The 91,648-nt window shown below is 68.8% G+C and carries 44 protein-coding genes; 15 read left to right on the plus strand and 29 right to left on the minus strand.

Annotated elements, in window-relative coordinates; genetic code table 11:
* Together ACN469_RS06915 and ACN469_RS06920 are read left to right on the plus strand one after the other, a co-directional pair.
* The coding region (locus ACN469_RS06915; protein ID WP_498765365.1) for a TIGR02266 family protein at window positions 1-2,249 on the plus strand (2,249 nt) is incomplete at its 5' end.
* 152 nt (window positions 2,250-2,401) lie between these two features.
* The gene (locus ACN469_RS06920) at window positions 2,402-45,505 is read left to right on the plus strand and encodes a non-ribosomal peptide synthase/polyketide synthase (protein WP_498765367.1); all 43,104 of its coding nucleotides are present in this window, start codon (window positions 2,402-2,404) and stop codon (window positions 45,503-45,505) included.
* 75 nt (window positions 45,506-45,580) lie between these two features.
* Here the strand turns inward: ACN469_RS06920 and ACN469_RS06925 are convergent, their stop codons facing one another.
* The 8 genes from ACN469_RS06925 to ACN469_RS06960 form a co-directional block, all read right to left on the minus strand.
* Entirely contained in the window at window positions 45,581-46,021 is a 441-nt protein-coding gene (locus ACN469_RS06925) for a hypothetical protein (RefSeq protein WP_498765369.1), read from the minus strand.
* Between the two features lie 73 nt (window positions 46,022-46,094).
* Complete coding sequence (locus ACN469_RS06930) at window positions 46,095-46,847, minus strand: DUF5953 family protein (protein ID WP_498765371.1); 753 nt, start codon at window positions 46,845-46,847, stop codon at window positions 46,095-46,097.
* 1 nt (window position 46,848) lies between these two features.
* Window positions 46,849-47,775 (minus strand): DUF6310 domain-containing protein, encoded by a 927-nt coding sequence (locus tag ACN469_RS06935; RefSeq protein WP_498765373.1) that lies wholly within the window; start codon window positions 47,773-47,775, stop codon window positions 46,849-46,851.
* A gap of 160 nt (window positions 47,776-47,935) precedes the next feature.
* A complete protein-coding gene (locus ACN469_RS06940) occupies window positions 47,936-48,691 on the minus strand; it encodes a DUF5953 family protein (protein WP_498765375.1) in 756 nt (251 codons plus the stop codon).
* Window positions 48,688-49,281 carry a DUF6310 domain-containing protein gene (locus ACN469_RS06945; protein ID WP_498765377.1) on the minus strand — a complete coding sequence of 198 codons (594 nt, stop codon included), beginning with the start codon at window positions 49,279-49,281 and terminating at the stop codon, window positions 48,688-48,690. Before ACN469_RS06945 ends, ACN469_RS06940 begins: the two co-directional genes overlap by 4 nt.
* Window positions 49,282-49,323: 42 nt before the next feature.
* Window positions 49,324-50,122 (minus strand): IS5 family transposase gene (locus tag ACN469_RS06950; RefSeq protein ID WP_498765451.1). Its coding sequence is split into 2 segments (ribosomal slippage): window positions 49,324-49,797 and window positions 49,799-50,122, totalling 798 coding nucleotides; the frame shifts between segments, so codons are not numbered across the junction.
* Between the two features lie 98 nt (window positions 50,123-50,220).
* Complete coding sequence (locus ACN469_RS06955; RefSeq protein WP_498765379.1) at window positions 50,221-50,976, minus strand: DUF5953 family protein; 756 nt, start codon at window positions 50,974-50,976, stop codon at window positions 50,221-50,223.
* The gene (locus ACN469_RS06960; RefSeq protein WP_498765381.1) at window positions 50,973-51,896 is read right to left on the minus strand and encodes a DUF6310 domain-containing protein; all 924 of its coding nucleotides are present in this window, start codon (window positions 51,894-51,896) and stop codon (window positions 50,973-50,975) included. The genes ACN469_RS06955 and ACN469_RS06960 overlap by 4 nt, the downstream gene beginning before the upstream one ends.
* Window positions 51,897-52,173: 277 nt before the next feature.
* Between ACN469_RS06960 and ACN469_RS06965 the strand changes: the two genes are divergently transcribed.
* Entirely contained in the window at window positions 52,174-53,700 is a 1,527-nt protein-coding gene (locus tag ACN469_RS06965; protein WP_498765383.1) for a hypothetical protein, read from the plus strand.
* Between the two features lie 124 nt (window positions 53,701-53,824).
* Here ACN469_RS06965 and ACN469_RS06970 read toward each other — a convergent pair whose 3' ends face one another.
* The 4 genes from ACN469_RS06970 to ACN469_RS06985 form a co-directional block, all read right to left on the minus strand.
* On the minus strand, window positions 53,825-55,363 hold the full coding sequence (locus ACN469_RS06970) for an FG-GAP-like repeat-containing protein (RefSeq protein ID WP_498765385.1): 1,539 nt from the start codon (window positions 55,361-55,363) through the stop codon (window positions 53,825-53,827).
* A 218-nt stretch (window positions 55,364-55,581) separates the two neighbouring features.
* On the minus strand, window positions 55,582-56,928 hold the full coding sequence (locus ACN469_RS06975) for a PQQ-dependent sugar dehydrogenase (protein WP_498765387.1): 1,347 nt from the start codon (window positions 56,926-56,928) through the stop codon (window positions 55,582-55,584).
* 154 nt (window positions 56,929-57,082) lie between these two features.
* Window positions 57,083-59,692: an MXAN_6230/SCO0854 family RING domain-containing protein gene (locus ACN469_RS06980; protein ID WP_498765389.1), complete on the minus strand. Its 2,610-nt coding sequence runs from the start codon at window positions 59,690-59,692 to the stop codon at window positions 57,083-57,085.
* A gap of 140 nt (window positions 59,693-59,832) precedes the next feature.
* Window positions 59,833-61,158 (minus strand): thioredoxin family protein, encoded by a 1,326-nt coding sequence (locus ACN469_RS06985; protein ID WP_498765391.1) that lies wholly within the window; start codon window positions 61,156-61,158, stop codon window positions 59,833-59,835.
* A gap of 77 nt (window positions 61,159-61,235) precedes the next feature.
* Here ACN469_RS06985 and ACN469_RS06990 point away from each other — a divergent pair, with 77 nt between their 5' ends.
* The 7 genes from ACN469_RS06990 (at window position 61,236) to ACN469_RS07020 (ending at window position 67,294) form a co-directional block, all read left to right on the plus strand.
* A complete protein-coding gene (locus ACN469_RS06990) occupies window positions 61,236-61,706 on the plus strand; it encodes a DUF4150 domain-containing protein (protein WP_498765393.1) in 471 nt (156 codons plus the stop codon).
* A 50-nt stretch (window positions 61,707-61,756) separates the two neighbouring features.
* The gene (locus ACN469_RS06995) at window positions 61,757-62,785 is read left to right on the plus strand and encodes an AHH domain-containing protein (protein WP_498765395.1); all 1,029 of its coding nucleotides are present in this window, start codon (window positions 61,757-61,759) and stop codon (window positions 62,783-62,785) included.
* Window positions 62,786-62,817: 32 nt separating this feature from the next.
* Window positions 62,818-63,414, plus strand: a complete 597-nt coding sequence (locus ACN469_RS07000) for an imm11 family protein (RefSeq protein WP_498765397.1) — start codon at window positions 62,818-62,820, stop codon at window positions 63,412-63,414.
* 5 nt (window positions 63,415-63,419) lie between these two features.
* Window positions 63,420-64,196 carry a hypothetical protein gene (locus tag ACN469_RS07005; protein WP_498765399.1) on the plus strand — a complete coding sequence of 259 codons (777 nt, stop codon included), beginning with the start codon at window positions 63,420-63,422 and terminating at the stop codon, window positions 64,194-64,196.
* A gap of 43 nt (window positions 64,197-64,239) precedes the next feature.
* Window positions 64,240-65,331: a hypothetical protein gene (locus ACN469_RS07010; RefSeq protein WP_498765401.1), complete on the plus strand. Its 1,092-nt coding sequence runs from the start codon at window positions 64,240-64,242 to the stop codon at window positions 65,329-65,331.
* Between the two features lie 112 nt (window positions 65,332-65,443).
* Window positions 65,444-65,962: a DUF6484 domain-containing protein gene (locus tag ACN469_RS07015; RefSeq protein WP_498765403.1), complete on the plus strand. Its 519-nt coding sequence runs from the start codon at window positions 65,444-65,446 to the stop codon at window positions 65,960-65,962.
* Window positions 65,963-65,968: 6 nt separating this feature from the next.
* Window positions 65,969-67,294: a TIGR02270 family protein gene (locus ACN469_RS07020; protein ID WP_498765405.1), complete on the plus strand. Its 1,326-nt coding sequence runs from the start codon at window positions 65,969-65,971 to the stop codon at window positions 67,292-67,294.
* Window positions 67,295-67,571: 277 nt separating this feature from the next.
* Here ACN469_RS07020 and ACN469_RS07025 read toward each other — a convergent pair whose 3' ends face one another.
* The 13 genes from ACN469_RS07025 to ACN469_RS07085 form a co-directional block, all read right to left on the minus strand.
* Window positions 67,572-67,694, minus strand: a complete 123-nt coding sequence (locus ACN469_RS07025; protein ID WP_498765407.1) for a hypothetical protein — start codon at window positions 67,692-67,694, stop codon at window positions 67,572-67,574.
* 53 nt (window positions 67,695-67,747) lie between these two features.
* A complete protein-coding gene (locus ACN469_RS07030; RefSeq protein WP_498765409.1) occupies window positions 67,748-68,506 on the minus strand; it encodes a DUF5953 family protein in 759 nt (252 codons plus the stop codon).
* Window positions 68,503-69,141 carry a DUF6310 domain-containing protein gene (locus tag ACN469_RS07035; protein ID WP_498765411.1) on the minus strand — a complete coding sequence of 213 codons (639 nt, stop codon included), beginning with the start codon at window positions 69,139-69,141 and terminating at the stop codon, window positions 68,503-68,505. Before ACN469_RS07035 ends, ACN469_RS07030 begins: the two co-directional genes overlap by 4 nt.
* A 529-nt stretch (window positions 69,142-69,670) precedes the next feature.
* Complete coding sequence (locus tag ACN469_RS07040; RefSeq protein WP_498765413.1) at window positions 69,671-71,542, minus strand: hypothetical protein; 1,872 nt, start codon at window positions 71,540-71,542, stop codon at window positions 69,671-69,673.
* Window positions 71,539-72,051, minus strand: coding sequence for an ABC-three component system middle component 2 (locus ACN469_RS07045; RefSeq protein ID WP_498765415.1), 513 nt, complete (start codon window positions 72,049-72,051; stop codon window positions 71,539-71,541). The genes ACN469_RS07040 and ACN469_RS07045 overlap by 4 nt, the downstream gene beginning before the upstream one ends.
* Window positions 72,039-73,043 (minus strand): ABC-three component system protein, encoded by a 1,005-nt coding sequence (locus ACN469_RS07050; protein WP_498765417.1) that lies wholly within the window; start codon window positions 73,041-73,043, stop codon window positions 72,039-72,041. The genes ACN469_RS07045 and ACN469_RS07050 overlap by 13 nt, the downstream gene beginning before the upstream one ends.
* Window positions 73,044-73,526: 483 nt before the next feature.
* Window positions 73,527-74,915, minus strand: a complete 1,389-nt coding sequence (locus ACN469_RS07055; protein ID WP_498765419.1) for an MATE family efflux transporter — start codon at window positions 74,913-74,915, stop codon at window positions 73,527-73,529.
* A 154-nt stretch (window positions 74,916-75,069) separates the two neighbouring features.
* A complete protein-coding gene (locus tag ACN469_RS07060) occupies window positions 75,070-75,891 on the minus strand; it encodes a DedA family protein (protein WP_498765421.1) in 822 nt (273 codons plus the stop codon).
* A 16-nt stretch (window positions 75,892-75,907) separates the two neighbouring features.
* A complete protein-coding gene (locus ACN469_RS07065; protein ID WP_498765423.1) occupies window positions 75,908-76,927 on the minus strand; it encodes a hypothetical protein in 1,020 nt (339 codons plus the stop codon).
* Between the two features lie 27 nt (window positions 76,928-76,954).
* Entirely contained in the window at window positions 76,955-77,425 is a 471-nt protein-coding gene (locus tag ACN469_RS07070; protein ID WP_498765425.1) for a cyclic nucleotide-binding domain-containing protein, read from the minus strand.
* 37 nt (window positions 77,426-77,462) lie between these two features.
* Window positions 77,463-77,978 carry a gamma carbonic anhydrase family protein gene (locus ACN469_RS07075; RefSeq protein ID WP_498765427.1) on the minus strand — a complete coding sequence of 172 codons (516 nt, stop codon included), beginning with the start codon at window positions 77,976-77,978 and terminating at the stop codon, window positions 77,463-77,465.
* 28 nt (window positions 77,979-78,006) lie between these two features.
* On the minus strand, window positions 78,007-79,395 hold the full coding sequence (miaB, locus tag ACN469_RS07080) for a tRNA (N6-isopentenyl adenosine(37)-C2)-methylthiotransferase MiaB (protein ID WP_498765429.1): 1,389 nt from the start codon (window positions 79,393-79,395) through the stop codon (window positions 78,007-78,009).
* Between the two features lie 73 nt (window positions 79,396-79,468).
* Entirely contained in the window at window positions 79,469-79,987 is a 519-nt protein-coding gene (locus tag ACN469_RS07085) for a hypothetical protein (protein WP_498765431.1), read from the minus strand.
* Window positions 79,988-80,114: 127 nt separating this feature from the next.
* On the opposite strand from ACN469_RS07085, the gene ACN469_RS07090 reads away from it, so the two are divergent.
* Window positions 80,115-83,234, plus strand: a complete 3,120-nt coding sequence (locus ACN469_RS07090; RefSeq protein WP_498765433.1) for an HYR domain-containing protein — start codon at window positions 80,115-80,117, stop codon at window positions 83,232-83,234.
* Window positions 83,235-83,568: 334 nt separating this feature from the next.
* Window positions 83,569-84,549: a helix-turn-helix transcriptional regulator gene (locus ACN469_RS07095; protein WP_498765435.1), complete on the plus strand. Its 981-nt coding sequence runs from the start codon at window positions 83,569-83,571 to the stop codon at window positions 84,547-84,549.
* 116 nt (window positions 84,550-84,665) lie between these two features.
* On the opposite strand, the gene ACN469_RS07100 is transcribed toward ACN469_RS07095, so the two are convergent.
* Together ACN469_RS07100 and ACN469_RS07105 are read right to left on the minus strand one after the other, a co-directional pair.
* Window positions 84,666-85,376: an iron-containing redox enzyme family protein gene (locus tag ACN469_RS07100; protein ID WP_498765437.1), complete on the minus strand. Its 711-nt coding sequence runs from the start codon at window positions 85,374-85,376 to the stop codon at window positions 84,666-84,668.
* A 79-nt stretch (window positions 85,377-85,455) separates the two neighbouring features.
* On the minus strand, window positions 85,456-86,268 hold the full coding sequence (locus ACN469_RS07105; RefSeq protein WP_498765439.1) for a GNAT family N-acetyltransferase: 813 nt from the start codon (window positions 86,266-86,268) through the stop codon (window positions 85,456-85,458).
* A gap of 213 nt (window positions 86,269-86,481) precedes the next feature.
* Here ACN469_RS07105 and ACN469_RS07110 point away from each other — a divergent pair, with 213 nt between their 5' ends.
* Entirely contained in the window at window positions 86,482-87,126 is a 645-nt protein-coding gene (locus tag ACN469_RS07110; protein ID WP_498765441.1) for a glutathione S-transferase family protein, read from the plus strand.
* Between the two features lie 141 nt (window positions 87,127-87,267).
* The gene (locus ACN469_RS07115; protein ID WP_498765443.1) at window positions 87,268-87,561 is read left to right on the plus strand and encodes a hypothetical protein; all 294 of its coding nucleotides are present in this window, start codon (window positions 87,268-87,270) and stop codon (window positions 87,559-87,561) included.
* A 370-nt stretch (window positions 87,562-87,931) separates the two neighbouring features.
* Here the strand turns inward: ACN469_RS07115 and ACN469_RS07120 are convergent, their stop codons facing one another.
* Both ACN469_RS07120 and ACN469_RS07125 read right to left on the minus strand, forming a co-directional pair.
* Entirely contained in the window at window positions 87,932-88,237 is a 306-nt protein-coding gene (locus ACN469_RS07120) for a hypothetical protein (protein ID WP_498765445.1), read from the minus strand.
* Window positions 88,238-88,523: 286 nt separating this feature from the next.
* Window positions 88,524-90,713, minus strand: a complete 2,190-nt coding sequence (locus ACN469_RS07125) for an RCC1 domain-containing protein (protein WP_498765447.1) — start codon at window positions 90,711-90,713, stop codon at window positions 88,524-88,526.
* Between the two features lie 560 nt (window positions 90,714-91,273).
* On the opposite strand from ACN469_RS07125, the gene ACN469_RS07130 reads away from it, so the two are divergent.
* Window positions 91,274-91,648, plus strand: a 375-nt coding sequence (locus tag ACN469_RS07130) for an RCC1 domain-containing protein (RefSeq protein WP_498765449.1), incomplete at its 3' end; no start/stop codon positions are given.

The following is a 91,648-nucleotide window of genomic DNA, read 5'->3' on the forward strand; positions in this document are numbered from 1 at the left end:
CGCCGGAGGAGTTCCTGGCGAAGTATGGCGGCAATGTCACCCGAGGTGGCATCTACCTGCGCGCGCGCGCGGTGAAGCCACCAGGGACAGCTGTCACGCTGGACCTTCGGCTGGCGAGCGGCGAGCGCCTCATCCACGCGCAGGCCGTGGTCCACTTCGTCACCGGCCAGGGAGGCCAGGGCGTGGTGGGCATGGGCCTGCGCTTCCTGGGGTTGGACCCACAGACGCGCCGCTTCCTGGACCTGGCGGTCGCCGCCCTGCCCCACGCCCAGTCGGACGTGCCCCCGGTCCCCACCGGCGTGGGCCCTCCGGACTACACCGTCCCACCTCCGCCACAGGCGGCGAACCCCCAGGTGGTCGCCGCCCAGGCCGCGCCGCCTCCCGAGGGGGCCGCCCCGGTGCCCGCGACGATGATGTCGGACGCGGCGCTGGACTTGAACACGGGGGAGCCCAAGCGCGCCGGCGTGGTGATTGGCATCGACCTGGGCACGACGAACTCGTGCGCGGCGTACGTGCGCAACGGCAAGCCCGGGGTGCTCACCAGCCGCGAGGGCCACAACACGGTGCCCTCCATCATCGCCGTCAACACGCGCGGCAAGCTGGTGGTGGGCCACCCGGCCAAGGGGCAGATGCTCACCAACCCCCGCAACACGGTGTACGGCGCCAAGCGCCTGGTGGGGCGCGCGTACGACTCGCCCATCGTCGCGTCCATCAAGGACAAGTTCCACTACGAGATCACCGGCGGGGAGAACGGCGAAGCGGGCGTGAAGCTGTCGGACCGCGTCTACACGCTCCAGCAGATCTCCGCGCTCATCCTGCGCGAGGTGCGGGAGGTCGCCCAGAACCAGCTGGGCCAGCCGGTGTCGCGCGCCGTCGTCACCGTCCCCGCGTACTACAACGACAACCAGCGCCACGCGGTGCGCGAGGCCGGCAAGCTCGCGGGGCTCTACGTCGAGCGCATCCTCAACGAGCCCACCGCCGCGGCGCTCGCGTACGGCTACGGCCGCAAGCTCAACCAGCGCGTGCTCGTCTATGACTTGGGCGGCGGCACCTTCGACGCGTCGGTGCTGGAGCTGTCCGACAACGTCTACGAGGTCATCTCCACCGGCGGCGACACGTTCCTGGGTGGCATCGACTTCGACAACGCCATCGTCGCGTACCTGCTGGAGGAGTTTCAGAAGAAGGCGGGCCGGGCCTTCCAGGGCGACCGGGTGGCCATGCAGCGCATCAACGACGCGGCGGAGCGCGCGAAGTGCGCGCTGTCGGAGCGCTCGGAGATGCGGGTGCACGTGGCCTTCGTCACGATGATCGAGGACAAGCCGTACGACCTCGACGTCACGCTGACGCGGCAGAAGCTCGTCGAGCTGACCGAAGCGCTCGTGGACCGCACCGTCCAGGTCTGCGAGGAGGTCCTCAAGGCGAAGAACCTGGGCCCCAAGGACATCGACGAGGTCATCCTCGTCGGAGGCCAGAGCCGCTTCCCGCTGGTGCACGAGAAGATCACCCGCTTCTTCGGCAAGCCGCCCAGCAAGGGCGTCCACCCGGACGAAGCGGTGGCGCTGGGCGCGGCGCTGCTGGCGCACAGCCTGGGACAGCTCGAGGGCGTGGTGCTCATCGACGTGCTGCCCATGGCCATTGGCGTGGGCCTGCCGGGTGGCCGCTTCAAGCCCGTGCTGGAGCGCAACACCTCGCTGCCCTCCACCAAGAGCTACACGCTCTCCACGCACCGTGATGGTCAGACGGAGCTGGAGCTGACCGTGTTCCAGGGTGACTCCGACAAGGCGTCCGACAACGAGTACCTGGGCACGCTGAAGCTCGCGGGCCTGCCCAAGCTCCCGCGTGGCGCGGTGCAGGTGTCGGTGACGTTCGAGGTGAACAACGAGTCACTGCTGAAGGTCACCGCGCGCGAGGCCTCCACCGCACGCGAAGTGACGAGCACCTTCTCCACGCGCGACACGCCGGACGCCGTGAAGGCGAAGCTGGCGCAGCTCGACACGGAAGGCACGGCGGCCACCGCGCAGGCCGCGACGCCCACGCCGACGCGCACCACGAGCACGACGGGAGCAACCACCGCGAGTCCGGCGCCAATGAGGGCAACTGCGGGAGCTGCGACCACCTCGGCCCCGAGAGTGGTTCCACCCAAGGTCACAGCCGCGCCGCAATCCAACGTTCACGCGGTATCACCCGCGGTGAGCATGAAGCCGCGAGGCTTCGTGCGGTGGCTCAAGGGCTTGTTCGGTCGCGCCTGAGTCTCGGTTTCTCGCTGAGAGTGGATCAGCTCTCCTTCCACTTTCCCGCTGGGAATGAAGATGCATGTGGGTAGTCGTTGAGGCCCGCGCTTGTCGGCCTCGCCTGTTATTAAGCCGCCGGCCGCAACCTGCCCGACGAGCACCACACCCCCATGCATGCTCCTTTTCGAATCCTCAATGACGCTCTCCGTGTGCGCGCAGTCGGAGAGTCGTCGCGGCATCCGCTCTACACCTTCCTCGGTGAGTCCGACGGCGACGAAGCCGCGTTGAGCGCCGTGGAGTTGGAGCGGCAGGCACGGCGCATCGCCGCCGCGCTGCAAGCGCGTGGTGCCGTGGGGCAGCGGGTGCTGTTGCTCTATCCGCCCGGGCTCGACTACCTCGCGGGTTTCTTTGGCTGTCTGTACGCGGGCGCGGTGGCGGTGCCGGCGTATCCACCGGACCCGACGCGGCTGGAGCGCACCCTCCCCCGCCTGCGCGCCATCATCCAGGACGCGGAGGCCACGGTGGTGCTCACCACGTCGGGCATCCTGGGACTGGCGGACTTCGTCTTCGAGCAGGCCCCGGACTTCCGCGCGCTCCAGTGGTTGTCCACCGATGACCTGCCCGTGGGCGGCGAGGATGCGTGGCGCGAGCCCGACCTGGGGCCCGACACGCTGGCGTTCCTCCAGTACACGTCGGGCTCCACGGGGACGCCCAAGGGCGTGATGCTGTCCCACGCCAACCTGCTGCACAACCTGGGGCTCATCTCTGGAGCGTTCCAGGTGCGCCGCGACAGCGTGGGCATCATCTGGCTGCCGCCGTACCACGACATGGGGTTGATTGGCGGCATCCTCCAGCCGTTGTTCGGCGGCTTCACCGTCACGTTGATGTCGCCGATGTCCTTCCTCCAGCGGCCCATGCGCTGGTTGGAGGCCGTGTCCCGCTTCCGGGGCACCGTCAGCGGAGGCCCGAACTTCGCCTTCGAGCTGTGCGCGCGTCGCGCCACGCACGAGGACGTGAAGGCCCTCGACTTGAGCTCGTGGGAGGTGGCCTTCTGTGGCGCGGAGCCCATCCGCGCCGCCACGTTGGACCGCTTCGCGGAGGTGTTCGCTCCCGCGGGCTTCCGACGTGAGGCGTTCTATCCCTGCTATGGGCTCGCGGAAGGCACCCTCATCGTCACCGGTGAGGAGCAGGGCCGTGTGCCGCGCGTGCACCTGCTCGACGAGGCCGCGCTGTCCCAGGGCAAGGCCGTGCGAGTGGCCCCCGAGACGTCTGGTGCCCGCGCGCATGTGAGCAGCGGCGCGACGCTGGCCGAACAGCGACTGCTCATCGTCGACCCCGAGACAAAGGTGCCGCGCGCGCCGGGTCAGGTGGGGGAGATCTGGGTGTCCGGTGGGAGCGTGGCACAGGGGTACTGGCGCAAGCCGGAGCAGTCGCAGGAGACCTTCCAGGCCCGTCCCGTGGGCGCCGAGGAGGGACCGGCCTATCTGCGCACCGGTGATTTGGGGCTGCTGCTCGACGAGGGGCAGCTCATCGTCACCGGGCGTCGCAAAGACCTCATCATCCTGCGCGGTCGCAACCTGTACCCGCAGGACGTGGAGGCCGTGGTGGAGCGCGCGCACCGGCGCGTGCGGCCCGGTGGCGTGGCTGCCTTCGGAGTCGAGACGCCGGACGGTGAGTCGCTCGCGGTGGTCGCGGAGGTGGCGCGAGAGCTGGCCGAGTCGGGCGATACCGAGGCCCTGACCGCCGTGGCGGACGCGCTGCGACAGGCCATTGCCCGTGAGCTGGAGGTCCAGCCCAGGACGGTGGCGCTGCTTCCGCCCGGCTCCATTCCGAAGACGTCGAGCGGGAAGATTCAGCGCTTCGCCTGCCGCGCGGGGCTCGCCTCGGGTGAGCTGACCGTGCTGTGGCGCTCGGACCTCAACACCGTGGCCTCGGCGAGCGTCGGCGTGGCCGCTTCCGCTGGGTCCACGGACGTCGGCACGGCCGCACCGGCTGTCGCGCTGGAGCCGTCCGTGAAGACTTCGGGCCCGTCCACCGAGGAGCTGGAGCGCGCGCTTCGCGAGGAGCTCGCCGCGGTGCTCGGTGCCGCCGCGGGCACCGTGGAAGTGGATGCACCGTTGACGCGCCTGGGCCTGGACTCACTGGGCGCGGCGGACCTTCAGGTGCGCATCGAGAAGCGACTGGGGGCTCGAGTCTCCGCCGCCACGCTGCTCCAGGACGTCAGCCTCCAGGGACTCATCGCCGAGCTGTCGAAGGGCTCCCAGGGTGCGCTCGCCCCAAGCTCCGGACCCGTGGCCCGTGGAAGCACGAACACGGGGCCAGTGCCGGCCTCGTTCGCGCAGCAGCGGCTCTGGTTCATCCAGCAGCTCGAACCGGCCTCCACCGCCTACCACATCCCCCTCGCCTTCACGTTGCGCGGCCCCTTGGACACGGGCGCGCTGGAGGGCGCGATCAACGAGCTGGTCCGACGTCATGACGTCCTGAGGACCACGCTCACGTCCAAGGATGGCGAGCTGCTCCAGCACGTGCATGCGCCGACCGCCGTGGCCATCGAGCGCGTGATCACCGACGCGGATGACCTCGTGGACCACGCCATTGTCCTGGATGCGGTGGCCGTGCGTGACGGCCGGCGGCCCATGGACCCGGCGACGGGTCCGCTCCTTCGCTTCAGCCTCGTGTGCTTCGCGGCCGAGGACCATGCCCTCGTCGTCTCCGTGCACCACCTGGTCGCCGACGGATGGACGGTGGGCTTGATGGCGCGTGAGCTGGCGACCCTCTACGGGGCGTTCAGCGCGGGACGGCCCTCGCCGCTGCCCGAGCCGACCCTCCAGTACGGCGACTTCTCCGCGTGGCAGCGCGAGCACCTCACGCCCCAGGCCCTCCGCAAGGAGCTGACGTGGTGGAAGCAGACGCTCGCGGAGGCCCCTTCGCTGCTCGCGCTCCCCACGGACAGGCCTCGGCCACAGCGGCTCTCGTTCCACGGTGCGCGCCGCTCGCGCCTCTTGCCCGCGGCGCTGATGACGAAGCTCCATGCACTGGGGCGACGTGAAGGCGTCACGCCGTTCATGAGCGTGGTCGCCGCGCTGTCCACCGTCCTTCATCGCTGGAGCGGACAGGCCGACTTCGTGCTCGGCTCCGCCGTCTCCGGACGTGAGGTCCCTGGCATTCGCGGACTGCTGGGCGACTGCACCAACTTCATCCCGCTGCGCGTGCGGCTCCCGGCCGAGGCCACCGTGACGGGGCTGCTCGCCGCGGTGAAGCAGAGCACGCTCGGCGCGATGGCCCACGGACATTGCCCGTTCGACCATGTGCTCGCGGCCGTGCAGCCGGGCTCGCAGCGGCGCGAGCTGTACAACGTCGCCTTCGTCCTGGACGACTACGACATCCCGCGCGACCTGGCCGTGGGCAACGGCCTGACGCTGGGCGTATCCCTGCTGGACAACCGCACCACCGAGCTGGACCTGACGTTCGAGGCGGCACACGGACCCGAGGGCCTGCTGATCGGCTGCAAGTACGCGGCGGACCTCTTCGACGAGGAGACCATCGACCGACTGCTGGGCCACCTGGAGGTGGTCGTGGGCGGCATGGTGGAAGCCCCTGGCCAGCGCATCGCCGAGCTGCCGTTGATGACGGAGGCCGAACGTCAGCACGTGCTGCACGCGTGGAACCCGCGCGTCGACGCACCGAGCGACGGCACGCTGGTGGAGCGCTTCGAGGCGCAGGTGGACCGCACGCCGGACGCCATCGCCGTCACCTTCGAATCCAATCACCTGACGTACCGAGACCTGGATGCGCGCGCCAACGGACTGGCGCAGGTGCTGCTGCGCCATGGCGTGGGGCCCGACGTCCTCGTCGGCGTGTGCCTGGAGCGCGGCCTGGACCTGGTGGTGGCCCTGCTCGGCATCCTCAAGGCGGGCGGCGCCTACCTGCCGTTGGACCCGTCGTACCCCAAGGAGAACCTCGCGTTCATGCTGGAGGACGCGCAGGCCCCTGTCCTCATCACGCAGACCTCGCTGGAGGACCGCGTGCCGGCGCCCGGCGCCGCCGTGGTGCGCCTGGACGCCGAGCCGTCCGTCTCCGCCCCCGCGCCTCGCCCGCCGCGCTGCAATGCCCCGAGCGACCTCGCCTACGTCATCTACACCTCAGGCTCCACGGGGCGTCCCAAGGGCGTGATGGTGCGGCACGACAACGTCGTGCGCCTCTTCACCGCGACGGACGCGTGGTTCCACTTCGGCCCCGAGGACGTGTGGACGCTGTTCCACTCGTACGCGTTCGACTTCTCCGTCTGGGAACTCTGGGGCGCGCTGCTGTACGGCGGCCGGCTGGTGGTGGTGCCGTACTGGGTGAGCCGCTCACCCGAGGCCTTCCATCGACTGCTCGTGGACGAGCGCGTCACCGTCCTCAACCAGACGCCCACCGCGTTCCGCCAGCTCATCCACGCCGAGCAGCAGGCCGCCGCACTCGGTCCTCTCCCCACGCTGTCCCTGCGCTACGTCGTCTTCGGCGGTGAAGCGCTGGACCTGGCCGCGCTGCGCCCCTGGTTCGAGCGGCATGGCGATGAGCGTCCGACGCTCGTCAACATGTACGGAATCACCGAGACGACGGTCCACGTCACCTACCGTCCCGTGAGGATGGACGACGTGGAGCGCCCGTGGTCCAGCGTGATTGGCGCGCCGATTCCGGACCTTCAAATCTACCTGTTGGACGCGCTCGGCCAGCCCGTGCCCGTGGGTGTCCCCGGAGAAATCCACGTCGGTGGCGCGGGTGTGGCCCGTGGCTACCTGCGACGCCCCGAGCTGACCTCCGCGCGCTTCGTGGAAGACCGCTTCGGCCCGGTGCGGGGACGCAGGCTGTACCGCGCGGGGGACCTGGCACGGCGCCTGGCCTCCGGAGATCTGGAGTACCTGGGCCGCATCGACAACCAGGTGAAGATTCGAGGCTTCCGCATCGAGCTGGGGGAGATCGAGTCGTCGCTGAGCACGCATCCCTCGGTGCGCGAAGCCGTGGTGATGGCCCGCGAGGACTCACCTGGGGACAAGCGCCTGGCGGCGTACGTCGTCCTCGGGGACCTGGATACGTCGGGCACCGTGGAGCAGACGGCGCAGTGGAAGGCCGTCTACGACGAGACGTACGCCCAGGGTGAGCGCAGCGAGGACCCCACCTTCGACATCTCCGGCTGGAACGACAGCTACACCGGAGGGCCGCTCCCCGCGACGCAGATGCGCGAGTGGGTGGACACCACGGTGCGGCAGATTCTGGCCCTGCGTCCTCGCCGGGTGCTGGAGCTGGGCTGCGGCACGGGCCTGCTGCTGTACCGGCTGGCGCCTCGGTGCGAGGCCTACTGGGGCGTCGACTTCGCCCGGCCCGCGTTGGACCGCATCGAGCGGCAGAAGGAGCGCCTGGGCGAGTCCCTCCGCTCCGTCTCGCTGCTGCACCGGAGCGTGGATGACCTGTCGGGAATCGAGCCAGGCTCGTTCGACACCGTCATCCTGAACTCCGTCATCCAGTACTTCCCGAGCGGCGACTACCTCCTCCAGGTGCTGCGCGGAGCGGTGGCGGTGCTGAAGCCCGGGGGCCGCATCTTCCTGGGCGACGTGCGCAACCTGGAGTTGCTGGAGTCCTTCCGCGCCTCGGTGCGACTGCACCGCGCGCCGCCGAACCTGCCGACGTCACAGCTCCAGTACCGCGTGCAGCGCGACGTGCTGGCCGAGGAGGAACTGGTCCTCTCGCCCACGTTCTTCACCTCGCTGCCCGCACGAGTGCCGGGCGTCTCCCGGGTGGAGGTGCTGCCCAAGCACGGGCGCTACGACAACGAGCTGAGCCGCTTCCGCTACGAGGTCATCGTCCACGTGGGCGAGGCCACCGCGGCTTCGCGCCCCGAGTGGGTGGACGGTGGCGCCCTGTCGCTGGAGACGCTGCGCCAGAAGCTCGAAGCCCAGCCCACGCTGCTGGCCGTGCGGGGCCTGCCCAACGCCCGCGTGCTGGATGACACCCGACTGGTCGCCCTGCTGTCCGGCTCCGGTCGGCCTCCGAATGTCGGGGCGCTGCGCGAGGTGCTCCGCGACTGGCCCGGCTCGCGAGGCGTGGAGCCGGAGGATCTCTACGCCCTGGGCGGAGTGCTGGGCTACGACGTGAGGGTGAGCTGGGCCGGCGCGCATGCGGACGGCTCCCTGGACGTCGTCTTCACTCGAGCCGGTGAGGCTGTGCGGCTCGACCTCACGCCGGAGCCGTCCGGCGAGCTGGTCCCTGTTTCGAGGCTCGCGAACGACCCGCTGCGCGGAGCCCGAAGCGCTCGCGAGGTGGCTCGCATCCGTCAGTCCCTCACGGAGCGCTTGCCGCCGCACATGGTGCCGTCGGCCTTCGTCGTGTTGCCGTCGCTGCCGCTGACCCCCAGCGGCAAGGTGAACCGTGGCGCGCTGCCCGCTCCCGAGGCGGACCGCTCCGTCATCGAAGACGAGTACCTGGCGCCGCGAAACCCCACCGAGGAGGCCATCGCCCGCATCTTCTCCGAGGTGCTGGGCCACTCCCGCGTGGGTGCACGGGATGACTTCTTCGCGCTGGGTGGACACTCGCTGCTGGCCACGCAGGTGGTGACGCGGCTGCGCGCGCAGCTCGGCGTCTCGCTGTCCCTTCGCGCCCTGTTCGAGGCGCCCACCGTCGAGCGGCTCTCCGAGCGCATCGCACCACTTCAGGGCGCGACGTCGGTCGAGGCTGTTCCCCTGGAGCGATTGACCCGCTCCGGAACGGTGGACGCGCTCGCCGTGTCCTTCGCGCAGCAGCGCCTCTGGTTCCTGGAGCAACTCCAGCCCGGACAGGCCGCGTACAACATCCCCGTGGCCCTGCGGCTGACGGGACGACTCGACGTCGAGTCCCTGCGTCGGACCTTCGCGGAGGTCGTCCGTCGGCACGAGCCCCTGCGGACGACGTTCGCCTCGCGCGATGGCCAGCCCGTGCAGCTCGTCCACCCGGCGCCCGAGTCATGGACCCTGGCGGTCGAGGACCTGAGCACTTTGGACGCTTCAACACGCGAGGACGCCGTGAAGCGCCGCGTCTCCGAGGAGGCGCACCACGCGTTCGACCTGGAGCACGGCCCCCTGCTGCGCACGGCGCTGCTCCGACTGGGCGCCGAGGAGCACCTGCTCCTCTTGTGCATGCACCACATCGTCTCGGACGGTTGGTCCATGGGCGTGCTCGTGCGCGAGGTCGCGGTGCTCTACGCGGCCCTCTCCTCGAATCGTCCGGCCACCCTGCCCGCGCTCCCGGTCCAGTACGCGGACTACGCGGCATGGCAGCGGCGACTGATTGAGAACGCGGCCGAGAGCACCCAGCTCGAAGCATGGCGCGCGCACGTCCAGGGGACTCCTGTCCTGGAGCTGCCGACGGACTTCTCGCGCCCCGCCGTGCGCACCTCGCGCGGTGCGACCGAGTTCTTCACCGTGCCGGCTGACCTGGTCTCCAAGTTGGAGAAGCTGGGACAGGCCGAGGGCGCCACGCTCTTCATGGTGCTGCTGGCGGGCTGGCAGACGCTGCTGGCGCGGTACTCCGGCCAGACGGACTTCTGCGTGGGCACCCCCGTGGCCCATCGCACGCGGCCGGAGCTGGAGGGGCTGATCGGCTTCTTCGTCAACACGCTCGCGCTGCGTGCACGGCTCGATGGCGACCCGAGCTTCGTGGAGTTGTTGAGCCGGGTTCGGGAAGAGTCCCTCGCGGCCTTCGCGCATCAGGACGTGCCTTTCGATCGGCTCGTCGAGGCCCTGGGCGGCGAGCGCGACCTGTCACGCACGCCGGTGTTCCAGTCGGTGTTCGTGCTCCAGAACGCTCCGCTGCAGCCCCCGTCGCTGCCGGGCCTGAGCGTGGACCTCCTGCCGACGGCGACGGACACCTCCAAGTTCGACGTCACCGTCTCGCTGATGGAGCGCGCGGGCGCCCTCGCGGGTCAGCTCGAATACAGCCTGGACCTCTTCACGCCGGACACGGCGCGGCGACTCGTCGACCACTTCCAGCGCCTGCTGCGTGGCGTGGTGGAGGACGCTCGACGCCGACTCTCCGCGCTGCCGCTGATGTCCGAGGCCGAGCGACACCAACTGCTCGTCGCCTGGAATGACACCCGCGCCGAGTACCCGTCGGAGACGACGCTCCACGAGCGCATCTCCGCGAACGCGCGGGCCACTCCGGACGCGGTGGCCGTGGTGCACCAGGGGCAGGTGCTCAGCTACGCGGAGCTGGAGGCTCGCTCCAACCAGCTTGCTCGCCATCTCCTGGCCCAAGGCCTGGGGACGGAGCCTCGCGTGGGCCTGTGCCTGCCGCGAAGCACGGAGCTCGTGGTCGCGATGCTCGGTGTCGTGAAGGCCGGTGGCTGCTACGTGCCGCTGGACCCGGCGTGGCCCGAGCAACGACTCGCCTTCGTCATCGCTGACGCTGGCCTCTCCACCGTGCTCACGCTGGAGTCCCTCGCCTCGGTGCTCCCGTCCGGTGTGCCTTCGCGCGTGTGCTTGGACTCCGAATGGGCGCTGATCTCCCGCCAGTCGTCGGACGCGGTGGCGCTCCCGACGAACTCGGACCAGCTCGCCTACGTCACGTACACCTCCGGCTCGACGGGCATGCCCAAGGGCGTGGCCATTTCCCACCGGGCCGTGCTGCGTCTGGCGTCGGGCCTGAGTCTCGCCACGGGGCCCGAGGACGTCGTCCTCCAGATTTGTGCGCCCACGTTCGATCCCCATGCGCTGGAGGTCTGGACCACGCTGCTGGCTGGCGCACGGCTCGTCGTGTACCCGGCTCACACGCCCGAGGTGGCGGAGCTCGCACAGCTCCTCGTCGAGCAGCGGGTGACCGCCGCCGTGCTGGCCACGGCGTTGTTCGACGTCGTGCAGCAACAGCAGCCGGAGGCCCTGGCCCAGATGCCTCGGCTGGTCGTCGGCGGTGATGTGCTGCCGGTGCCCAGGGCACGGGAGCGACTGGCCCTGGGCCGCTCGCTCATCAACGCCTATGGCCCCACGGAAGTCTCCGTCGCCACCACGCAACATGCCCTGAATCCAGGGGACACGCTGGGCGACTCCATCTCCATCGGCCGCCCCCTGGCCAATACCCAGGTCTACGTCGTGGACCCGAGCTTGCGGCCCGCGCCCGTGGGTGTCCCGGGTGAGCTGCTCATCGGCGGCGCGGGACTCGCGCGGGGATATCAGGGCCAGCCCGCGCTCACCGCCGAGCGCTTCGTCCCGAACCCCTTCGCCGCCACGCCCGGCGAGCGGCTGTACCGCTCCGGTGACCGCGTGCGCTGGCGTCAGGACGGCACGCTCGAGTTCCTGGGGCGCATCGACTTCCAGGTGAAGGTGCGGGGCTTCCGCATCGAGCTGGGTGAGGTGGAGTCCGCGCTGCGTGCGCACTCCGACGTCGCCGAGGCCATCGCGCTGGTCCGCGAGGACGTGCCCGGTGACAAGCGACTGGTGGCCTACGTCTCGCCGGCCACCGTGGACACGGGCTCGCTGCGCGCCCACCTGCGCCAGCGCCTCCCCGAGTACATGGTGCCGAGCGCCTTCGTCGCGCTGGAGTCCTTGCCCCAGACGTCCCACGGCAAGGTGGACCGCAAGGCCCTGCCGACTCCGGACTTCGCCTCGGGAGCCTCGGGCTTCGAGGCGCCCGGGACGGAGCTGGAGCGTCAGCTCGCGGACGTGTTCCGCGAAGTCCTGCGCGTGGAGCGCGTGGGACGGCACGACGACTTCTTCCTGATGGGAGGGCACTCGCTGCTGGCCACGCAGGTGGTGACGCGACTGCGCGCCAGGCTGGGTGGCACGCTGTCCCTGCGCGCTTTCTTCGAGGCGCCCACCGTGGCCCGGCTCGCGGAGCGGCTCGAAGCCGCCCTGGCCGAATCCGCCGCCGAGCTGCCGCCGCTGGTCGCCCTGCCCCGTGTCGCCGAGGGAATGGAGCTGTCCTTCGCGCAACAGCGCCTGTGGTTCCTGGACCAGCTCCAGCCGGGCCTCGTCGCGTTCAACATGCCCGCCGCGCTCCGGCTGCGTGGGTCGCTCCAGGTGGACATGCTGCGCCGTGCCTTCGGGGAGGTCGCCCGTCGTCACGAGACGCTGCGCACCACCTTCTCGTCCCGCGAGGGACAGCCCGTGCAGCACATCCATCCGGCGCCCGAAGCGTGGGCCCTGGAGGTCGAGGACCTGAGCGCGCTGGAGCCCTCCGCGCGTGAGACCACCGCCGCGCGTCGAATCAGCGAAGAGGCGCACCGTCCCTTCGATCTGGAACACGGCCCGTTGCTGCGCACCGCGCTGCTGAAGCTCGGGGAGCAGGAGCACATCCTCCTCTTGTGCATGCACCACATCATCGCGGACGGCTGGTCCGTGGACGTGCTGGTGCGCGAGGTCGCCGAGGTCCACACCGCGCTCCTGGAGAACAGGAGCCCGGCGCTTCTGGAGCTGCCGGTGCAGTACGCAGACTACGCGGCGTGGCAGCGGCGCGTGCTGGAGGACGGCACGGTGAGCGCGCAGGTCGATTGGTGGCGCGCGCGACTCCAGGAGGCTCCGGTGCTGGAGCTTCCCACGGACCATGCACGCCCCGCGTCCCGGAGCTTCCGGGGCGCCATGCACTCCTTCACCCTGCCCGCGGAGCTGGTGTCGGGCTTGGAGGTCCTGGGCCGCGAGCAGAGCGCCACGCTCTTCATGGTGCTGATGACCGGCTGGCAGGCGTTGCTGGCGCGGTACTCCGGACAGCGGGACTTCACCACCGGAACCACGGTGGGACACCGCGAGCAGCCCGAGCTGGAGGGGTTGATCGGCTTCTTCGTCAACACCGTGCCGCTGCGCTTCCAGTGGAACGACGAGGACCCCACTGTCGCCACCATGGTGCAGCGGGTGAAGGAGGTCGCCCTGGCGGCCTTCTCGCATCAGGACGCGCCGTTCGACCGCGTGGTGGAGGCCCTCGGCGGCGAGCGGGACATGTCGCGCACGCCGCTGTTCCAGACCCTCTTCGTGCTCCAGAACACGCCGATGCGGGCCCCGTCCCTCTCGGGCATGCAGGTGGACCTGCTGCCGTGCACCACGGACACCGCGCGCTACGACCTCACGCTCTCGCTCATGGAGCGGGAGGGCGCGCTGGAGGGACAGCTCGAATACAGCACCGACCTCTTCACCGAAGCGACGATTCGCCGGATGGCGGAGCACCTGCGCGTGGTGCTCGACGCGGTGGCGCGAGGGAGCCGGGAGCAGCGCCTCAGCCAGTTGCCCCTGATGACCGAGGCCGAGCGTCAGCAGCTCCTCCACGTGTGGAACGACACACGGGTGGACCTGCCCGCCGTGGCGACGATTCCAGCGCTGTTCGCCGCGCAGGTCGCTCGCACTCCGTCGGCCGTGGCCGTGGAGCATGAGGGGCGGACGCTCACGTACACGCAGCTCGACGAGCGCTCCAACCAGCTCGCGCACCACCTGCGTACCCTGGGCCTGGGCGCGGAGTCGCGCGTGGGCGTGTGCCTCCATCGAGGCATGGAGATGGTGGTGGGGGTGCTCGGCATCCTCAAGGCCGGCGGCTGCTACGTGCCGTTGGACCCGTCGTACCCGGCGCACCGGCTCGCGTTCCTGTTCGAGGACTCGGGCGTGGCGGCGGTGCTCACGCAGGAGTCGCTGGAGGACGAGCTGCCCGCGGGCACCCAGCCCCTCGTGTGCCTGGACTCCGAATGGAGCGTCATCGCGCGGCAGCCCACGCACGCGGTGAGCGCGGACATCGGACCGGACCACCTCGCCTACGTCACGTACACCTCCGGCTCCACGGGAACGCCGAAGGGCGTGGCCATTCCTCATCGGGGCGTGGTGCGCCTGCTGACCGGCGCGCGCTTCGTCGACCTGGGCCCCAAGGAAGTGGTGCTCCAGCTCGCGCCGCTGGCGTTTGACGCGTCCACGCTGGAGCTGTGGGGCGCCCTGCTTCACGGCGGACGGCTGGTCATCTACTCGCAGGCGACGCCGGACCTGAAGGAGCTGGGTCAGGCGCTAATCCAGCACGAGGTGTCCCTCCTCTGGTTGACGGCCGCGCTGTTCGACCAGATGCAGCAGCACCAGCCGGAGGCCCTGGCCCGGGTGCCGCAGCTCCTCGCGGGAGGCGATGTGCTCCCCGCGCCCCGAGTGCGCGAGCGACTGGCCAGCGGACGCGGCATGGTGAACGGCTACGGCCCCACCGAGGGGACCACCTTCACCGCGTGCCACCGGCTGTCACCGGGTGACGAGGTGGGGGCGTCCGTCCCCATCGGTCGACCCATCGGCAACACCCAGGTCTTCGTCCTCGACGCGGCCCTGCAGCCCGTTCCCGTGGGCGTCCCGGGTGAGCTGTTCATCGGCGGCGATGGTCTGGCCCGAGGCTATCTGGGGCAGCCCGCGCTCACGGCCGAGCGCTTCGTTCCCCACCCCTTCGCCGCCACGCCAGGCGCGCGGCTGTACCGCTCCGGAGACCGGGTGCGCTGGGCCGAGGACGGCACCCTCCGCTTCCTGGGCCGCACCGACTTCCAGGTGAAGGTGCGTGGGTTCCGCATCGAGCTGGGCGAGGTCGAAGCCTCGCTGCGTGCCCATCCAGGAGTGCTCGAAGCCACCGCGGTGGTGCGTGAGGACTCGCCGGGAGACAAGCGACTGGTGGCGTACGTGGTGCCCGCGACGCTGGAGAGCAGCGCCCTGCGTGAGCACCTGCGTCGGCAGTTGCCGGAGTACATGGTGCCGACCGCGTTCGTCGCGCTCGACGCCCTGCCTCTTTCTCCGAACGGCAAGGTGGACCGCAAGGCCCTTCCGGCACCGGAAGTGTCCTCGGCGTCGCAGGTCTCCGAGGACGCCCTCCCCCTCCTCCAGCAGCAGCTCGCGGCCCTGTTCCGCGAGGTGCTGAAGGTGGACCGGGTGGGACCAGATGATGACTTCTTCGAGCTGGGAGGCCACTCGCTGCTGGCCACACAGCTCGTGACGCGAGTGCGTGCGCGGCTGGACGTGGACCTGCCTCTGCGCGTGCTGTTCGAGGCCCCTACGCTGGCGGGACTCGCGCAGCGCATCGAAGCCCTCATGATGCACGCCTCGCGCACGTCGATGCCGCCGCTGCTGACGGTGGCCCGCGACGAGGCGATGCCCCTGTCCTTCGCCCAGCAGCGCATGTGGCTGCTGGATCAGCTCCAGCCGGGACAGGCCGTCTACAACGTGCCCGTGGCGCTGAAGCTGTCGGGCGCGCTCGACGTGGACGTGTTGAGGGAGACCTTCGCCGCGCTGGTCCTCCGGCACGAAGTGCTCCGCACCACCTTCGCCGCCCGCGAGGGACTGCCGTTCCAGCGCATCCAGCCCGCGCCGACGCGCTGGTCCCTGCCCGTGGAGGACCTGAGCGCGCTGGAGCCCACCCGGCGCGAGGCCACGCTGCGTGCACGGATGGTCGAGGAGGCGCACCACCGCTTCGACCTCCAGCACGGCCCGCTGCTGCGCACGGTGCTCGTGCGTACCGAGCCCACCGAGCACGTCCTGTTGCTGTGCATGCACCACATCGTCTCGGACGGCTGGTCCATGGGCGTGCTGGTGCGTGAGGTGGCCGCGCTCTACGAGGCCATCGCAGAGGGCCGTGAGCCCACCCTTCCCGAGCTGCCCGTGCAGTACGCCGACTTCGCGGCATGGCAGCGGCAATGGGTGAAGTCCGAGGGCATCCAGGGCCAGCTCGAAGCCCTGCGTGCTCGCTTCGTCGGGGCCCCCGCGCTGGAGCTCCCAGCGGACACCGTGCGGCCCGCGACGCGGACGATTCGGGGCGGCAGTCACTTCTTCACGCTGCCGCCGGAACTGGTGGCGGAGCTGGAGAAGCTGGCACGCGCCGAGGGGGCCACGCTGTTCATGGTCCTGCTCGCCGCGTTCGAGGTGTTGCTGGCGCGCTACTCCGGGCAGCAGGACTTCTGCATCGGAAGCCCCGTGGCCCAGCGCACCCGGTCCGAGCTGGAGCCGCTCATCGGCTTCTTCGTCAACACGTTGGTGCTGCGCGCCCGCGTCGATGGCAACCCGACCTTCACCGAGCTGGTGGCGCGAGTCCGTGAGGAGTCGCTGGCCGCCTACGTCCACCAGGACGTGCCGTTCGACCAGCTCGTGGAGTCGCTCGGTGGTGAGCGTGAGGGCCGCAGGTCCCCGCTCATCCAGGTCATGTTCGCGTTGCAGAACGCGCCCATGCAGCCCCCCGCGCTGCCCGGCGTCCGAGTGGACGTCCTGAAGACCACGACGGACACCGCGCGGCTCGACCTCACGATGTCCCTGATGGAGCAGCAGGACGGCGGACTCGACGGTGCACTGGAGTTCAGCCTCGACCTGTTCTCCCCTGCTTCCGCCGAGCGACTGGGCCGACACTTCCGCGTCCTGTTGGAGACCGTGGCTCGTGATGCCGGCCGGCCCATTGGACAGCTTCCGTTGATGGGCGAGGAGGAACGACGCCAGGTGCTGGTGGAGTTCCAGGGCCGCACCGAGACCTACCCGCGCGACGTGTCCCTGCACTCGCTCATCGAGGCCCAGGTCCTTCGTACTCCTGGCGCCGAGGCCGTCCGCTTCGAGGACTCCGCTCTCTCGTTCGCCCAGCTCGACGCTCGCGCCAACCAGCTCGCGTGGCACCTGCGCTCTCTCGGTGCTCGACCCGGCGTCCTCGTCGGTGTCTGCCTGGAGCGCTCGCTCGACCTCGTCGTCGCGCTGCTCGCCGTCCTCAAGTCTGGCGCCGCCTACGTCCCCCTGGACCCGGCCTACCCCCGTGAGCGCCTCGCCGGAATGTTGGAGGACGCAGATGCTCCCGTCCTCGTCACCCACGAGCACCTCAAGACCGTCCTCCCGCCCCACGCCTCTCGCGTGCTGTGCCTGGACTCCGACTCGGCCGCCGTCTCACGTCAGCCCACGACGACTCCCGCGCCCCTGGCCGGCGCCGATTCGCTCGCCTACGTCATCTTCACCTCGGGCTCCACCGGCCGCCCCAAGGGCGCGATGAATGCCCACTCCGGCATCGTCAATCGCCTCCTGTGGATGCAGCAGCAGTACGCCCTCACGGCCTCCGACACCGTCCTTCAGAAGACGCCCTTCTCCTTCGACGTCTCCGTCTGGGAGTTCTTCTGGCCCCTCATGACGGGGGCACGGCTCGTCCTCGCCAAGCCCGGTGGACACCAGGACCCCGCCTACCTCGTCCGCCTCATCTCCGAGCAGCGCGTCTCCACGCTCCACTTCGTCCCCTCCATGCTCCGCGCCTTCCTGGAGGAGCCGGGCATTGAGAAGCTCTCCGGACTGCGTCGCGTCGTGTGCAGTGGTGAGGCCCTCACCGCGGACCTCGTGGCTCGCGCTCACTCGCGCCTGCCTGCCTCCGCCGAGGTCCACAACCTCTACGGCCCCACCGAGGCCGCAGTCGACGTCTCCTTCTTCCACTGCGCTCGCGGCGCCTCCCGGCCTTCCATCCCCATCGGCAGGCCCGTCGCCAACACCCGCCTCTACGTCCTCGACTCCCAGGGCCAGCCCGCTCCCCTCGGCGTCCCGGGTGAGCTCTTCATCGGCGGCGTCCAGGTCGGCCTCGGCTACTGGCGAAAGCCCCAACTCACCGCCGAGCGCTTCATCCCCGATGCGTTCTCCGACGCTCCCGAGGCGCGCCTCTACCGCACCGGTGACGTCGCTCGTTGGCTGCCAGACGGCACGCTGGAGTACCTCGGCCGCTCCGACTTCCAGGTGAAGCTGCGCGGCTTCCGCATCGAGCTCGGCGACATCGAAGCCGCCCTCCTCGCCCATCCCTCTGTCCGCGACGCCGTCGTCCTCGTCCGTGAAGACTCTCCCGGCGATCAGCGTCTCGTCGCCTACGTGGTCCAGGAGTCCTCGTCGTCCGACACCAGCGGGCTGAAGGACCACGTCGCGGCTCGACTGCCCACCTTCATGGTGCCCTCGGCCTTCGTGGCCCTCCCGGCCTTCCCGCTGTCCCCGAGCGGGAAGCTGGACCGGAAGGCACTGCCGGCCCCGGTGACACCGACGACTCCGGGAGGCGCCACCGTGCCCACCGCACCTGAACGACTCACGCCCTTCCAGCAGCGCGTCGCCGCCGCCTTCCGCGAGCTGCTGCGTGTCGAGCACGTGGGCCTGCATGACGACTTCTTCGCGCTCGGCGGACACTCGCTGCTGGCGACCCAGCTCGTCTCTCGCATCCGCACGACCTTCGGCGTCGAGCTTCCCGTGCACGCCCTGTTCGACGCCCCCACCGTGGCCCGCGTCACGGAGCTGGTCGAAGAGGGAATGCTGTTCCGGTCGACACCGTCCCAGGTGCCGCCGCTGCGTCCCATTCCCCGCGATGGGGAGCTGCCGCTGTCCTTCGCGCAGCAGCGACTGTGGCTGTTGGACCAGGTCCAACCGGGAGGCACCCAGTACAACGTGTCAGGCGCTGTCCGGCTGGAAGGCGCGCTGAACCCCGAGGCGCTGCGACAGGCCCTGGACCTCCTCGTCTCCCGTCACGAGCCTCTGCGCGCGACCTTCGCCTTGAAGGAGGGTCAGCCCACCCAGACCTTCCACCCGCACAAGCCATGGAGCCTTCCGCTCGTCGACCTCACCGACGTCGCGCCATCGGAGCGTGAGGCAGCCGCCCGCAAGTACGCCGCTGAAGAGGCCAGCAAGCCCTTCAACCTGAGCACGGGGCCGCTCCTGAACACCGTGCTGCTGAAGCTCGACACCGAGCTTCATGTGTTGGTGCTCGTCATGCACCACATCATCTCGGACGGCTGGTCCCTGGCGGTGATGGTGCGCGAGGTGGCCGTGGCCTACGAGGCCTTCTCCACCCAGAAGGCCCCCGCGCTGTCTCCGCTGCCGGTGCAGTACGTCGACTTCGCGGCTTGGCAGCGCCAGTGGCTCCAGGGAGAAACGCTCGCCAAGGAGGTCTCCTGGTGGAAGCAGCGCCTCGAAGGCGCGCCTCACGTCCTGGACCTGCCCACCGACCGACCGCGCCCCGCGCAGCGCACGCCGCAAGGTGCCTCGCACATCATCCAACTTCCGCGTGAGCTGGTGAACCGCGTCGTCGCGCTCGGACGGCAGGCCGGGGCCACGCCCTTCATGACCTTGCTGGCCGCGTGGCAGACGCTGCTCTCGCGCTACAGCCGGCAGGAGGACCTGCTCGTCGGCTCCCCCATCGCGGGACGCCGCCACGGCGAGCTGGAGGGCCTCGTCGGCTTCTTCGTCAACACGCTGGTGCTCCGCGCGCGGGTGCGTCCGGAGGACTCGTTCCGCGCGTTGCTCGCCCAGGTGCGGGAGACGACCCTCGCGGCCTACGAGCACCAGGACCTCCCCTTCGAGCGTCTGGTCGAAGAGCTGCAACCTCAGCGAGACCTCGGACGCAGTCCGCTCGTGCAGGTCGTCTTCGCGCTCCAGAACACGCCCACTCCGGCGATGAGCGTGCCGGGCCTGACGCTGCGTCAGCTCGACGTGGACAACAACACCGCGCGCTTCGACCTGGGCCTCGTCCTCGTGGAGGATGCGGACGGGCTGCGCGGCGTCATCGAGTACAGCACGGAGCTGTTCAACGCCCCCACGGTGGCTCGCCTCGCGGGCCACCTGCGCAACCTGCTCGAGGCCGTGGTGGCGGCTCCGGACCGCGCGCTCTGGACCCTGGACCTGCTCTCCACGGAGGAACGCCGCCAGCTCGCCGTCGAGTGGAATGACACCGTGCGGCCCTACCCGGCGGAGGCCACCTTCGTCGACGGGTTCTCGCGACAGGCGAGCCTGCGACCAGAGTCCATCGCCCTGGAGTCCGGCGACCAGAAGCTGACGTACGCGGAGCTGGAGGCGCGGGCCAACCGCCTCGCGCACCTGCTGCGCTCTCGCGGTGTGGGCCCCGATGTCCTCGTGGCCGTGTGCCTGGAGCGCGGCTTCGACGTGGTCGTCACCATCCTCGCCGTCATGAAGGCCGGCGGCGCCTACGTGCCGCTCGACGCCGCGTACCCGGCCCAGCGTCTGGCCTTCATGGTCGAGGACGCTCGACCGATGCTGCTGGTCTCCTCGCGCGCGCTGGGCCAGCGGCTCTCGCTCCCCGACACGGGCATGGAGAGCCTGTTCCTGGAGGAGCTGAAGCTGGACTCGTGGCCAACCACGCCCCCCAGCTCCGGGGCCGGTCCACGCAACCTCGCGTATGTCATCTTCACGTCGGGCAGCACGGGGCGGCCCAAGGGCGTGGCCATCGAGAACCGGGGCCTGCTGCGCCTGTGCCACTCGGAGCGGTATGCGCGGTACGGGGCCCGTGAGACCAGCATCCTGCTGGCGCCCATCTCGTTCGACGGCTCGGTGCTGGAGCTGTGCCCGTCGCTGCTGCACGGCGGCCGAGTGGTCATCTACCCGGCCAACGCCGTCCCCAGCGACCTGGACACGCTGGGCTCGGTCATGGAGCGGCATGGTGTCTCGTTCACGCACCTGCCATCGGGACTCTTCGCGCAGCTCGTGGAGCACCGTCCCGACATCCTCGCGCGCCTGAAGGAGATTCACGTCGGCGGTGAGGTCCTCTCCGCGCCCCACGCGCATCGCGCGCTGTCGTCGGTGCGCGGGTCGCTGACCAATGCCTACGGACCCACCGAGGTCTCGGTCATCGCCACGACCTACTCCATCCAGGGGTCCATGCCCGGTGGCGTCTCGTTCCCGATTGGAACGCCCATCGACAACACGCAGGCGTATGTCCTGGATGCCCGGCAGCAGCTGGTGCCCGTGGGCGTCCCGGGCGAGCTGTACCTCGGTGGCCTTGGCGTGGCGCGCGGCTACGTGTCGCGTCCGGACCTCACCGCCGAGCGCTTCGTCCCGAACCCCTACGGCAACCTTCCGGGTGAGCGGCTCTACCGCACGGGCGACGTCGTCCGTTGGCGGAGCGAAGGGGTGCTGGAGTTCATCGGTCGCACGGACCATCAGGTGAAGATCCGCGGCTTCCGTATCGAGCTGTCCGAAGTGGAAGCCGCGCTGGCCGCGCAGCCCGCGGTGCACGAGGTCGTCGCCGTCGTCCGCGAGGACGTCCCTGGTGACAGGCGACTGGTGGCCTACGTCTCCGTGCGAGAGGGCCAGGCGTTGGACACGGCCGATCTGCGCGCGGGGCTGCGTCAGCGGCTCCCCGAGTACATGGTGCCCTCGGTCATCGTCACGCTGCCCACCTTGCCGCTCAACTCCACGGGCAAGGTGGACCGCAAGGCCCTGCCGAAGCCGGACGCCGCCTCCACGGGACGACAGGGTCGCTTCGTCGAGCCCGCCAATCCGCTGGAGCAGCGCATCTCCGCCATCTGGGCGAAGGAGCTGGGCACTGAGCGCGTCGGCGTGCATGACCACCTCTTCGAGGAGCTGGGTGGCACGTCCCTCTCCGTCGTGCGCATCGCCGCGCGACTGCGAGAAGAGCTGGGCCAGCCGCTGCCCGTGGTGTGGCTGTTCGAGCACCCCACCGTGCAGGGCCTCGCACGCATGCTGGAGAAACAGGGCGAGGAGGCCACGGCCCCGGCGGCACCGCGAGCCGAGCCCGAGCCCCAGCGTCCCGTGTCCAGGCCCTCCACCTCCGGGGCCATCGCCATCATCGGCATGGCGGGCCGCTTCCCCGGCGCGAAGTCCGTGGACGAGTTCTGGCGCAACCTGCGCGGAGGCGTGGAGTCCATCTCCTGGTTCAAGCCCGAGGAGCTGGAGCGCATGCCCGGTCTCCCCGAGGGCATCGAACTGAACCAGCACCCGGCGTTCGTTCCGGCGGGTGGCGTGCTCGAAGGCGCGGACCGCTTCGACCATGCGTTCTTCGACATGTCCCTGCGCGAGGCGCAGTGGCTGGACCCGCAGCAGCGCCTGTTCCTCCAGTCGGCGTGGACAGCGCTGGAAGACGCGGGCATCGACCCCGATCGCTTCCCCGGGGCCATCTCCCTGTACGCGGGGGCCATCGACTCCGGCTACACGGAGGCGGTGCGCGCCACGGTGCCGCTGGATGGCGCCGCGCTCTTCGAACTCTACGGCACGGCCACCCACGAGAGCCTCGCGACGAAGACGTCCTTCAAGCTGGGCCTCACCGGTGAGAGCGTCCTCATCCACACCGCGTGCTCCACCGGATTGGTGGCCGTCCACCTGGCCTGCCAGAACCTGCTCGCCGGCATGTCCGACGTGGCCATGGCCGGGGCGACTCGTCTGTCCGTGCCGCAGCGCACGGGCTACGTGTACCAGGAGGGAATGATTCTCTCGCCGGACGGGCACTGCCGCTCGTTCGACGCGGCGGCGCAGGGCACCGTCTCCGGCAACGGCGTGGCCTGCGTCGTCCTCAAGCGCCTGGAGGATGCGCAGCGGGATGGCGATGCCATCCACGCGGTGATTCGCGCGACGGCGACCAACAACGACGGGCGCGACAAGTCGGGCTTCACCGCGCCCAGTGTGCAGGGACAGTCCGCGGTCATCCGTCAGGCGCTCGCGCGCTCCGGCGTGCCGGCCTCGGACATCGGCTACGTGGAAGCGCACGGCACGGCGACTCCGCTGGGCGACCCGATTGAAGTGACGGCGCTCCAGCGCGCCTACGGCCTGGGGCCCGAGCACCGGGGAACCATCGCCCTGGCTTCGCTCAAGTCGAACGTCGGCCACCTGGATACCGTCGCGGGCCTCGCGGGCCTCATCAAGGTCGCGCTGTCGCTGCGGCACGGAGAGATTCCTCCGAGCCTGCACTTCGAGCGCCCCAATCCGCAGATTGATTTCGACGCCACGCCTTTCTTCGTCAACACCACCCTTCGGCCGTGGCCGAGGAGCGAGACCCTGCGGCGCGCCGCGGTCAGCTCCTTCGGTATTGGCGGCACCAACGCCCACGCCGTGCTCGAGGAGTCCACGATGTCTCCGAGCGGCAGCAGCTCCCGCACGCATCACCTGTTCGTCTTGTCCGCGCGCACGCCCGAGGCGCTGGACGCCGCCTCCAAGCAGCTCGCCTCCCACGCGGAGACCCATGCCGAGGCCCTGCCCGTGGCGGATGCGGCCTTCACGCTCGCGGTGGGCCGCAAGGTCTTCGAGCACCGCCGCGTGGTGGTGGCTCGCGACGCGGCCGAGCTGACAAAACAGCTCCTCAAGCCCTTCACGCCGACGAAGGTGAAGGACTCGGAGGCCGCGCGGCGGCGCCGCATCGCGTTCATCTTCCCGGGTCAGGGGAGCCAGCAACCAGGCATGGGACGGGAGCTGCTCGACACCGAGCCCACGTTCCGCGCGCATGTCGAGGCGTGCCTGGAGCTGCTGACGCCGACGCTGCGCGCTCAGGTCCGCACGTTGCTGACCTCCGCTCCCGGTCAGGAGGCGGAGCACGCGGTGCTGCTCGCGGACACTCGCGTCGCGTTGCCGGCGCTGTTCACCGTCGAGTGCTCGCTCGCGCGGATGTGGATGGACTGGGGCATCAAGCCTCACGCCGTCCTGGGGCACAGCTTCGGCGAGTACGCCGCGGCCTGCGTCTCCGGCGTGCTGTCGCTGGAAGATGGGTTGAAGCTGGCCGTGGCCCGAGGCGAGCTGATGCACCGGATGCCTCCGGGCGCGATGCTCGCGGTGGCGTTGCCCGAGTCGCAGGTGCAGCCGCTGCTGACTGGCCGGCTGTCCCTGGCCGCGGTCAACGCGGTGGACCGCTGCGTCGTCGCGGGCCCCGTGGCGGAGGTGGAGCAGCTCCAGGAGACGCTGAAGCGCAGGGACGTCGGTGTGGTGCGGATGCCCGCGCCCCATGCGTTCCACTCGGCGGACGTGGAGCCGCTGATGCCCGAGATGTCGCGGGTGGTGGCCTCGCTGCGCCGGTCCGAGCCGACGGTGCGCTACGCCTCCAGCGTGACGGGGACGTGGGCACGGCCGGGAACGCTGGCCGCGCCCCAGTACTGGGCCGACCAGATGCGCCAGCCCGTGCTGTTCGCCGACGCGGTGGGCGCGTTGCTCGAAGAGGGTTGCAGCGTGTTGCTGGAGGTGGGGCCGGGTCAGGACCTGACGCCGCTGGTGCGCGCGTCGCTCGGTCAGGACAAGGACCGCGTGAAGGCGCTGGCCACGCTGCGACGGGGTAGCTCCACGCCGGAGCACGCGAGCCTCCTCGCGTCCGTGGGCGAGCTGTGGACCCAGGGTGTGGAGGTGGAGTGGTCCGCCTGGTTCGCGCACGAGCAGCGCCACCGACTGCACCTGCCCACGTATCCGTTCCAGGAGAAGCGCGTCTGGGTGGAGGCGAAGCCTGGGACTGCTCCGGTGCTGCCCCTGCTCGTCGCCGAGGCCGTGCAGCTGAAGGCCGCTTCCGGAGCACCGACTCCGGTCGCCGCGCCTCCGTCCGGAGCGGTCATCGCCTCCGGGCTGGAGCCCCGTCATCCCGCGACGACGGCACCGATGCCCCCGCCCGCGCTGGTCACCCCGTCGGAGTCGTCGGGGTACAGGTCCCCGCACGTGGCACCGTCGGAGCCCACGGGCCTCCGACCTGTACACGTGGCGCCGGTAGCGCCACCTCCGCCAGTCGCGGCGGACCCCGAGCCCGTGGCTGTCACGCCGGCTCGCGAGGATGCGCCGCGCGGTGCCATCGAGGAGCGGCTCGCGGGACTGTGGCGTGAGCGGCTGGGCCTGGAGTTCGTGGGTCGTGACGACGACTTCCTGGAGATCGGCGGCAACTCGCTGATGGCGGCGCAGCTCCTCAATCAGGTCCGGGAAGCGTTCGGCGTACAGCTTCCGCTGGCGGCCCTGTTCGAGGCTCCCACCGTGGCCGGCATCGCCCTGCGTCTTGAGCCGCTGCTGCGGCAGGCCCCCGTCGCCGCTCCGACGCGCGAGCTGCCCCTGGTCCCCCTGCCCCGCACGGGCGAGCTGCCGCTCTCCTTCGTCCAGGAGCGCGTCTGGCGCCTGGAGCAGCACCTCCCCGGCCTCTCCGCGTACAACATCCCGTTCGTCCTCAGACTCGAAGGCGACCTGGACGCGGCCACGCTGACACGTGCGATCCAGGAGGTCGTCCGCCGGCACGAAGCCCTGCGGACCACCTACGACGTGGTGGACGGTCGGGCCATCCAGCGCTTCCACCAGAACGTGCACATCCCGCTCCCCGTCGTCGACGTGCACGGAGCCACGCCCGAGCTGCGCGAAGCCGAGGCCATGCGCCTGGCTCGCGAGGAGGCGATGCTCCCGTTCGACCTGGTGAACGGACCTGTCATCCGGACCTCGCTGCTCCGGCTGGAGCCTCGGCATTTCCTGCTGCTGGGCAGCATCCACCACGTCGTCTGCGACACGCTCTCCACCGCGCTCTTCATCAACGAGCTGATGCAGCTCTACGGCGCCTTCAAGCAGGGCCGCCCGTCTCCCCTGCCCGAGCTCCCCATCCAGTACGCGGACTTCGGCGCATGGCAGCGCGGAGGCATCAGCGAGGGCCGCTTCCCCGAGCAGGAACAGTGGTGGCGCCAGCGGCTCGCGGGCATGCCGCGTCAGCTCGAAGTGGCCACGGACCGCAAGCGTCCCGCGAGCTGCCCGCTCACCTCCGTGCGTCTGCCCGTGGAGTTCCCACGCGCCCTCGCCCGCGAGCTGGGCGCGTTCGGCAAGCGCGAGGGTTTCACGTCGTACATGCTGGTGCTCGCCGCGTGGCAGACGCTGCTGCACCGCTACAGCGGGCAGACGGACATCATCGTCGGAACGCCCCTGGGCAACCGCACCCGTCCGGAGCTGCTGCCGCTCATCGGCTACGTGGCGCACTCCGCCGCGTTCCGCACCAGCTTCGCGGATGACCCGACGTTCCGCGAGCTGCTCAACCGCGTGCGCCAGGAGCTGAACGAGGTCCAATCCCGTCCTGACGTGCCCTTCGAGTACCTCGTGGAGTCCCTCGTCCCCGGCAAGGACATCGGCCGTGGACGCATGACGGACACCGTCTTCGTGTTCCACAGCGGCATCAGCGGCGGAGCGGCTGCCCTGGAGATGACTGGGGTGCGCGGCTCCATCGTGGAAGTGCCGGACGGCCCCGTGCAGTGGGGCACCACCCTGTCCGACCTGACGCTCGTGCTCGGTGACGAATCCGGCCGCGTCCACGGCGCGCTGGAGTACGCGACGGAGCTGTTCGACGCGGAGACCGCCGGCCGGATGGTGGACCACCTCCACGTGCTGCTCGCGTCCGCGATGGCTCGGCCGGATGAGCGCGTCTCGCGGCTGCCCCTGGCCACAGAGACGGAGCGCACCACCTGGCCCGCGCCGCGCCCCGCGCGAGTCTCCACCTCCGTCCCGGCCCAGCTCTCCGAGCGCTCCAATCGAAGCCCCGACACCGTGGCCGCCGTCATCGGCGACCAGTCCTGGTCCTGGGCGGAGCTGACCCGGCGCGCGGAGAATGTCGCCGCGCGACTGCGCGCCACGGGTGTGAATCCCGGCGCCCCCGTCGCGGTCTGCCTGCCTCCCTCCCCTTCGAAGCTCGCCGTCCTCTGGGGTGTCCTCGAAGCCGGAGGCGCGGTGGTGACCCTCGGCGCCACCGACCTGGGTGGGCTCGCGACGTATGCGCCCCAGGGCGACAAGTCACCTCTGCTCATCACCTGGCGTGGGGTCGTCACGTCCGCGAAGCTCGATGCCTCGCGCACGCTCCATGTCGAGGACCTCCTCGACACCGCCGTGCCCGCGAGCACGGGCGCCCGGGGGACCCGCGCGGACGCGGCGGCCTGGCTGCTGCCTTCGGGGGCGGGCCAGCCGGCGTGGACGTTGGACCATCACGCCCTGGCGGAGCTGTTCACTGCGATGGATGAGCGCCTGCGTCCATCGGAAGGTGGCACGTGGCTCGCGGCGGTCGATACGTCCGCGGAGCGTCCGGAGCTGGAGATGTTGTGGGCGCTCTCACGCGGCCTGCGCGTGGCGTTCCCCTCCGAGCAGGTGTCCGCGCGACTGGTGCGACTGCAAGGCGGCGGTCCTCGCACCCAGCCGATGGACATGAGCCTCATCTACTTCGCCAACGATGAGGACTCGATGACGGGTCCCAAGTACGAGCTGCTCGTCGAGGGCGCGAAGTTCGCGGATACGCATGGCTTCTCCGCCGTCTGGACGCCCGAGCGTCACTTCCACTCGTTCGGCGGTCTCTACCCGCAGCCGGCGGTGGTCGCCGCGGCGCTCGCCACCATCACCAAGCACCTGCAACTGCGCTCCGGCAGCGTCGTGTTGCCCCTGCACGACCCGATGCAGGTCGCCGAGCAGTGGTCCGTGGTGGACAACCTCTCCGGTGGCCGCGTGGGCGTGTCCGTGGCCACGGGCTGGCACGTGGCGGACTTCTCGTTCGCCCCGGCCAACTTCGAGGACCGCCGCAACATCCTGATGAAGCACCTGGCGACCCTGCGCTCCCTATGGCGGGGCGAGAAGATGAAGCGGCTGGGTGGTGGCGGAGTCACGGTGGAGGTCGGGCTGCGTCCGAAGCCCGTGCAGAAGGAGCTGCCTGTCTGGCTCACGGCCGTGGGCAATCCGGAGACGTTCCGGCTGGCCGGCGAGGTGGGCGCGGGCGTGCTCACCGGTCTGCTCGCGTTGTCCATCGACGAGCTGAAGCAGAGGGTCGCCCTGTACCGCGAGGCCTGGCGTCGCAACGGCCACCCGGGCCGAGGCCACGTCACGGTGATGCTGCACGCCTTCATCGGAGACGATGAGCAGGAAGTCCTTCGCACGGTGCGCAAGCCGCTGATGGGCTACTTCCGCAGCTCGGCGGAGATCACCGCCACGTTGCTCGCGGCGCAGGGGCACCAGGGTGAAATCGACAAGGTCTCCGAGGAGGACATCAACACCCTCCTGGAGCACACCTTCGAGCATCACGCGAAGGGCACGGGCCTCATCGGCACCGTGGAGAGCGGCTTCAAGCGACTGCTCGACGTGCGCGTGGCGGACGTGGATGAGATCGCCGCGCTCATCGACTTCGGGCTCGAGACGCCCGTGGTGCTCAAGGGGCTCGAGAAGCTCTCCGCCATCAAAGACCGGTTGGTGGAGGAAGCCGCCACGCGCCAGGAGCAGGTCCTGGTGGAAGGCGACCAGGGCGTGGGCGAAGTGCTGGAGCTTGCGCGGCAGTCCAGCCGCGTCCTCTTGCACACCTCCGCGCGCCTCGCGCGCACACTGACCGAGCTGCCCGGAGCCCGTGAGGCGCTGGGCCCCGTGGGAGCCCTGGTGCTCGATGGGGCGTCCCCCGAGCTGGCCGCGACGCTGCATCAGAGCTCCGGCCTCCAGGTCTTGCTCGCGGGTGGCGCGCGTGAAGGCGCGCTGGTGCCCCGAGGCCCCGAGGAGCGAATCCCCTCGGGCCTTCGTCCGTGGATTCTCGACGGCGCGGGCCAGCCCGTTCCGGTGGGAGTCGTCGGCGAGCTGGCGCTGGAAGGCGCGGGCCTGCCTTCGGGCCTGTGGCGTTCCGAGGAAGAGGAGCGTCGCAGGCTGGTCGCGCACCCGATGGGAGGCGCGTCGCAGGTGTTCCGCACGGGTCGCCATGCGCGCCTGCGTGCGGATGGACGCGTGGAGAACATCCATGTCCAGGTGCCCAAGCCGCCCGCGCCCGCCGCCAAGGCGCCCCCCTCGAAGACGGAGAGCCCCGCGCCCCGAGCGGCCACGGTCCCCACCCCGTCCACGGGGATTCCGAGGGCACGTCGCGACAGGCCGCTGCCGCTGTCCTTCGCGCAGCAGCGCCTCTGGTACCTCCAGCAGCTCGACCCGACGAGCACCGCGTACAACAACAGCTCCAGCTTCCGGCTCGTGGGTCCGCTGGACACCGACGCGCTCCAGGCCGCGCTGAACACGCTGGTGCAGCGTCACGAGGTGATGCGGACCACGTACCAGCTCACCGAGAACGGCGCGGTGCAGATCATCCACCCCGGCGGCGGCCTGCCCATGCCGCTGGAGGCAGTGGCCGGGGCGACTCCCGAGGAGCGCGAGGCCGAGCTGCTGCGCCGCTGCCAGGAGAACGGCGCGAAGACGTTCGACCTGGACAAGGGCCCGGTCATCCGCGCGGTTTTGCTGCGCATGGGGCCGCAGGACCACGTCCTCAACATGGTCATGCACCACGCCATCTCGGATGCGTGGTGCTCGCTGGTGCTCGCGCGCGAGATGTCGGTGCTCTATGCCTGCTACAGCGCGGGCATCCCCAACCCCTTGCCCGAGCTGCCCGTGCAGTACGCGGACTACGCGGTCTGGCAGCGGGAGTGGCTGGAAGGCGCGGTCCTGGATGGGCAGATTCGCTGGTGGAAGGACCAGCTCGTCGGCGTGCCCGCGCTGGAGCTGCCCGTGGACCGGCCGCGTCCCGCGGTGCAGTCCTACGAGGGTGGCAGCCTGCGCTTCGTGTTGAGTCGCGAGGTGACGGAGCCGCTGCTCGCCCTGGGTCGTAAGGAGGGCGCCACGTCGTTCATGGTGATGCTGGCGCTGTATCAAGCGCTGCTGGGCCGCCACGCGGGCCAGGATGACTTCGCCGTCGGCATCCCCATCGCGGGCCGCACGCAGCCGGAGACGGAGGGGCTCATCGGCTGCTTCGTCAACACGCTGGCCATGCGCTCCCAGCTCGAAGGGGCGCCGACGTTCCGCGAGCTGCTGGGCCGCGTGAAGAAGCAGTCGCTGGGGGCCTTCTCGCGCCAGGACGCGCCCTTCGAGCGATTGATTGAAGTGCTCCAGACGCCGCGAGACCAGAGCCGCACGCCGGTCTTCCAGGTGGTCCTCAACGTCATCAACACGCCCCCCGCGGAGACCTCGCACCAGACGCTCAAGCTGAGCCAGCTCGACATCGCCACGGGGACGTCGAAGTTCGACCTGAGCCTGGAGGTCGTCGAGGGACAGGGCGAGCTCGCCTGCCGCTTCGAGTACGCCGCGAAGCTCTTCGATGACGCCACGATGGAGCGCCTCGTCGAGCACCTCAACGTGCTCGCGCGCACCGTGGTGGCCTCACCGGACCTGCCGGTGCACCGTCTCCCGCTGATGGGTGAAGCAGAGCGGCGCCAGGTGCTGGTGGAGTTCCAGGGCCGCACCGAGGCCTACCCGCGCGACGTGTCCCTGCACTCGCTCATCGAGGCCCAGGTCCTTCGTACTCCTGGCGCCGAGGCCGTCCGCTTCGAGGACTCCGCTCTCTCGTTCGCCCAGCTCGACACGCGCGCCAACCAGCTCGCGTGGCACCTGCGTTCTCTCGGTGCTCGGCCCGGCGTCCTCGTCGGTGTCTGCCTGGAGCGCTCGCTCGACCTCGTCGTCGCGCTGCTCGCCGTCCTCAAGTCCGGCGCCGCCTACGTACCCCTGGACCCGGCCTACCCCCGTGAGCGCCTCGCCGGAATGTTGGAGGACGCGGACGCGCCCGTCCTCATCACCCACGAGCACCTCAAGACCGTCCTCCCGCCTCACGCCTCTCGCGTGCTGTGCCTGGACTCCGACTCGGCCGCCGTCTCACGTCAGCCCGCGACGACTCCCGCGCCCCTGGCCGGCGCCGACTCGCTCGCCTACGTCATCTTCACCTCCGGCTCCACCGGCCGCCCCAAGGGCGCGATGAATGCCCACTCCGGCATCGTCAATCGCCTCCTGTGGATGCAGCAGCAGTACGCCCTCACGGCCTCCGACACCGTCCTTCAGAAGACTCCCTTCTCCTTCGACGTCTCCGTCTGGGAGTTCTTCTGGCCCCTCATGACGGGGGCACGGCTCGTCCTCGCCAAGCCCGGTGGACACCAGGACCCCGCCTACCTCGTCCGCCTCATCTCCGAGCAGCGCGTCTCCACGCTCCACTTCGTCCCCTCCATGCTCCGCGCCTTCCTGGAGGAGCCGGGCATTGAGAAGCTCTCGGGACTTCGTCGCGTCGTGTGCAGTGGTGAGGCCCTCACCTCGGACCTCGTGGCTCGCGCTCACTCGCGCCTGCCTGCCTCCGCCGAGGTCCACAACCTCTACGGCCCCACCGAGGCCGCCGTCGACGTCTCCTTCTTCCACTGCGCTCGCGGCGCCTCTCGGCCTTCCATTCCCATCGGCAGGCCCGTCGCCAACACCCGCCTCTACGTCCTCGACTCCCAGGGCCAGCCCGCTCCCATCGGCGTCCCCGGTGAGCTTTTCATCGGCGGCGTCCAGGTCGGCCTCGGCTACTGGCGCAGGCCCCAGCTCACCGCTGAGCGCTTCATCCCCGATGCGTTCTCCGACGCTCCCGAAGCGCGCCTCTACCGCACCGGTGACGTCGCTCGTTGGCTGCCAGACGGCACGCTGGAGTACCTCGGCCGCTCCGACTTCCAGGTGAAGCTGCGCGGCTTCCGCATCGAGCTCGGCGACATCGAAGCAGCCCTCCTCTCTCACCCCTCCGTCCGCGACGCCGTCGTCCTCGTCCGCGAAGACGCTCCCGGCAACCAGCGCCTCGTCGCCTATGTCACCGGAGACGCGGAGCCGCTGAATGCCGCTCTGCTCAAGTCCCACCTCCAGCCGCGCCTGCCCGAGTACATGGTGCCCTCGGCCTTCACGCATCTGGGCATGTTGCCGCTGACGCCCAGCGGCAAGGTGGACCGCAAGGCGCTCCCCGCTCCGGAGGCGCCCGTCGTGCAGCCCGGCCGGTACGTGGCGCCTCGGACGCCTCTTGAGGAGACCCTCGCCACCCTCTTCGCGCAGGTGCTCGGCGTTGAGCGCGTCGGAATTCACGAGAGCTTCTTCGAGATGGGCGGCCACTCGCTGCTCGCCACGCAGGTGGTCGTCCGCGTCCGGGCCGCGCTCGGTCTGGAGCTGCCCCTGCGCACGCTGTTCGAGGCGCCCAACGTGGCCGCGCTCGCGGCGCGACTGGATGCCCGTTCCCAGGCCTCCAGCCCGGGCGAGGAGCTACCGCCCCTGGTCCGCGTGGACCGCACGGGCCGACTCCCGCTCTCCTTCGCGCAGCAGCGCCTCTGGCTCATCAGCCAGTTCGCCGGCGCGGTCAGCGCGTACAACATCCCGCTCGCCCTGAAGCTGGAGGGTGCGCTCGACCTCTCCGCGCTCCAGCGTGGCTTCGACGCGCTGATGGAGCGTCACGAGGCCATGCGCACCACGTTCCTCGTGGACGGCGATGAGCCCATCCAGGTCATCCACCCGGCCTTCCCGCTCCCGTTCCAGTTCGTCGACCTCACGTCCATCACCGACGCCGAGGCACGCCAGACGGAGTCCGTGCGACTGGCCCTGGAAGAAGCGCGGCGTCCGTTCGATCTGCTCAGTGGCCCCCTGGCCCGAGCGCTCCTGCTGAAGCTGGGCGAGTCCGAGCACGCGCTGGTGCTCAACATGCACCACATCGTCTCCGACGGTTGGTCCACGGGCGTGCTCGTCCGCGAGATGGCCGCGCTCTACGCGGCCTTCCATGAGGAGCGCCCCTCCCCGTTGCCCGAGCTGCCGGTCCAGTACGCCGACTACGCCGCATGGCAGCGCGCCTGGCTCCAGGGCCCGGTGCTGGAGAAGCAGGTCGGCTACTGGCGAGAGAAGCTCGCGGGTGCGCCGACGCACCTGGACCTGCCGACGGACCATCCTCGCCCACCGCAGCAGACCTTCCAGGGCGCCGCGGCGCTGATGCACCTGCCGCTCCCTCTCACGGAGGCGCTGGAGTCCTTCGCACGCAAGGAAGGTGCGACTCCGTTCATGGTGCTGCTGGCGGCGTTCCAGCTCGTCCTGCATCGGCACTCCGGTCAGGACGACATCCTGGTCGGCTCGCCCATCGCGGGCCGCAGGCTGACGGAGTCCGAGGACCTCATCGGCTACTTCGCGAACACCCTGGTGCTGCGCACGCGAATCCAGCCCCAGGCCACGTTCCGCGAGCTGCTGAAGCAGGTCCGGGACACGACGCTGGAGGCCTTCGAGCACCAGGACGTGCCCTTCGAGAAGCTGGTGGAGGAGCTGCACCCCGTGCGTGACGCCAGTCGCACGCCGCTGTTCCAGGTCTCCTTCACGCTGCACAACGCGCCGCTGCCGACCCTGTCCCTCCCGGGCCTCTCGCTGCGGCCCATGGACCACCACCACGGCGTCATCCGCTTCGACCTGGAGCTGTCCTTCCACCGCGAGGAGACCGGCTTCCGAGGCGGCATCAACTACGCCACCGCCCTGTTCGACCCGGACACTGTCGCGGCGATGGCCAGCCACCTGCGGGTGGTGCTGAACGAGGTCGTCACCACGCCGGAGCTTCCGCTCACCCAGGTCTCGATGCTCACGGCCGAGGAGCGTCGTCGCGTGTTGGTGGAGTGGAACGACACCGCAGTGCGCACACCCCGGCCCGCGTCGATTCACGAGGGCTTCGCCCGACAGGTGGCGAGCACGCCCGACGCCGTGGCCCTCACGTACGCCGGAGGGACGCTCACCTATGCGGAGCTGGCCTCGCGAGCCCATCAGGTCGCGCACCATCTCCATGGCATGGGCGTGCGGCCCGGAGCGCGCGTGGGCCTGTGCGTGGAGCGCTCGCCCGAGCTCATCATCGGAATGCTCGGCATCCTCCACGCGGGCGCGGCCTACGTGCCGCTGGACCCCAGCCATCCCGCCGAGCGCCTCGCGTGGATCGTCCGTGAAGCCGGCGTCAGCGTGCTCCTCACCCAGGAGCACATCGCGGATGAGCTGCCCGAGCTGGGCTGCCTGCCCGTCCTGCTGGACGCGGAGCGGAGTGTCATCGCGAAGCAGCCGACGTCCGCGCTCGCGAGCACCGTGGGCGAGGAGCACCTGGCCTACGTGATGTTCACCTCGGGCAGCACGGGTACGCCCAAGGGCGTCTGCGTGCCGCACCGGGGCGTGCTGCGACTGGTGCAAGGCAACACGTTCATGCGCTTCGGTCCGAAGGAGGTCTTCCTCCAGCTCGCGCCCGTGGCGTTCGATGCCTCCACCCTGGAGATCTGGGGCGCGCTGCTCAACGGGGGCCGACTGGTCCTCGCGCCGCCGAAGGCCCAGTCGATAGAGGCGATGGGGGCGCTGCTGAAGGACTCCGGCGTCACCGCGCTGTGGTTGACGGCGGCCCTCTTCGACCAGGTGGTTCAGCACCAGGGAGAGGCCCTGGCGGGCGTGCGACAGGTGCTGGCGGGCGGCGACGTGCTGCCGGTGCAGCGCGTGAAGGAGCACCTCGCGCGGCTGTCACCCGAGGCCGTGCTCATCAACGGCTACGGCCCCACGGAGAACACGACGTTCTCCGCCACGCACACGCTGAGGGCTGGGGACTCGCTCGGGCGCTCGGTGCCCATCGGCCGGCCGCTGTCGGGTTCGACGACGTACGTGCTGGATGAGACCTTCCAGCCCGTGCCGCCGGGTGTCCCGGGAGAGCTGTTCGTCGGAGGCGACGGCCTCGCCTGGGGCTACCTCAACCGCCCTGACCTGACGGCCGAGCGCTTCGTCCCGCATCCCTTCGCCACCACGCCGGGCGCGCGGCTGTACCGCACCGGAGACAAGGTGCGCTGGCGCGCGGACGGCACGCTGGAGTTCCTGGGCCGCGTCGACTTCCAGGTGAAGATTCGCGGCTTCCGCATCGAGCCCGGCGAAGTCGAGGAGACGCTGCTGCGCTTCGCCGGTCTGCGCGAAGCCGTCGTCGTGGCTCGCGAGGACCTCCCGGGCGACAAGCGACTCGTCGCCTACGTCGTGCCGGAAGTCGCGGGCGTGGACGTGGCGGCGCTGAAGACCTTCGTCCAGCGCCAGCTCCCCGAGTACATGGTGCCCTCGGCGTTCGTCGAGCTGACCGCCCTGCCCCTCTCGGCCAACGGCAAGGTGGACCGCAAGGCCCTGCCCCTTCCGGAGCAGCCCGTCACCACGGCGTCGGAGGACACGGCGCCGCGAAGTCCGCTGGAGGCCCAGCTCGCGACCATCTGGGCGGAGGTCCTGCACCGCGACACGGTGGGCATCCACGACGACTTCTTCGAGCTGGGAGGCCACTCGCTCCTCGCGACGCAGGTGGTGTCACGCATCCGCGCCACGCTGGGTGTGGAGCTTCCGTTGGGCGAGCTGTTCGGCGCGCCCACGGTGGCGGAGCTGGCGGCGAAGCTCGGCTCGGCCACGGGGGTGAAGGCCCCGGCCCTCACGCGCATCCCGCGCACGAGCGACCTGCCGCTGTCGTTCGCCCAGCAGCGCCTGTGGTTCATCGATCAGCTCGAGCCCGGGTCAACGCTGTACAACAACCCGTTCCCGCTGCGCCTGGAAGGCACGCTGGATGAGCGCGCCCTCCGCCGCACGTTCGACGAGCTGGTCCGGCGCCACGAGTCGCTGCGCACCACGTTCCGCTCCGTCGCGGGACAGCCCGTGCAGAAGATCCACCCCGCGACCTTCGTGCCCGTGCAGAAGGTGGACCTGTCGCGCATCGACGAGGAGGACCTGCGCAAGGAGGAGGCCTTCCGGCTGGTGAACGAAGAGGCCCGTCGTCCGTTCGACCTGGCCCGAGGCCCGCTGCTGCGGACGCTGCTGCTGAAGCTCCAGCCCCAGGAGCACATCCTGGTGCTCCACGTGCACCACATCGTGTCGGACGGCTGGTCGCTCGGCGTGTTCGTGCGCGAGCTGACGGCGCTGTACGAGGCCTTCCGTCGGGGCCTGCCGTCACCGCTGCCGGAGCTGTCCATCCAGTACGCGGACTACGCCGTGTGGCAGCGCTCGTGGCTGCGAGGCGACACGCTCAAGGCGCAGGTCGGCTGGTGGAAGCAGCAGTTGGAGGGCGCGCCCTTCGCGCTCGACATGCCCACGGACAAGCCGCGTCCGGCCGTGTTCAGCCACCGGGGCGCCGTCCTCGACGTGCGCATTCCGCTGAAGCTCTCCCAGGCCGTGGAGGCGCTCGCGAACAAGGAGGGCGCCACGCCCTTCATGGTGCTGCTGGCGACGTTCCAGACGTTGCTCTACCGGTACTCAGGGCAGGACGACATCCTGGTCGGCTCGCCCATCGCCAACCGCAACGTGGGAGACACGGAGGGGCTGATTGGCTTCTTCGTGAACACGATGGTGCTGCGCGCGCGCTTCGGCTCGAAGCAGTGCTTCCGCGAGCTGCTGGCGCAGGTGCGTGACAGGACGCTGGGCGCGTATGAACACCAGGGCGTTCCCTTCGAGAAGGTCGTCGAGGAACTGACGCCTCAGCGCGACGCGAGCCGCACGCCGTTGTTCCAGGCCATGTTCACGCTCCAGAACGCGCCGCTGCCGGAGATCGTCCTGCCGGAGCTGTCGGTGTCGCCCGCGGACATCGACGACACGGGTCTCGCCATGTTCGAGCTGGGGTTGGACCTGTTCCGGGCCCCCGAGGGCTTCGGCGGAGCGTTCAGCTACAGCACCGACCTCTACGAGCACGCGACGCTGGAGCGCTTCTCCGCGCACTTCCTGGTGCTGCTGCGCGCCATCGTCGCTCAGCCGGAGACGCCGCTGGCGGAGCTGCCGTTGCTGGCACCGGAGGAGCGCCAGCAGCTGCTCCTGGAGTGGACGGGCGAGCGCGAGGACCTGCCCGCGGATGCGCGCATCCACGCGCTCATCGAGGCGCAAGTGGCCAGGACTCCCGACGCGACGGCGGTGGTGTCGGGTGAGGACTCCGTCACCTACCGCGCGCTGGACGACCGGGCCACGCGGCTGGCGCTGCGCCTGCGTGAGCTGGGTGTCGGACTGGAGACGCGCGTCGCCGTGTGCATGGAGCGCTCGGTGGAGTTGATGGTGTCACTGCTGGGGGTGCTCAAGGCCGGTGGCGCCTACGTGCCGTTGGACCCTGAGTACCCGGCGGAGCGACTGGCCTTCATGTTGGAGGACAGCGGCGCGCGCGTCGTCGTATCGCGCGGACTGGTGCGCGAGAAGCTGGGAGACGCGGCCGGGCGCATCTGGCTGGACGTGGACACCGTGCCTCGCGACGGTGATGTGGCTCCGCTCACGGTGGACGTGCCTCCGGAGGCGGCGGCGTACGTGCTGTACACGTCCGGCTCGACGGGGCGGCCCAAGGGCGTGGTGGTGCAGCACCGCTCGCTGGTGAACTTCACGCGGGCGGCGTGGAAGACCTACCCCGTGGAGCCGGGCGACCGGATGCTCCAGTTCGCGTCCATCAGCTGGGACACGAGCGCGGAGGAGCTCTATCCCTGCCTCACGCGAGGCGGGACGCTGGTGCTGCGCACGCCGGACATGCTGGACGCGCCGGAGGTGTTCCTCGCGAAGTGCGAGGCGGCGGGCGTGACGCAGCTCAACCTGCCCACGGCCTTCTGGCACGAAATCACCGCGAGCCTGGAGGAAGGCCGCGCCCACCTGCCGATGCAGCTCAAGTGGGTGGTGATTGGCGGAGAGCGCGCGGCCCCCGAGCGGGTCGCCGCGTGGCGTCGCACCGTGGGCACGGCCATCCCCCTGCGGAACACCTACGGGTTGACCGAGGTGACGGCGGTGGCCACGGCGGTGGACCTGATGACCGCGGCGTCGGGCAGCTACGAGGGCGCACAGGAAGTGCCCATCGGTCGGCCGCTGACGAACGTGACGACGTACGTGCTCGACAGCGCCTTCGTGCCCGCACCGACGGGCGTGGTGGGCGAGCTGTACATCGGCGGCGAGGGCGTCGCGCGGGGCTACCTTGGACGCGCGGACCTGACGGCGGAGCGCTTCATCCCCAGCCCCTTCGGCCAGGGTGAGCGGCTCTACCGCACGGGCGACAAGGCCCGCTGGAGGCGGGACGGCGGCCTGGAGTACCTGGGCCGAGGCGACACGCAGGTGAAGCTGCGCGGCGTCCGCATCGAGCTGGGTGAAATCGAAGCCGCGCTCCGCGCCATTCCAGAGGTCCGGGACGCGGTGGTGCAGGTGCGAGAGGACGTCCCCGGCGACAAGCGCCTGGTGGCGTACGTGGTGCCCTCGGGGGCGACCCTGGAGGTGGTGCCGGAACTGGACGTGGTGGCGCTGCATGACCAGCTCCAGCGACACCTGCCCGCGTACATGGTGCCCGCGGCCTTCGTGCCGCTCGCGGTGCTGCCGCTCACGCCCAACGGCAAGGTGGACCGCAAGGCCCTGCCCGCGCCGGACGCGAACCTCCACCGCGTCACGCGCGCATTCGAGCCGCCCGCGACGCCCACGGAGGAGCGACTGGCGGAGCTGTGGCGCGAGCTGCTGCGAGTCCCGACAGTGGGCCGCCGCGACAACTTCTTCGAGCTGGGTGGTCACTCGCTGATGGCCACGCGGTTGGTGGCGCGTGTCCGCGAGGACTTCAACGTGGAGCTCGGGCTGCGAGCGTTCTTCGAGGCGCCCACTCTGGCGGGGCTCGCTGAGCGCCTCTCCGGCGCGACGCCGAGCGCGTCCCTGCCCGAGCTGGGACAGCATCGCGGACAAGGCCCCGTGCCCTTGTCGTTCGCGCAGCAGCGCCTGTGGTTCCTGGACCAGCTCCAGCCGGGCACGTCGCTCTACAACATGCCCGTGGCGCTGCGCCTGTCCGGACGCGTGGAGCACACCGCGTTCGGCCGGGCCGTGGACGAGCTGGTACGCCGCCATGAGTCCCTGCGCACCACGTTCCACGCGGTGGCGGGCGAGCCTCATCAGGTCATCCACCCCGCCCTGCCCGGCAACCTCCAGGTGGTGGACCTCACGAGCGGGTCCGCCGAGCAGCGGGCGGAAGCGACGACGCGGCTCGCGATGGAGGACGCGACGCTTCCGTTCGACCTCGCCTCGGGTCCGCTCATGCGCACCACGATGGTGGTGCTGGAGCCGAACGAGCATGTGTTGCTCCTGTGCATGCACCACACCATCTCCGACGGATGGTCTCAGACGGTGCTGGTGCGCGAGCTCATCCAACTCTACGAGACGTTCCGCCACGGCCTCCCGTCGCCGCTGCCGGAGCTGCCGATGCAGTACGCGGACTACGCCCGCTGGCAGCGGGACTGGCTCCAGGGAGAGACGCTCCAGACGCAGCTCGACTGGTGGAAGGGGCGGCTCGCGGGAGCACCCGGCACCCTGGACCTGCTCACCGACAAGCCTCGGCCGGCGGTGCTCTCGCACCAGGGCGCGAGCGTTCTCCTGAACATGTCACCCGCGCTCAGCAACGCGCTGGAGTCCCTGGCGCGCCGTGAACGCGTCACGCCCTTCATGCTGTTGATGGCCGGGTTCCAGACCGTGCTGCACCGCTACTCGGGGCAGGACGACATCCTGGTGGGCTCGCCCATCGCGGGTCGACACCATGCCCGGACGGAGGGCCTCATCGGCTTCTTCGTCAACACGCTGGTGCTGCGCGCCCGCTTCACGCCGGACCTCACGTTCCGGAGCCTGCTGGCCCAGGTCCGCGACATGACGCTCGGGGCCTACGAACACCAGGACATCCCCTTCGAGCGATTGGTGGAGGCGCTTCAGCCGACGCGTGACTTGAGCCGCACGCCGCTGTTCCAGGCCCTCTTCGTTTTGCAGAACACGCCGACCGCGGAGATGGCGCTGCCGGAGCTGACGCTGCGGGGCGTGGACGTGGAACACACCGTGAGCCGCTTCGAGCTGGAGCTGGCGCTGGTCCGAACGCCGGACGGCTATAGCGGAGGCCTGTCCTACAAGACGGAGCTGTTCGAGCGCTCCACCATCGAGCGCCTCGGGACGCACCTGCTGCTCCTGCTGGAAGCGGCAGTCGCCGAAGCGGACGCGCCGCTGTCCTCCCTGTCACTGATGACGGAAGCGGAGCGCCAGCGAGTCCTCGTCGAGTGGAATGACACCCGCGCGGACTACCCGTCCGAAGCCACCCTGCCCTTGCTGTTCTCCGAGCAGGTCCGGCGCACGCCCGAGGCCATCGCCGTCCAGTTCGAGGGGCAGCGCCTCACGTACGCGGAGCTCGACGCGCGCGCGAACCAGCTCGCTCGGCATCTGGTGTCCCTGGGGCTGGGCCAGGAGCCTCGCCTCGCCGTGTGCATCCCGCGCGGCCTGGAGCTGTACGTGGCGCTGCTCGGCATCCTCAAGGCCGGCGGCTGCTACGTCCCGCTCGATGCGAGTCATCCGTCGCGGCGCATCGCGTTCATGCTCGAGGACTCCAGCGTCGCGGGTGTCCTCACGATGAGCGCGGTCCAGGGGGGGCTGCCCTCGGGGGCGTGGCCCGTGGTGGCGCTCGACACCGACGCGGCACGCATCGCGAGCCAGTCCGCGGAGCCGCTCTCCGTGCCGCTCGGCTCGGACAACCTGGCGTACGTCACGTACACGTCGGGCTCCACGGGAACGCCCAAGGGCGTGGCCATCACCCACCGGGGCGTGCTGCGACTCGTCTTCGGCATGGGCTTCGCTTCGCGCGAACCTGGCGAGGTCATCCTCCAGGTCGCTCCGCTGACGTTCGACCCCACGGCGTTGGAGATCTGGAGCGCGCTGCTCACGGGGGCGCGGCTCGCCGTGTATCCGCCGAGCACGCCGGAGGTGACGGAGCTGGCCCGCGTCATCGACGAGCACGGCGTCACCACGGCGCTGCTCGCCACCGCCCTCTTCGATGTCATGCAGCAGCATGAGCCGGAGGCCCTGGCCCGTCTGCCCCGGCTGTGGGTGGGTGGCGACGTGCTGCCCGTCCCCACGGCTCGCGAGCGGTTGGCGCGTGGGCTCTCGCTCACCAACGCGTACGGCCCCACGGAGGTCACCGTGGTGACGACGCAGCAGGCGCTGTCACCGGGCCAGCCCCTGGGCGACTCCGTCCCCATCGGCCGGCCCATTCCGAACACCCAGGTCTATGTCCTGGATGCGTCGCTGCGCCCCGTCCCGGTGGGCGTGCCCGGCGAGCTGTTCATCGGAGGCCCGGGACTGGCGCGGGGCTACCAGGGACGTCCGGCGCTCACCGCCGAGCGCTTCGTGCCGCATCCCTTCGCCACCACGCCGGGCGAGCGCCTCTACCGCACGGGAGATCGCGTGTGCTGGACGGTGGACGGCGCGCTGCGCTTCCTCGGACGCATCGACCTCCAGGTGAAGGTGCGCGGCTTCCGCATCGAGCTGGGCGAGGTCGAGTCCGCGCTGCGCGCGCAGCCCGAAGTGCGAGAGGTGGCCGTCGTCGTCCGGGAGGATGTGCCCGGAGACAAGCGCCTGGTGGCCTACGTCGTCACGACCGACGGCAAGGCCCCCACGGGCGAGGACCCGAGGGCGTGGCTGCGACAGCGGCTGCCCGAGTACATGGTGCCCGCGCACGTCATGTACCTGTCCGCGCTGCCACAGACGACGCACGGCAAGGTGGACCGCAAGGCCCTGCCGGTGCCGGACGCGTCGGGCTTCGACACGGGTCGGCCCCACGAGGCGCCCGTTACGCCCTTCGAGTCGCGGCTGGCCGAGCTGTGGACGGAGCTGCTCCAGGTTCCCCGCGTGGGCCGTCACGACAGCTTCTTCGAGCTGGGCGGCCACTCGCTGATGGCGACGCGACTGGTGGCGCGCATCCGCGCGGAGCTGGGTCTGGAGCTGGGCGTCCGAGCCCTCTTCGAGTCCCCCACCCTGGCGGGCCTCGCGGAGCGTCTGCAGCGAGGACTGTCTACGAGGCAGGGTCCGGTCGTGCTGCCGCCACTGGTCCCCGCGCCGCGTGGTGGAGCGCTGCCGCTGTCCTTCGCGCAGCAGCGGCTGTGGTTCCTGGACCAGCTCCAGCCAGGACAGGCGCACTACAACATCCCCTGGGCGCTGAAGCTCCTGGGCACGGTGAACCTGACATCGCTCCAGCGGGCCTTCGACGCGCTGGTGCAGCGTCACGAGTCGCTGCGCACCACGTTCCACATGGAAGGCGGCGAGCCACGACAGGTCATCCACCCCGCGGCGCCCAAGCCGTTCCACACGGTGGACCTGACGAAGCTATCGTCCGAACAGCGTGAAGCGGAGGTGCTCCGCCTCTCCACGGAGGACGCGCTCCGCCCGTTCGACCTGGCCACGGGGCCCCTGCTGCGAGTCACCGTGCTGCACGTCACCGAGAAGGAACACGCCCTGCTCGTGTGCATGCACCACATCGTCTCGGACGGCTGGTCCATGGGCGTGTTGGTGCGCGAGCTGACCCAGCTCTACGAGGCCTTCCAGCGAGGAGCACCTTCGCCCTTGCCGGAGCTGCCGGTGCAGTACGCGGACTACGCGGTGTGGCAGCGCGGCTGGCTCAAGGGCGAGGCCCTGAGTGAGCAGCTCGCGTGGTGGAAGCGTCACCTCGATGGCGCCTCCCCTGCACTGGAGCTGCCCACGGACAAGCCCCGTCCGGCGGTCCTCTCACCCCAGGGTGGACTGGCGTCCGTGCGACTGTCGCCCGCGCTGAGCGACGCGGTGGATGCGGCGACCCGTCGCGAGAAAATCACCCCCTTCATGTTGTTGCTGGCCGCGTTCCAGGCCCTGCTCCAGCGGTACTCGGGGCAGGACGACGTGGTGGTCGGCTCACCCATCGCGGGCCGGCGACATGCACAGACGGAGGGCCTGTTGGGCGTCTTCATCAACACCCTGGCGCTGCGCGCGCGCTTCACACCGGAGCTGTCGTTCCGAGGCCTGCTGGCCCAGGTGCGTGACACGACGCTGGGGGCCTACGAGCACCAGGACCTCCCGTTCGAGCGACTGGTGGAGGAGCTGCAACCCGCTCGGGACCTGGGCCGTACGCCCCTGTTCCAGGCCATGTTCGTGATCCAGAACGCGCCGACTCCAGAGCTGGCGTTGTCGGACCTGACGCTCAAGAACGTGGACGTGGAGCACAGCTCGACCAAGTTCGAGCTCAACCTCCACCTGCTCCGGGCCGCCGACGGCTACCAGGGTGGGCTTGTCTTCAGCACTGACTTGTTCGAGCCGGCCACCGCCGAGCGCCTCATGCAGCACTTCCAGCACCTGCTGGAGCGCGCGCTCGCCACGCCGGATGCACCGCTGTCCACCCTCTCGCTGCTCACGGACGAGGAGCGGAAGCGACTGCTCCTGGACGCGAACCCCGTCGACGCGACGACTCGGCCGGGGCTGCCCTTCCCTCGACTCTTCGAGCAGCAGGCGGCGCGGACGCCCGAAGCCCCGGCGCTTCGCTGCGAGGAGCAGGAGTGGAGCTATCGCCAGCTCGACCAGCGCGCCAACCAGCTCGCGCATCACCTGCGTACGCTGGGCGCCGGGCCGGATGTGCCCGTGGCCCTGTGCCTGGAGCGAGGCGTGGAGGTGGTCGCCGCGCTGCTCGCTGTCCACAAGGCGGGAGCAGCCTACGTCCCGCTGGAGCCTTCACAGCCCGCGGCGCGACTGCGCGGACTGATGGAGGAGGTGTCCGCGCCCATCGTCGTGACGGTGGCGCGCCGCGCGGGCGCCTTCGACGGGCTCGACGTCAAATGCGTGCGACTGGATGCGGACGCGGCGGTGATCGCGAACCAGCCCGTCCATGCGACGGGAGTGGAGGTCGGCCCGGAGCACCTGGCCTACGTGCTCTTCACGTCGGGCAGCACGGGGCGGCCCAAGGGCGTGGCGGTGCCGCACGGCCAGCTCATGAGCTACGTGCACGCGGCCATCGAGCGACTGCGGCTGACCGAGTGCGCGAGCTTCGCGATGGTCTCCACCTTCGCCGCCGACCTGGGCAACACGGTGCTGTTCCCCGCGCTCGTCACGGGCGGACTGCTGCACGTGTTGACGCAGGAGCGGGCGCGGAGTCCGGAGGGAGTGGCCGAGTACTTCCAGCGCCACGCGGTGGACTGCGTGAAGGTCGTCCCGTCGCATCTGGCCGCGCTGCTGACGGCTCCAGAGCCCCGACGCGTGCTGCCGCGCAAGCGACTGGTGCTGGGCGGCGAGTCGTCCTCGTGGGCCCTGCTGGAGAAGGTCCACGCGCTCGCACCCGAGTGCGAGGTCTTCAATCACTACGGGCCAACGGAGACGACGGTGGGAGTCCTCGCGGGGCGGGTGGAGCTGCCGCCTGGTGACAAGGCCCCCGCGCAGGTCCCCCTGGGTCGAGCCCTGGGACAGACGCGCCTGTACGTACTGGACGCGGGACTGCAGCCCGTCCCCGTGGGGATGCCTGGTGAGCTGTACGTGGGCGGCCCCCAGGTGGCCCGAGGCTACTTCGGGCGTCCGGACCTGACAGCGGAGCGCTTCCTCGCGGACCCGTTCAGCACGGAGAGCGAGGCACGCATGTACCGCACGGGAGACCGGGTCCGCTGGCTCGCGGATGCGCGCATGGAGTTCATCGGACGCATGGACTTCCAGGTGAAGGTGCGCGGCTTCCGCGTGGAACCCGGAGAGGTCGCCGCGGTCCTCCGCGAACACAAGTCCCTGCGAGACGCCGTTGTGGTGACTCGAGACGATGGCGCGGGAGACAGGAAGCTCGTGGCCTACGTCGTGGCCTCCACACAGCCCGCGCCGGATGCGACGGCGCTGAGGACATGGCTCCAGCAGCGCCTGCCCGAGTACATGGTGCCGTCCGCCTTCGTCGCCCTGCCCGCCCTGCCCCTGACGCTCAACGGCAAGGTGGACACGCGGGCGCTGCCGGAGCCGTCCCTCGACGCATCCGGGACGGAGGCCGCGCTGGCGCCGAGGACGCCGCTGGAGCTGCGGCTGGTGCGCATCTGGGAAGAGGTGCTCGGAGTCCGCGCCGTCGGAGTCCGCGCCAACTTCTTCGAGTTGGGCGGGCACTCGTTGATGGCCGTGCGCCTCATGGCGGCGGTGAGCGAGGCGGTGGGTCGTCCGGTGCCGCTGGCCGCGCTCTTCCAGGCGCCCACGGTGGAGCAGCTCGCGAGCCTGCTCAGCGACAACGCTCCGCTCGCAACATCCACCGTGGTGCCCTTCGGGGCCCTGCGTCCGGATGGGAAGGCGCCGTTCTTCTGCGTGCACCCCGTGGGAGGCAACGTCCTCGCCTACGCGGAGCTGGCACGTCGACTCGGAACGGATCGTCCCTTCATCGGCCTCCAGGCGCGGGGCGTGAATGGGGAGGCGTCACCGAGAGGCTCCGTCGAGGAGATGGCCCAGGCCTACGTGACGGCGATGCGTGAGGTTCAGCCCTCGGGGCCCTATCTGCTGGGAGGCTGGTCGCTCGGCGGTGTCATCGCCTACGAGATGGCTCAGCAGTTCCGTGCGCAGGGCGAGCAGGTGGAGTTGCTCGCGCTCATCGACAGCTACGCCCCGGACGTGACGCGGGCCCAGGAGCCGTCGGAGTTGGGTCGGTTGCAGGTGGTCGGAATGTTCGCGAGGGACCTGCTCGGGGCGTCGCTGACGAACCTCGAGCTCGACTTCGGTGCGCTCGCCACGCTGGAGCCGGACGAGGCCCTGGAGCACCTGCTCGCGGCGAGCACGCGCGCGGGAGTCCTGCCGCCGGGAACGGACCCCGAGCAACTGAAGACCCTGCTGCGGGTCTTCGAGGCGAACCTGGGGGCCGCGCGTCGCTACGTGGCGAAGCCGCTGTCCACGCGCGCGGTGTTGTTCAAGGCGACCGAGCACGACGCGGAGCTGCCCACGGATGGAGGCTGGTCCTTGCTCATCGGTGAAGGGCTGGAGCGGCACGCGGTGAAGGCAGACCACTACAGCCTGCTGCGTGAGCCCGGCGTGCACATGCTGGCCGAGGGACTGAAGGACGCGCTGAAGTCCTCGCGCTGAGCGGCGACGCGAGGTGGCTGCCGCGACTCGGACGTGGAGATCCGACGCGGCAGCCACTCATGCGGGCAGGACGGGTTACTGACAGAGCAGCCGCAGCCAGATGGTGAAGCTGCCCTCACCGGCCACGTTGCGCTTCCACATCCGGCCCGTGCCAGGAGAGACGTAGACGGTGGTCTCGTTCATGTTGGGAGCGAAGGTGAAGTTCGCGCCGCCGAAGGCTCCATCACCCTGGACCCCGGGGCGCCTGCCGGCGACGGTGCCACTGTGGGTCGTGAACTTGAGGATGTACCGCCCCACCCCCGCCTTCGGGTCGACCCTGTAGGTGCGAGGATCATTCGACAGCCCGATGCTCGACGCGGCGTTGCACGTCAGGATGTGGGTCGTCGCCATCTCCTGGGGCGATGTGTCCTCGGGAGCCTTGTCACTCGGCTCCTGCGCGAACGCGGTGCCTCCGTTGAAGACACCCAGGCCACTCGCGACGACTGCTCCCGTGAGGACTCGCTTCCACTGCGTCATGTGATGCGCTCCATTCGTTGTGGGCTCTGAACCCGTCAACGGCTGGAGAGCACTGGACGAGGATGTGATGGACTCAGGCTGCGCGCCCGCCGATCTCCGGAAAGCGCTCGTAGGCACGTTTAAGCGAGTCCAGGTGGGCGGGGTTGTCCAGGTCCAGCGGCGCATCGGTAAGCTGCACGACCCACCCGCCCGACGCGGTGCGCCGCGCCAGTGAAAGCAGCTCGGCGTCGCGGGTCGGGTCCGGGAACCCAATGGCCTGCGCGGCAGCAGCCGACCAGTAGTTGAGCCACCCGAGGCGATGCGGGATCTCGGGCGAGCGGATCCTCTCTGGGAGCTTCAGCGCTGGCAGTCCTCGGGGCGGAGGCTGCGAGTTCGCCGCCCAATTTTTCGTCTGACGCGCGATATCCCCCCCCGCACTCGACGGCGTCGCGTGCCCCCACGATGCGCGCGCGCTTTCCGCCACGGCCTCCAAAATCTCCCCCGCCACCGCGATTCCCGCAGCGTCTGGTGGCACCTGCACATGGACCTCGAATTGAGCCTGACCACCGGGCGAACTGTCCGCTGGTAGTTCCAGCCCAAAGATCATCACGGGGTAGCCCTCATCGCCGTTACACACGAGAGGGAATCCCCCGTCCTTGGTCCCCTCTTCGAGCCACGCGTCGCGCTGCGGCAATGCGATAGGGCGCCCGTCTTCGGCGACCCTCCAATCCAGGCGCAGGCCAGGGAATGCACGCTCCATCCCGTGAACCACAGTCACAGGGCGGCTGTCGTCGCCCACGAGCGCAGGGGCGTAGACGATGAGGGTCATTTTTCGCTGGGCTGCCATCTCAGCACCACTCCATGACAACGATAAGGTCCCTGAGGTCCGGGGCTTCTTCTCCCAGCGCTTCCCTGTGCAATTCGCTGCGCACACCAATCCGGAAATCAAATCCGCAGGCCTGCGCAATCAGGCGCTCGCTCCGCATCTTCGCCACCTGGTCTTTGATCACCCGACCCTTGAGAAAGTCACTGTACGTGTCGAAGTTGTCGGTCTTGACCTCCCAGAGCGTACGTGTGGCCAATTGCAGCGCGTCGAAGTTCTTCCCATTCACGAACACATCCCATCCAGGGAAACTGTTGTTCGGAACCTTGTCGGCACAATGGTTGTGTGGGTCATTGCCGCCACGGTGATTCACCCGTTGAGGCTTGCACTCCGGGCGGCGCTCTCGCTCTCGTGGCTCGTTCGGCACCGGGGGGAACAAATCCTGCCCTGATGGCTCCAGCTTGGGCTTTCGATTCGCGGAGGCGTCGTCCTGCGAGGCCGTCTTCGCCTGGGGCCCTGGCACGACTTCGTCCGAACGACTCCCCCTCAGCTCATACCCGTCCAGCGCCTCCATGATGGCGACGCCCACCACCACCGCGCCCACTACGATGACTGCGCCCACGACAATCTCGGGCGCAGCCAGGACACAGAGACCGGTTAGCACCACGGTGCCCGCCGAGGCGACCGCGCACCTTCCCGTCGGGTCGTTGAACCGGACCCGGTCATGGTCGAGCGCATGAAAGCACCGCTCCGCCACCTCGGGCCACGGCTGGGACGCCTCACGCACAACGCACCTCCCCCCATCCGTCCACGGCAGCTTCGCCGCGCGCTGGAGGTTGGCGAGCCTTGGGTTCCGGGGCACGCGCTCACTTGGGCTCGGTGCCGACGTCGCGCAAGCCGAGAAGACGAGCAGCAACAGGAGGGCGCGGCACGTTCGGAAACGCAGGGACATGTCCTCTCGACAAGGGGGCTTCAACTCTTCGAATCCGGAGCATATCAACGCGGCGCCAGGACACGGGCCTACGCGCTCACGACTTCCGCCACGGCGGGTGCTTCCACCGGGTCGACCGACCACTACGGAACGGCCAACAGGCCGCGAGCAGTGCCAGGCCTCAAGAGGATGCGCGCCCGCCGATCTCCGGAAAGCGCTCGTAGGCCCGCAGGAGCGCGTCCAGGTGCGCGGGGTTGTTCAGGTCAAGCGGCGCGTCGGTGAGCTGCACGACCCACCCGCCCAACGCCGTGCGCCGCGCCCGCGTGAGCAGGTCGGCATCGCGAGCAGGGTCCGGGAATCCGATGGCCTGCGCGGCGGCAGCCGACCAGTAGTTCAGCCACCCGAGGTAAGCGGGGATCTCAGGCGCGCGGAGATGCTCCAAGAGCTTCAGGGGGGGCAGACCCCGACGTGGGGACGGCGGCCCTTCCAGCGTGGGGGCTGTCTGATACGCGATGTCCAGCGCAGCGTCGTCTGGCGTCGCACGCCCCCAGAACGCGCGAGCGCCCTCAGCTACGCCCTCCAGCATTGCCGCCGCTGCCGCGATAACGGCTGCGTCTAGCGGCAACTTCGCGTGAACATCGAGCAACGATTGGCCGCCTGGCGCCAGGATCGCGGGTGTTGTCAACCCGCTAATCGTCACCGGGAATCTCTCATCGCCATTGCAGACGAAAGGGAATTCCCCGCGTGACGCCGCCTCGGCGAGCCATTCATCACGATGTGGCAACGCCTCAAGCCTTCGCTTCTCCGTAACTCTCCACTCAAGGCGCAAGCCGGGCATCGCGCGTTCCAGACCATGGACCGCGGCCAGCGTGCGGTTGTCTCCCCTCTCAAGTGAGGGCGCATAGACAGTCATGATCAAGCGCTTTTGAGCGGTCATCGCTCGCATCCCGTGACGACAATCTTGAAGGAGGAATCACGAAGAAATAGCGCTTCTTTATGTGCCTGGGTGCTCACGCCAATAACGAAGTCATATCCACAGGCCCGTGCCGCCTGGCGCTCATCTCGCAATTGCGCAATCTCCGTTTCAATCTCGTGGTCCCGGATGAAGTCGCTGTATGTGTCAAATCGATGGGTCTTGATCTCCCACAGCACGCGCGCGCCGACTTGCAGCGCATCGAAGAGTACACCGCCCACGCGCACGTCCATGCCGGGGTAGCGGTTCGGCGGAAATTTGTCGGCGCACTCGTTATGCGAATCGTCTCCGCCCGCATGCGGCACCGGGACAGGCCTGCACTCCGGGCGGCGTTCGCGGTCCACGTGCTCCGGTGGCACCGGGGAGAACCAGTCCTGTCCTGATGGCTCCAGCTTGGGCTTTCGATTCGCGGAGGCGTCGTCCTGCGAGGCCGTCTTCGCCTGGGGCACGGGCACGACCTCGTCCGAACGACTCCCCCTCAGCTCATACCCGTCCAGCGCCTCCATGATGGCGCCCCCCACCACCACCGCGCCCACAACGATGACTGCGCCCACGACAATCTCGGGCGCTGCCAGGACGCAGAGACCGGTTAGAACCTATTTCGGTAGGAGCGCGTGGAACCAGGTGATGATGCCGAGCGCGAAGTGCAGCATTCCCAGGTAGGTGTCCTCGCGCTTCTCCCACCGCACCAGCAGCCGACGGAAGCGGTTCAGCCAGGAGTGCCCGCGCTCCACCATCCACCGTCGTGCTTTCTTCCGAGAATTGCTTGTCCTGGTGCGCACGCCGCGCCCGCGTCGAGGCAGGTGCAGCGTGAAGTGGAACTCTTCCGCCAGCTGGCGCACCACGTCGTAGTCATAGCCTCTGTCCACCCAGAGGTGCTGACGTGCGGATTCAGTGGGCGTGGGCCTGGCGACTGGGATGGATTCGAGCGTGGTGCGCGCCAGCTTGAAATCGTTCGTGTTGGCGCCACCGACCGCGAGGCCGAGGGGGGCGCCCCGCGAGTCCGTCAGCAGGCTCTTCTTGGTTCCTGTTTTCGCTCTGTCGGTGGGGTTGGGGCCGGTTTTTTCCCCCACCCAGCGGTGCCTTCCCCATCGCCCCATCCAATGCCAACCAACTCCAGTTGATGCGCGCCAGGCCGTCGTAGGCCAGCAGCCCCTGCCGCCAGAATTCTCGAAAGACACCGGCGGCCAGCCATTCGCGGAAGCGCCGGTAGGCGGAAGAGGGGTGGCATAGGCCGGTGGCCTGAAGGGCGCCCCACTGCATGCCTGTACGCAGCACCAGGAGGATGGCGTCCATGGCCAGCCTGTCGGGCACTCGCGGGTTGTGGCATCCCAGCGGATGAGTAGGCCGGCGGGGAAGCAACGGCTCCAGCTTCGCCCACAGCTCGTCCGGCATCCTCCAACCATCGTCCTTCTTCACCAGCCCCATACGTCTGCCCTCCTGCCGTCAGAACGCAGCAGGCTGGCCGACTTCTTCCCTACCGAAATAGGCTCTTAGCACCACGCGCGCCCGCCGATCTCCGGGAAGCGCTCATAGGCCCGCAGGAGCGCGTCCAGATGCGCGGGGTCGTTCAGGTCCAGCGGTGCGTCCGTGAGCTGCACGACCCACCCGCCCGACGCCGTGCGCCGCGCCCGCGTGAGCAGGTCGGCATCGCGAGCAGGGTCCGGGAACCCGATGGCCTGCGCGGCGGCAGCCGACCAGTAGTTCAGCCACCCGAGGTAAGCGGGGATCTCAGGCGCGCGGATCTGTTCGAGGAGCTTGAGGGCAGGCAGTCCGCGACGTGGGGACGGTGGCCCTTCCCGCGTGGGGGCTGTCTGATACGCGATGTCCAACGCAGCGTCGTCCGGCGTCGCATGCCCCCAGAACGAGCAAGCGCCCTCCGATACACGCTCCAACAACTCCCCTGCTGCCGCGATCACGAACGTGTCGAGTGGCAACTCCGCTTGGACATCGAGCAGCGGTTGACCGCCCGGGCCGAGGCGTCCCGATCTCCCCCTTCCCGAAACCGTCACGGGATAGCGCTCGTCGCCATTGCACAGGAGCGGGAGCTTTCCGCGGCGTGTTGCCTCAACAAGCCAGGCGTCGCGTTGCGGTAACTCGACGGGGCGGCCTCCTTTGCCCACTTCATACGTCAGGCACAAGCCGGGCAGTGCCTGCTCCATCCCATGGACGACAGCAAGTGTGCGGCCGTCATTGGCCACGAGCGCTGGCGCATAGACGGTCAGATCGAGGTGTCTCCGAGGGCTCATCGTTGGCACCCAGTAACGATGACGTTGAGGAATCGATTCGCTCGCAGGAGCGCGTCTTTGTGCGCTTGGGTGCTCACCCCCACGATGAAGTCGTATCCGCACGCCGCCGCCGCTTCTTGCTCTTTCTCTATTTGATCCAACTCCTGCTCAATCTCCCGCCTCCGGACGAAGTCAGTGTACGTGTCGAATTGATGGGTCTTGATCTCCCACAGCACGCGCGCGCCGACTTGCAGCGCATCGAAGAGTACACCGCCTACGCGCACGTCCATGCCGGGGTAGCGGTTCGGCGGAAATTTGTCGGCGCACTCGTTATGCGAATCGTCTCCGCCCGCATGCGGCACCGGGACAGGCCTGCACTCCGGGCGGCGTTCGCGGTCCACGTGCTCCGGTGGCACCGGGGAGAACCAGTCCTGTCCTGATGGCTCCAGCTTGGGCTTTCGATTCGCGGAGGCGTCGTCCTGCGAGGCCGTCTTCGTCTGGGGCACGGGCACGACCTCGTCCGAACGACTCCCCCTCAGCTCATACCCGTCCAGCGCCTCCATGATGGCGACCCCCACCACCACCGCGCCTACAACGATGACTGCGCCCACGACAATCTCAGGCGCAGCCAGGACACAGAGACCGGTTAGCACCACGGTGCCCGCCGAGGCGACCGCGCACCTTCCCGTCGGGTCGTTGAACCGGACCCGGTCATGGTCGAGCGCATGAAAGCACCGCTCCGCCACCTCGGGCCACGGCTGGGGCGCCTCACGCACAACGCACCTCCCCCCATCCGTCCACGGCAGCTTCGCCGCGCGCTGGAGGTTGGCGAGCCTTGGGTTCCGGGGCACGCGCTCACTCGAACTCGGTGCCGACGTCGCGCAAGCCGAGAAGACGAGCAGAAACAAGAGGGCGCGGCACGTTCGGAAACGCAGGGACATGTCTTCTCAGCAAGGGTGCCTCGACCCGTTGACTCTGGAGGATAGCCGCATGTGCGGATACCCCGGGGGCGCGCCGCGCGCTGATGACTGGAGCCAGTCCCCTGATGACTGCAGTCATCGGCTGGGGGCCCGAGTGGGACACTCCGTTCCAGTGAAATCGAGGGGTTGCGAAGTCGGAATGGCTGGCATTCGCGCTGCAATGAGGGAGAGCACGGGCGAGACGACGAACTCCTCGCCGCGGCGGTCCCCCCATCGCTTTCCTGAAACAGGTGATCCCATGGTCAAGCTCAAGCCCTCGTCCCTCTCCTCCCCGAAGCTGAACAAGAACACGCCGGACTCCGCCTCGGTCACCCCGCCGAAGAAGACGCCCGCCTCGGGTCCCACGCAGCAGGACGTGAAGTTCCGCAACCCCACGAATGCGCCCTCGCAGTCGCAGCGGCCGACGGATGGGTTCGAGGGCAAGAACCCCACGGCCGGCGGTCGGGGCACGCGCGCGCTGGATGCGCTCTCGAACGTGTCGGGCGCCGCCCTGCCCGCGATGGAGACGCTCTCGAATGTGTCGGGGGCCGCCCTGCCCGCGATGCAGGCGTTCTCGCCCATGATGGCCGGAGGACAGCCCGCGATGCAGGCGTTCTCGCCCATGATGGCCGGAGGACTGCCGTCGATGGAGCAGTTCTCTCCCATGAACGCGCCCATGCCGAGGGGCCTGCCCTCGATGGACGGGCTCCCGCAGGGTCTCGGGCTCCCCACCGCGCCGCCGATGATGACGCCGAACATGCTGGAGGGCCTGCAGGTGCCCTCGCTGCCGGGCCCCGTCGACTTCGCGCCCCGTGGGCTGCCCTCGCAGTTCCAGGACTTCGCTCCGATGCCCTCGCAGTTCCAGGACTTCGCTCCGATGCCCTCGCAGCTCCAGGACTTCGCTCCGCCGCCCTCGCTCCAGGACTTCGCTCCGCCGCCCTCGCTCCAGGCGCCCGTCAACCCCGCGCCGCGCGGGCTGCCCCCGCAGTTGAGGGACTTCGTGCCGGCCCGTGAGGCCACGCCGCGCGCCGCGCCGCAGGCCGAGCCGGAGTCCTCGGGCATCCCGAGCGCCAATGACAAGCGCCCGGCCGGGGACAAGCGCTCGGCGGCGCAGATCGTCGACGACTCGCCCGCGCTGAAGAACCTGGGCCGTCAGAAGGACATCAAGTTCGACCAGCTCTGCAAGCAGACGGGCATCGACCCCAAGCTGGACCTGAAGGACGCGAAGCAGAACCCGGACGCGGTGTTCCGCCTGGCCAAGGTGCTGGAGTTCATCGACAGCGCGAAGGCGTCGACCGGTGGGGACCGGGACAGCAAGGTGAAGAACGGCAAGGGTGACGGCAACATCGAGGGCATCACGAAGAGCGGTGATGCGCGGCACGGCACCGAGGCCGGAATGGTGAAGGACTTCGCCGAGCAGGGTTACTCGTTCCTGGGCGAGCAGAAGCTCCCGGAGACGAAGGACACGCACGTCAAGGCGGACGGGAGCAACAAGGACAACTTCCAGTGGGCCGCGGGTGAGGCGGGCAAGCACCTGTGGTTCCTGCCGGCGGTGAGCAACGTGCTGACGGGCATCGGCAACTCGGAGGGTGGCGTCAAGGGCGTCTTCGAGGGCGCGGCCAAGGGCTACGTCAACACGCTGAAGGGCGCCGCGGAGGGTGTCCTCGGGGCCGTCACGACGGGCCGAGTAAACCCGGCCTCGCTCCTGCTCGGTGGCGCGGCGGGCGCGCTGGCCAACACGGAGGCCGCTCCGCAGCCGGTGAAGGACATCGCCAGCATGCTGTGAGCTTGAATCGAAGTGGGTGACCCGAGCGGGGGATCTGCTCGGTAGAGGGGCCCTCGGAGCAACCTTGCGGCGGCAGGGAAGCTCCGAGGGCCTTTCTATTTCTGGGACCGCTATCGCCCCTGCCTCAGTTGCAGTAGGGCGGCAGGAACGGGCCGAAGGCGATGCAGGTTCGCGAGGCCTCGTCGTTGGCCGCGTTGGGGTCCATCGGGGAGCTGGCTGTCCGGCGGGCCGTGACGACGTAGAAGCGACCGCTGCCGAACTGGTGCCCGGGGATGGTGAAGAACCGGCTCTGCGTGTCCCCCGGATCGATAGCGCCGAAGCTGCAAGTGACACTTCCATCGCCCGGCGTGCACTGGCCGGGCGCGGCAACCAGCGGGGCAGGCAGCGACGCGGTGATGGTGGCAGTGTCGAGCGGATCGGGGCCGTTGTTCGTCACGTACACGTCGTAGATGACGGACCACTTGTGGTTGAAGAGGGGCCGGGCCACGAGCCGCACCGCGACGTCCGCGGCGGCGCCGGTCGTGTTGAGGAATACGACGGCGGTGTTGGCCTGCTCCTTGGCCACGACGATGTCCGGCCGGCCGTCCCCATTCCAGTCCGCGACGTCGATGTCGGAGGCCGGGCTGATGGTGGAGAGGACGATGGGCTGGGCGAAGGTGCCATCGCCCTGGTTGAGGAGCACGGTGACGTCCGGCCCGGTGACGGAAGACACGGCCACATCGAGCGTGCCGTCCAGGTTGAAGTCCGCGAGGGCAAGGTCCCTGGCGTTGACCGCGGTGCTGGACCGGATGAACGAGCCGTAGGTGTTGTCGCCCGTGCTGGGTGTGGCGGAGACGTAGTTGTTGCCCGCCACGATGAGGTCCCTGAGCCCGTCGCCAGTGGCGTCCCCCAGCGCGAGCCGGGCGGCCAGGTTGGGCGCGGTGGAGTTCACGAGCGAGGGGAATCTCCCGGTGCCATCGCCGGCCTGGATGGCCATGACGCCGGCGGCGTTCAAGCCGACGATGTCGACATGGCCGTCTCCGGTGACGTCCGCCATGGCGACGTCCAGCGTCTGGGGAGACAGGAGCACCGGCCGCTCGGTGGGGAACTGGACGCCGGGAGCGGTGACGATGAAGACAAACTGGTTCGTGGGGGAGAAGGTGATCAACTCAGGGGTCGCGGTGTTCTCGACGAGGTTGGCGACAACGAGTCCACGAAAGGCCGCTGGCTCGCTCGGGAGTTGGGCCAGGCCGGGTGTCGTGGACAGGAAGCCGCCCGCTCCGTCGCCGTAGAACACGGCGACGACGTTGCTTCCCGCGACGGCGACGTCGGGGGCGCCATCCCCGTTGAAGTCCGAGATGCCGGCGACGGAGACCGCCGTGGTGATGCTGGCCGGCAGGGGCACCGTCGTCGGGGTGGCAAGCATCCCCGTCGTGGACCCGAGCTGGATGGCGAGGGTGCGGTCGAGGGTGTTCACGATGGCGACGTCAGGGACGCCGTCCTTGTTGAAGTCGGTGGCCGCCACGTACCGGGGGCCCGAGCCCGTGGAGGACTCCACCGGGGCCGCGAAGGTGGCGGGAGTCGCGGCCCACGCGGGTGCGGAGAGGCCCAGCAGTCCGAAGGACAGCAGGGCCGGAGTGAGGTGGCGGGAGGAGCGGAGGCGCTTCGGGTTTTGGGATGACAAGGACACGTCCTGGAGCGTTGGAGTCGCCGCGAAATGGCGCGATCCAACCTGCGTCCCGCATCCCACATCGGCGCCTGTCCCGAAGCGCGAGCCGCCATGCCCTCCGGTGCGAGGCCCCTGACGGACAATCGCTAGACTTGGGGTCCCCTGCCCTGGCCGCGCTCCCCAAGGAGTCAGTCACTTGGGGAGCGCGAATCCCGCCGGGGTGGGCGGCAACCTCAGCGCGGTGTGACCTTGAGCAGCTTGCCGTTGGTGGCGTCGGTCAACAGGTAGAGGGCTCCATCGGGCCCCTGCACCACTTCGCGGATGCGCTCGGCGCGGTTCTTGAGGAGATGCTCCTCGCCCACGACGCGGTCATTGCGAACCATGAGCCGCACCAGGGCCTGGCTGACGAGCCCTCCCACGAAGATGTCATTGCGCCACTCGGGGAACAGGGTCCCCGTGTAGATGGCCATCCCCGAGGGAGCAATCACCGGGTCCCAGTAGTACACGGGCTGCTCCATGCCCGGGCCCTGGGGGCTGTCGTGGATGGGCGCGCCGCTGTACTCCTCGCCATACCCGATGGTGGGCCAGCCGTAGTCCTTGCCCGCCTCGGGCCGGTTGAGCTCGTCACCCCCCTTGGGTCCCATCTCCACCGTCCACAGCCGGTTCTGGCCGTCGAGCGCCGCCGACAGGATGTTGCGGTGGCCCACCGACCAGATCTCCGGCTTCGCGTCCTGGGTGTTCACGAACGGGTTGTCCTGGGGCACGGAGCCGTCGGGGTTGATGCGGACCACCTTGCCGAAGTGGCTCTTCACGTCCCGCGCCTGTACCCGGCCCGCGAGGATGGAGCGCTCCCCGAGCGTGACGAACAGCTTGCCGTCGGGGGTGAACACCAGCCGTCCCCCTGAGTGCAGCGTCGACTCGAGGGTGGGCATCATGCGGAAGATGACCTGCACGTTGTCCACGCGAGGCTGCGCGCCATCCACGAGCTTCGCGCGCGCCACCGCCAGCCCGTTGCCGCCCTGGCGTGGCTCGGCATAGGTCCAGTAGATGAGCTGGCTCTGCGCGTAGTCGGGACCGACCTCCACGTCGAGCAATCCTCCCTGGCCACGGGCATCCACGGCGGGCAGCCCCGTGACGGCGGGGGACTTCGCGCCCTGCGGAGTGACGATGTAGAGCGAGCCGGTGGTCTTCTCCGTCACGAGCATGCGCTGGTCGGGCAGGAAGGCGATGGCCCAGGGGTTCCTGAAGCCGGAAGCAATCTCAGTGACCTGGATGGCCGTCTGCGACTGGATGGCCGGGGCGCGTGTCTGCCCGGGGAAGGCCGGAGAGAACTCGGGCACGTTGGGCGGACCCTGCGGAACCGGGGGGCCGCTCGGCAGGACGCCCGCGTCTTCCGGCGGGACACCCGCGTCTTCCGGTGGGACACCCGCGTCTTCCGGTGGGACACCCGCGTCTTCGGGCGGGACACCCGCATCCTGCTGAGGGACGCCTGAGTCTGGGGGCGTTGGAGTGGGATCGGGGTCATCGCTGCAGCCGACGAGAAGGGCGGCGACGATGAGGGGCATCGACAGGATTCGCATGCGACTCTCTCCTGGGGGGGATGAGGGGGTGGAGAAAGTGCTGCCCTGCCTCCTGGCGCGCAAGTGTCGTGGTGTGAAGGCCGCGATTCAGCCCGCGACCGTGCGGCGCCGGGCATGCGACGGTGGAAAGTTACGCCGCTTCGCGGCCCCTGCCCTACACCTTCAACGCGGCCACCAGGTCGCCCGCGGCCAGACGGGTGACCTCCTCGGCGGAGGTGTGCAGGAAGCGCAGGGCATAACCCTCGCTTCCAGCGGCGAGCGCGGGCACATCCGTCAGCCCCGCGAAGAACGTGGGCGGGGTGCCGGGCTTGAAGCTCCTCGCGGTGGTGTCCGCCTCGATGCCGCGCAGCCTGCGCAGGAAGGCAGCGGTGTCCTCGCCCTCGGCCCGCTTCAGGACGGACACGGTGCCATCGCGGCGCCGGACGTACACCGTGCGGCTGCGCGCGGCGGCATGCAGACACGCCAGGTCCCACAGCGTGGGCCGGGCACCGGTGCCGAAATAGGCCAGGGTGTCCTTGCCCAGGTGCGCGAGGTCTCCCCGAGAGCGACGCACGCTCTGGAAGCCATCCTCGGGAGGGACCTTCACGTCCACCCAGCGAAGCTGCTTCTCGACGAGGTCGATGACGAGCGGCACCGAAATCTGCGCGCTCCCCTGCAGGTCGAAGCGCTGCTCCACCGTGCGGGCATCGAAGTGCGCGCCCCCCTCCCCGTCCCGGACCATGAAGCCGGCGAACGCGTCGTCCATCCGGTCGAACGAGACGCTGTTGAAGGAGAAGACCACGGGGATGGCATAGCGCACGCCCCGGGCGAGCAGTCGCTCGGCGTGGATGTCCAGGAACTCGGCGCCCCCCAGCGGCGCGGCGCCCGAGGTGACATCGCCCGAATGCACCGCGGCGTCATCCTCCAGCCGCAGGTTCGTGTAGTCACACAGGTCCACCAGCCACCAGTCCTTGTCGTAGAGCGCCACCGACAAGTCCAGGTCCACCCGCGTGCCCTCGGGCTCCGTCCAGTGGACGAAGAAGCGCAGACTCTTCCCCTCCGGCAGCGGCAGCAGGCTCCCGCGCGGCACCGCCACCAGCGCCCGCGACGCGGTCTTCTCCGCCATGGGCACCAGCAAATCGGAGAGCGCCTCGTCGAGCACCGCCTGCGGGAAGGACGGCAGGGCCTCCGCCCGGCGGAGCAGCTCCCGCTCCAGCGGCGCCACGAGCTGGCCAATCACATCCCCTGAAAGCAACGGGCGACGGTCCTCCATGCCCCAGGCATGGGTGGCCTCGCCCTTCGGGAAGAAGATGCGTCGGGCGAACGGCTGGTGCCGCTTTCGCAGGTGCGCCGAGGCGGCGAGCAGCAACGCGGGCGAGGCCCGGGGCAGCACGGCCTGGAGCGTCGCGAGCAGCTCCGGCTCGAGCGGCGCGGAGCCCGAGCGCGCCACCGCGAGCCGGCTCACATGGTCCAACCTGCGCAAGAGCTCACCAGGCCGCTGCCGCAGGAGCCGCAGCGCGCCCGGAAGCTCCTTCGCGCGCAACGCCGCTTCGACCCGTGAGGTCCACGAGCGGAACTCCACGAGGACGCCACCGTCGACTTCCCGCGACTGGAAGGACTCCGGATGTTCGCGGGCGACTCCCAGCAACGTCGCGCCGAACGGCGTCCCCGGGGAGAGCACCGTCCCGCGCAGGACGCAGAACGCGAGCGCGACCTGGGGGTGGCGCTGCCAGTCCTCGAAGACGTGCAGCAGCCCGCCGAAGGCCTTCCACAGGCCCGGGTTCCGGCCGATGTCCTCGGTGAGGTTGAGCAGGGAGAAGCCCTCCATCATCCGGAGGACGGCCCGTCGCACCGGGCGCGGAGGACTCTTCAGGGGAACCTTGACGGAGAGGTCGGGGTTGCCACCCGCCCACGCCACCAGCACGCGGAGCACGTCCGTGGCGGTCTTCACGTGGGCGGCGGCGCCGGCCAGCACGTCTCCCACCGTCCGAGAGTCCCGGAGCAGGAGCCCCACGACGAGCGCCAGGGTCTCCTTCACCGGGATGCGCGGCGGCAGCCAGCCCAGCACGCGCGTGCCGAAGGAGGACACGAGCCGCTTCAAGATCTCCAGGTCGCGCGGGTTGAGCACGGTGGACCGGGACACCAGTCGCCGCAGCAGCCCGCTCGCCGTGGCCTCGGGGTCCGTGCCCAACGACAACCGCGTCAGTCGGTACCCGCGCAGGACATAGGGGCCCTGGGAGACACCGTTGAGTCGCCTGGGCTGCAGGAAGGGATCCGTGGGCGACAGTCGGCCATGGCAGATGGGACAGGCGCTGTAGTCCTGCCCGTCGAAGCAGTTCTGGCAGACCAGATGGGCGCACGGCGACAGCGCGCGCACCGTGCCCTGTGCGCCGCAGTGGATGCACGGCTGGTCGATGCCCTGGAACAGCCACCCCAGCATTCGCTGCACGAACAACTCGTGCGTGTCGCGCGGGACGCTCTGGGGGAAGCCGCGGAACAGCGGGACGAAGGGGCGGTCCTGCCCCACGGTCGCCGCGCAGTTCTCGTAGAGGAAGTGACCGGACGCGGCCAGGGCCTCGGTGGGGAGCGCGAGCAGCGCCTCCCGGAGGTTGCCCGCGAGCACATAGCCCACGCCCACGAGGTCCGCCTCCAGGGCGACCAGGGCCTCCTCGCGCTCCTTCCGATTACCGCTGGGAGACAGGCCCGAGGGAGGAAAGACAAGCCCCGTGGTCCAGAGCAACAGCGCGGCGGAATCGCTCGTCAGCTCGAGCGAAGGGGCGCCCATGATGACTCCCTGTGAGAGGGGAAAAGCGGGGCGGAGAGCGGATGAGCTACCTCGTAGGAGTGAGAAGGAAGCACACCCAAAGCCGCCCCGCGGGGAACCCTACCAGGGCCCCAGGAGTGCCGCCAAGGAGGAGGCTTCGCTCACTTCGAGCCCGGGAGGGCGGACAGCGCGGCGCGCACCGCGTCCACCGCGTACTGGGAGAACTCCCGCTGCATCCTGGGCAGCCGCTCCGCCTCCGCGAGCGCCGTCTCCAGGTCCTTGCGCGCCTCGTCCACGCGGCCCGCCCGCTCCAACGTCCGCGCGCGACTCAGCCACACCGCCAACCGTCGGCCGCCCTGGGCCCGCTTCAGCGCGCGGTCCGTCGCGGCGAGGGCCTCGTCATGGCGGCCGAGCTCCCGGAGGTTCGCGGCCACCCGCGTGCTGGCGGAGAAGTCGTCTGGGAGTTCGCGTTCTGTCTGTACGAAGAGCTCCAGGGTGTCCGCCAGGTGCCCGCTCGACTCCGCGGCGCTGTAGAGCTGCGAGTCCCATGCCGCCCTGCCCCGCGCAGTGGTCTCCCCGGCGCGGTACGCGAGCACCTTCGCGTAGTACTGCGCGGAGAGCTTCCGGGCGCCCTCCTTGTCGCCCCGCGCCAGGAGCAGGTCCGCCATGGAGTCGTAGAGCCAGGTCTGGCTCTTCGTGCCGTGCTTCTGGGCCTGCTCGAAGGCCTTCTCGACGTGGACCTCCAGCGCCTTCATGGCCGGCGCGGCCCAGGGCTTGGGCTCGTTGGCGTAGCTCGCGCACGAGTAGCCGGTGCTCGCCGCGCCCGCTCGCCCCGCCTCGTCGAGGATTGGGACTGTCCTCACCGCGTACTCCGCGCAGGCCTGGAAGGCCTCGGCGTTCCACAGCGCATTGAGCGCGGCCTCCACCGCCCGGGTGCGACGGCTCCACTCCCTGGGGCCCTGCTCCACCGCCTCCTGATACTTCCGCGCCGCCAGCTCGTGCTCCCTCCGGGAATGGGCGCGGTCGCCCTCGAGCAGCAGCAGCTCCGGCCCCGACACCTGGGCGCTCAGCGCGCGCCGGGCATCGTCGAGCAGCGCCAGGACGTCCTCCAATCCCGCGCCTCCCATCCAGCGCAGCGCGGGCGTCTCCGTCTCGGAGTCGAGCACCAGCAGCGTGGGCAGGTTGTCCACCGGGAAGCGCTCGAGGAGCGGCTCATTGATGGGGTCATCCACGTCCACCGCGAGCAGGACATAGTCCTGCGCCTTCGCGATGAAGCCGGGCGCGGCGAAGACCTGGGCCTCCATGGTCCGACATGGCGGACACCACACCGCGCCGAAGTCGATGAAGAGCGGCTTGCGCTCGGCGCGGGCCTGGGCGAGCGCCGCCGCGTAGTCGTTCCGGATGAACGCCGCGTGCTCGGAGGGACGTGCTTTCGTGGTGGCACAGCCCACGAGGACCAGGAGGCAGACAGGGAGGAGCCACTTCATGGGAAGCGACTCTACGGCCGCCGCTCGCGACAGGGGGGCTTGGCGAGGTAAGCTTCCTTCTTCCCGGAGGTAGCCCCATGCCCGTCAATACCGGTGTGAACAAGATGTCCGTGGTGACCAAGGACAGCGGCGGCGTCACCTCGGCCTTCCCGGACGTGTGCAAGACGCCCAGCCCCGCGGGGCCAGTGCCCATTCCATACCCCAACATCGCCCAGTCCTCCGACACCGACAAAGGCACCAAGAAGGTGACCGTGGCCGGCAACCCGGTGTGCGTGAAGGACTCCAACTTCAAGACAAGCACCGGCGACGAGGCAGGGACGGCCGGCGGCGGCGTGGCCTCCAGCAAGACCAAGGGCAAGGCCGAGTTCGTCAACTTCTCCTTCGACGTGAAGTTCGAGGGCAAGAACGTGGCGCGCGCGTTCGACCTGATGCTCCACAACGACAAGAACACGCCCCCCTTCCCCGTCATGCAGGGGCCCGTCATGGAAATGGGCGGCAGCACGGAAAAGCCCATCTGCACCACCTGCGAGGAGCACTTCGACGAGTAGCCCCTCGCGAAGCCAACTCCTCACCTGCAGGCTGTCCCTGGAGCGCTCCCATGGCCAAGGCGAAGCACTACAAGTCATCAAAGGCCCGGCTGGCCGAGCACAAGAAAGACCCCAAGTCGACCGGGTGCATCTGGTCCCATCATGATTACGGCAAGGGAAACAGCTGGGAGTCCCATCCCTGCCACTACCAGAACAACGGCTTCAAGGAGTCCAAGGGCGCCCGGCTCGGCATGTACAAGCCGGACCAGGCAAAGGTCGACGAGGCAAATCGCGACAAGAGGAAGCTCTCCGAGGACGCGAGCGGTGAGTACAAGCAGCAGGTCGAAAAGGCCCGGGAGGACCTCGCCCAGCAGCAGGCGAGCATGTCGAGTGGCGCCAAGCTCCAGGGCCGCGACTACTTCCGTTACTTCGTGGCCAAGGGCCGGATGCTGCAACTTGAGACCCAGGGGAGCCTCCTCCTCCGGAAGCACATCTTGGGCTACGGGCGGCCCCTGCACAGGCTCGCCCTGAACAAGGATGCGTGGACCCCGGGGCACAAGCTCGACAAGTCGCTCGCCAACCGGGAGTACCTCGGCCTCAGCGGCAACCTGCAGTCGAAGAAGAAGGGCATCACCACCCCCGTGAACTTCGCGCCCGAGCGGCATGACCTGAAGCTGGGCGCGTGGTACCCGTATGACCACGAATACCACCACATCATCCCGCGCGGGTCGCTCACGTCCGCGCTCCTGCGAGGGGCGAAGAGCGTCCCATTCGAGCGCCGGCTCTCCACGCTCACAGAATCAAAGTGGAACATGCACAATCCGGACAACGTCGTTCTGCTGTCCGAGAACACGGTCATCGCGAACATCATCAACCTGCCCGCGCACTGTCCCTGGGGCGCGTCGGGGCACAAGCTCTATTCCGACATGATCGAGAGCCGCCTCATGAAAATCGCCGAACAGATGGAAGCGGACCTCCAGGAGGCCGGAGAGCCGCACGAGGTCGAGAAGAAGGCCGGCGCCCAATTGCTCACGCGCCTGAATGCGCTCTCAAAGCACCTTTTCTCCCAGATAAAGACAAACAAGGTCTTCCTCTCCTGAGCGAAGCCATCCACCCACTGGACGAGCCTTTCATGCCCCCCAGTCGCTTCACCTACGTCGTCGTTCCGTACTTTCCCGGTCCGGAAATCGCCGCGACCGACCCCGTGAGCAAGGCCCTGCCCCTGCCCATCATGGCGCGGCGGGGCGTGCCGTTGACGGCCCAGTTCCCCCCCACGACGGAAATCCTGCTTTCCACCAAGTCTGGCAATCGCTTCACGGACTTCATCTACACGCAAAGTCGGGTCATCCTCGCCTCCCAGCGGGCCTGGGACCTCATGAAGGCCGAGGGCGTCACGGATGCACAGGTCGAGTACCTCCCCTTCGTCCTCAAGGACCGCAAGGGGCGCGTGAGGCCCGAGAAGTACGGTTTCGTCAATCCGCTGCTCAAGGTGGCGTGCTTCGACTTCGACAAGTCCGACTACACGCCCATGTCCGATGATCCGACGGAGGGTTTCGCGGGAATCTCCCGACTGCAGATCCTCCCGGAGAAGGTTCCCGAGGACGTGAAGCTGTTCCGCCTGGCAGAGGACCCCGACGTCAACCTCATCCGCACCGACCTGCTGGAGAAGCTGCGAGGCGCGGGCATGGAAGGGCTGCGCGGCATCGCCCTCGGCGAGCTGCTGGAGTAGCGCATATGGGCCTCAAGAAGCTCGAACTCCTCCTCGACAGCATGGAGTCACGGCTCCTGGGCAACCTGGGACGCCTGGCGGAGGAGGGGCCCGAGCCCGAGCTCACCCTGGAGACGTGCCGCCTTTATCGTCGCCTCGGCTGTGGTGCCCTGCTGTCGAGCCATGACGTGGGCGCCTGTCGTGCGCGGATCTCCGAGGGTGCGCGGATGTTCCTGGTGTTCCTGGGCGCCCACGTCCCCATCTCCGAGGCACCCCCGAAGACCCGGTACTACCTTGCCCGCGGCCGGGGAGAGTTCCTTCTGGATGCGCTCTGCGCAGACGAGCCGGCGCTCGCCCGGGAAATCGATGAGGCCCTGCCCGCGGAGTGGATGGCTGACATGGAGAACGAGGAGGACTTCCTCTACCTCAAGCTGCTGCCAGCGCTCCTGCCTGGAGCGACCGCCCGGAGCGAAGACACCCAGCGTCTGGCGCGGCTCCTGGCGGAGCTGGGCACCCCACGGCTGAAGGCCCTGGACGCCCTGCTGCGCGCGCATGAGGTCGACTTCGAGGCCGCCCTCACCGAGGTGACACAGGAGTGGCGGGAGGGCATCGAGAAGGCCCGCGATTCAGGTCCGGTGGACCCCTATTTCGACCGGACCGAGGCGCACGTGTTCATCGAGGGCGCCGCGCTCGTGCGGGCCGCACGACTCCGGCAAATGAAGACGGCGCATCAGTACCCATTCGTTCCCTCCACACTGCTCCGGAGCGCCGCGAAACCTTCCGCCCGTGGAGACGCGCGATGACCGGTTACCACCGCGCCTTCCAGCGCCTGTTCGGACACCTCCCGTGAGACTCGCCATCACCGGGCTGGGAATCCTCAGCACCCTCGGGGAGGACGTCGTCACGGCCTGCGCGGCCCTCCGGTGCGGGCTCGCGCGTCCGGCCCCTCTTTCCTTCGAGGTGTTCTCCGAGGATGAAGAAGAAGGCACCACCCGGGTCATGGGACATCCGCTGAAGGGCATCGCCGACGGCTACGAAGGGCTCGGTCTCTACACGCGGCTGGCCGCCCAGGCGCTCCAGGACCTGGTGCGGTACGCGGACCTGAATGTCGGTGACTCCGCCTTCTGGCGCGCCACCACGCTCTACCTCTGCCTCTCTCCTCCCCGGAACGAGGAGCTGGGATTCATCCTCGAGAAGCTCTTCGCCGAGCGCCTCATCCCCTCCGTCCTGGACGAAGCAGGGCTGCCCATCCCTCCGGGGAGCGCACGCCTGGTGACGCAGGGGCATGCCTCGGTCCTCGCGGCCCTGCATGCCGCGAGCAAGGACATCGAGGCGGGACGCTGCTCGCGAGCCGTCGTCGTCGGAGTGGACAGCCTCGTGGGAGAGGATGAGCTGGCATGGCTTGCCCAGCAGGGCCGGCTCAAGGTGGGCGAGAAGGTCGCGGGGCTGATGCCGGGCCAGGCGGGCGCGGCGGTGCTCGTGGAGCATGAGCAGGAGGCCCGGCGCAGACAGGCGCGCATCGAGGCACACCTCGAGGGTCTCGCGCTCGGCAAGGAAGAGCAGTGCCGCGCGCAACGGCAGCGAGGCTCGGGGGCCGGCGTGGCGGACGTCATCACCCGGACGCTGAAAGGGCACCCGCGCGTCTCCGAGGTCTACTCGGACCTGAATGGAGAAGAGGCAAGGGCCTTTGAATGGGGAAGCGCACTGGTCAGGTTGTCTCCTGCTCATGAGCTTCCCGTGAGCATCCACTGTCCCGCGATTTCACTTGGAGACACGGGAGCGGCGAGTGGCGCCGTCTCCATCGTGGCTGCCGTGCGCTCACTGGTCCGAGGCTATGCGCGCGGAGACGAGATCCTCGTCTGGTCCAGTTCGGACACCGGTGAAGTGGCCTCGGCCCTCCTCACCCAGGCGAAGGGGCCCCGAGAGCCTGGCCGCTGACGCACCGCCCCGTCTGTCATCCGCACCGACCTGCTGGAGAAGCCGCGGGGCGCGGGCATGGAAGGGCTGCGCGGCATCGCCCTAGGGGGGCCTGGGAGGGTATCCTCAGCGCATGAGCGCGCTTCCCGACAGCAAGATCCCCAGCCAGGGCCAACCCCAAGAGCCCATCCTGGGCAGCCGAGCGGGTCACCTCACCGGGATGGATGCCTCCGGCATGCCGCTCGTCGACTTTCCGGGCAACACCGCCGGCCCCGTTCCAGCGCGGCTGGCCCTGGTACTGGACGACAAGGGGCTCGCGGAGGCCGTCGCCCAGCGCCGGAAGGTCGTCCTCCTCTTCGAGAACGGCGACCCGCGCCTGCCCTTCGTCATGGGCCTCATCCAGGAGCCCAGCCCGACGCCTCTGCTCGACTCCCTACTGAACGCGCCCCCCGAAGAAGCACGGGCTCCCACCGAGGCCCACGTGGACGGCAAGCGCGTGGTCATCGAGGGCCAGGACGAAATCGTCCTCAAGTGCGGCGAGGCCAGTATCACCCTGCGCCGCAACGGCAAGGTCATCGTGAAGGGCACCTACCTGGAATCCCGCGCCACCGGCACCCACCGCATCAAGGGTGGCTCCGTGGAGATCAACTAGCCCGCCATGGCCGAGCACTTCGGACGCTCGCTGCGCTGGGACATCTACGAGGAGCACCTCAACGAAGGCGCGTTCCGGTGGACGCAGTGGGAAAACGCGCTCGACGCGCCTGACTACACGCTGGAGGAAGTGGCGGAGCTCGAGGAGCCGGTCGCCGCGCACGTGGATGCGCTGGTGCTGGGCGGTGAGCCCGTCGCGAAGCGCCTGCTGGTGCCCGCGCTGGCGGACGAGCCCGAGCGCGTCGTCGCGGCGGCCCTCGCGCTGCTCGGCGCCAAGGAGACGTTCGGCCCCGCCGCGATGCTCGCCGCGCTTCCCGCGGCCGAGCCTCCCGCCCTCGGCGCGCTCCGGCGCGCCTTCGAGCTGTCCTCCTCGGCCGCCATTTCCGCGGACCTGTCGTCACTCCTGAAGAAGGCGGATGGCCTGCCGGAGCTGTTCGCCCTGGTGCTCGACCTGCAGGGCTCGCACGGGCTGGCCACGGCTCCGCTGTGCACTCCGTTCCTCACGCATCCGGAGCCCCAGGTGGCCGCCGCCGCTCTTCGCGCCGTCAGTCGCGCCCGGCTGCCGCTGGAGTCGGCCGTGCTCCAGCGCGCGCTGGACTCGGCGGAGCCCGCGCTGCGTGACGCCGCCATTGTCGTGGGGCTGATGGGAGGCCACCGCAGCGCCTGGGCCGCGTGCCAGGCCGTTGCCGAGTCGCGCGCGCCAGGCGGCAGGCTGCCCCTGCTGATCTTGGGGATGAGCGGGGACGAGCGCGACGTGAAGCGGCTGCTGGAACTGCTCCCCAACGCGAAGCTCCAGCGGGACGTGCTGTGGGCGCTCGGCTTCAGTGGCCGCGTGGCCGCCGCCGACGCCTGCGTGGAGTTGATGCGGCAGAAGCCCGTGGCGGCGCTCGCGGGCGAGGCCTTCAGCGCCATCACTGGGCTGCGATTGGCGGAGCAGTACGCGGCCCCGCGAGAGGAAGAGGACGATGCGCTTCCTCCACTGGAGGAGGAGGATCTCGACGCGGACCTGTCGGCGAAGCCCGAGGACTCGCTGCCGCTGCCCCAGCACGACACAGTCACAACCTGGTGGAAGGAGGCGCGCCAGCGCATGGACGTGAAGCAGCGCTACCTCGGGGGGCAGCCCTTCACTCCGCAGGCCCTGCTCGAAGCGCTCGTGAGCGCCCCCATGCGGCGCCGCCATGCGCTGGCCCTGGAGCTGTCACTGCGCAGCCGCGGTGCCATCCAGATCCCCACGCGGGGCTTCGTCTCGCGGCAGGTCGCAGCTTCGAAGGAGGCGCGCTCGGTGCCGGCGTCTTCCATCAGCCGGCCCTTCGCCGAGGGCCTCCGAGGCTGAAGCGGGGGCACATGCACCTGTCTCCAGCGGCCAAGGACGCGGCCATTGGCCGCTGGATGCGGTGGTCCCCCAAACTTCTGGAGACATGTTGGAGACGGGCAACTCGCCGAAGGAGCAGCCTGGGCGATGAAAAGACGAAGAGCCTGGAATCTTGCCCCGCAGCCATTAGTCGGCCGCAACCGCCAACCACACGCCCGCGAGCCCCAGGTTCAGCTTGAAGACCAGGACGCCGCCGCGAGCGCCTCGTCATGACGGCCGGGCTCTCGGAGGTTCGCGGTCACACCGCGCCGAAGTCGATGAAGAGCGGCTTGCGCTCGGTGCGGGCCTGGGCGAGCGCCGCAGCGTAGTCGTTCTGGATGAACGTCGCGTGCTCGGGGGGGACGTGCTTTCGTCGTGGCACAGCCCACTAGGGCCAGGAGGCAGACAGGGAGGCGCCACTTCATGGGAGCGACTCTAGTCCACCGTCCCGCGACCGCCGATCTCCGGGAAGCGCTCGTAGGCCCGTTCAAGCGCGTCCAGGTGGGCTGGGATGTCCAGGTCGAGCGGCGCGTCCGTGAGTTGTACGACCCACCCTCCCGACGCCGTGCGCCGCGCTCGCGTGAGCAGCTCGGCATCGCGAGCAGGATCCGGAAAGCCGATGGCCTTCGCGGCAGCGGCCGACCAGTAGTTCAGCCAACCAAGGTAAGCGGGGATCTCCGGCGCGCGGAGGTGCTCGAAGAGCTTCAGCGCGGGCAGCCCCCGGCGTGGGGACGGCGGCCCTTCCAGCGTGGGGGCTGTCTGATACGCGATGTCCAGCGCAGCGTCGTCTGGCGTCGCTCTCCCCCACATCGCACCTGCCCCCTCCGCCACGCCCTCAAGCACAGCCGCCGCTGCCACGATCACAGACGCGTCCAGCGGCAATTCCGCATACACTTCAAACTGGGCCTGACCGCCTGAGCTGAGAAGTCCAGGTCTCTCCCCTCCGTTGACAGTCACGGGGTAACTCGCATCCCCGTTACACACAAGTGGGAAGCCCCCATCCACGGTATTCTCTACGAGCCACGCATCCCGCTGCGGCAATGCGATGGGGCGCCCGCCTTTCGAGAGCCTCCATTCCAGACACAGGCCAGGGAGCGCCTTTTCCATTCCACGAACGACCGCAAGCGCGCGCCCGTCGTTGCCCTTGAGCGCAGGCGCGTAAACGATGAGGAGGAGGGTTCTACGCCCGATCATCGTTTGCACCCCGTGACGACGACATTCAGGAACTGATCCCGTCGAAGCAGCGCGTCTTTGTGCTCTTGGGTGCTCACCCCAATGACGAAGTCATATCCACATGCCGCCGCCGCAGTTCGCTCCTTCTTGATTTGGTCGTATCCATTCTCAATCTCACGACGCCGGACAAAGGCGTTGTATGTATCAAATCGATGGGTCTTGATCTCCCACAGCACGCGTGCGCCGACTTGCAGCGCATCGAACCGGATTCCGTTCACAAGCACGTCCATGCCGGGATAGCGGTTCGGCGGAAATTTGTCGGCGCACTCGTTATGCGGAGTGTCCTCCCCTGCGTGAGGTACCGGGACAGGCCTGCACTCCGGGCGGCGTTCGCGGTCCAGGTGCTCCGGTGGCACCGGGGAGAACCAGTCCTGCCCTGATGGCTCTGGCTGGGGTTTTCGATTCGCGGAGGCTGCCCGCGAGGCGGGCTTCGTCCGGGGCACGGGCTCCACCTCGTCCGAACGACTCCCCTTCAGCTCATACGCATCCAGTGCTTCCTTGATGGCGAGTCCCACCACCACCAACCCCACAACAACGACGGCGCCCACAACAATCTGGGGCGCAGCGAAGATACACAGGCCGGTTCCCAGCACCATCGCCCCCGCCGAGGCAACCGCGCACCTTCCCGTCGGGTCGTTGAACCGGACCCGGTCGTGGTCGAGCGCATGAAAGCACCGCTCCGCCACCACGGGCCAAGACTGGGCAGCGTCACGGACAACGCACCTCCCCCCGTCCGTCCACGGCAACCCTGCCGCGCGCTGGAGGTTGGCGAGCCTCGGGTTCGGGGTAACACGCGTGCTGGGGCTCGGTGCCGACGTAGCACAGGCCGAGAACACGAGCAGAATCCAAAGGGCGCTGCAGGTTCGGAAACGAATGGCTATGGCCTCCCAGCAGCTGCGCGAGTACTTCGAGTCGATGGTGGAAGGCATGGGGCGGGCGGAGCGCCGCCGGGCCATGGACCTGTACCACCGGAGGGAGAGCCAGTGCTCACTGCCAGAAGGGCCAATAGTCGGTTTCGGTGCGCTCTCCCGAGGCGACTCAACAAGCCCCCGCTCGCTTCCTCCGTACCTGCTTGAGGGAACTCCAGCTTCAGAGCCAGCCGGCAGCGCATCGGTGAATAGGGACTCAGGGAAGCGGGAACAGCCCAGTTCGACCGGCCGTCGCGCTTCCCGTGAACTCCTGAACCTGCAGCGCCTGTCTGGCGGTCCCGAGCGGTAGTTCGATGTTCTCGACGATGAGAAACTGACCCATCTCGCTCAGGCTAGAAAGGTGCTGGAGGAAGTGCTCTTTCAAGGGACTCTGGGCCAAGGCGGCCTCATCCGGTGCCAGCGCTCCACCCCGCGTGCCCTGGGGGTCGCGATAGGTTAGGAGTGGCGTGTCGAAGACGAGGAAGCCCGGGTGGGGCAGGCCTCGCTCCCTACAGTAGATGAGTAGTGCGACCTTGAAGGCCGCATGCGTAATCGCCCGCACGCCCTTTCCGTTGTCGCCTCGCCGCTTCCCGTTCAGGCGAATATCGTAGTCCTGCTCGTCGAAAGAGACCTGGGGTTGACCGGGAAACCTCCACGCCCGCAAGACCCTTTCAACCACCTGAGCGAAGCCGTGAGTCACCGTCCCATCGGCACCTACGTCTAGTCGCTCCGCCCTGGGTGTCGGCTTCTCACTTGCCACTTCCTCTCTCTTCCGTACGAGCACACGCCGCTGCTCAATCAGCGATAAGCCCCACCTCAACCGCTCACGCGCTTTGAGAAGGTCCGTGAAGCGATTCTGCGTCGCCGAGACTTGAGGCGTGAGCCGCGACAAATCTTGCTCCAACTGCGCAAGTCGATTTCTCGCGGCGGGGAAGGGGCCGGAGGCGACCACATCGCGCTCCTCCTGCAGCGCTACTACGGTCTTCCCGAGGTCAACCTGCTGCCTTCTAACCTTGTCTGCCTCTGCCAAGGCCGCTGCGCGGACGTCCTCGATTTCCCTCAGCGGGTGCCCATGGCGCTGCGCAGGAGACTGCGCGCCGCACAGCGGACAGTCCTTCTCTCCGTCGAGCGCAAGGACGAAACCTGCTTCCTCCAGTGACTCCAAGCGCTGGACGTCCGACACGTAGATGGCATCAAGGTGATGAAAGCGCGCCAAGCTCGTCTGTATGTCTGCGAGTCGCTGCTCGTGGGATGAGAGTTCCTGCACCATGTTACGCTTTTGAGCCATGAGCGCCCGAACTGAGTCCTGGGCTACTTGCAACTCTGTTTGCAGGGCCTCGAAGGGCGCAGTTAACTTCTCGCCTTGCGCCACCAGTTCCTCTGCGTCGGGGAAGTGCGAGGCAAGCTCTGCATCCAGTGCCGCGATCATCTCGTCGAAGACCTCAACCTTGGCGGCAGTGGAGGCTGCCCTCAACTTGGGAGCCGGAACTTGCGTGACGGCGCTGTCGTCGGCACCGGTGAGGAGAAGCCTGAAGGTGCTGCGCTCCACTGTCTTCCTGATGTGTTGCCCGCTGTGGATGGGTGACACCTCGTTCCACATCGAGGCTTCGTCGACGATGCAGTAGCGCGCTAGGTCGCGAAAGCTCAGCGGCTTCTTCGCACCATTGGCGTCAGTGACGATCAGCTTGCGCTGGAGCCCGATGAGCTCGAGCAGGAACTGGGAGACATTGTTCGAGTTCTCGGCGTCGTTTGCGGCGGCGAGGCGCCGCGCCCCCTTGGGCACCTCTCCACCTTCGGAAAGGCCGCTGCTGACTTGGAGGGCTCCCCCCTTCAAGCCCCGAACAAGCGTCAGGTCACCCGAAGCCTGCGTAGTGAGACCCAACCAGACTTGGTCATACGCCCTGCGTTCCTCGATATCAGGCAGGCGTCCACCCGCACCCAACATGAAGTCGATGGTCTTCACGGCAAATGACTTGCCGGTATTGGACGCGCCCAGCAACAGGTTGAGCCCAGGACCGAATCGGAGCGTGGCGGCGGACACTCCTGGCCCGGTGTAGACGAGATGACGGAGCATCAGTGGCGCTGTCATGGGCCTACCTCGTCGGAATCCGACTCGCCTTGGAACTCAACGGCCCAGCGGCCGATCTTCTCGGAAACGTACCGCTCCATCGCGCTGTCATCTATCTCGGCGAAATGGCCTATGAGCCACTTTGCACGCGCCCTCAGATCTTGGGAGTAGGGAGCGCGCATCAGTTCGATGAAGGCGGGCGCTGCATCACTGGCGCAATAGCGAATGCCGCTGGGGTCGAAGATGGCGTCCACGAGATGCAGCCGCTGCGCGAGGTTCAGGCCATCCCGAACGAGGTGCCTTCGCACCAGCAGTTCCCCCATTCGTGCCGGGACATCGGGGTGCAGGCTGGGTGGTCCGCCAATGTCCCCAGTATGCACCACGAGGTAGTCGAGCCAAGTCAGTTGGAGGAGGTCCAAGGGCCGAGGATGCGAGGCATCGAGGACGAATACTGTGCGGACCCCTGTCTCCAGAGCGCTGTTGAAGAGCCGTGGTCCCCGCGGACGATGCCCGTCCTCTACTTGCCCCACTTGAGTCTCTCCGCATTGGCAAAGTGGTGGCAGATGCCCTGCTTGACGGGAATGCGCGCATGCGGCGCAAGCAGTCCTGAGGGCTTCACGTTCGCCGCTTGAATCATCACCGCGCTTACTTGCGCGAGCATGCTCGAATGAGGGCCCGTATGTACCTCAACGACCCCATGGAAGATGTCCTCTTCCAACTGCTCCAAGCTTTCGGGCGTCGAGTTGTCCCGGTAGAAGCGTTGGAAGGCATCGGCATCAAAGAAGCGCTCCCGCTGCATCTTCAGATGCACTCCATGCTTCGGGTGATTGCTCACCGCTTCATGCCCAGGATAGGTGCACCCGTCGTATTCGCCATACGCGTCGACAAGTTGTCGGATATATGGAGCTTCTGCGGCTTGGACTGCCGTTGGTGCGGTCCCCTTGGGAGCGGGCCCAGGGTCTGCGCCAAAGTGTTTCACCAGAACTGGCTTGATGCACGCGTCCGCGAGCATCTTTTCAACGGAGACGCTGCTCACGTTGCTGAAGTCGTACGCTTCGATGAACGCCTGCAGGGCAGCGTTGAGAGGAATGTCCTCACCATCTGCAATGCTAGTCCTGCAGTGTTTGTCCCACCGGTCCAGCAGGGTCTTTTGAAGCTCGCTGGGCTTGTTGATGAGAAGCTGGAGTGGCCGGGTGACCCCCCGCGGTGCAACGAACGTGTACCGACGCGGCGGGGTAAACTCGCCCAGGTGGGCGTAATAGAGCAGCTTGCTGAGTTCTAGCAGCCCCGTGCCTAGATCGACCGGCCCTGCGTACTGCTTGCACTGGTAGTTATCCCAAAGACCTTCATGACGACTGGGAGCACAAAAGCCTACAACATCTCGGCCGCGATCCCCCGGGCCTGAGAATCGCTCCACTTCGTGATAGCCACCCAGCTTGGCTTTGGCGTCCACCCAGTCGTAGACGAAGAGCTCGAGTTCATCGGAGCCCAGCTTCAGAATCTCGCGATCGTACCGAATCATTCGGGCATCGGACGATAGCTAAACTCGGAGATTACAGATAGTTCCTCGCGGTCACCTCATGGAAGCGTGGTGAGGGTCGGCGTGTACCTATGCGGACGCTTCTCGTTATAGTCGCGCGGCCACGCATCGATGAGGACGACGGCATATAGATTCAGCCGCGAGCAGGGGCGCCTCACTTGGCACGACCTGCGCCACACCTATGATAGCCGCCTCGCAATGAGGGGCACAGGCCGGTCAAGCTGCTGCACCGCGCGCTCCCGGGCCCTTCGGCGCGAGGTGGGCGTACCGCATCGTCATCTCGATGGTGGCGTGGCCGTTCCTGGATGACCTTGAGCGGGACGCCCCTCCAGTTCCACGCCGCTCCGGCCACCGACGTGGGACGGGGGCACATTGAGGGCAGATACGCGGACGGAGAAAGCCCAGCAACCCCTCAGAATTGCTGGGATCTCAATGGCGAGGAGTACGGGACTTGAACCCGTGGCCCTACGCGCTCACGACCGCCACCACCGCAGGAGCATCCACCGGGTCGACCAGGGACTTCTGCTCCCACGCCCTGCTCTTCCACCGAATCCACATGGAGATGCCCCGAAGCCACTCATCGGCGGCCACCGCCAGCCACACGCCCGCGAGCCCCAGGTTCAGCTTGAACACCAGCACATAGCCCAGGGGCAAACTCATGCAGACCATGGACAGAAAGCCCATGTACACCGTGAACGGCGCGTCCCCCGCGGACCGCAGCGCGTTCACCAGCACCAGGTTGAAGGAGCGCCCCGTCTCCAGCAAGAGCCCCAGCACGATGACCTGCGAGGTGAGCCGGACGATATCCCCATCATGGGTGAACAGCCCCACCAGCGGCGCGCGGACCAGGATGGCCGCCACGTCCACGAGGACGGTGATGGCCACGGCCCACTTCAGGCTCTGGAGCACACGGCGGTACGCCTCGTCCGCCTGCCCCGCACCCACCAGCCGGCCCACGATGATGGCCGTGCCCATGCCGACGGCGAGGCTGAACAGGAAGATGTACTGGGAGATGGCGTGCGCGTACTGCCGCGAAGCCAGCGCCGTGGGCCCCAGGAACGTCACGTAGTAGAGGAACACCGCCTGGCAGGACTGATACGTCCCCTGCTCCACGGCGGACGGAACCCCCACCCGGAAGATCTTCCGGAGCGTGTCCCGGGTGAACGTCACGTAGTCACGCGCGCGCATCTTCACGTCCATCACCCGGTACAAGAGCCACGCGAACACGACGAGCGCCACCGCGCGACTTCCCACCGTGGAGATGGCCGCCCCGGCCACTTCCAGCCGGGGAAACCCGAGCAGCCCGAAGATGAGCAGCGCATTGCCACCCACGTGCACCGCGTTCATCCCCAGCGCGATGAACATCGACTCGCGCGTGAAGCCATAGGTGCGAATCAGGCTGGAGCAGACGTTGATGAGCGCCTGGAGGAAGATGAACCCTCCCGCAATCCCCATGTACGTCCGCGCGTGCTCCAGGACGACGCCGTGCAGGTTCATCCGCGACAGCAGCACCTCCCCGAACAGCAGCAGCCCCACGCTGACCGTCACGCCGAGCAGCAGGTTCAGGGTGATGGCCACCGCGGAGATGCGCGCGGCCTCCTCCGAGCGACGCGCGCCCAGGTACTGCGACACCACGACGGAGGCGCCGTTGCTCACCACCTCCATGATGAGGATGCAGATGAACAGGTACTGATTGACGACGCCGACCGCGGAGACCGCGTCGTCGGACACGCCGGAGAGCATCAGCGTGTCCGCCGTGCCCATCGCCATGAAGAGGAGCAGCTCCAGGAAGATCGGCCAGGTCAGCCGAAACAACCCCATCCGGGTGGGGCCCTGCACAGTCGTGTCTGACATGGTCCGCCGCGCTGAACGCGCGCACGAACTAACAGCCGCCGCACCGCGTCGCCAGCCCCTTCGAACCTGCCTGCCACACACTCAAGGAGCCTCGCGGCTCCTATGAGTTCAAATGACAAATCGGCCCGAGTGACGGACGCGTCACGCGCACGCGTCAGTGCTTCATCAGCTCGCGCGAGGAGCTCGCCACCGGCGACTTCTCGGAGGAGGTGGAGCTCACCTTGAACAGCGGATCAGAGCCGCCCTTCACGTTGTTGCGAGGCGCGGTCGACTCGGAGGAGGAGGAGGACCCGTCGGAGGACAGCGGCGACGTCGTCACCGGCGTGGTGGGGACCCCGGTGTCCTGGCTCTTCTTCGCCGCCGCGCGGCTGCGGCGCCACAGGAAGTAGCCGAGGGCGGCCACCGCGATCACGCCCATGACGGCGTACTGCCCTTCCTTGAACTTGGAGATGAGCATGTCCAGCTCGCCACCGAAGTGGAAGCCGAGCCACACGAAGACGGGCGCGGACAGGAGCGCGGCCAGCCCATCCCAGAAGATGAACCGCCAGTAGGGCATGCCCACCGAGCCCGCGGTGAAGTACGTCACCGCGCGCACGCCCGGCATGAAGCGCGCGATGCAGACAATCTTCTGTCCGTGGCGCGTGAAGAGCCCTTCCACCCGGGCGCGCTTCTCCGGCGTGACGATGCGCGCGAAGAAGCCCCCACCCTTGCCGTCGTTGTCGCGCCCCAGCTTCCCGCCCAGCCGACGGCCGGCGAAGAAGATGAGGCTGTCACCCACGAGGATGCCGGCGAAGCCCACCGCCATCATCACCGGAAGGCTCGCGGCGCCCTTGTGCGCCAGGAAGCCGCCCAGGATGAGCGAGATGTCCTCCGGCAGCGGAACCCCGAGGCCGCAGGCCACGAGGATGCCGAACACGGTGGCGTAGGCGATGAAACCCTGTGAGTCGCCAAGCAGGTTGGTGAGAAAGTCGAGCACGCGTTGTCCTGTTCGTTCACTTCCGAGGGGCTTGCTGGGTCACCGCCCGAGCCAGCCCATCCAGCGCCCACACATCAACCGGGCGCGTGTCCTCAAAACTCCGCGAGAGGGTCTTCAATCCGAAATACCCCTCGCGACTGGCCTCCTCGTAGGCCCCCGCCGGAGCCCCCGTCGCCGTCAGGGCCAGCGCTCGACTCAGCAGCGCCACACCATAGTCGTCGACCGTCCCCTCATCCGCCCCCCTCGCCCGCGCGTCCTTCAACGCCGCCGCCCCGCCCGACCAGCGGGCACTCAGGCGGCCGGCCAGGCGCGCGGACAGCAGCCCCCGCGCCAGCGCTCGCACCACGGGCTCGGCTTGGGGGGCTCGCGTCGCAGGTCCCACCACAATCACCCACCCGCGCCCCGTGTCCACCGCTCGTACGCTTCCTTCGGCTTCGAGCAGATTAACCACCACCCGAGGGGCCGGCTCACCTTCCCGTAGGCCCAGAAGTCGGGCCGCCTGTTGGAAGGGGGCATCCAGCAGGGGCAGCCAGGCGCGCTGCTCTGTCCGGAAGTCGGGCCAGGTCTCCGCCCGGAGCGCGGCCACGGGCCACTCTTGCTCCGCCCGGGCCAGCAGCGCCTCCAGTCCCACCAGCTCCCCGGCGGGACCTGGGACATCGGGCCCACCGAGGACCCGTGCCAGGTAGACCTCCACGGGCTCCGGGTGCGCGGCGAAGAAGGCCCGCGCCGCCTCGAGCACCCCGGGGGCCGCCGTCGCCAGCCGCTCGCGGACCAGGGTTCGCGCCCTACCGTAGCGGTAGGTGGGAACGGGGTGGGCCCGCTCCACGAAGCCGGCGTCATGACCCGCGCGGTTCAGCAGGGCGAACAGGGTGAAGACGCGAACATCGGCGCGCACTTCCACGCCGCCCGGGGTGTACTGGTTGGCGAACCAGTCGTCCTCGGAGGCGACGGAGCCCTGTGCGGTCGCCCCGGCGTACGCGGGGGCCGACGCATGGACCCCGAGCAGTAGGAGGAAGGCCAGGTGGGGGGCTCGCATACCGGGTCCCACGCTACCACGGGCCTCTCAGACGACCGGGGCCTTTCCGATGAGCGTCCGAATCATGTCCCGGTTGTCCCGGGCCTTCTGGCCGAAGAAGCCGACGATGCCCATCAGCAGCTTCACGCAGGCCTGGGGCTTGGTGGCCAGGAGCTTCTGGAAGTCCGAGGCGCGAATCTCCAGCGCGGAGACATCCGTGACGGCGGTGGCGGTGCACAGCCGCTCGCCCTTCTGCACCAGCGCCAGCTCTCCCAGGGGCTCGCCGGTGCCCACTTCGCCCAGCGACACGTCCTCACCGGAGGAGCTCCTGGCGCTCAGTCGCACCGTGCCCTCGCCGATGATGAGGAGCGACTCCCCCGTCTTGCCTTCGGTGAACAGCGCCGTGCCCTTCAAGAAGGCACGGGGCACCGCAACGCCCGCGAAGATCTGGATGCCGGTGTCGGTGAAGCCCTTGAAGAGAGGGCACGCCTTGAGGGTGTTCGCAGGCACGAGAGCCATGGGGCGGGTCCTAACACGGGGCGCGCGGGCCGGCGAGTCAGCGGCTGGCGCGGTACTCGTTGGCCAATTCCACGTAGTGGTGTGCGGACATCAGGAGGAACTCGCGCTCCGCCTCGGTGAGGGGCCGCTTCACCTTGCCGGGTGAGCCCATCACCATGGAGCCGGGAAGCACCTTCGTCCCGGGCGTCAAAAGCGTCCCAGCGCCGATGATGCAGTCGTCCCCTACTTCCACCTCGTCCAGGAGGATGGAGCCCATGCCCACCAGCACGCGGTTGCCCACGGTACAGCCGTGCAGCACGACGTGGTGCCCCACCGTCACGTCGTCACCGATGAGCGTGCTCGACCTGCCTCCGGTGACGTGGACCAGGGACAAGTCCTGGAGGTTGGTGCGCTGGCCCACGCGGATGGGATTCACGTCGCCGCGCAGCACCGTGTTGAGCCAGATGGAGGACCCCTCCCCCAGCTCCACGTCCCCCACCACCTGAGCGGAGTCATCCACGAAGCAGCTCGGGTGGATGCGGGGGGACACCCCGCGAAACGCTCTCAGCGCCATGTTGACACCTCTTCTCGCGCGCGGGCCCTCAGGCCTCCGCGACGACATGGAACGGCGAGACGGGCGGCGCCACCGGCAGCGGCTCCACGGTGGGCAGCTGCAGCACCGCCAGTTGCTTGCCCGAGAGCTGATTGGGCGTGGAGCGATCCACCTTCACCGTGACGAAGGCGCCCGTGGGCGCGTCACCCTCGAAGTTGACGGTGCGGTTCTCCGGCGTGCGGCCGAAGCGCTTGGCGGCGTCGTAGCGCGAGTGGCCCTCCACCATGACCTCCACCACCGAGTCGACGAGGGCCGCGGTCGTCTCCGCGCTGATGCGCCGCTGCAGCTTCTGCAGGCGCTCCAGGCGGGCGATCTTCACCTCGTGCGGAATGGGGCCCCAGTCCTTCTCGCGCAGCGCCGCGCCCGTCTTGGGGCGGGGGCTGTAGATGAAGGAGAACTGGTTGTCGAAGCGGACCTCCTCGGTCAGCTTCATCGTCATCTCGAAGTCCTCCTCGGTCTCCCCGGGGAAGCCCACGATGATGTCGGTGGTGACGGCGATGCCCGGCCGCGCCTCGCGCAGCTTGTTGAGCCGCTCCATGTACTGCACCACGGTGTAGTCGCGGCGCATCATCTTCAGGATGCGGTCGCTCCCGCACTGCACGGGCAGGTGGAAGTGCGGCGCAATCTTGGGCTGCGTGCGGAACGCTTCAATCAGCTCGTCGGACAGGTCATGCGGGTGGCTGGTGGTGAAGCGCACGCGCTCGATGCCCGGCACCTCCGCGGTGCGAAGGAGCAGCTGGGCGAAGGACACGCCGCCCAGGTACGAGTTCACGTTCTGGCCGATGAGCGTCACCTCGCGCACGCCGACCTTCGCCAGCGAGTCCACCTCCAGGAGGACCTCCGGGAAGGCGCGGCTCACTTCACGGCCGCGCGTGTGCGGGACGATGCAGAACGAGCAGACGTTGTCGCAGCCCTTCATCACCGTGACGAACTCGGTGACCTTGCCGCGAGACGTCTCCGGGTCCGCGCGCGGGAAGACGTACTCCTCCGAGTCCACGAAGGCCGTCTCCACGACGCGCTCCCGATCCGCCTCCACGCGGCCGATGATGTCCGGCAGGCGGGCGATGTTGTCGGGGCCGAAGACGAAGTCCAGGTACGGCACCTTCTTGATGAGGCGGTCCTTCTCCTGCTGGGCCACGCAGCCGCCCACGCCGATGAGCGCGCCGCGACTGGCCTTCACCGGCTTGTAGCGGCCCAGGGCGGACAACATCTTGTCCTCGGCCTTCTCACGGATGGAGCAGGTGTTGAGGATGATGAGGTCCGCGTTTTCCGGCACTGGCGTCGGCTCGTAGGACATCTTCGCCAGCACCTCGCTCATGCGGAGCGAGTCGTTGACGTTCATCTGGCAGCCGAAGGTGTGGATGAAGTAGCGCTTCATGGGGATTCTCTGAGCAAGAACGTGCCCTTATGCGACGGTCGGGCACGGAAATCAACCGAACCAGGACCCACGGTCATCCCTGGCTGAGCAGGCCGGTCATCCGGGTATGGAGGTCCAGGAGGGGAGTCTCACGTTCCCGGAGGAGCGCCAGGGTGGCCTCGCCATAGCGGCGGCCCAGGGCCACCGTCTCCCGCTCCTGCTTGGCCAGCTCGTCCCGGACGCGGGTGCGCAGCTCCTCCGTGGACCCCGAGGCGCTCTCGAGTTGACGCAGCTTGTCGTCCAGCTTCCGCGCGGTCCACCGGCGGCCACCGAAGGCGCGCAGCATGGCGATTCCCTGCTCCAGCGTCTTCGCGGCCAGGCCGGAGGCCGTCTGGGCCAGGGCATGGGCACGGGCCAGGGATTCAGCCCCCCGGTCCGAGCCGACGTGGGCCAGGAAGGTCTCCTGGTAGCGCACCAGGGCGTCGAGCAAGGCGCCGTCCACGGGCGGCATGGCCATGCGGAGGGTCCGGTCATCCGCCGCGGAGAGGTTGGTGCCCGTCTCGCGGTTGGGGACGTCCTGGTAGCCGTGGTCGTCGAAGAGTGAGGGGGCCATGGGACTCCTGGGGAGAGGCCCGGGAGGTGTAACAGGGCCCGCCCCGTCACGGTAGGGTTCGCGACGCTCCCTCGTCCGGCGCACGGGCATCCGACCAGAACGCCGGTCAGACTCCGTATGAGTCGATATGAACTTTCAAACAGCACCCGTGGTGGGTCGGTGGTGGTTCCTGGGGCTCTTGGGGGTACTGCCTGGCTGTACAGAAAGTGAGCCCGCCGCGCCGGTGACGGCGGAGGCGCCCGTCGTCGCGCGAGCCCAGGCCCTGGTGACGCCGGTCTGGATGGCGGAGATGTCGGCGCCCAGGACGGTCGTCCACACCGGCCCCATGGCATCGACCGCCATGGACGGGTACGTGCTCTTCTTTGGCGAGAACTCGCGAGCCCTCTTCCGGTCCGACGGCACCCCGGACGGAACGCGGATGTTGCGGACCGTCGCGTGGCGAGAGGAGCCGTTCGGAATCGACAACTACGGCTGGCAGGCGCCACCGCGCCTCGCCGTGGTGGGGACGCAGGCCTGGTGGCGGGGCGTCGAGGGACTGTGGACGACGGACGGCACGCCCGAGGGCACCCGCTTTGTCGGCAACCTGGGCTTCTCCGAGCCGTTGCCGCCGCCAGTCGCCTTCGGAGGCGCGCTCTACTTCTCCGTGGGGAAGCGGCTCTATCGCTCGGACGGCACCGTGCCCGGGACGCGAGAGCTCGCCCAGGTCGTGTTGAAGGACTTCTCCGTGACGCCGGCCCAGGAGGTGGGCGGCCGGCACTTCTTCGCGTGCGAAGCCGAGTCCACGGGCGTGGAGCTGTGCGTGACGGACGGCACTCCCGAGGGCACGACGGTGGCCGTCGACCTCGTCCCCGGAGCCGGGAGTGGAGCCCCCCGAATCCTGGGAGTCGTCGCGGACAAGGTGCTCTTCTCGGCGAGCATGGGATCCCCGGAGAGCCCACGTCGCCTGTACGCAAGCGACGGGAGCGCGGTGGGGACCGGGTTGCTCAGCGACACCGCGTCGTTGGGCGACACCGCGGAGCCCGCCGGGACGGGGCTCGCGAAATCCCCCACCCTCCTGGACGGAGTGGCCTTCTTCCCGTGCCGGAGCGACGTCACCGGCCATGAACTGTGTCGGACCGACGGAACGGCGGAGGGCACGGCGATTCTCGACCTGGTGCCCGGCACGGAAGGTTCGACTCCGGGAAAGCCGGGCGTCCTCGCGGGGAAGCTCGTCTTCCAGGGGTGCTCGCCGGAGTTCTTGAATTGTGGGCTCTGGTCTTCGACTGGCACGGTGGGAGGCAGCGAGGTCTTCTGGAGCGCGGAGCCCTTTCAAGGATTCTGGATGGGCTCCTCGCTGTTTGCCGCCGGGAACTCACTGTTCTTCCATGGTCAGGCGGGGCGTGGCCCGAGTGGCTTATGGAAGACGGATGGCACCCAGGCCGGAACAGGTCCGCTGTTGCAGCCGCTCACGACCGGGGAGGGCTTCATCTTCCTCAACCCGGATCGCGACTGGGTGAGCCTCGGAGACAAGCTGCTGTTCGGCGGCGGCAATGGTGCGCCGGGACTGGAGCTCTATGCGTCGGACGGCACGCCAGAGGGCACGAACCTCGTGGCCGATCTGACGCCTCGCCGGGGCATGGGCAGGGCGATAGAGCTGCTCTCGGTCGGCGAGCGGCTCTTCGTGACGGCGCATGGCGTGGGGCAACAGAAGCTGGTGCGGATTGACGGCTCCTTTCCGGTCCGGGACCTGCACTTCCCGACCAACAGCCTCAACAGCTGGATCAAGATGGCGCCCCTCCACGGACAGGTGCTCCTCTCCACGAATGCGGGGCTCCTGGCCACGGATTCGAGCGACAAGGGCATCAACCCCGTGTCGGGCGGCCCCGCCTGGGTGTCCCGCCTCCTTTCCGGCGGGGACAAGGTCTTCCTGCTAGGGGCGTATCTCTGGCGGGCGGACGGAACACAGGAGGGCACCATTCAGCTCTCGGATGCGCCCCCGGAGGTCTACGAGGGGGCGTATGTGAATGGAAGGCTCTGGTTCAGTAGCAGGCGGAGTGAGGAGCCGTGGACGACGAATGGCGAGCTTGGCTCCACGAAGCTCCTCAAGGACATCAACGGCAATTTCAGTTCGTCTCCGCGAGGGTTCACGGGCCTGGGCTCGCTGACGTTCTTCTCCGCCACGGACGAGGAGGCGGGGCGTGAGCTGTGGAAGTCCGACGGCACCACCTCCGGCACCGTGCGCGTGGCGGACCTGCGGCCGGGGCCGCTGGATGCTTCGCCCGATCAGCTCTTCGCCTGGAAGGACCACGTCTACTTCTGGGCGACGGGGGCGGAAGGCGCTACCACGCTCTGGAAGACGGATGGCACCGAGGCTGGAACCGTGTCGCTCCAAGCGGCGACGTTGCGGCGGGCCGACGCGTATGGGATTGAGAACACGGGCTTCGTTGGCTGGGGAGACTCCCTGTTCTTCGCGGGTGCGGACGCGTTGGGTGGACGGGAGCTGTGGCGCACGGATGGAACGGAAGCGGGCACGGTGCGCGTCGCGGACATGATGCCCGGCATCGACTCGTCCCATCCCAATGCCCTCCTGTTGGCCTCGCCCGAGGGTCCGCTGGTGTTCACGGCGCTGGGCCCCGCGACGGGCCGCGAGCTGTGGCGACTGGACTCGCCCACGGGGACGCCGACCCTCCTCGCGGAGATGATTGAAGGGGCGCGCGGCTCGAATCCAGACAGGCCCACGATGGTGGGCTCGACGCTCTACGTCCATGCCGACTCCGGCCAGGGCCTGGCGATCTTCAAGCTGGCGGGCCTCATCCCCGACACGTTCGCACCACACGTGAGCTGTCCGCCCTCTCAGGAGGTGCCGGCAACGGGTGCAAGCGGGGCCGAGGTCAGCTTCGAGGCCGCGACGGCCTACGATGACTCGGGAGCGGTGCTCACGCTCGCCGCCAGTCACGTATCGGGGGCGACCTTCCCCGCTGGCCTCACCGAGGTGACCTTCACCGCCAAGGATGCCGCGGGCAACGAGGGCACGTGTTCCTTCAAGATCACCGTGACGGTGACGTCCCAGCCGGACGCGGGCTCGTCAGCGCCAGACGCGGGCTCGTCAGCGCCGGATGCGGGTGCGCCTCCCACGGAGCCACCTGCGGATGACAGTGGTTGCGGTTGCACGAGTGGAACCTCCACCCTCCCCTTGGCGCTGGCGCTGTTTGGACTTCTGGGGCTGTCGCGGCGTCGCTCCCCATGGACCCAACGCGGAGGCGAATAGGAGCGGTGGCCGACGCTCCATCGCCAGACACAGCGGGAACCCGGCCAGGGACCCTGCCTTGTTCTACGAATGTCCCTCAGGGCAGGATGCGGATTGCACCCAGCCACCGCCAGGGTTTCTGTCAATACCCTCGAAGGGTGAGGGACATATTTTCCGTCCGGACCTATGGATGGGGGACATACCCGCACACCCCACGGGGTTGCCTGACAAGGAGATGAGGATGTTCAACCCGATGGACTTCAACTCTCGAGAGCTCGTGGTCCGGGACAACGCCATGGTTTCCCTCGGCCGCGGGCAGTCCGTTCCGGAGGTCCTCGAAGCGACTCGAGCGCCGATGCTTGAGTTTGTCCAGGCCGACGCCATGGCCGTGTGCATCATGCGCATCGCGCCTTCGCTCGACTACCGATGGCACGTCCCGGGCTCCCCCATCGCCATTCTCAGGGAGTATGCCCGCGTGGTCGACCAGGACATCTTCCGGGCCCCCATCTTCGCCCGGCCCGAAGTGCCCATCTGCGATACGCAGCTTCTCTCCCACGAGGAGTACAAACGAACCCTCGTCTACCAGTTCAGCCTGGAGCTGGGACAGCCCCTGGAACACATCATGGCTGTCCTCGTGCCCATCCGCCCCGGCATCTTCGGCGCCGTCGCGTTCTACCGGCACAAGGGCCGCTCCTTCAAAGACCAGAGCCTCGCCGCCCTCTCCAGCCTCACCACGCACCTGACGAACGCCCTGGGCAGATGCCAGGACCTCCAGGAACTGGACGCCCGCGCCCAGTTGCTCCTCGCGCTCTACCAGCGCAAGGACTCCGCCTTCCTCGTCGTGGAGCCTCCCACGCGCGAGCTGTTCCGCTCCCCCCACGCCACCACCCTGTTGGAGCGCTGGTTCACCCCTTCGGACATCCACGCCTCCGGGCTCCCTCACGTCCTCAAGGAGCGCCTGGACGCCCTGGTTCGGATGGACCCGGACTCGCGGCTCGGGAAGACCCTCTGGGTCGTCAACCATCCCGAGGGCTACCGCACGTGCCGGTTCGTCGAGCTGCCCGCCAGTGACGGCCCCCGGCAATGGGCCCTCCTGTTGACGGAGCTTCCCCACTCCATCCCACTCCCCTTGGACATGCAGCGCGAGCTCACGCCCCGCGAACTCGACATCGCGAAGGGCGTGCTCCGAAACTGGACCAACGGACAGATCGCCGATGACCTCGAGCTCTCGGGCCAGACGGTGAAGTCCCACGTGCGAAACCTCTTCGGCAAGCTGGGCGTCGACAGTCGCGCCGACTTCCTCTACCAGGCAGCCCTCCTCAACAAGCCGGTGTGAGGCGGCACGCGCGCCCTCGCGACGGATGGGAGGTGCCGCGAGGGACCACATGGAAAGGCGCCTCCCGAAGGCCAGGGTTCGAACGGGAGGCTCTCCCAGCTTGCGTGCGGTTGTCTCTACCTCGCGAGGGGTAGGCTGGAGGCGTCGCCCTCACGGAAGATGCGCGGGAAGACGCTCCGGGCGACGCGGGCCGAGAAGAGGATCGCCTCCTGGTCCTCCGGCTCCGTCAGCCGCTCGAGGAGCCGCGCCATCTCCGCCACATGGTCTCCATCCAGTGCCCCGTGGCTGCGCAGGAACGTCACGGACTTGTGGATGTTGGGAATGGCGGCCACCGACTTCAGTCGCCTGGCCCACACGCCCGCCCGCGTCTGCGACAGGTACTCCAGCACGTACGCGGTCCCCAACACCGCCGTCGGCACGCCCGCGCGGGACGTGAAGAAGTTCCACCCGGTATAGGCATCCACCGCCGGGCTCCGCGCCGCCGTCTCCACGGACTCCTCCGAGCACCCCAGGTTCTTCAGGTCCGACAGCAGCCACCGTTCGTGCCCCCGCTCCTCCTCCCCCTTCCGGATCAGCAACTCCGCCAGCTCCGGGTGCCGGCCCAGCCGCTTCAGCCGCTCGCCCGCCTCGCCGAGGATCGGCGTGCTCCAGCGGGCGTAGTGGTACGTCTGGACGAGGTAGTGGATGTAGCCCGCCTTATCGAGGGTGCCCTCGAAGAGGCGTCGGGCATCGGGCCGCGCGTCCACCGCCGCCACCAGTCCCCGCGCCTCCGCGTCCAGCGCCGCCAACCAATTCGTTCCCGAGTGATTCTCCGCCTGTGTTTGCACGTACGTCTCCTGTCCGGTGCCTGTGTGGCTCCCGGTCGCCGCGTGTTGAAGGTGAATGGAAGGGAAAAACCGCCCCGGTCTAGGCGACGGGACTCATGGCGTTCTCCAGCGCGTGGAAGCGCGCCACGGAGTCCGCCGGGATTTCATCGAGCGCCATGACGAGCGGCAGCGTGAACCACTGGAAATACGTGTCGTAGATCGGCTCCGCGATGAAGCGCGCGCCCATCGTCCTGGCGAAGAGCGAGGGCGCCCTGGGCAGCCGCAGTCCGTCCAACAGCCCCTGCGCCGCCTGCGCGCGCTCCTCCGGCGTGTAGAAGGGACTGCGGGGCTGCACCGGGGCCCGACACGGGTCGAGCACGGCCACACGCCATTGCGGACTCAGCCATCCCCGGCGGGCCGCCACCTGCCATGAGAGGAGCGCGTCCTCAGGCGAGTCCGTCTCCAGGTTCGCGGACGCAATCCAGTGCGTCACCCCGCGCCGCCGGCTCTCCGCGTACATGCCCGCCTGCAGCCACGTGACGGCCTCCGAGCGCCGCCACTTCGGCAACACGCAGAAGCGCGAGGGCTCCGCGAACACCCTCTCCGGCTGGAGCAGGCCCGAGAGGTCCACTCGCTGCTCCATCTCGAGCCCCACCTTCACACCCAGGTTCGCCGCCACCTCCACGTTGGGCAACGCCACTCGCAGGGTCGCCACCGGCTCGTCGCCGGCGTAGACGAGCACGTGCACCGTGGTGTCGAGCGTGTCGACGCAGGTCACCTCCCGCCGAGACAGCGCGGACTGCTCGGGCAGCAATCCCAGCTCTCCGCCGAAGACATCCCAACGGATGCGAGCCACGGCATCGAGCTCCCGCTGGGTGGTGGCGACACTCCAGCGCCAGTGCCTGCACGTCATGGGTACTCTCCTGGTAGCGAGGCGGGCCGGTGTCTCGCCGCCCTCTCTCGTTCTTTCGTCGCGGGTGACTCGAGTTCGACCACCGCCCCGAAGGTGTAGTCCCAGGCCAGCGACTTCCAGGTGCCCATCCCTCCCTGAAGATACCTGACATACCCCTGTCACTCCGGACGCGCAGGTTCGCCCCATCATCCGAGCGGTCCAGGAGGACTCTTCATGAAGCTCTATTTCCACCCCATGTCTGGAAACTCGCGCCGAGTCCTGCTCGTCGCCGCCCACCTCGGCGTACCTCTCGAGCGCGTCGTGGTGGACCTGCCAACGGGCGAGCAGCGCGCGACGCCGCACCTGGGCCGCAATCCCAACGGGCTCGTTCCGGTCCTCGATGACGACGGCTTCCTGCTATGGGAGTCACGCGCCATCATGCAGTACCTGGCCGAGATGACGCCGGGACAAAGCCTGCTCCCCACCGATGCGCGCGGGCGCGCTGATGTGACTCGCTGGCTCTTCTGGTGCTCGGCGCACATGGCACAGGCAAGCACCATCCTGGTCTTCGAGAACTTCGTGAAGGCGGTGACGGGCCGTGGGCCGCCGAACCCCGCCGAGGTCGCACGGGGCGAGGCGCTCTTCGCGCAGCACGCACGCGTCCTGGACGAGCACCTCGCAGGCAAGACGTGGGTCTCACAGGAGCGCCTGACGCTCGCGGACTTCTCGCTGGCTGCGGCGTTCGCCCTCGCCGGACCGGCGCGACTGCCTCTCGGGACGTATGCGAACCTCCGGACCTGGCTCGGCCGCGTGCAGGAACTCGAGGCGTGGAAGCGCACCGCTCCGCCCATGCCGCCACCCGCGAGCTTGAGGACTTGAGGCCTCACGCCCCCGCGGGCACTTCATCCGATAGGCAATGTTGCGACAACGCCTTGATGCGCACCTCGTCGTTCAGTCCGCGAACCCTGCTAGCCTTCGCGCGCATTCCTCATGCATGCGGACCCAGCAAGGAGCGTTCCGATGAAGGCGGCTTGGAGTGTCGTAGTGGCCCTGACGGTGGGACTCGTCGTGGGATGTGGTGCTGGTGCGATGGAGGCCCCCGGGGTGGAGGAGACGCTCGCCACGTCGGAGTCCGAGCTCGCCGTCTGTGGCGATGGGGTCTGCGAGCCCATCGAGCGACTGCGCTGTCCGGCGGACTGCCCTCGCGGCGAGTACTGCGGAAACAATGCGTGCTGCCCTGGTGAAACGACGCAGAACTGCCCCGAGGACTGCACCCAGGGAGACCCGGGCCAGTTCTGCTACCGGTCGTTCTAAGCCACCCCACGCGCAGTGGCTTACCGCGATGGCGAAACAGACCGAGCACCACTGACAGCACTCGAAGTCTGTTTCGCCGTCGCTCCCCAAAGACCAACGCGGAGGCAATTCACCCCAGGGACGACGAGCGTCGTCTCCGAGTATGTGGATGGGAACCCTGGCACGAAGGACGCCTACCCCATGCACGTGTGCGGAGGCGGCGGGTACGCGATGAGCGGCATCCACGCCAGCAACAACCTGTTCACCTGAGCCAGGTAGGCTCCAGGCACAGCGAAGGCCGCTCGACGATGAGGCGGGTACGGGCTCTGGAGTCTCATCCCAGAGCCCGTACCGTATCATCGGGTGACTCCCATTCGAGGTGGAAGCCGCTCTACTGCGCCAGTTCCGGCAGGCACGCCGTGATGACGAGCAAGTTCACCCCGCAGTTCACCAGGCAGGGAACGAGGCTTGCCGCCGGAGCGCTCGTCACACAGAGCCCCGCGCACGCACGCGCCGCCTGCGTCGCAGGGTTCAGACACGTCAAGAACTCCGCGACCCCGGCCGCCTCGACACCCGGAGCTTCAGCAGGGGGCGCCTGCTCGGGAGCGACGACCTCTCCTTCCGGTTCCATGGGCCCACAACCCACGGCCACCATCAACACGAACGCTCCAGCCAACCGCTTCATCGGGTTCATCATGATGATACCTCCAGGTGTTGCATTGGAGAGCATCACAGAACGATGGATGACCCGACAGCGGACCCCGGTACAACACCATCCTCATGAATACACATTATCCCCTCCTCTGAGATGAACTCCCGGTGCGGGCTGACCACGGCCCCGCAGCCTTCACACGAGTGAGCGTGGCGTTGAAGTGCTTCAGGTCGAGGCCGGTCCGTGCATCACCATCACTCGCGAGGGCCGCGCTCCCCTGCCCCCGCGAGAGATGTCGCGCAGCCTGCGCGGTGGCGCCGGTGCGGCCACCTCAGGGCAACTGAGTGAGGACGGGGACCAGCTTGTCGAGCGGCTCGCCATACCCCAACTGTCCATCCGAGTTGCTGCCCCAGGCCCACGCGGTGCCGTCCGGCTGGAGGGCCAGCATGTGCTCCCTGCCCACGGCGAGGGCCGTCACGCCCGTGGTGATGCCGAGGACGAGGACGGGGTCGCCGCTGGACACGGTGGTGCCGTCGCCGAGCTGGCCCCGTGGGTTGGGACCGGCAGCCCACACGCGGCCGTCGGCGGTCGTCGCCATGGCCAGGCCGGGGCCAGAGACCACGTCGAGCAATCCGGTGACACTCATGGGGACCGGGAGCAGGTCTTCGCTCTCCTGGCTCCTCATCCCCGCGCCCTGATAATCCTGCCCCCAGGCCCATCCGCTGCCGTCTGATTTCACGGCCATCGCGTGATATTCGCCTCCCGCGAGGGCAATGACCTCCGTCAGCGTCTGGACCTGGACGGGGGTGAGTCTGTCTTCCGACGTGCCGTCGCCGAGCTGTCCGTCCGCATTCAGCCCCCAGGCCCACACGGTGCCGTCATACCGGAGGGCGAGCGAGAACTCGTTCACCGCGACCACCTTCACGACGCCGTCCAGGCTCAAGACCTTGACGGGAGCCTGGCTGGCCTGGGTCGTGCCATCACCCAGGTTGCCCGAGTTGTTCTGCCCCCAGGCCCAGACCGTCCCGTCATGGGCAAGCACCAGGGCGTGGCTCCAGCTCACGGAGATGGCGACGATGGAGGGCAGCTCCTCGACCCTGTGAGGGACATCGCGCCCCCGCCCCCACGCCCAGACCGAGCCGTCCTGCCGCAACGCGAGCGACGAGTCCCCTCCCGCGCTGATGGCGACGACTCCGTCGAGCCCCGAAACCAGAGTGGGAAGGGGCCGCGCCGTCCGCGTTCCATCACCCAGCTGCCCGGACTCGTTCTTTCCCCAGGCCCAGACCGTTCCATCATGGTGGAGCAGCAGGGAATGCATGTCACCCGCCGCCACGGAGAGCGCCCCCGTCAGCCCACCCTGCACGGGCGCGGGAACGGCATTGACGGTGACGGCGCCATTCGCGAGCTGGCCGTCGCGATTGTTGCCCCAGCCCCAGATGGAGCCATCCGAGCGCAGGGCCAGCACGTAATCATGGCCCGCGGCGACCGCCGAGACACCCGTGAGCCCTGGCACATGGAAGGGCGTCGAGCGGTGCAGCTTGGTGCCGTCACCCACCTGGCCGGCCTCGTTCATGCCCCAGCTCCACACCGTGCCATCCACCTTGGTGACCGCGCCTCCGGATCTGCCCATGACGATATCGACAGCGCCCGTCAGTCCCTCGATTCGGGTCGGCGTGGTGCGCAGCCCTCCGAGCAGCGCGTCCGAGCCCCAACCCCAGACACTCCCATCCGAGCGGATGGCGAACACGCTCGAGGCTCCCGCCGACGCGGCGACGACCCCCGTCAGGCCTGGGACCGGGATGGGGACGGTGCTGTTGGCGAACGTGCCGTCGCCGAGCTGTCCCGCGTGGTTCATACCCCAGACCCACAGGGTGCCATCCGAGCGGATGGCGAGCGAGGTGTCGGCGCTCGTCGCGACGGCCACGATGCCCGACAGTCCTGGCAGCTGACGAGGACTCGTGCGCGAGAGGGTCGTTGCATCCCCGAGCTGGCCACGGGAGTTGTCTCCCCAGACCCAGACGGTGCCGTCGGTCTTCGTCACGAGGGTGTGATTGAGGCCCGCCGCCACGGAGTTGACCCCGCTGAGCCCTGGGACCAGGACGGGCGCGGCGCGAGTGCGTTGGGTGCCATCACCCAGCTGGCCCCGCCCGTTGGCGCCCCAGGTCCAGACGGTGCCGTTGGAGCGGAGCGCGACGGAGTGGCTCCGGCCGCCAGCCACCGCCGTCACGGCCGCCAATCCCTGGGCCTGGACGGGAGTCGAGCTGCTGATGAAGCCGCCCGTGCCGAGCTGCCCTGCCCTGTTGTCTCCCGCTGTCCACACCGTCCCATCCGAGCGGATGGCCAGGGAGTGCTGCAGCCCCGTGGCGATGCGCGTCCGTGGCCGCGTACGAGCCACCGCCAGGGCTTGGAGGTCTTCTGTCTCCGACGACACGGACACGGGCTGACCACAACCCGCGCCCAGAATGAGCCCCACCATCAGGGACAGGACTCCGCCCCACTTCGATACCGCTTGGCTTTTCATGTATTGGTCTCCTTGAACTGCGCGGAGACCGACGCCGCATGCATCCATGAATTCAACACATGACAAGCAATCCTCGCGATTCGAACACGACGACTTCATGAGCAATCATTGTGCGGCAACCCGGCCGCATTGAGTCACGGCGCCCACACCTCATGTGTCTCCATTCAGCCGCAGGGTGGGTCTCGCGGCGCACTCACCGCGGGCCCTGGGTCATTCACCGTCCGTGAACACATCCAGCGACTGGCTGTCAAGCACTCTCCAGGCAGGTCACCATCAAATGGCGTCTATGGCTTCCTATTGAAATCCACTAAGACGCGCGCACTCCCTCTCTGACCCTCACAGCCCACAGCCAGCCCCGACAGCTTCGCTCCGCGGCGACGCCAGGGCGTGCAGTCCCCCTGCACCCCTGACGCCCGAGGGAAGACGGTCCCCCGAATGACATTCCATGCGCCGGAGAGGGGCCATGGACATAGACGAGGAGCAAGTACGTGAGAGGACAGTACGAGGGAGTCCCCCGCATCCGTATTGGATGCATTGCAGTCACCTGGGTCCTGCTAGCCATGAGTTGTGGTGACCCACTGGAGTCTGCCACCGAGTCACAGCTGACCGCGAAGAAGCAGGCTCTCGCGCCGGTGAATGTGCGGGAGATGGTGGCAGCCGGAGCCAATCACTCGCTGTTCCTGGAGAAGAATGGCGACGTGTGGGCGTGGGGGCAGAACAACGCTGGGCAGGCGGGAACGGGCAGCGCCAGCACCACGCCCGTACACACGCCCACGAAGGTCAGCGGAGTGACCCGCATCAAGTCGATCGCGGCGGGCGTCGCATTCTCGCTGGCGCTGGACGTGGATGAAGCCGTGTGGGCCTGGGGCCAGAACACCTTAGGCCAGGCGGGCCAGGGGAGCACCAGTGCCACGGTCCTACAGCCCGTGAAGGTG

This window comes from Corallococcus terminator (assembly GCF_049194865.1).
Lineage (GTDB): Bacteria > Myxococcota > Myxococcia > Myxococcales > Myxococcaceae > Myxococcus > Myxococcus terminator_A.

Excerpts from the sequence above, each read along its gene's own strand:
- ACN469_RS07115 (WP_498765443.1), top strand. The coding sequence starts at position 87,268 with ATGAAGGCGGCTTGGAGTGTCGTAGTGGCCCTGACGGTGGGACTCGTC.
- ACN469_RS07015 (WP_498765403.1), top strand. The coding sequence starts at position 65,444 with ATGAGCGCGCTTCCCGACAGCAAGATCCCCAGCCAGGGCCAACCCCAA.
- ACN469_RS07055 (WP_498765419.1), bottom strand. The coding sequence starts at position 74,915 with ATGTCAGACACGACTGTGCAGGGCCCCACCCGGATGGGGTTGTTTCGG.
- ACN469_RS06995 (WP_498765395.1), top strand. The coding sequence starts at position 61,757 with ATGGCCAAGGCGAAGCACTACAAGTCATCAAAGGCCCGGCTGGCCGAG.
- ACN469_RS07085 (WP_498765431.1), bottom strand. The coding sequence starts at position 79,987 with ATGGCCCCCTCACTCTTCGACGACCACGGCTACCAGGACGTCCCCAAC.
- ACN469_RS06990 (WP_498765393.1), top strand. The coding sequence starts at position 61,236 with ATGCCCGTCAATACCGGTGTGAACAAGATGTCCGTGGTGACCAAGGAC.
- ACN469_RS07110 (WP_498765441.1), top strand. The coding sequence starts at position 86,482 with ATGAAGCTCTATTTCCACCCCATGTCTGGAAACTCGCGCCGAGTCCTG.
- ACN469_RS07125 (WP_498765447.1), bottom strand. The coding sequence starts at position 90,713 with ATGAAAAGCCAAGCGGTATCGAAGTGGGGCGGAGTCCTGTCCCTGATG.
- ACN469_RS07030 (WP_498765409.1), bottom strand. The coding sequence starts at position 68,506 with ATGATCGGGCGTAGAACCCTCCTCCTCATCGTTTACGCGCCTGCGCTC.
- ACN469_RS06965 (WP_498765383.1), top strand. The coding sequence starts at position 52,174 with ATGGTCAAGCTCAAGCCCTCGTCCCTCTCCTCCCCGAAGCTGAACAAG.
- ACN469_RS06940 (WP_498765375.1), bottom strand. The coding sequence starts at position 48,691 with ATGACCGCTCAAAAGCGCTTGATCATGACTGTCTATGCGCCCTCACTT.
- ACN469_RS07070 (WP_498765425.1), bottom strand. The coding sequence starts at position 77,425 with ATGGCTCTCGTGCCTGCGAACACCCTCAAGGCGTGCCCTCTCTTCAAG.
- ACN469_RS07035 (WP_498765411.1), bottom strand. The coding sequence starts at position 69,141 with ATGGTGCTGGGAACCGGCCTGTGTATCTTCGCTGCGCCCCAGATTGTT.
- ACN469_RS07075 (WP_498765427.1), bottom strand. The coding sequence starts at position 77,978 with ATGGCGCTGAGAGCGTTTCGCGGGGTGTCCCCCCGCATCCACCCGAGC.
- ACN469_RS07105 (WP_498765439.1), bottom strand. The coding sequence starts at position 86,268 with ATGACGTGCAGGCACTGGCGCTGGAGTGTCGCCACCACCCAGCGGGAG.
- ACN469_RS07050 (WP_498765417.1), bottom strand. The coding sequence starts at position 73,043 with ATGATTCGGTACGATCGCGAGATTCTGAAGCTGGGCTCCGATGAACTC.
- ACN469_RS07040 (WP_498765413.1), bottom strand. The coding sequence starts at position 71,542 with ATGACAGCGCCACTGATGCTCCGTCATCTCGTCTACACCGGGCCAGGA.
- ACN469_RS07090 (WP_498765433.1), top strand. The coding sequence starts at position 80,115 with ATGAACTTTCAAACAGCACCCGTGGTGGGTCGGTGGTGGTTCCTGGGG.
- ACN469_RS07000 (WP_498765397.1), top strand. The coding sequence starts at position 62,818 with ATGCCCCCCAGTCGCTTCACCTACGTCGTCGTTCCGTACTTTCCCGGT.
- miaB (WP_498765429.1), bottom strand. The coding sequence starts at position 79,395 with ATGAAGCGCTACTTCATCCACACCTTCGGCTGCCAGATGAACGTCAAC.
- ACN469_RS07065 (WP_498765423.1), bottom strand. The coding sequence starts at position 76,927 with ATGCGAGCCCCCCACCTGGCCTTCCTCCTACTGCTCGGGGTCCATGCG.
- ACN469_RS07005 (WP_498765399.1), top strand. The coding sequence starts at position 63,420 with ATGGGCCTCAAGAAGCTCGAACTCCTCCTCGACAGCATGGAGTCACGG.
- ACN469_RS06920 (WP_498765367.1), top strand. The coding sequence starts at position 2,402 with ATGCATGCTCCTTTTCGAATCCTCAATGACGCTCTCCGTGTGCGCGCA.
- ACN469_RS06930 (WP_498765371.1), bottom strand. The coding sequence starts at position 46,847 with ATGGCAGCCCAGCGAAAAATGACCCTCATCGTCTACGCCCCTGCGCTC.
- ACN469_RS06935 (WP_498765373.1), bottom strand. The coding sequence starts at position 47,775 with ATGTCCCTGCGTTTCCGAACGTGCCGCGCCCTCCTGTTGCTGCTCGTC.
- ACN469_RS06975 (WP_498765387.1), bottom strand. The coding sequence starts at position 56,928 with ATGCGAATCCTGTCGATGCCCCTCATCGTCGCCGCCCTTCTCGTCGGC.
- ACN469_RS07095 (WP_498765435.1), top strand. The coding sequence starts at position 83,569 with ATGCTTGAGTTTGTCCAGGCCGACGCCATGGCCGTGTGCATCATGCGC.
- ACN469_RS06980 (WP_498765389.1), bottom strand. The coding sequence starts at position 59,692 with ATGGGCGCCCCTTCGCTCGAGCTGACGAGCGATTCCGCCGCGCTGTTG.
- ACN469_RS06925 (WP_498765369.1), bottom strand. The coding sequence starts at position 46,021 with ATGACGCAGTGGAAGCGAGTCCTCACGGGAGCAGTCGTCGCGAGTGGC.
- ACN469_RS06960 (WP_498765381.1), bottom strand. The coding sequence starts at position 51,896 with ATGTCCCTGCGTTTCCGAACGTGCCGCGCCCTCTTGTTTCTGCTCGTC.
- ACN469_RS06985 (WP_498765391.1), bottom strand. The coding sequence starts at position 61,158 with ATGAAGTGGCTCCTCCCTGTCTGCCTCCTGGTCCTCGTGGGCTGTGCC.
- ACN469_RS07020 (WP_498765405.1), top strand. The coding sequence starts at position 65,969 with ATGGCCGAGCACTTCGGACGCTCGCTGCGCTGGGACATCTACGAGGAG.
- ACN469_RS07120 (WP_498765445.1), bottom strand. The coding sequence starts at position 88,237 with ATGATGAACCCGATGAAGCGGTTGGCTGGAGCGTTCGTGTTGATGGTG.
- ACN469_RS06955 (WP_498765379.1), bottom strand. The coding sequence starts at position 50,976 with ATGAGCCCTCGGAGACACCTCGATCTGACCGTCTATGCGCCAGCGCTC.